Source organism: Alteromonas sp. 5NW40-0090, from assembly GCF_057552975.1.
The window spans coordinates 1-115,343 of the sequence record NZ_BAAJLT010000016.1 but is presented as its reverse complement, the minus strand read 5'-3'; the positions used below and the strand labels follow the sequence as shown (position 1 = coordinate 115,343).

The window sequence follows — 115,343 nt, the reverse complement described above, 5'->3', positions numbered from 1 at the left end:
AACTGATGTTCAACATGGGCGAACACGAAATTAATACCGATTTAGTGTTTCGCTCATCGACGCATAATCTCGGTCTTTATATGATCCGCAACGATAATGAGGGTGAAAGGACCTTTGCATATTGGCGAAATCAGTCCGCTGCAACACAGACGCTTAATATTATGAAAGGCGCTGAATTTGCTTGCGACTGGTTTTATTTGAGCGGTATCTCTATTGCCATTTTAGACGACAAACAGCGCGCTACACTTTTTGAACTAATTTCGTCCCTTAAGGCCAAGGGTTGTAAGATTGCCTTTGATCCTAACTATCGCGCACGCCTTTGGTCCTCAAAAGAAGAGGCCAAATACTGGACGGGCAAGGCTTATGCTGAATCTGATTTGGCATTCCCTGGCGCAGACGACCATTTAATGCTGTTCGAGCACACCAATGCCGAGGAGATATTTACCTATTTAGCCGACAAACATATTGAAGAAATCGTGATGAAAAACGGTGCGGTTGGTGTCCATATTCTTCGTAAACCCGAACAGTGTATTGTGCCAGTTGAGCGTGTTGAGCACGTGGTGGATACAACGGCTGCTGGCGATGCGTTCAACGGCGGTTATATGGCGGCGCGACTTGCAGGTAAAAAGCCCGTAGAAAGCGCGAGTTATGGAGCAAAAGTGGCAGCGACTGTAATAACCTACCCAGGTGCGATAATATCAAGTGATGCTTTCAATAGTCACATACCGTCGCTATAGTCGGTATGTGGCATTTCTTTTCTATTCCCTACCACTGTTGACCTTGAAAACGTACGCCAATTAAAATAAAGGCGCCCCCCCACCAAAAAACACGGCACGCCCACATTAACGCGCCACTTCATTTTTAGGTAAGCTCACAACGTGTCTCGATATACGTATTTTGCTAGTGGGTGCGCTGTCGCTTTTAGCTCTCGCACAAATATTTGCGCCATTTTAGCCGCGCCTACTACGTTCAAGTGAGTGTCGTCCGTTTTGCCCTGAGGGTAGCGCGCATATAGGTCGGCGGGCACCTTAATGAAAAAATGGTTGCTGTTAGGCTCGCCTATCTGAGCAAGAAAATCGCAGGTTAAAGCGTTCATAGGGATAAATGGCACGTTATTTTGTGCTGCCACTTTTTTCGCAGCATCGGCATACGCCAGCAACGTCCGTTTTAATACACCTTCCTCAGTGAAATGACGCCTGCAAATACTACTTGCGATAATCACTGATGCCCCTTTTGCTTCAACATCCTGAACAAACTGATTCAAGTAAGCTGGATAAGCATTTTCCGGGTCGGCATAGCGAGCAGGATCCGACTGTTTCTGATCGTTATGACCAAACTGAATAGCCACAAAATCACCTTCAGACAGATCGGATAACAGAAGCTGCCAGCGTCCCTCATCTACAAATCGCTTTGTGCTTCTGCCGTTAGCCGCGTGGTTTTTAATATTAAGATTGGGCAGCATGAATTCAGGAAGCAATTGCCCCCACCCACGTTCTGGATATGACAACATAGGCTTGTCTGACATGGTTGAATCGCCGACCAGATGTAGGGTAACTGGCTTTTTGTAGGATAGAGCTTTTACAGCCTCTTCACTGCCTTTATTAGTAGCGCTTTGGATTGAAGCACTATGGGAACCCGAACTGGTAAGTGCATAAGCGCTAGATTGCGCCGCATAACTAATGTGAAGTGTACTTGTGCCTTGCTGGCCTGCCACTGTAAAAGTACTCGATGCAGCAAAAACGCTTGCAAGACTGTAGCGCAGCGCGTTGAATATTTTCCCTGTGGTGGGTTTATTTGAATTTCTCACACCTTTTCTCCTTTTCAATATTTCTATTGTTGCGATGCAAATTGCTCAAAAAGTCAGGTAGAGGCGTGCTGAACTCCTTCCGGCCTAGACTTTTTGCACATAAAAAAGGCCATCATTACGATGGCCAAACATACCCGTCTTCACGGAACACAACATTTAATTTTGATCTCAGGGCGACCAATTTTCTTGGTCGCCCTGCTATTTTACATAGTATAACGAGCACCCAAGAAGAACTGACGGCCCGTGTGGTTGTACTCACGTACCAAGTTCAATGAGCCATCACCCGTGGTAAACAAACGCTCGTACTCATCGGTAAGGTTAATTACTTCAAAGGTCAACGTTAGCTCGTCGTTTACGTTATAAAATGACGAGAAATCTACCTGCGTAGGTCCTGTCGTACCGTGCGCAACATTACCATTGCTGCCAGTAAAGTCTGTCAGGTAATCGTCGCGTTTGTTAACTGACACACGCGCACCGTATTGGTCTGTTTCGTAATACACCGTAAAGTTGTACGATGTTTCACTCATACCTTCGATGTCGTCAGCGTTAACGTGAGTGTAGTTCGACACGATACCCATGTTTTCGAACAGGCCTGGTAGAAAGCTTAGCGGCTGCTGATAAATTAGCTCATAACCGCTTACACTTCTGTCTTCAGCATTAATTGGACTGCTATGCTCGTATGGAATAGTGCGTGGGTCTAGCGCAATTACAGGGTCAAACTGTGCATCGTTGTCGATAAAGTCGTAATAAGCGCTGTCGACTAGACGCTCTTCTGATGCACGAACAATCCAGTTATCAATATCTTTGTAGAACACCGTTGCTGCAATTAGCGCTTCGTCATCAAAATACCATTCCACGCCAAAGTCTACGTTATCAGACGTAAACGGGTCTAGGAACGGGTTACCTACGCTCACCGAGCCGTTAATATAATCAAAGCTTGGGTTGCCAGGGTTTAAAGAATTTAGGCTTGGACGCGTCATAGACTGGGTTAAGCCAAGGCGAACAACCACGTCATCGGTCGCTTCTAGTGCTAAGTTAACCGCTGGTAAAAAGTTGTTGTAGTCATTTTCAATTTGTACGGTTTCACCTTGAATAAAGCCCTCGGAGGTAGTGGTTGTTTTCACGTAACGCACACCGTAGTTGGCGCGAAGCAACATGTCGCCAATCTCATAGCTTGTATCCATCTCGATATAAGCAGCAGAGGTTTCCTCACCTACTTGCCAGCTTTGTGCAGAGCGTGGTGTCCAAACAACGTCTAGCAATTGACTGTTAATAGCATCAAAGTCAGCCACAAGGAACGGATCAAGTGTTCCATCAAAGCCGCTACCAAAGTCATCTACAGGCATCATTTCAGCAAAGCCGACCGCCGAATCTTGATCTGGGAAACCATTAATTTGCTCTTCGCTGTAGGTTACAACACGATCGTTGTAGGCGAAGCCTGCCTTGATTGTCACTTCATCACCAAGATAAGTGGCATCAAACTTAACTGTGTCGTTTTCGCGCAACACATCGGTGGCGCGCAAGCGACCGTCGCTTAAATTATAGTTACTTGCATCGTTTACATCATAGCCGTAAGTAAGTTGCGGAGCATTGATATTGTTGCTGAAATCAAAGCCATAGCTCGTTTCTTCAAGTAGCGTCATGTTGTAACGATATTGCTCTGAACGCGCGTCAGATTCTGCAGTACCTGCCATTATATCAAGTTTAAGGTTTTCACCAATAAACCACTCGCCAGAAATCACGAATTGGCTAAAGTCAGTGGTTGATTCTTGTAAGCGGCTTTCTATACGCGATTTGATACCGTCGTAAGTACCAGCCAGCACCTGTTTGCCGTTTGGATGTACTGTAATAGAGGTAGGCGTAATTTCATCGAATGTACTTCTGAACATGTGGAAGAAGTTATACATGGTACGGGTGTTATCAAGCTTAGACACTAAACCGTCTAACGTTAGTGTGAAATTGTCTGTTGCAGCCCACTGAATAGACCCCGTAAAACCAGTACGCTCTTGGTCATTGCCAAAGTAATCAGGTCGCGGAAGGCGTGGCGTCCACAAGCAGTTAACAGGATCAACAGATTCGCCTTGATACTCGCAATTGCCCACGTCTGGCGTGCCGTTCACAACAGTATCAGACGTGTCGGCAAAGATGCCGCCCCCGTCGCGAACCGGTGTTGTCCAACGAACCGTACCGAAACCTTCTTGCCTTACTGTGCGCTCAGAAAACGCGGCAGAAAACAATACGCCCACTTTGTCATCAGCAAAGCGGTTGCTGATCATAAAGGCTGCACGTGGATCAGTCTCTTCAGTAATGCTGTTATACCCGCCCTGAAGAGACGATACGAATTTAAAACCGTCATAATCGAACGGTTTTGCTGAATAAAGATCAACGGTACCTGCAATACCACCTTCTTCCATTGAAGCTGTAGGAGATTTTTGAATATCTACGCGATTAAACAACTCAGATGCGAAAATATTAAAGTCGAAGCCACGTCCGCCGTTAACACCGCCACCTGAGTCTGTACCATCTGTACTTGCTGGTACTTCCATGCCATTTAGTGTTGTGCGGGTAAAAGAAGGGCTCAAACCACGCAGGGTAATTTGGCGACCTTCTCCCCCCTCACGAGAGATGGCTACACCAGGAACACGCTGAATAGACTCTGCAATATTTAGGTCCGGGAATTTACCAATATCTTGCGCAACTATAGATTCTTTGCTGTTAACTGATGTTCGCTTTTCCATCAGTGATTTATTGAGAGACCCACGAAAGCCAGATACCTCTATGACTTCCATATTTTGTGCTTCGGTTTCACTAGTTTGTTCGTCTGTGGCTTCTTGCGCATGAATATGTGCGCCTGACAACGCTAACGTGACAAGAATAGCGAGTTGCTTTTTCTTTGGTAACATTGTTTTTTCTCCGGTTTTTATATTTAAGAGCGACGCGCATACAGAGAAATGATGAATATACTTTTGAAACGTGTCTTGACTATTCAAATTTACACAAATTCAACATTTAACGTATTTAACCATTTCACTTCCCTTTGTGCCACCGGATAACATTTTTGTGATTATTATCGCTAATGCTATTTTTAAACCGATCGCACATATAGGCTGTTTAGGAAGCGAAAACGCGTCAATTCTATTTCATTCTCTACAGTGGCATTTCGACCACCAAAACAATGAATAAGAAGCATTGCAGGGTACTGCTCTATGTTTTATTAACGCAAAACTTCTCTTCGGCAATAATGCAAATCCCGAAATCGACAATGAGATTTACATTTGATTTACATCCTAACCAGTTATGCTACCGGTGGCAACAATTTTATTTCGAAAATTTGTAATAACTAAAATTTTAAGGAAAAAATCCGAACAAAAACAACACAACCAAAATCGCCTAAATCACGCGGAAGCTAAATAAAATAAACTTACATATTAATAACTTAAAAAACACAGGCACGTTAAAGGAGGTGTAAGGCAAAAGATAAAAAAATGTGAACAATATCGTTGACATACGTTAAAATAAAAATCATTATGCTACCGGTAGCACACAGTGTATTCACAATGTTATAAAATAAGGGTTTGTTATGTTTAAAGGTATTCTACGCGCAGCTTCCGTTGTAGCTTGCACGGCGTTTGTTTCTTTCACTGCTAATGCAAATAATTCGGTACAAATGCCTCTCGACAACACACAGTCTTGGTCTATCAGAATGATAGAGTCTGAAATGGTGCGTTTCCCAGAAGCTTGGCAAATCGATTGGGATGAGAATCCGCAGTGGGATTACGTTCATGGCCTCAACCTCCTCGCCATAACAGAGGTCTATCAAGAAACTAAAGATCCCCGTCTTTTGTCTTATGTAAAAGGTTACTATGACATGTTGGTTCAACAAGACGGAAGTATCAAAACGTATGATATCAATAAGTTTAATATTGATATGATTAACCCTGGCAAAGTGCTGTTTTTCCTTTATGAAGAAACCGGCAACCCTAAGTACAAAAAAGCCGCCGACCTTCTTAGAGCGCAGCTTACTACTCACCCACGTACCGAGCAAGGCGGCTTTTGGCATAAGAAACGCTACCCAAATCAAATGTGGCTTGATGGCTTATACATGGGGGCTCCCTTCTACGCTGAATACATTGTTAAGTACGGCGATATGAAAGAGCTAGACGATGTATTTTTGCAATTTGAACTCATTGAAGAGCACTTATACGACGAAAAAACCGGCTTACCCTTACATGGCTGGGACGCATCTAAAAAGCAAAAGTGGGCTGATAAAGAAACAGGTCTTTCTCAACATCACTGGTCACGTTCGCTAGGTTGGTATGCTATGGCAATGGTGGATGTGCTAGAAGTTGTTCCTGCCGAACATCCAAAAACACCGTGGCTACAAGCGCGCTTTAAAGCGTTTATCGACGCTACGCTTACCTATCAACATAATTCAGGCACCTGGTATCAGGTTACCGACTTGGGAAGCCGTGAAGGAAACTACCTTGAAGCATCAGGTACAGCTATGTTGACCTACGCTATGGCTAAAGGTGCAAGCCTTAAGTTTCTTCCTGAAAAATACAAAGCTCACGCAGAAAAAGGGTTTGCTGGACTTCTTGATCAAATGATTTCGGTTAACCCAGAAACTAACGTTATCAGCCTTGAACAAGTTTGCGCTGTTGCTGGTCTTGGTGGAAATCCATATAGAGATGGTTCATTCGACTACTACATGAGTGAGCCAATCCGAGCTAACGACGCGAAAGGTGTAGGTCCATTCATTCTGGCTGCACATTATTTGAATAAGTAAAAAGCGCTAAATTGTAAATAAAAGGGGTATATGATGTTCCGACCTAACTCACCGAATACCAGACGTCATTTTTTAAAGTCTGGTCTCGCCACCACTGTTGCAGCTTCTGGGATGGCTGTAGGTGTTCCTACATTCCTACCTGGATGTGCAAATGTGACCGAAACGGGAAGGACTCAACGCCAGTGGGACGCCGAAGCAAACCTTATTAAAGGAATGATAAAGCGCCCCACCTTTGCAAAGCGCGAAGCTAATGTTACCGACTTTTTAAAAGAAAATGGCAGTGACTTTAAGCAAGCGTTACATGCAGCTATCGACCAAGTCGCACGCCAAGGTGGTGGCAAAGTGGTTGTGCCAAAAGGCGACTGGCTATGCAGCGGCCCAATTCACTTACAGTCGAATATAAACTTGCATATTGAGGCAGGCGCAACCATTCGATTTTCTACCCATCCTGATGACTACAAACCTTACGTTTTTACTCGCTGGGAAGGTATGGAGTTAATGGGCTACTCCCCTCTTATTTATGCCTTTGAGCAAAGTAATATCGCAATTACCGGCAAAGGTACGCTTGACGGTAGCGCGGCGAAAGACAACTGGTGGCCATGGAAAGGTAAGTGGAAGGCTTCAACATGGGGTGACGATCCGGTTGAGAACCAAAAATATACCCGAGACACGCTGCAAGAAATGGTAGAAAACGGGACCCCCGTTAGTGACCGCGTTTTTGAAGATAACTACCTGCGTCCTCCGTTTATACAACCTTACCGCTGTGAAAATGTACTTATCGAGGGTGTTACCATCCTGCGCTCTCCATTTTGGTTAGTTAACCCAGTGCTTTGCAAGAACGTCACCGTTAACGACGTGTACTGTAAAAGTTTCGGACCAAATTCGGACGGCTGCGACCCTGAAAGCTGCACGAACGTTCTTATCTCTAACTGCACGTTTGATACAGGGGACGATTGCATCGCCATTAAATCTGGACGCAATGCAGACGGCAGAAGGGTCAATGTTCCCTGCAGTAATATCGTTATAGAACATTGCGAGATGAAGGCTGGCCATGGCGGTGTTGTAATCGGCAGTGAAATATCCGGTGGTGTAGAGAATCTCTATGCTCAGTATTGCAACATGAGTAGCCCTGATTTAGACCGCGGCATTAGAATTAAAACCAACAGTATTCGAGGTGGTCACCTAAAAAATTTAAACTATCGCAATATCGATGTTGGGACGGTGAAAGACGCTGTTGTTGTGAATTTCTTCTACGAAGAAGGTGATGCCGGTAACTTCCCTCCTCTACTGGAAGATATCACTATAGAGAACTTAAACGTTGCGTCAGCTAACCGGGCCTTTGTGCTTCGCGGGTATGACCATACGCCTATTTCTGGGTTGATGTTAAATAACATAACGATAAAACGTGCGCTTAAAGATGCCGTTATCGAAAACGTAGCGCACCTTTCAATAAACAATGTGTTTATTAATAGCCAACCATTTAACAAGCACGCGCTGTAGAATAAAGACTATGGAATTTAATAAAGCACGTGTCAGTCTTAATTTAGCCTTTGTGTTGCTAACAAGTATACTTTTCAGTGGATTGAGCGCGGCAATGCCAGCAACGACGGATGTAGTAGTAGCTAAATCACATGACAGTGACGATGACTATGACGCAAGTAAGGACGCTTTACCTCATTTTAACTCTGTGTCCCAAGCTGTTGCTTATATAGAGTCTCACAAGCCACAAAAAGATAAAGTATGGACCGTCTTTATTAACGAAGGCATGTATCGAGAGCGTGTCGTCATTAACGTTGATAACGTTCACTTGATAGGCCAGTCGCAAGCAACAACGACTATCGTTTTCAATCGATATGCAGGTCAAAAAGTCGCAGAGAACTCTGATGAAAAATGGGGAACTCGTCGCACTGCTACTGTAGAGATTTTAGGTGATAATATCACTCTGGAAAATATCACTATCACCAATGATTTTGATTACCCCGGTAACGAGGTCAAAGCAAAAGACGACCCTACTCGATTATCAGGTACGCAGGCAGTAGCGCTTAAAACCGATGTGAACTCCGATCGCACTTACCTTAAAAATGTCGCACTCTGGGGTTACCAAGACACTCTCTATTTAAAAGGTGACCGCGCTCTGATTGAAGGCGGAACAATAGCAGGACACATTGATTTCATTTTTGGTGAGGGCACCGCGTTTTTTGAAAGCGTTTCTATTGTTTCTCGTACACGTTATTCTGGCGGTGATAGCGAAGGACTAACAGGCTACATTACCGCCCCAAGCACTCATTTACAGCGTCCTTATGGATTAACGTTCAATAACTGTAGGCTTGAAAGAGAAAACGGCGTTCCAGATGAAAGCGTGGCCCTGGGAAGGCCTTGGCATCCAACAACCACCTTTTCAGATGGCCGATATGCAAACCCTTACGCTGTAGGTAAAACCACGTTTATCAACACTTATATGGCAGGTCATATCATCCAAAAGCGCTGGACTACCATGGATGGAACTACGCCATCAGGTACAAAGAGACCATTTAACCCCCACACAGAAGCAAGATTTTCCGAATACCAGTCTCATGGAGAAGGTGCACCTAAAGCAATCTCCTCACCAGCAATAAACTCTCATATTCTGAATGATAAAGACGCCGCTTTTTACACTAAGGAGGCGGTATTGCGAGGCTGGGGGCCAAACCATTTTCCAAGCGATGATAGATAGAGTGACTTAATAAAGTAATTTTCTCAGCACATTGCGTAACCACTTGGCATCTATTATCTTTTAGTTACCACTGTGCATCTCTATACCTTATGTCCATACGTTTTCGATATATCGTTGCTTTAGCGCTAACAGCATCGCTAATTACCTTGTCTTTTTTAATTCTTTCAGGATTAATTAAAGAACAAAAGCAAGATGGAGAAATTATTAATATTGCAGGCCAGCAGCGTATGCTATCGCAACGCATAGCGATGCTCGCTGCTTCATCGACATTGTGTAAAGACAATCAAGAATTAGGCTACTTAAAGCAAGATCTTGCTAAATTCAAACAAAATCATGAGTATCTTGTTTCGTTGGAACATCTGCCTATCCAAACGTTTAACACTTATTTCCAACAAGGACAGCTTGATTCAAAAGTCAAAAACTTTGTCGATAACGCTGAGAGCTTGTTAACAAATGCACGCTGCGAAACGTCTCCTATTATGCCAGTTCAAAACCTTACCTCGCTTCTACAGCAGCTAGACAATGTTGTCAGCCAATTTGAACAAGACGCAATTTCACGTGTAGATACGGTGCTTACTATTGAAATGTACCTGTGGCTTGCAGCACTTGTTCTGCTGAGTATAGAAGCCGCACTTATTTTCTTTCCTATGGAACGTCAGGTTAAACGTTCTATTAACGCGCTAGAGCACTCGAAAGAATTGGCACAAAATGCGGCAGAAAAAGCAGAGAAAGCCAGTAAAGCAAAATCGGAATTTCTATCAAGTATGAGCCATGAGTTGCGTACGCCAATGAACGGTTTATTTGGCATGATAGAGCTGGCAATAGATAACCCCGAAAAAAGTAACTTGTATTTAAAAAAGGCAAAAACAGCCGGCCGGCAGCTGTTAGTTTTGATCAACGACATATTAGATATATCGAAGATTGAAGCAGGCAAAATCAAAATAGAACAGGCCCCTGTTGACTTGTTACAAGTACTAGACGATGTAGTTTCATTGCAACGAGTTTATTGCCAGCGTAAGGGCCTCGAATTTCACTATTTGAAAGACGCAGATCTTCCCCATGTTATCGAAGGTGATATAACGCGAATAACGCAAATCTTACACAATCTGCTGAGCAACGCGATTAAGTTTACGGCCGAAGGGTCGGTAACGCTAAAAGTGACACTCGCTAAACATGAAAATGGCAATCGCCTTAACTTTGATGTTATCGATACAGGCATTGGCATACCTTCTTCCAAGCTAGAAAACATTTTCAAAAAGTTTGAACAAGCTGACCAATCTACAACACGAGAGTTTGGCGGCACAGGGCTGGGGTTGAGCATCGCAAAGCAGCTAGCTAACCTAATGGATGGCGACATTAATGTGGTCTCATTATCAGGCAAAGGCAGCACCTTTACCTTTACATTGCAGGCAAGAGAAGCACAGCTCCCAGATATCAATATTGTGCCAAGTGTTAACTTGCGTTGTGCAATCATTGACGACCTTCAAACCAGTCGCGAATACTTTGAGCACATCGTTGCGTCTATGTCGATTGAGCCCTGTAGCTATGAAAGTGCGAACGCATTTTTAGATGACAAACCGCTGAGTTTTGATGTCATAATTCTTGATCTTTCTATGCCAGAAATGAGCGGCGTAGATTTGCTTCATCAGCTTAAAGCTTTAAAACCGCCTAAATTTCCTAAAGTAATATTAATTTCGGCAGAGCTAGAAAGACTGGAAGACGAACACGAAATACTTGAAAGTATTTGGAAGACTCATGCCAAACCAATCAACAGACGTGAACTGGAAAATGATTTAAGTAAGCTGATTGAAGCAAAGCCTATTAGCCGCCAAGAGATTCAAGAACTCAACAAAAAGAAACGGGTACTATTGGCCGAAGATAACGAAATTAACGCCGAGATTGTCAAAGCTATATTGCAAACTGAAGGGTACAAATATTTGCATGTTAAGAACGGCCAAGATGCCGTTGAAGTAAGCAAACGACACAAGTTCGACCTGATACTTATGGACTGTAACATGCCTATTATGGGTGGTATCGAAGCTTCCACTATTTTGAGAAAAACCTTGGAATCTAAGACTCCCATTATAGCTTTAACTGCTAACGCATTTGCCGAGGACAAAGGAGAATGCTTGGCCGCAGGCATGGATGACTTTCTAGCAAAACCGTTAGATAAAGACACCCTGTTAATTACAATTAAGAAATATATTGGATAAGGTGCCCACCAATACTGCGGGCCAACTTCACTTGGCCGATAGATGTAACCCAGACAATGAGTTGCTACACGGTGTAGGCCTCTTGCCCCCCTATATACCCCGGGGCAATAGCAAGGTTGTCAGTGTCTGCCAAACTTTGTTGGTTTCTAAGCCAAAGCTGATATTCACCAGTGCGCAAGCTTGCGTGTTTTGTGCAGTCAACGTTCCAGCGGCGGAGTAAATACCCTGCCATAGCCGCGCGTACCTCTAATTTGAGTACGCCTTCTTCCATGGCGTAATCAAGCTCTATTGCCGTAGAATATTTGATATTTTTGGGGTGAGGCACTATTTCGAGCGAAATAAGTCTTCCCCACTCTTCATCGTGTTCAATGCATTCGTGGATTTCAGGCTCAGTTTTAACTGTAACCTTACTGATTCTTGTCAGAACGAAGTCGCGAAAACTTTGTGATTTTCTATCGAAGGCGCGCACATGCCAGCGCTGACCATTATCAACAATACTATGCGGCACAAGTTCTCGTGCGCCACTGCCACTAGACAGCGACGTGTAAATAACACTCATCGCCTTTTTGTTGACTATGGCTTGTACTACTTTGGCGACCACAAAAATATCAGGCACATTCAGGGAAGATGCACTTTCTACCGGAAAGTGTACATCGCCAATGGCATCAAAACCGTCCGATATGTCGTTAGCAAGCTTTATCAAGGTTCGTTTTGCATCGTGCTCAAAAACCGGAACGAAGCTTTCTGTTTGAAAATAGCGCTTTTCCCTTGGATCATAGATTAAATTTTCAGGCGCTAACTCTTTATATAGCGTAAAGTCACGAGAGCCTGCCGATAACCCTACCTCAAAACGATTTATTAAATCTTGGCGATGAATCGCCCCTTTAAACAAAAGGCAGAAATCGATATACGCCAGTCGCTGGCGTTGTGAAAAAGAAATGGTTTCTAACATGGTGCGCACTTATTGTATTTTTATTCAGTGTGGTTCATTTAAAGCCGCATGTAAATAACAAAAGACATAAAAAAGCCCAGCTCGTAGCTGGGCTTGAATTTTCAGCATTTAGGGTTTATCACTTCGCTCGTTTACGAGCGAAAACCATGCCACCTAAAGCGAAGAGCGAAAGCACTAGCGTACCTGGTGCGGGAACTTGAGCGATTTCAAAGCTTGTGCCTTGAGGATTATTATCAGCGATGTTACTTCCAAAGAAATCAGATAGTTGAGCTTCAGAAAATGAAAGGTCGACTTTTCCGCTATTTAGCGCAACTAAAACAAACGAGAAAATGTCCACCTCATTTTTGCCAGCTTGAAAAAACTCTACTGGACCAAAAGTAGCACTACTTAGTGACGCTGAATTAGCTGAGCTATCATTTAAGGGCCCAAAAAGCGGCACCCCAATAGCACCTAAATCCATTACAGTAGTTGGATCAAAACTTACAAACAACGAATCAAACAAAACAGCGATATCATACCCAAAGAAGTATGTCTGAACGCCATTTGCTGACAACTCTGAAGCTCTCACTGTTGCTGTAATCGTTTCGCCAACGTTATAAGTATCTTTATCTGTTGTAATCGAAATGAGTGCTGCATTTGCATTAAAGGTTGCTGCAGCCACTAGTAGTAAAAAGAATTTTTTCATTGTTATTTTCCTAAAATTAAATTGCACAGTTAGCGCGTGTACACATCGCCATTAATGCCTGAATATCGAAGAAGCTGATTTGGCCATCGCCGTTAAAATCGTAATTTTCACTCGTCGCTTGCCCTTGCAAAAACAGTTGATAGAAGGCCATGATATCGCTGTAATCTACATCGTTATCACCATCAAAATCTCCAACTGTTACTTCTTCTGGGAAGTTAAGCACTACCACAACAGGGTCATGATCTGACGAGCGATACGCATCAGCGCCGTAGTAACTAGAAAGCTGGGTTTCAGTCTTATAATTTACGTTATAATCGAATACGCGGGGTTCATCGGCGTTAATGTGCCATACCGTTGCGTCTACCACATATTCCGTTAATGATGGGCTTGATAAAGCGTGATCTAAGTAACCTACTTCTCCGCCGAAGCTATAGGAATAAGCGCTGTCGCCATCAAAGAAGTTAACCAAGTTACTGTAGCCAGCCTCTTCAAGAGCAAGGATAGGGTCTTCTTTCGCATAGGCATTCAAATCACCCATTACGATAACGCGGTCAGACAAGACGTCGCTGTTTTGCTCAACAAGGGAAATCAGACCTTGTGCAGCTTGGGTACGCTTTTCATTCCAACAACCTTGACCGTCACCTGAGTCTGCGTCGTTGTCTGTCGCACCACCACAACTTTTTGACTTGAAGTGATTTATCGCTAAGGTAAAGTCTTCGCCATTACTGTTTACGCTAAAGCTTTGTAGTAAAGGTTGACGGTTGCCATAGTCAAATGGTGCCTCAGATGATGTCACAGGGTTACCCTGAAGCGAGACTACTGCTGGTTTATAGATTATACCTACAGCAATTTCATCGCCGCCCAGCAAAGACTCTAATGCAACATAGCTGTACTCATCGCTGCCTAGTTCCGCGTTAACGCTGTCAACCAATGTCGCAATTGCAGAGTCGTTTGCGTATCCATCGTTTTCAATCTCTACTAGACCAAGTACGTCAGCGTCCATCGCCACAATGGCAGATACTGTTTTCGCTTGTTGACGAGCAAATTCAACTTCTGAATCTGCGCCGCGAGAGGTTGGGAATTCTGGACCATTGAAGTAGTTAAGCACATTAAAGCTAGCCACTTTTACATCACCGATAGCATTTAGCTGTGGTGCAGCAATTCGTGGGTTAGTGCGCACGGTTTGAATATCACCAACAGGGATTAAGTTGTAAGCACCAAAGGCATAATGTAATACGCCTTCAAGCGCCTCTACACTGTCTCCCAAGCGCAGTGGATTGTTGTGAGATAAACCACCTGCTGGAAAAGGAATATCATCCAAATTCTGTGATGTAGCTCCGTCCTCAACCAATAAGGTGTTTCGTGCATTGATTTCAGCTAGCGCCAACGCTTCTTCTGAACCCGCTACAAACTGATTAGTAGGAATGAATAAGCGTTCTGACGACACGTTAAACTGACCATAACGCCCAAGATTATAGATATCAGAAACTTTAAGGGTTTGCTCAAAACTAATGTGCATGCCCTCTAGTGCCTCTAAATCAGTATCAGGACTAAACGGCATAGCAACTGAAGTATAAAGCACACTGCTACCAGTACCCATAACCTCTACATCTGCAGACAAGGCTAATTGTGTTACACCAAAACGCTCGCCCACTGTACCTTGCAAACGCACCGCATCACCTGCTTCTGGTAGACCAAATGAACCTGCGTAAACAAACACACCTTCAGAAGTTGCTTGGTTATTGTCTGAATCACTTGCTTCTTCCTGAACAAAGAAACCGCTCATGGCTGGTACAACTTTGGTGACTACTGCTTCAACAATAACATCCGTGCCGACAAGCGCTGATTCTTCACCATCACCTTGAATTGCGCTGATAAGTACGACTTCAGCAATTGGACCTGTTGGGTCAGTAGGATCCGTCGGATCGGTTGGGTCTGTTGGTTCGCTTACTGAACCGTTGTGAGAGCCAAAATTACTTAGCGTATCTTTTGGAAAGCTGTCCCATTCATCAGTGGTAAACGCTGGGTTGCGGTTGGAGTTTCCTCCTGTCACAGAACTCTTACGTACTAACGTGATGTCTTTGCCCCAATTAGTCTTAACGCCAAAAGTACCTAATGCATCTACAACTTCACCGTTGTAGACAAGCTCAAGGTAATCGTCTCCATTGAAGTTCATTACTAAATTGCTGATTTTTGAACCAGCTTTAAGCGAAGCATCCGCACTCCCGTGAGCGAACGTTGCTACACCACCAGCAGGAATTTCGCCTTCAAGCGCTAGCACTTTGCGGTCGGCATCGGCGGTATCGCCGTTTGAAAGTAAAACTAATTCATAACCAGACAAGCTTACAGTCTGAGTCGAACTATTGAAGAGCTCTATCGCTTTGTTATAGCTACCGCCCTCAATATACTCTGAGATGTAAATGCTATTGGTTGACGGCCCAGTATCACCACCTGAGTCTCCACCGGTATCACCGCCTGTATCGCCGCCAGTATCACCACCTGTGTCTCCACCTGTATCGCCACCCGAGCCATCACAGCTTTCGTTAAAGATAAGTGAAGCAAGTTCAGGCTTATCAATAAACGGGTTACGGTTCCCTTGGATTTCAAACACACGCTCGTTACGGCGACGCTCAAATTCATCAACTGGATCGCTTTCATGCCACTGAAGCAGCACACAAAGCTTGCCAAATGCTGCTTCGTCGGTAGACGTTAAGCGGTTTAGCAATACTAAATCTTCTTCGGTATCACCTGCAGTGTTACCGTCGTAGCGCACATCCATATAAAGCATAGAGCGAGCTACGTCGCCTTTCACTGCATCGCGCGGCTCAAAAGAGTCATTATCAACACGGTTTGTTGGTGCCTCTGCCAGTGTGCTATCGCTAAAGTCAAAATCAAGATTACCGCGCGAACTGTTAACGGAGATGTCTGTAGGACGCAGGTGAAGAATATCGGTGTATGCCGTTAAGCTTGAGCTTGAAAAGCCATGACTTTTTGCCCAAACATGCTCACGGTTCCAATTATCTGAGTTAGTACTCTGGCTACCGCTTCCGTTGGTAAACTTACCTTGCGATATCCCTTTGTAAAAAAGGATGACATTGTCAGTATTTGAAGGGTCTTCATCGGTATAGGTAAGCGCAGTCCACACCTCAGAATATGATAGCGTGCGATGACCATTTTCAATGATGTTATGTGTTGTTTCTTTCAGTGATTGTGCACTTTCGCCGTTAGCAATGGCTGCATCTAAAGCGGCGTAGTAGTCCGATGCTACAAAATCACTCGCTAAATTAATTGCTTCTAAATCTGGGCAATTAAAGCAACTACCGCTTAAGAAAAGAAGTTCGTTTGAAGGATCGCCCCCGTTATCAGGATTATCACCGCCGTTGTCTCCTCCATCATTGGCACCGCTTCCGGTTACCGAAATACTGTCTAAATTTAAGTATTCTGTGCCAGCATTATTAGCCATAGCGACTTTCAATACTAACGTGCTTCCGCTTCCAATTGATTCATTTATCGTGGCACTACCGAAATCATCTTGTACGGTGTTGGATGCCCCTTCGGTACGCGTTACAAGCTCAAAAGCGCCGCCATCTAATGAGTAAAATACATCAATGTAATCAGCCGATTCAAAATCGCCGCTTTCCGAGAGCACTGCGTTTATGGTGACATCACCCGCATCAGTGATATCTATTGATTCACTTAACCAAACCACTTCGCCATCGACATCACGGGCTTGCATGGCGCCGTTTTCTACACGAAACCAATCATCAGTTGCAGTTAATTGACCTTCTGAAACATCAATCGACCAACGCTCAACGCCTTCAAGGTTTAGAACTGCCCCGCCAGGATTAGAGCCAGTTGCGCCTTTGTCTTGTAGCTCGGCCGCTTCAAAGTCTTCTAGCCAAAGCGTTTCGGCCGAAGCGTTAACTGATACCGCGCCCAGTGACAATGCCCCAGCCAACAGCGCGTTTACAACTTTAGCTGATTTACTCAGCTTATACTTTTGTGTGTTACCCTCATTAATCATTTTGCTTTCCGCTTTATTTGTATAAGGAAGGTATAAATTCTTATACATACGTATACGCAGCAAGCACTTAATAAAAATAATAATAAAACAGTCACACAGTATATATATCAAAAACTTACAGCTTTAAAATAAGTTTATTTGTTCATTAACTCGAATGAACCTTGGTACAGGGAAAGCTAATTTGTAACATTACTAAGTTGTTTCAGTTTTGAAACATTTTCATGGTGCAATCTTGTGTTTGTTACATTTTAAATGCACAAAAAAAGAGCGCCTATTCAGCACTCTTTAGTTCTGTGAAGGACAATAGACACACTGACTTTACATTGACTGATGATGCCTCTTTGTCGCTTATCAGTTTGCATGAAAGCAGTTTTGACAGCGTTTTCTATGAATTACGGCGTTTCCTTCGAAAGGAAGTTTAGAACCGATAGCGGCGCAATTGCATTTGCATGGTTTTTATTTGCTTAACTAAAGCTTCGCAATTGTCGACAACCTCTTTAGCGTAATTGGTATTGGCTTGACCTACCTGCTGGATACTAATCACCCCTCTGTTTACATCGGCAGCGACTGAAGTTTGCCCTTCTGCCAAACTAGCGGCGTCTTCATTTAGCGCAGTGATTCTAGCGACCGCCTCTAGCGCTTGGTTTAACGACTCACCTGCGTGTTTAGTGGTTTCCACCGTCTTAAACGCCGTTTCCTTGTTCAGCTGCATTTTTTCAGAAGCGATACGGCTTCCTTGCTGAAGCCTTTCTATCATAATGCGGATCTCTTCCGTTGAAGCCTGCGTACGACTAGCCAGTGAACGTACTTCGTCTGCTACCACGGCAAAACCACGCCCCTGCTCACCTGCTCTTGCAGCTTCAATTGCTGCATTAAGCGCGAGTAAGTTTGTTTGCTCTGCAATGTTTCTAATTACTTCCATGACACCGCTAATTTCCTCGCTGGCCTGTGCTAGTTCATTGATTACTTCCACTGATGCGTCGACGTCATTCGCTTGCGATTGGATATCTTTGATAGTTTCAGACAAAACGCTTACGCTATTTCTTGTATCTGTATCAGCAGCACTAGCTGCGTCACTCGAGCTTCTTATAGTAGAAGAGACGCTTTGTGCGTTTTGCTGCATCATCGTAATCGCGTTGTCGATGGATTCGGTCTCTTGACTAAGCTTCGAGACGGTCTCTTTAGAACTCATTGCGGTAGTATTAAGTGCTTCTGATTTTGCTAACATATTATCGGTGGCTTCATCCACGCTCTGAAGTGTTTGCTGTAGTTGAACAAGTAAACCGTTAAAAGCTTTAGCCATGGTGCCAAACTCGTCACTTCGGTTTGCCTCAAAGCGAAAAGTAAGATCGCCTTCACCCGTTGAAAGGTTGTTAACTACACCAATAAACTCGTCCAGCGGGTTTCCAACGATATACTTCACCAACAGCCAAACAGTGAGTAATATACCCGCGCTGGCTAACACTATTTTAGAAACTAGGGCTATCACTGAACTGCTCACCATCGATGCTTTCTCTGAGGCTGACGCGGCTAATATAATGTCATAGCCCCATTTTGAAAAAGGCACCACTTCCACAATCCAATCTTCGGCTTGATTCAACGCTTCAGTGACTTGCGCATCGTTAACATGCGATGAATGCATGCGAATGTTGCCCTTGCCATCTCTTAGCGCTACAAATCCATTCTCTAGAACATGACTTTGTTTTATCGCTTGCTCTAGAACGTTGAGGTCTGCTGAATATCCCACATACCATATACCCACCACTTGTCCGCTAGCGTCGAACATGGGCTCATAACCTGTCAGATAGGGACTACCTAGAATATCTACTGCACCATAGTAAGCTTGCTGTTGGTTTATTTTCTGAATCGCTTTTCCCGACGGCGCTAATTTAGTGCCAATTGCTCGCTCGCCATTTTTAATGACGTTTGTGCTCACTCGAATGTAGTCATCACCGGTTTTACTGAAAAGCGTTGCTGTACCTCCCATAACACTGGTTAGCCCGTCAACTAATTCAAAATCGTTTGCTTGCGGAACATTCCCCAGTCTTAACTCTAGTGCCTGTGTTGCTTTTACAGTGGTATAGCCGCCTTGATTGGGAACCCCCAAGGCTTCTCCTCGTTGCTTCAGAAGCGCCATACTGCTTTTCACTCGCTCAAGCATAATGGCGTCGGTCACGGTTAGAATGTTAACTAAGCGGTCCGCAGTGTTTTTCTTCTGCTCCTTAACAAGCTCGGAAATAGACGACGACGTAGTGACCACAGTGATGATTGCTACAATCAGTGCGAACAACGCAATGACTGCAGACACCGAGAACAGAAATTTTCTTTGAATGGACATGCAACTTCTCAGGTTAACAGTTAGGTAATCACTCACTCCTTTGACTTTTGATCCATACCAAACACGCTAGCCTTTTCGTTCTAGCAGGCTCACGCGCTACTTTATAAATTTAGGCAATTTTTGTGGCAGTGCAAATTGCCCAAACGATTAATTTTTCAAAAACTTCCGAAAAAACAAAAATAGTGACTTTACTTCTACATTACGACACCTTTCTTGAAACCTTGTCACAATCTCAAAATGTCACTTCATATGCACTTTACCGCCCACTATTTTAAGCGCGGGAACTCCCCGAATCATTGCACTCCTGGCAAACTGAGCATTACAGGAGGGACAAAGCCCTTCTTCAATAGTGTAATCTTCAACAATACGTTCTTTGAAGCACTTCACCAGCGCGCCCTTTCCTCCTTTTCGATACTTAAAAAGTTGGAACTTACATTTAACGCAAAAAATCTGCACGGTTCTAATTGGTCCTTTTGCACTGGGTTTCGCCATGAATATTTGTGTTCTCCATTTTAAAAATTCATCTTTTGTTGAAGTGCGACAAATGGTAAATCTTGGTTATACTTCACAAAGGGTGATGTGCCCTATGGAAACTATAACTCTGCATTGAAGTATAAATACACAGGTAACTCACTACGCAGAGTAACACTCGAAGGTAATATCAATGAAGATTATTGCAGCTCTGTTTTTTATTCTATCGGCACCACTTTATGCGGGTACCGCCGTGATTGTTAATGCTAGCAACAACTCGGGTATAGATATCGACACGGTAAAAAAAATATACCTAGGGAAAGTAAAAGCATTTCCAGATGGCAGCCGCGCAATACCACTCACCTTCGAGCAAGGTAATGCCGCAAGAGATGCGTTTAACAACAGTGTGTTAGGAAAATCAGAATCTCAATATTCTGCATTTTGGTCGAAGCTTGTATTTACCGGCCGTGGCACTCCACCGGAAATGATTGCATCGGAAGACGAGATGTTAAAGTTAGTTGCGACTAACCCGAACACAATTGGCTTCATTGACGAGAACAAAGTCGACGGCCAAGTCAAAGTTGTTGGTACATTTTAATTTTATCATCTTAATAAGCCTATTTGGGGTTCAGTGCGACATGCTTGCTTATGTGGCGCACTGAGCCAAGCTGCTAGTCAGGATAGCTGACAAGGTAGTTAATGTTTGCAAAAGCCATTATTACGTCTTTTGCAAAGTCGACCCTAGGGTGTCGCAACGCACCTTTTTTCCATACCAGATAGATTTCGTTTTCAGGCCCACTCTCTCCAAGAGAGACGAGTTCACCTTTAGCAATCGCTTCTTTGCAAAGGTAATCAGGTAATACCGAATAGCCTATTCCTGCTTTGATAATGCTGCTAATCGCGCGAATATCTGGACATATTGCGGCTACAGGTGACTCGCATGGTGCATTGAACACTTCTGAGAAATACCGGCGAATAAGCGGTAGTTGTTCGTCATAGCTCACCACTTTGTGCTGGTTCAATAACGACGCCGTTATCTCTTTATCAGCAAGTAATTTACCTTGAACCCGGTTCATCACCAATATCAAACGTTCTTTGTCTAACATCTGATATTCGTACATAGCGTCTGTTGGCTCAGAAGCGGTAATGGCAAGTTCAGCAACGTCATCTTCTAATAGTTGATAAGTGTTACTTTTATTACCCGTATGGATAACCAAGTTTACTTTATCGGCTTGAAGCAAGTTGGCCAGCGCTGGACCCGCAACAAAACTCAAATATTCCGCAGGGCCAGCTAGGTGCAAGGTACCGTGGTCGGTAGAGGCACGACTTCGAATAGACGCAACTTTTTGTTCCAATGTATCTATGTGGCTGGCTACTTGTAGCGCTAAATCATCAGCAATCGCCGTTGGCTCTACACCTCTCGCTTTTCGCACAAACAATTCTTTACCGACAATATGTTCCATTGCCTGAATATGTGAGGTTACTGCTGGCTGAGACATATGGAGCCGCGCTGCGGCACGTGTGATGTTGCCGCTTCGATAAACTTCTACGAAGGTTTTTAGCTGTGTTAGGTAAGACATAATTCTTCATCCATCAGATTTTTGATGACTCATCATAATTTATCTGACTTCTGCTTTTAAACCAACAACTCTAAGATGCACGCACTTTCAAATGCGACAGGAAAAGCACATGAAAAAATCATCATCAATTCTATCACTTGCCATCATCGCTGGGTTATCACAGTCGGCGTATGCAGCCGACGCTCATTCATCAAAAGCCAGTAAAGGCGAAGTGCTTGTTTTACTTTCAAGCGAAAATGTAATGCAGCTGGCAGAAGGCAAAACAGAGCCAACAGGTTACTACCTCAACGAGTTTGGAGTACCGGCTAAAGCATTGGTAAATGCGGGCTACAAGCTCGTATTAGCCACCCCCAAAGGCAATGCGCCATCAGTAGATAAAAAGTCTGTGATTCCACAATACTTTGACGGCGGCGAATCACAAATGCGAGATATTCAAACGTTTGTTGCGTCGATAGAAGGCATTAATGACACGCTGTCACTAAACGAAGTTATTACACAAGGGCTTGATGAGTTTGAGGGTGTATTTATCCCAGGTGGGCATGCGCCGCTTATCGACTTAGCCAACAACCCTCAGGTAGGCAAGATCTTGTCTCACTTTCACAATGAAGGAAAGCCCACTGCGGCGATCTGCCATGGCCCAATCGCCTTACTTTCTGGGCAATCTAACCCAAAGGCATTCGAGCTGGCATTGAAATCAGGTGAGCAAGCCACATCTGATAATTGGATTTATGATGGCTACAAAATGACAATCTTCTCTACCCCGGAAGAAGAGTATTTTGAGAGCACTTTGGATGATGCAACTTTACAGTACTATCCAGCAGATGCCATGGCGCAAGCGGGGGGAAGTATGGAATACAAAGAAATGTGGGCGCCAAATGTAGTAGTAGACCGTGAGCTTATCACTGGCCAAAACCCATTTTCTGACGAACTGTTAGCTGAGAAGCTTTTACAACAGCTAAATTCACAAACTAATTAAGGACAGGCAACACAATGCTTAATTTTACATTTAAAAATCAAACCGAAATTTTATTCGGCAAAGGTCAACTAAGTGAAGTGTCTTCACGTCTGCCGAAACAAGCAAAAGTCCTATTCCTATATGGCGGCGGCTCAATCAAGAAGAATGGTATTTACGATAAAGTAAATGCCGCACTCGAAGGCGCCGACATCATTGAATTTCAGGGCGTTGAACCAAATCCAGAGTTCGCAACTTTGATGAAAGCGGTAGATGTGGCCCGTGAAAACGACGTGAACTTCATTCTTGCTGTAGGCGGCGGAAGTGTTATTGACGGCGCGAAATTCGTAGCAGCGGCGGTCAACTTTGAAGGCGATCCGTGGGACATCTTAGTTAAAGGCGCCGCGTTTGAAAACCCGTTACCTATTGGCGCAGTGCTTACACTGCCAGCAACAGGCTCTGAGAGTAACGGCAACTCGGTAGTAAATAGAAAAGAAACGTCACAAAAGCGCGCGTTTTCATCGGAAACGGTACAACCAGTATTTGCGGTGCTTGATCCTGAGTTCACGTATTCACTACCGCCTCGTCAGGTTTCTAATGGTGTGGTAGATGCATTCGTACATGTCATTGAGCAGTACTTGACTTACCCAGTAAATGCACCGCTTCAAGATCGCTTTGCAGAAGGTATTTTACAAACCTTAGTTCAAGAAGGCCCTAAAGCGTTAGCGACACCTGAAGATTATGATGTGCGCGCGAACGTTATGTGGTCTGCAACCATGGCGCTTAACGGGCTAATCGGCAAAGGTGTTCCACAAGACTGGGGCACACACATGATTGGCCACGAACTAACAGCACTACATGGTTTAGACCACGCTGTAACCCTAGCTATTGTATTGCCATCGTTGATGTTCGTTCAGCGTGACAAAAAACAGGAAAAAATACTGCAGTTAGGAGAACGCGTGTTTGGCATTCAAGAGGATGACAAAGAAAAGGCCATCGACTTGACCATTAAAGCTGTACAAGACTTTTTCGAAACCATGCAGGTAAAAACGCGCCTATCAGACTATGCCATAGAAAAGTCTGCAATAGATGGGCTTATCGACAACTTAGAGCGCAACGGATTAACAGCGCTTGGTGAGCATGGCGATATCGATTTGGCAAAAGCGCGCGAAATTTTAACCCTCGCAGCATAAGCCTAGTTGCATATGACGCAACGCGCATATGCCTTTCCAACATTTAAGTGCCCAGCATAGACTGGGTACTTTTTATTCTTATCTTCATTAGAGAACAATATGACTGCACTATTTGAACAGTTTTCGTTAAAAGACGTAACGCTTCGCAATCGAATTGCCGTGCCTCCTATGTGCCAATATTCGGCAGAAGACGGCTTTACCAACCAGTGGCATGAAGCAAACTATCAGTCGTTCGCCCGTGGTGGCGCTGGACTTGTCATTGTTGAAGCAACAGCGGTCTCTCCGGAAGGTCGTATAACACCAAATTGTTTAGGCATTTGGAAAGACGATCATGTTAACGGTTTAAAAAATATCGCTGAGCGCATTAAAAGCCAAGGCGCTGTAGCTGGAATTCAAATTGCCCATGCTGGGCGTAAAGCCAGTGCTAACCGTCCATGGGAAGGCGACGACCATATTCAGCCATCTGAAGAAAAAGGTTGGCAGCCAATTGGTCCCTCGGCAGAAGCCTTTGGCGCACACCTACCAGTGACGCCTACCGAGATGACTAAAGCCGACATTGAGCGTGTTAAGGCTGACTTCATTAAAGGCGCCGAGCGTGCGCTTGAAGCTGGGTATGAATGGCTTGAACTCCATTTCGCACATGGTTATTTAGCCCAAAGCTTTTTCTCGAAACACGCGAACAAGCGTACAGATGAATACGGCGGTGATGCACAAGGTCGTGGACGCTTCTTGCTTGAAACACTAAGCGAAGTGCGCAAAGTCTGGCCAGAAAACCTGCCGCTAACCGTACGCTTTGGCGTTATTGAATACGATGGTGACGACGAGAAAACGTTGAGCGAATCTATTGAACTTATAAAGCAGTTCAAAGAAATTGGTGCTGATTTTGTAAGTGTTAGCGTGGGCTTCAATACCCCTGAGGCAAAAGTTCCGTGGGGACCCGCGTTCTTAGCGCCTATCGCTAAACGCGTACGTCATGAAGCTGGTATACCGGTTGCGACGGCCTGGGGTGTAGACACACCAGAACTTGCAAACGAAACCATCGAAAACCAACAGCTTGATGTTGTTATGGTAGGCAGAATGCACCTTACTAACCCGCATTGGACATACTATGCGGCAAAACAGTTAGGCGTTGAGAAACCATCTTGGGTAATGCCTGCGCCTTACGCTCATTGGCTGGAGCGTTACGCGCCGTCTGACGAGAGATAGCTTTTAATTCAGACAGTAAAACAATAGCGTTTTACTGTCTTTCTTTAACTCTATACATTCTTCAATCAAACTTACGGCGTAATACATAGACTTATATACGCTTGCTTTTTATAAGGTTAAGTTTAAAGTTGATAACCACTTACTTCAAAAACTTAGCGAATGAAAGCTGGCAAAATAGTTTCCCCATCTATAGACACTGATGATCTGATAACAATTAGAAGGCATCGCGTTGCTCAAATAAGCACAGTGACATGCCTTGGGCTGTTTGTCTCATTATTCGCAGCTAGAGATATCACCTTCGATATAATGCTCGTAGCGTTAGCAGCAATGTTCACTGCGGCAATACTTGCTTACAAAGATTTTGTTGTCGCCAGCAGTTATCTACTTTTAGTCACATTGTCATCTATGCTATTTGCCCTATCAGCAACAGGTGCAGGCACTTTCGATATCGCTATGCTTGGCTATCCAGCCATTATTATTTTTGCGGCTCTACTCGGCGGCATTGGGCTCTTTGGCACGGTGTTATCTCTCGTATTGGTTCAATGTATTACCCTTACATGGCTTGTTATGAAAGGCGTCATTACGCCCAACACGCCAATGTTAACGTGGTCTCATTTAACTTTTATTATGATCATTTTTGTGATCACAGGGTTCTGTGTATTTATCCTTGTGCAGGATATTCGTCGGCTCATGGCATCACTGCAACTTGAATACACAAAGGTTAAGAAAAATAGAGAACATATTCAGTATTTAGCACACCATGACCCACTGACAAACTTACCCAATAGACTTTTGGGAGAGCGCTTATTTAAAGAGAAACTAACTCAAAGCGAAGATAATGGATTGCAATTAGCGTTGGCTTTTATCGACTTAGATAATTTTAAACCTGTAAATGACGCGCTGGGCCACTCTGCTGGAGATCGTTTTTTACAGCATATTTCGCAGTCAATAAATGAAAAACTTTCTAACGATGAATGTCTTATTCGATTCGGAGGTGACGAGTTTATTGTACTTGCCGCAAACATCACTGACCGCAAGCACATAGAAACCTTGTGTGAGCGTCTAATTAAATGGTGCTCTTCTGAGTTTGAAGTATTTCAAACTAACATAGTGGTTTCAGCGTCAATTGGTGTAGCAATAGCACCATATGACGGGGCCAAGTTCAAACAGCTATGTAGAAAAGCAGATGTGGCCATGTATGAAGCAAAACGAAACGGTAGAAACCGCTTTGAATTTTATGATGTAAAGTTTGACGAAGAAAGCGACGAGAAGTTTTCGCTGATTCAGCGGCTACGACCTGCTGTATTAGCCAACCAATTTGAAGTGTATTATCAGCCCCTGATTGATTTGAAATCTGGTCAGATATGCTCTATTGAAGCATTGGTGCGCTGGCCTCAAAATGATGGGTCACTAGTGTTTCCCGATAAGTTTATTCCATTGGCAGAAAGTAGCGGACTCATTAACCCATTAGGTGAATGGGTACTAACTCAGGCTTGCCTTTTCTGCGCTAAACTTCATCGCAATGGCTACAGTGAAATATCAGTTGCCGTTAACTTATCATTCACGCAGTTTAAAGACGGAACTCTGCCCAGTATTTTAAAGCGCGCTCTAGATTTGACACAACTTAATCCCAGATTTTTAGAACTTGAGCTTACCGAATCAATTCTCGCTGACGAAAATGGAAACATTCCTGAGCAGCTTGAACAGATGAAAGAACTCGGTGTTCAATTTGCTATCGATGACTTTGGCACCGGTTACTCCAATTTGAATTACCTTCGTAAATTCAATGCGCATAAGCTTAAAATAGACCGAATTTTTATTAACACATTAGGTCTTGACGAAAACGATGTTCCCTTGGTTTCAGCAATCATCAATATTGCAGAAAGTTTGGGAATGGTGACTGTAGCAGAAGGAATTGAACATGAGTCTGCGCTCAGAAAGTTAAAAGAAATGGGATGTGATATTGGACAAGGATTCTATTGGAGTAAACCTGTTCCAGAAAAACAGATTGAAGCACTTATCGCATCGCAATCTTACGCTTAATAAGGCTTTGACACATCTTGCTTCAATCACTGCTCTTAGCGCTGTAGCGCCTTACGTTAAACATAAAAACGCTTTAAACACCATCAAATTAGGACAATTCACTGTTTAGAACCCGTGATAAGTCACAAATTCTTCGTTATCAGCGCGAGTTGAACGAACATCGTTTGCTGGAAAATCAGGGTCTGGGTAGCCTAGTGCGATACAAATCATAATGGCCTCATCATCGGGGATATTAGCGTATTTATGTACTACGTCTGACTGCATTATACCCTGCCCATTTATTACGCAACCAAGCCCTAAATCCCACGCTGCGAGAACAATACCGTAGGCTAACGAACCCAACCCGAACTGTGTTATACCCGCGGGCTCTAATGACTTATCGTAGGTCAGCACCAAAGAAACCGGTGCATCAAATTGACGGAAACCGCGCATCATCCAATCCATACGCTTTTCTTTGTCTTCACGGGCTATGCCCATTACATCGAATAATTGTATAGCTACATCAATTTGACGCTGACGATGAATACCCTCGTAGTCCTCTTTATAGGGAAAGTCTCGAACGTGGGGCTTCCCTTCTAATGTATTTTTGGTGTTTCCTTCGCGAATTTTATCGAGCACCTCACCGGTTACAGCGTGTATTTTCCATGTTTGCGTATTATATGAAGAAGGCGCCCATTTGGCCGCATTAATTATTTTATCTACCGTTTCTTGGGTAACTGGTTGATTTGTAAACCCGCGAACACTTTTTCTAGATGCTGCAAACTCTGCAAAATTCATGAACTTCCCTAAGGCGTTGAATAGCTTTCGATGTGTAAAAATAGAGTAAACAGGAGAAGTAATTGCTTCAATAGCCTTATCTACAAATTCAGATTGTTTGTTTTTATAGTTATATATAGAAGTTAGTAAACCCTTTCATGAAGCGCGCCGTAGCAAAAGCAAGTCATGAGTCAGGCACACATGATGTTTATGGAAGTTTGGCTTTTAAAAGAAGCATGTGAAAGGAGTTTTAAAATGGCTAAGAAACCACAATTAACGACGTCGGCAGGCGCCCCCGTTGTAAGTAATGAAACCACTAAAACCGCTGGAGAGCGTGGCCCCGCACTCTTACAAGATTATCAGCTCATTGAAAAGTTAGCCCACCAGAATCGTGAACGCATTCCAGAGCGCGTGGTACACGCCAAAGGCTGGGGAGCACAAGGCACGTTTACGGTCACTCACGACATCACCGATTACACTTGCGCCGATTTATTCTCAGAAGTTGGTAAGCAAACTGAAGTACTCAGCCGCTGGTCAACAGTAGCGGGCGAATCTGGCGCAGCTGATACCGAACGTGATGTACGCGGCTTTAGCCTGAAGTTTTACACCCAGCAAGGCAACTGGGACATGGTAGGTAACAACACCCCTATCTTCTTCATTCGCGATGGATACAAATTCCCTGATTTTATCCGCACGCAAAAACGTCACCCGAAAACAAATCTACGCTCGCCGGAAGCTATGTTCGACTTTTGGGCCGCCCAGCCAGAAAGCGTTCACCAAGTCACTATTTTAATGTCTGATCGCGGCATTCCAGTATCGCCAATGCACATGAATGGCTATGGCAGTCATACTTTTAGTATGTGGAATAAAGAAGGCAAACGCCACTGGGTGAAATTTCATTTCAAAACGCAACAAGGCATTAAAAACTACACCAATGAAACGTCTGAAAAGATCATTGGAAGCACCCGAGAAAAGTATCAAGAAGAGCTGTATAACGCCATTGAAGAAGGCAACTTTCCTAAGTGGACCATGTATATTCAGGCCATGCCTGAAGAAGAGGCAGGCCAACAAAGCTATAACCCTTTTGACCTAACCAAGGTTTGGCCGCACGACGATTACCCGCTGATAGAAGTCGGCGAGTTAGAAATGAACAAAAATCCAGAAAACTATTTTCAAATGATTGAAAACGCAGCATTCAGCCCGTCGAATGTTGTGCCGGGCATTGGCTTTAGCCCCGACAAAATGCTTCAAGCGCGTATCTTTTCGTATGCCGACGCTCACCGCTACCGCTTGGGCACGCACTATGAAGCACTACCTGCGAATGCGCCAAAAAATAGCAAAGTAAACCACTATCATAAAGACGGCGCTATGCGCTTCTTTACCAATGATTTCGGTAACCCAGATGCTTATTATGAGCCAAATCAATATGAAGGCCCAGTTGCTGACTTTTCAGTGAAAGAGCCGCCGCTTCGCATCGACGGAGATGCCGATAGATATCATCAAGATGAAGTTGACGTCGATTACGTTCAGCCACGCAAGCTGTACGAAATGTTTTCTGATGAGCAAAAAGAACGGCTATACAAAAATTATGCTGCAGCTATGGGCCCATGCTCTGACAGTGTTAAGGAGCGCTGGTACGCCGTGTTGGAAAAGGTTCATCCAGACTACGCAGCAGGTGTACAAAATGCAGTAGACAGCTTGGACACTGATGTAAACACGGTACCTATTACCGAAAATACACCTATTGAAGACAGTTAAACCTGCTTCTAGTGAATTAAACTCTATTTCCAAGTTGGTATCCGTAGTGGGTATCAACTTGGTTCACAGCCGGGCAATGGAAACAAACCATTTTCGGCTCAATCCAATCTCATTAATCCAACAATAGACTTTTGTTAGCAAATCAACACCATTCAACTTTAGAACAAATCTTATCTCGCAAGTTTGCGAGATTGCGTTTTGTGGCTTACGTTTAACCCATACAATTGTTTTTAGCGCTGTGTATGTCGTTATTTAAAAAGTCAAAAACTGAACAAAACACCCCTCGTTTAGCCCCATGGAAAATAGCCATTATCGATGATGAAGAAGGCGTTCACGAGGTTACCAAATTGACTCTGCGCAAGTTTAGCTTTGAAAAGCGTGGCGTAGAGTTTTTATCAGCTCATAGTGGAGAAGAAGGCTTAGCGCTTTTGAAAGCTAATCCGGATATCGCGCTTGCGTTTGTTGATGTAGTAATGGAAACCGACGATGCCGGCTTAAAGCTAGTAGATGCGATTCGCAACGACCTTAAAAATCACGTCACTCGATTAATATTGCGAACAGGCCAGCCAGGTCAAGCCCCTGAAGAGGATGTTATCAGACGTTATGACATCAATGACTATAAAGCCAAAACAGAACTTTCCTCACTAAAGTTAAAATCTTGCGTTTATACGGCGATTCGCTCTTATCGCGATATACAAACTATCGAAAAAGGCAAACGGGGTATGGAAGATGTACTGAAATCATCATCCTCTGTTCTAGCAAGTCAGTCACTAGCGCAATTTGGTACCGCTGTACTGAAACAAACGCTTACCCTTCTCAATTTAAACAACTCAGTGCTTTACCTCTCAACACAGCACACCGATTTATATGGCGACACCAGTATGACAGTTTTGGGTGCAAGCGGAGACCTTATTGGACTGTGTGAACCCGGTATTTCCACCCGTATTCCCGAATCGATTGAAGAAGAAGTTAAAAGCGTTCTGGCCAATAAAGCGCACTTCCAAAGTGATAACGTATTTATCGGTTATTACCCCACTGGTGAAGACAGCCATAATATTTTGTACGTTAAACTCGACCAGCCTTTAGATGATATGCAACGAAAGACATTAGAAATGTTTGCATCTAACGTGGCGGTAATTTTCCAAAACCTTACACAAAAAGAAGATATACAAAAAACGCAGAAAGAACTGATTATGGTACTGAGCGATGCCATTGAAATGCGCAGTAAAGAAACCGGGGGGCACGTAAGACGCGTTATTTTAATGACAGAGTTTCTTGCTGAAAAGCTGCATATGAGCAAAGAGTTTATTGAAACTATCCGCTACTCTGCAGCCCTTCATGATGTGGGCAAAATCAGCATACCCGAAACCATACTGCATAAACCGGGGAAACTCGACCCCGATGAGTGGGAAATTATGAAAACCCACGCTCAAAAAGGTTATGAGCTACTTGCAGATTCTGACCGGATTGTTGCCAAGATGGGCGCAATTATTGCCAAAACGCACCACGAACGTTGGGACGGTAAAGGCTACCCTGATGGGCTGGCTGGCGACAATATTCCAGTGGAAGGGCGCATCATGGCGATTGTTGACGTTGTCGACGCCCTTCTATCCAAACGTTGTTACAAACCTGCATGGAGCGTTGATGAGGTTAAAGCTTATCTTAAAGAGAATGCAGGTAAACAATTCGACCCGCTAATTACCCATGTAATGCTAGAGCACTTCGACAGAATATTAGAAATCCGTGCAACAGAACCGGACGATGATGAATGAAAGAGAACTTAGAGTTAATTTTACTGCGCGTTAGCCAAAGCCCAGACATTGATAAAGGCGAGCTAGATGTTGCTTCAAGACTTATTATCAACTCTGTGTGCGAAGGCTTGGAAATTACTCGGGCAGGTATTTGGTTATATGACGAAAACCAAACGCTAGTACAGTGCACACTCCTTATAGACAAAGGAAACGATCTCGATAACGAGAGCTTAGTGTTAACCCGAAGGGATTTTCCCCATTATTTTGAAGCGCTCGACTCAGGTAGAACAATTGCCGCTCACGATGCGATAACCGATATTGCAACTTTTGAGTTTGCTGAAGTGTATTTAACGCCTCTGGGTATCAGCTCTATGCTGGATGTGCCTATTCGCCACCGCGGAAAGATGATTGGGATAATATGTTGTGAGCACCAGGGCAAGGCTCGACAATGGCTTGACGATGAAATCGTTTTTGCTGCATCGCTCGCCGACCTCTACGGGCGTGCAATAAGTGCCAATGAACGCGCAGACTACGAGCAACAACTTCTCGAAGCTAACCGAACCCTCGAACAAAAAGTGAAAGACCGCACCAAAGAGTTAGAAGCAGCTCAAGAGAAACTTATCGAGTCAGAGAAAATGGCAGCCTTAGGCAACCTGGTAGCGGGTATTGCTCACGAAGTTAATACGCCGCTAGGCATTGCACTTACCTCGGTAAGTAACTGCAAAGAAGAGCTCAAAGATATTTATCGAGATTTCGAGAATGGCGAGTTAACAGAAGAAGGTTTTAAAGACTTTGAGGCGGTATGCTCTGAGGGTTTATCACTAGCGGAAACCAGTTTAATGCGGGCCGCAAACTTAGTACAAGATTTTAAGCGAACCTCTGCGGACCAGACCTCACTGGAAATTGAAGAAATCACGCTAGATGAATATATTCCTAGAGTTTGTAATCCATTGAAGCCTATGCTTCGCAAAGAGCAAATTGAGCTCAGCATCGATGTGCCCTCTGATTTAGTTATCACTACATGTCCGGGCATTATTGCTCAGCTATTAACGAATTTAATATCGAACGCTCAGCGTCACGCCTTTGGCCCATCAGTAGATAATGAAGTGAATAAAGTTTCGGTTAGCTGCGGCAAAAGTGAAAAAGGTATTGTAATAAGCGTTCAAGACAACGGAAAAGGCATTCCTGCAGAATTTCATAAAAGAGTGTTTGAGCCTTTTTATACAACGGCCCGCGATAAAGGTGGCACAGGTTTAGGCCTTAATATTTTGTACAATCTTGTTCGACAGAAATTTAACGGAGAGATTGATTTGGTATCGTCGCCTGGTGAAGGAACCACGATTACAGTTTGTATCCCCGTCGAAAGCTAGTGCAGCTTTCTCTGTATAATCCATTTGTCTTCATGGGATAAATATAAAAGCGCGCCATGGTTTAAATGTCGCGCTTACGACGGTTCAAAAGCCTCACACAAGGCAAGCTAAGGGTAAAATCATAATAAGGGCATGTCGTAATGCTACTTTCACAATGGCGTAACTCGGGCCAATTCCTAAGCGTTAATAAACAGCAAATTTTCTACAAAACCCAAGGCAAAGGGCCTGTACTATTGTTGATTCATGGATACCCCACTGCGAGTTTCGATTGGGTTAAGTTATGGCCTGCGCTTACCGAAAGTTATCGTTGCATAACACTCGATATGCTGGGGTTTGGTTTTAGCACCAAAGCCCCCAAAAAATACAAAATAAAAGAACAAGCCGCGGTGATAGAATCCTTAATGGAACACCTTCAAATTACGCATGCACACGTTCTTTCTCACGATTACGGCGACACGGTTGCGCAGGAGTTAATGGCCCGTCAGTTAGACGGCAATCTTGCTTTTCGTATGGAATCGCTCCATTTGCTAAATGGCGGCCTTTTTCCTGAAACCCACCAGGCATTGCTTATTCAGAAGGTATTGCTTTCCCCTATTGGCGGACTACTTATTCGTTTATTGAACAAAAATGCAATTCGAAAAAGTATGCAAAACATTTTTGGTCCGAACACGCCTCCTTCGGATCAAGACATCAACGATTTTTGGGCGCTTATTACCGAAAACAATGGTCACGAATACATGCACTTACTTTTGGATTATATGAAACAGCGCAAGCAATACCGAGAGCGTTGGGTAGGTGCACTTCAAAATGCCGACGTTCCGCTTCGACTAACTGCTGGCATGGCAGACCCCATTTCTGGTGCGCACATGGTGGCAAGGTATAAAGAACTTATACCCAATGCTGACACAGTAGAACTTGCTCATATAGGGCACTACCCGCAGATCGAAAGTGCTGAATTGGTTTTAGAGTCTGTTCAGGAGTTTTTGAGAGAATAATTTTATGCTTACAATATTAAGCTTGATGCAAAAAGCGACAAGGGTAAGATGATGAACACCTGAACTGTTAGACGCTAATATTACACAATGATGTACGCTTCAAGCATGAACAAAATCATTCCCGCCGTAAGCTTTAAGCGAATTAATATTGAGTTCATAACGCCAATTTATGCTATCCGCAGATTTGTGCAATGTATCTGGGTCATTGATCGCCCAATAGGATCTTCCACTACCCTAAAGGAAAAGTTTTATCCCGATGCGGGTGCAAGTTTGACTTTCTATATCGACCAAACAACGTGTGAAGCAAAACTTTTTTATCACACAAAAGTTTGTGCCATGCCTTGGAAATTATCAGGTAGGCAAATCAGCGTAAGATTGAAACCTGGTGCATTAAAACGTCTTTTCGGATTTCAGTTCGATAATACTGAAAACCACCAAATAAACATCACCGACGTTGGAGCCAAAAATCTTGCTTCTTATCGACAACTACAAGAATCTCTTACCGGCAAAACTATCGCCATTCAGTGCTTGGCCATACAGAGGTGGCTGGAACGTATTATAGAAAGTTGTGATACTCAGGTACAGAAATGGGAGTACATGCTTTATCAGTCAGCAAACTTACTGGTGCCCCCACAAAGTCTTGCTGACCAATTTGGTATAAGCAGAAGAACACTTGAGCGTCAGTTCAGGGCTAATTTTGGGTTCTCGCCAAACAAACTTCACAAGTTCGCTCAAATACGTCAAGCACGCTCTCTACTTGGGAGTGTTTCCAATCAACTAAGCGACGTTGCTTTGGCGTGTGGTTTTTTCGATCAAGCACACTTTACCCATGCCTTTAGCACCTTTGCATTAGAAACCCCACTTCAATATAGAACGCGAAAATTGTCGCAAATTTACAATTAGATAAAACTCCAAACGTTTATAGTTCTCCGAAATTTAAAGGAGAGCACTATGAATAATCGCATAAAACAATCTGAATTTTACTCTGACTACCCTCACATTCTTGAGCATCTACAAGGTTTGGTTAAACCTTCTGCCGAAAGCGCTCTAAGCCATAAGATATTACACTTAGTCAGGCTGCGCGCGTCACAAATTAATCAATGCGGCTTCTGCCAACATATGCATGCCGACGAAGCGAGAAAATCTAATGAAGATCAGACAAGGCTCGATGTGCTTTCAGCGTGGAAAGAACTAGATTGTTTTGATAACAAGGAACGGGTTGCCCTTGAATGGACCGAAGCCTTAACGCTTATTCACTCCTCGACCATTACCGAAGAACTGTATATGACTGTAGAAAATGTGTTTGGAAAACAAGGGTTGGTAGAATTGACGTCCGTCATACTTCAAATAAACAGCTGGAACCGCATTTCAGTGAGCCTGCAATTTCAACCGAATATCTGATAAAAACTTTAGTACAGTAAGTACACGTGGTGAGTACACAAACTTAATTTTAGAATTTGGGGTATCGCTGAAAGCGAGAGAGAAGTTGGTCGGTGTGAGAGGATTTGAACCTCCGACCCCTGACACCCCATGACAGTGCGCTACCAGGCTGCGCTACACACCGACCGAAAGAGCGAGTAATACTACTCATATTTGTTCACAATGCAACGGAATTTAGCAATAAGCCTGTTTAAGCGCTCAATTGCTAACCATCTTCGCAAATTTCTGCATTAAAACACTTAGTTGCAGGCAAGTTAACATCAAGCCAAGGTAACGTAGCACACCGCAGTCACGACTAGCGCCACCAGCAGGTTCAACATTATTCCTTCTCTTGCCATGGTTTTAATATCGAACTTTTCCGTGGAATACGCAATGGCGTTAGGTGCTGTTGCTACAGGCAACATAAAAGCGCAACTTGCGCTTATGGCCGCCGGTATCATAAGTAATTTAGGGTCAACGCCTACCGCTAAACCTGCTGCTGCCAATATTGGCATTAGCAATGTAGATGTTGCTGTGTTTGAAGTAATTTCAGTAAGAAAGGTTACAAACAAGCAAATGCCCAGTACAAGTAGTAATACTGGTAAGGTTGCAAGCCCTGTTAACCACGAGCCCATCAGCACACTTAAGCCTGAAGACATAAATGCTTTTGCAATACAAATGCCGCCCGCAAACAAAAGCAACATTCCCCATGGGATATCGTTAGCGGTTTTCCAGTCTAGTAGCTTGTCGCGGTTGCCTTTTGCGTCTACTTCGCCGTTGTCATTGCCGCTATTGGTGAAAAACATGACGGCAACACCCGCAACGGCTATAGTGCTATCACTGATAGTAGTTACCCCTATCCACGCAGTCCAAAAAGGTCTGAATATCCACGCCATTGCAACCGTTCCAAAAATGGCAAGTACACGCTTTTCGGCTTTCGTCCACGTGCTTGGTATGGGTAAATCGATGTTTCCCACTTCTTTTATACCGCGTGCTAACCATAAAGCCATAATCGGCACACCAAGGATCACAATGGGTACACCGGTTTTCATCCAGTCGATAAAGCTGTATTCAACACCTAGGGTTTCTTCATATACGCTCATGAATATGATATTTGGTGGCGTGCCAATTGGCGTGCCTACCCCACCTAAACTTGCCGAATACGCAATACCCAGAATAAGGGCCACGCCAAATCGCGGGTTATCTACTGCATTAATAATGGCTATAGCCATTGGCAACATCATCAAAACTGTAGCCGTGTTACTAATCCACATACTGAGTACTGCAGTTGTCAGCATGAAGCCCAACACCAGTTTAAGCGGGCTGCCGCTGCCCGTTACACGCAGCATGTAAATAGCAAACCGTTTGTGTAAATTAGCGCGCTCCAACCCTTTCGACAGCATAAAGGCAGCCATTAATAAAATAATGACATGACTTCCTAACGCTGACGCAGCTTCACTGTGTGACAGCACACCGAATAGCGGAAACAGAGCGAAAGGTAAAAGTGAGGTAGCGGGAATGGGAAGTGCTTCAGTTACCCAAAGTATCGCTACAAATAGTGTGATCGCAGCAGTAAAGATTATTTCGCTAGGCTGATCTACAGCCCACAACCCCATGCCACCCAAAACTGCGGCGATAAGCGCGAAAAGAATAATGCTGTTTTTGCGTGTTGGCTTTCGTTGTAGAGTTTCTGAAGAAGGTTCAGAGTTTGTGTGCATTGCGCTTCCCGTTACTAATAGCTTTATTATAAGTGCTAGTTATTGCTCTTATATTTTCTATCAGTAATTAGCGGGAAACGCACTACGCTTTTGCGAAAAAAACGTGTTTTTAAGACGGTTTCTTTTATTTACTCTCGTCGTCTGACGAGATTCGGCTTGCAACTGCACCTGCTTGGCCTTTGTATTTAGCGTCCACTCGTGCGTTGTACGGTTTTTCAGCTGGCGCCGATAGCACCTCAAAGCTAAGTGCCCCTATTTTCATTCTAGGGCGAAGCGCCAGCGGTAACTTACCACTGTTGTAAAACTCAAGAACGATGTTGCCCGACCAGCCTGGATCTATTCGATGCGCGGTCACATGAACCATTAAGCCCAAACGCGCAAGCGAAGAACGCCCGTCTAACCAACCTACGATGTTGTCAGGCAAGGTTACTGACTCGTGGGTAATGGCAAGCGCTAGCTCCCCAGGGTGTAGAAAGAAGGCTTTACCCTCTTCTAGTTCAATTTCATCGCTCATAACATGGTCGAGCGCTTCTTGAACCTGTGCTTTCGGCCCACTTAAATCGATAAACGGCGCTTGGTGATCTTCAAACACGCGAAATTTATTACCAAGGCGGATATCTACCGTTACACCACTAATCTGATCATAGTTAGGGGTAGGCTCAATTTTTATTTTCCCATCTTGCAGATGTTGGTAGATATCGCGGTCGCACAAGCGCATGGTTTATTCCTCATTTCGTTAGGCCGCTATTATGCGTATGTCACCGCATGCATTCAACTGCTCAAAGGCTTGTTTTATCTGCTTTTGCGCAATTTTTGTATAGTTTTATCAAATTTTAAATTTAAGCAATGAAACCTGGCTATAATTCACCTTTACTACACCTGACTGAATTTACCTATCCGTTGCGCGTTCCCGACATTTGTTACCTAGGCATTTCAAGCTAGTTACTCTTTACCAACAATGCCAATAGGGTTGCCTTTAATGTGTTTAACTGCCCCTTTGCGTGGCTCAACAGTAAGAGCCAATTGCATAGACAGTGCGCGAGCAGCCTCGCGATAGCTTTCACTCAATGCACTTTCGGGCGAGGTAATTAACAAAGGCGTACCGGCATCTCCATGCTCGCGAATATGAATATCAAGGGGCAGTTGCCCCAAAAGCGGTAGCCCATGACGTTCGGCAAGCGCCTCGCCCCCGTCTTTTGAAAACACATAGTCTTTGGTGCCACAGGCTCTGCACTGGTAATAACTCATGTTTTCAATAAGCCCTAATACAGGTACGTTCACTTTTTCAAACATGCTTATGCCCTTTTGGGCGTCGGCTAGTGCTAGGTCCTGCGGCGTGGTAACTACCACAGAAGCGGTAAGTGGAACTTGTTGCGCCATTGTCAGTTGGATATCGCCTGTTCCTGGTGGCATATCTACAATTAAGTAGTCGAGTACAGGCCATAGGGTTTCATCTAATAACTGCTTTAATGCCCTGCTTGCCATGGGTCCGCGCCATACCGCCGCATCTTCTTGCGGTACTAAATAACCAATTGAGTTCGCCACCAGCCCATGTGAAATAAGGGGCTGCATGTGCTTATTATCTTCACTTTCAGGGTGTGCGTCAGGGTTGCCCAACATAATAGGAATAGACGGCCCGTAAATGTCGGCATCTAAAATACCTACTTTCGCGCCTTCTTGCATAAGCGCGAACGCCAAATTGATACTGGTTGTCGACTTACCTACACCGCCCTTGCCTGAAGCCACTGCTATAATGTTTTTGATGTTAGTAACAGGTGCGACTTCTGTTTCTCCACTTGCTACGTTTTGTCTAAACGTAAGCTGGTCATCGCCAAGCTTCCCTTTTAGCTGGTTAAGCACTTCTTGTTTAAGCGCGTCTAGCTGTGTAGCAATACAAAACGGCAAAGTAACTGTCACACCGGCATCTTCATTTTCTGGCTGGCTAAAAGCACACCATGGCAAGGTATCTTCAACATCTAAAGAAAAATACTTGGCCAAAATTACAGCAACTTTTTGAGTTACCGGCTCTGCTTTGCGAGAAAAGAACATAAAATGCCTTACTAGTAGTAGAATTGTGTGAATTACGTAATGCAAAAAACGCGGTTTTCCGCTAGTATTTGCAGCCATTTTGAAACGCAAAGAATCAATAACGTCATTATGTCAGAAAAACGCCGAATTCTGGTAACCAGTGCGTTGCCATACGCAAATGGCTCTATTCATTTAGGCCATTTGCTAGAACACATTCAAACCGACATCTGGACTCGTTTTCAGCGCCTTCGCGGAAACGAATGTTACAGTGTTTGCGCCGACGATGCACACGGTACGCCGGTTATGCTTAAAGCCCAAGAGCTTGGCATTACACCTGAAGAAATGGTGGCAAGAACGCGTGCTGAACATCACCAAGACCTTGTTGATTTTCACGTAGATTACGACAACTACTATGTAACCCATTCGCCAGAAAACAAGGCGCTGTGTGAAGAAATTTACACCCGTTTAGATAACGCAGGCTACATCAGTAAACGTACCATTAATCAGCTGTTCGACCCTGAAAAAGAAATGTTCTTGCCGGATCGTTTCGTTAAGGGTACCTGCCCTAGCTGTGGTGCAGAAGATCAAAACGGCGACAGTTGTGACGTATGTGGCGCAACGTATAGCCCAACAGAAGTAAAGAACCCGCGCAGCGTTGTATCGGGTGCTACACCAGTACTACGTGAGTCTGAGCACTTCTTCTTTGACCTGCCAAAATTTGAAGGCATGTTAAAAGAGTGGATCCGCTCAGGTGCCCTGCAGGAAGAAATGGCTAACAAGCTGCAAGAATGGTTTACTGAAGGTCTTCAACAGTGGGACATCAGCCGTGACGCGCCTTACTTCGGCTTTGAAATTCCAGGTGCGCCGAACAAATTCTTCTACGTGTGGGTAGATGCGCCTGTTGGCTACATGGCTAGTTTCAAAAACTTCTGCGACCAAAACAATCTAGAGTTTGATGACTTCTGGAAAGCAGACTCAGAGGCTGAGCTTTATCACTTTATTGGTAAAGATATTACCTACTTCCACTGCCTATTTTGGCCTGCGATGCTAGAAGGTGCGGGATACCGTAAGCCCACTGGTGTAAACATTCACGGTTTCGTCACCGTAAACGGTGCGAAAATGTCAAAGTCGCGCGGTACCTTTATAAAAGGCCGTACTTACCTTGACCACCTGAACCCAGAGTATCTGCGTTACTACTTTGCGTCTAAGTTAGGCGACGGTGTTACCGACATCGACCTAAACTTTACTGACTTCGCACAAAAAGTGAATTCAGACTTGGTAGGTAAAGTGGTTAACATTGCAAGCCGCTGTGCAAGCTTTATAACTAAGCGTTTCGACGGCAAATTGTCTGACAATGTGATTGAACCAGAGCTAATTGCCGAGTTCCAAAACGCATCAGAGAACATTGCTGCACTTTTCGAGAAACGAAAGTACCACCAAGCCGTGCGCGAAATTATGGCCCTAGCTGACAAAGCAAACCAGTTCATTGATAACAACGCACCTTGGGTAACCATTAAAGACGAGACTAAGCAGCAATTCACACACGAAGTGTGCTCGCTAGGTATTAACATGTTCCGTCTGTTGGTGATTTACTTGAAGCCTGTACTGCCAGTACTTGCAGAAAAAGCAGAAGAATTCCTAAACGACAAGTTCGACTGGAATTCACTGCAAACCCTATTGAAAGGCCACGCCATCAACAAATTCAAGCCGATGATGCAGCGTGTAGAAATGGAGAAAATCGACGCCATGGTTGAAGATTCAAAAGAAAGCCTAGCGCCAGCAGCACCGGCAATCGACCCAAACAGCCCGCTTGCTAAAGATCCTATCAGCGACACTATCTCGTTTGATGAGTTCGCCAAGGTAGATTTACGTATTGCACGTATCGCTAAAGCTGAACACGTAGAAAAAGCTGACAAGCTTTTACGTTTAGAACTAGATTTAGGCGGCGAAACTAAGCAAGTTTTTGCGGGTATTAAGTCGGCCTACTCGCCTGAAGCCCTAATCGGTAAACATACGGTAATGGTGGCGAACCTCGCCCCTCGTAAAATGCGTTTTGGCATGAGTGAAGGCATGGTATTAGCCGCGGGCCCTGGTGGCGACGAGCTATACATTCTTGAGCCGCACGAAGGTGCGAAGCCGGGTATGCGTGTTAAGTAAGCTTTAAAGTTAACATATGAAAGTAAGGTGACATTCAGCGCTAATAAGCGACGAGATGTCACCTTTTTTATTGAAACTCTTTAACATTTAATACCCAAGGTTATCTGGATACTCCAGGTACAAGCACACAGCCGTATTACCTCAGTAATACCCCCATTATCCAGCTCCACTATTACTCACATGTTCTGCAACTTAATCCGCTGTTTGCTATTGCCCTATTGCCCTCTTGCCCTCTTGCCCTCTTGCCCTCTTGCCCTCTTGCAAAAGAGGCTACCGACTTCAAATCAACAAAAAACTATTCCACTCGCCTTAATTCACGGCGATCTATCACTCTTTCTTTAACGTAGTCAGGGTTTTTAATCATTGAAAGAGGTATTTATGGAAGATTTATTCGGGACTAATATCGATTTATCGGAATTAACCGAAAAAGCCATATCACTGGTGATGACTTATACCCCCAAATTGCTCTTGGCTATTCTTACTTTGGTGGTGGGTCTTTGGTTGGTGAATCGTTTTGTTAACCTATTGGATCACCGAATAGGAAAAAAGGACCCCACGCTAAACAAATTTTTATGCGGGCTTATTAGTGCCGTTTTAAAAGTCATGTTGTTGATTTCTGTTGCCTCTATGATAGGTATTGAAACCACCTCATTTATTGCAGTAGTTGGGGCGGCAGGTTTGGCTATAGGTTTAGCTTTACAAGGCAGCCTGGCTAATTTTGCTGGCGGTGTGCTAATACTGATTTTCAAACCTTTTAAAGTGGGTGACACCATTGAAGCAGAAGGCCATTTAGGTTCTGTTGCAGAAATACAAATTCTTTATACTGTAATTAACACCTTTGACAATAGGCGTGTTGTTATTCCCAACGGGAATCTGTCCAATGCCACACTAACTAACGTTAGCGTATATGATAAACGCCGCTGCGACATGACATTTGGTATTGGCTACGATGACGATATCGACAAAGCAAAGAAAATTTTGCAACGTCTGTTTGAAGAGGACGAACGCTCATTGACCGAGCCTGCACCTAGGATTTGCGTAGCTGGCTTAGGTGATAATTCAGTCGACCTGATGTTTAGACCGTGGGTCGGTACAGATGACTTGTGGCCTTACTACTGGGATATGCAGGAAAAAGTTAAAAAAGCCTTTGATGAAGAAGGTATTAGCATCCCTTATCCACAGCGAGATGTGCATTTGTATAACGCAAGTAACGATTAAACCATCAATATGGAGATAGCGTGCTAAGCTATCTCCATCTCCCTTTCAGATTAGCTTATAAACGCGAAAGCTTGGGGTTCTGGTACAGCAACCAAGCAAATATCTAAAAGGGTTAATGCTTGTTACAGCCTTTTGTTAAAAGCCTGGCCCGCTTTAAGTGCGCATGGCATATACATTAACATCACTAACGCAGCGTACGATTTACCGTAGAAGTTCTTACGCTTGCCCCTACCGCGGAAAAACGCGGCTTTAAATTGCGTTTAGGTTTTATGGCCGTCATGGGGATTACCCGCTTTTTCGCGAGTATTACATATACCGCACTGCACCAAGGCAAATAAGAGGATAAATAATCCTGAAGCTTAACCGCCCCTTTCCACTTTTGTTGAAAAAAGAGCGTTGAGAACATTACTTGGCGTTGCTCAACAATTTCAAATCCCAGCAACTGAAGCCAATCTTTAATGCGATATGACGTAAAAAAGCGAGCATCGTGCAAAATGTTTCCGCGTTTAACCGGTAGAAATTTGGCAATTCCAGCCAGACTTAACGGGTTAAAACCGCTGATGATAACGTAACCGTTTTGCGTAATAACGCGGTCAACTTCGCGTAAAATCTCGTGAGGGTCTTGCGCAAAATCTAATTCATTAGCTAACAGAAAGCCATCAATGCTGTTTTCGGCAAAGGGTAAGCAGTGCGACTGTCCCACTACCGTGTTTTCTCTGCTTGTGTTAGGTTCGCTTGTGCCTTCGTTTAATGAAGTACCTGACTCTGAATTACGGTTGGAAAAGCCACCACTCACATTGTCGCCATTTAGCTTGTCGCTAACTTGGTTATTAAACGGAACATAGTTGATATGGTGTCTAATTGGGCTGCCATCAAGATTTATCCCGGCACTTAGCGAACCTAATTTGGCAAAGTGATACCCAAATATGCGCTCAGCATAATCGTTACACACAGTATTCACAGCATGTCTAATATGCTCGCCGGCGGGAAAATCATCCCAGTTTTTAGGATAGCGAGGCGGTTTGGCTTTAAACGCCGATCTCATTAACACTGCGCGCTCTTAGGTTGCTCTGCTGTTCACAAGTCCCTATAGTAACGCATAATTCTACCTACACAAGCAGGTACTCTTATGACGGCAGAGACACTTCCTTCAGATGTAACAATTCATCCTATTCCCGCTTTTACCGACAATTACATTTGGTGCATTCACAACGGTAACAGCGCCATAGTCGTTGACCCGGGTGACGCTGAACCTGTATTGGCTTTCCTAAAAGCGAAAAGCTTAACGCTTAGCGCAGTGCTTATAACCCATCATCATAGAGATCACACAGGTGGCATTGCGAAGTTAGTGTCAGCAGTACCCAATTTACCTGTTATAGGCCCCAGAGGTAACCATATACGAGGCATTACCAAATCGGTGGCTCAAGGCGATACCGTTACACTTCCAGTGTTTAAAATGTCACTGCAAGTTATGGAAGTGCCAGGGCATACTCTTGACCATATTGCTTTCTTTGGACATGGCGTCCTATTTTGCGGCGATACGCTGTTTTCTGCTGGCTGTGGTCGATTGTTTGAAGGCTCTCCAGAGCAAATGCACCACTCATTAAATAAGTTGAAGCGACTTCCAGACACCACTAAGGTGTACTGTACCCACGAATATACCAAAGCCAACGTTCAATTTGCTTTGGCTGTAGAGCCTAACAACAAAGCGTTATGCGACTACGCGCAGTGGGTGGATGAAAAACGCGCACAAAGTCTGCCTACGTTACCGAGTAACCTCAAAGAGCAAAAAAACATTAATCCATTTTTACGCGCCCATGAACTTTCTGTGAAAACTGCTGCCGAAGCCTATTGCGAAAATAACCTGGCTGACGATGTTGCAGTGTTTGCTGCAGTTCGCCGCTGGAAAGATGAGTTTTGATGCAAAAGTAAGCCGATTATCGTAATATTGCCGGTTTGCAGTGCTCCAAGAGGTTTCTTCATATATGCAGTTGAAGTTTTTTCCTCTATCGCCGTTGTTATTGGCGATAGGTTTAACGGGTTGTCAGTTAACCGAAGACAGTAGCGACAATGCACAGTTACAGAATAATGAAAACGCCTCTTTAGAAGCGTGCAGTGAAATTTATAGCAACGAAGAAGCCATTTCAGATTGTGAATTAGCAAGAGATGGCGTTGTTGAAGTCGTTCACCCGAATGACGATACGCTAGAAGAAGGTGCCGAGCTTACCGATACACCTGACATACATACGCAAGCTGTAGTTACAGACGTTTGGGAACGTGCTAGCGCAAACTTCTCCCTTCCCATCCCTGATGACAAGCGTATTAGCGCCCAACGAAAATGGTATTTGAAACACCCTGAATACATGGCTCGCGTGGTAAAGCGCGCAAAGCCTTTCCTCTACTATATTGCAGAGGAAATTGAAAAGCGCGATATGCCGATGGAGTTAATTCTTCTTCCTGTGGTAGAAAGCGCATTCGATCCTTTTGCCTATTCTCACGGGCGAGCAGCCGGAATGTGGCAGTTTATTCCTGGCACCGGAAAACGATTCGGTATGCAGCAAAATTGGTGGTACGACGGACGTCGCGACGTTGTTGCGTCTACTCAAGGTGCACTTGACTACCTTACATACCTAAATGAAATGTTCGACGGAAATTGGCTTCATGCACTTGCTGCTTATAACAGCGGCGAAGGTCGTGTGCAGCGAGCGATTAAAGCAAACAAACGTGCAGGAAAGCCTACTGATTTCTGGAACCTGAATTTACCCAAGGAAACCCGTGCTTACGTACCTAAGTTATTAGCTCTTGCTGATATTCTTAAAAACAAAGATGAATATGCGTACTCATGGCCAGAAGTGGAAAACGTTGCCGTTATTGAAGTGGTTGATATTGGCTCTCAGGTCGATTTAGCGTTTGCGGCCGAACTTGCCGGTATGTCTTTAAAGGAATTGCATGGGCTAAACCCTGGCTTTAACCGCTGGGCCACGTCGCCTGAAGGACCTCATAGATTAGTACTTCCGCTTGATAAAGCGGCTGCCTTTTCTCAAGCGCTTGCAAAAATTGACCAAAAAGAGCGGTTAAACTGGGTACGCCATTCAGTAAAACCCGGCGATAGCTTAGGTAAGATTGCAAAGCAGTATCACACCACAGTTAAGGTGCTTAAAAAGGTAAATGAGCTAGACTCGTCAATGATCCGTGTAGGACAGGCGATTATGGTACCAGTGGCATTACAAGAGCTAAACAGCTACACACTATCTCAAGAGCAGCGCCTAGCAAGCTTGCAAAATAGCGGAGCGTCTAAGCAAAAAGTACGTCACACCGTTAAATCAGGTGATACGCTATGGGATATTGCTCGTAAGTATAATGTAAGCACGAAACAATTAGCGAAATGGAACGGCATGGCGCCAGGTGATACGCTTCGCTCTGGCAAGACATTAGTGATTTGGCAAGAAGGGAAAGCACAAGACGGCGTTAGGAAGAAACTTACTTATACCGTTAGAAACGGGGACTCATTGTCGCTTATTGCTAGCAAATTTAACGTTAAAGTTAGTGATATCGGTAAGTGGAATTCGCTTAACACCAAGCGCTATCTTCAACCTGGCCAGAAGCTAAAGCTTTATGTAGACGTAACAAGGTTGAATGCATCAAGTTAACCTTTAACACTTAGCGTTCTATATTGTTCATGTCCAACTGCATTTACATCACGCTTTAAGTCAACATACAGGATAAGGAAATGCTAAGAATTAACCGGGAAAATTTGCGAAACAGTCATGAAACGCCTTGGTTAATTTTAGACTTAGTCATGTTAGGTATACTGTTTGTTAACCTAGCATGGCTCATTTTCGATGCCCTTTATGCCACAGACTTTGTTTATGGTGTTTTGGGTACCTATTTCCCTGCATTCCTTAGTGCGTACGACCCTATACACAATAATTTTTTGTTGGTCGATTTAGTTTTTATTGCCATATTTTTCACTGAGTTTTGCTTTCGCTGGATTGTTGCGATTGTGCGTAAAGAACATTTACGCTGGTATTTCTTTCCTTTCTTGCACTGGTACGACATTATCGGCCTCATTCCAACCGGGCCAACTCGTTTATTTCGTTTCCTGCGAATATTCTCTATTCTGCACCGCCTGCACAAATTCGAAATAATCGACTTAAACCAAACTGCCGTCTTTCGTTTTTTTGCCTTTTACTACGATGTCTTCGTTGAAGAGTTAAGTGACCGAATTGTTGTCAAAGTGCTTAGCGACGCGCAAAAAGACATTTCAGCGGGCTCGCCCTTGTTAGACGATATCAATGCCCAAGTACTGGCTCCCCGTCGCCCTGTGATAACTCAATGGATGGCTGGCGTTATCAACCATTTAGGCCAGTCTATTCAAAGCGAAGAGCACGGCGAGGTAATACGAGAACACGTGCGCAAAAGCGTGGGCAAAGCGGTGAGAAGTAATGCACAAGTTTCTTCCCTGCATTACCTACCTGTTATCGGCAAAACCATTGAAAATACGTTGGAAGAGTCAGTTACCGATATCGTGACCACATCGCTGGTTAATCTGTTAAGCGACTTAGACGCAGAGCGCATCGACCATTTCATTTCAGTCGGCATGCACGACTATACCCCTACCGCCGATGCACTTGATAAAGAAGTACTTAACGTTGTAAACGAATGCTTAGAACTGGTGAAAGCGCACGTTGCACAGCAGCGTTGGAAGTCACATCTCACTGAAAAAGAATCGGCTATTCCCACTGGCAAGCCTGAAATTTAATTAATTTGCAAAGCGATAGAGTCAAGGTGAACGCTAGCCAGCATTCTGTTCAGCCATTGTTCATACAAATAAGCTAATATAAAGTCCTTACGAATATAATTATAACGATTAGAGGGACTTATGATGAAAATTAAACGCTGCCGAACGTTCAGTCGCTCATTTAACCACGCAATACTAGTAATTTTTATGGCGGCATTTGCTTCAGGCTGCATGGTGATCTTGCCGACCTCTTCTATATCCACCAATCAAGAGCCTGAAAAAATAGTTGAGCGCATTGAATACAATGCAAACCAATGCTGGTCCACACTGCATCAGCCAATCCATAGCGATATAGTCGTAAACACGTATACAATACAAAACGGCTACAAACTCACGGCCAGTCGTAAAGAAGGGAGCACCCCGCAATATCCTTTTTTACACGTCACCGTTACCCACTCAACCTACGGCAGCGAGGTATCTGTTCGAGAAGGTGAGTTTAACTTGGGCACAGACTTAAATTTAAGTGATGATGTAAATCGATGGATAAATGGCGACAATAGCTGTTAAGACTGATAAGACATCCTATTTTTCAGTATTGAATAGAATAATACTCGTCTTACTACCAAAGCACGCCTTTAACGCGAATAGTTAAGCCCTTGATAAGCTAATCATAGAGGCTATTAATCGTTTCACCCTTACCAAATAAGAAAGCCCGCAAATGCGGGCTTTCTTACTATCAAATAGCACTGGCTGCTAATTAGGCTTTTCGCCAGGTCGTACCGCTTGGGCCATCTTCTAACACTACACCTTTTGCATTGAGTGCATCACGTGCAGCGTCTGCTGCTGCCCAGTCTTTCGCGGCACGGGCATCATTGCGCTGTTTAATTAGCGCTTCAATTTCAGCGGCTTCGTCGTCATTGCCGTCACCGCCTTTCAAGAAGGTGTCTGGGTCGCTTTGAAGCATACCCAAAATTGCGCCTAGCCCCTTAAGAACTGCAGCCAGTTTTCCCGCTTCTTCAGCATTATCTTTTTGACGGTTAAGCTCACGTGCAACGTCGAACAGCACCGAAAAAGCTTCAGGGACGTTAAGGTCATCATTCATAGCCGCTTCAAAACGTCCTAAGTAGCCACCGTAGCCAAGGTCAGTACTTTCATCTACTTCAACACCACGAAGTGCAGTATACAAACGCTCTAGGGCCGCTTTTGCTTGAGTAATGTTATCTTGTGAATAGCTTAACTGGCTACGATAATGCGCCGACATTAAGAAAAAACGCAAGGTTTCTGAATCGTGTTCTTTGAGCACATCGCGCAAGGTAAAGAAGTTGCCTAACGACTTAGACATTTTTTCATCATTTACCTGTACCATACCAGCGTGCATCCACACGTTTACGTAAGGTGTGTCATATGCGCAGCACGATTGAGCAACTTCATTTTCGTGATGTGGGAAGGTTAAATCTGAACCACCTCCATGAATGTCAAAGTGCGCACCAAGGTGCTTGTGGTTCATCGCTGAACATTCAATATGCCACCCCGGACGTCCCTCGCCCCATGGCGATTGCCATGCTGGCTCACCCGGCTTGGTAGTTTTCCACAGTACGAAGTCTAGCGGGTCGTCTTTACCTGCCGCCACTTCAACACGTGCACCGGCTTTAAGTTGATCTAAGTCTTGTTTGCTTAACTTACCGTAGTCTTCATACTTGCTTACATCGAATAGCACATCGCCGCTTTTAGCTTGATAGGCGTAGCCTTTGTCCATTAAACGCTGGATGATTTCAATAATCTCATCCATGTGGCCACTTACTGTCGGCTCAACGTCTGGCTCTAGTAAATTAATTGCCGCAAAGTCTTCGTGCATCATGGCAATAGTGCGTGCAGTTAGCGCTTCAAAGCTTTCGCCATTTTCATTGGCGCGAGCAATAATCTTATCGTCGATATCCGTAATATTACGTACGTACTTCACGTCTAAACCAAGGTGGCGCATGTAGCGTACCAAAACATCGAAACTTAGGTAGGTACGGGCATGACCCATGTGACTTAGGTCATAAACGGTAATACCACACACATACAAACCCACCTTCCCTTCTTGAAGCGGAACAAACTTCGCTTTTTCACGGGTTCGGGTATTGTAAAGATGTAGCATGTCTATATTTCCTATTTGTCGTAATTTTTCGGCCGCAAAGTTTAGCACTGTCACGATTTAAATGGTACAAGCCTTTTACAGCGTTTATCGCCTTGATACCTCTTAACCATCTCTTTGCGCTGGCTACTCGTTTTGCGCTAAAATGAGGGTACATTACATACTTGCTAACACACAGGACACACCACAATGGTTACGTTAAAAACAAATTTCGGTGACATCACACTAGAGCTTTTCGAAGATAAAGCGCCAAAAACCGTCGCTAACTTCCTTTCTTACGTTGAAGACGGCTTTTTTGATAACACTATTTTTCACCGTGTAATTAATAACTTTATGATCCAAGGTGGTGGTTTTACACCAGATATGGACCAAAAAGATACAAAAGATCCTATTGAAAACGAAGCAGACAACGGTGTTGCCAACGAAGTAGGTACTATCGCGATGGCGCGCACACAAGACCCACACTCTGCTACAGCACAGTTTTTTATTAACGTGAACAACAACGACTTCCTTAACCATACTAGCAAGTCTGTCAACGGTTGGGGATACTGCGCATTCGGTAAAGTAACTGAAGGTATGGATGTTGTTGAAAAAATTAAGGCTGTTAAAACCGGTAACAGCGGCTATCACCAGGACGTACCTGTTGAGCCAGTTATTATTGAAAAAGCAGTGGTTGCTTAAGCGGCAACATTAACGCTTAACTAAATATTGGCTTGATTAGTATGTTCTTCAACATGCTTTCGGCCCCTAGTTAAAAGCAAGCCGCGTTACTTTAACGCGGCTTTTTAAACCACAATAAGAAGATTTATGTCGTTCACCTACTTCATTGCCGACTTGCACCTAAGTGCCGACCGCCCTGATATTACAGAATGCTTAATGCGCTTTTTAAAAGAAGACGCGATTAATGCTGATGCACTTTACGTTCTTGGTGACTTGTTTGAAGTTTGGATTGGCGACGACAACGTTACTCCATTTAACACTGCCATAGCATCGGCTTTCAAGGCAGTGAGTCAGCACTGCCCTATTTACTTTATTCACGGTAATCGCGATTTCGCCATTCGTGAAAAGTGGCTATCGAAAGCCGGTATGACATTGTTAAACGAACAAGAGGTCGTGGACCTATACGGCACACCTACCCTGCTTACTCACGGTGACGAGCTTTGTACTCGCGACGTTGCTTATCAAAAGTTTCGTAAAAAATCCCGCGGGTGGTGGTGGCCTCGATTAATGCTTGCCCTACCGTTATGGTATCGCCAGCGTGTTGCGGATAACGGCCGTGCAGAAAGTAAGGCTAAGCAGCAAAGCCTTAAGCCAGATATTATGGATGTAACCCCTGGAGAGGTGGTGAAAGTGATGGAAAAATGGGGTGTGCAACGCATGATCCACGGCCATACACACAGACCCAATATCCACAACCTTAAAGCAAATGGAAAACCTGCCACCCGCGTTGTTCTTGGAGATTGGTATGACCAAGGCAGCGTGTTGAAGGTTACTGAAAATGACGTGATGCTGCAAAAGCATAACTTCAGCTAGCGTAGAAGCGCGACCCATAATTGTTTGTTACAAACTATTCCAACGTACACGTCTTACATGCTGGCTTAATTTTTGTTCTGTGGTATAAAGAATAAAAGCAAGTTAGTCATCATGGACGGTGTAAATGACAGATGTTCTTCTTTCTCCTGCAAATTTCTGGTTCAGCATTGCGCTTATAGCCGTATTTTTCGTTTTTATCTTAGAGCTTGTAAGTACAGTCTTTGGCGCGAGCCTTTTAGGACTTGGCGACGACTTTGCAGAGTTAGATGGCGATGGATTTCTTAATACCTCGTTTGCTAACTGGCTAAATATCAATAAAGTTCCCTTTCTAATTTACTTGATTGTATTGCTTACAATATTCGGACTTGTTGGCCTAATTATAAATGGAATTACAGCAAGTGTACTAAGCTCTACGCTACCCACGCTGCTATCTGTTACCCTCGCTTTTTTTATTGGGCTACTGGTAACAGCAAAAACTGTAAAGATTATTGCAGGCGTATTGCCTAGCGTAGAATCTAGTGCGGTGAACAGCGAGGATTTTATAGGATCCGTAGCCGAAATCACCATTGGAAAAGCAAGCCGCGGTAACCCGGCAGAAGCAAAGTTCACCGACCATTACTCTCAGCCTCATTTTGTGTTAGTTGAACCATTCGAAGATGAAGAATTGTTCGCACAGGGAGAGCGCGTCATTTTAGTTCAGAAAAACCAACACAGCTGGTTAGCAACCCGCTACCTATAACCTAAAAGAGATAAAAGTATGGATACAATTCAACCATCTAGCTTGCCGTCAATACTCTTTATTGCCGGAGCTATCGTCGTAGGGCTTATCGTTATTGGCCTTATATTCGCTAAACTCTACACACGAGCTACAAAAGAAACGGCGTTCGTAAGAACCGGTCTAGGTGGCGAGAAAGTTATCAAGGACGGTGGCGCTTTGGTTCTTCCTGTTGTTCACGAAATCATTCCGGTGAACATGAATACCCTTCGTATAGAAGTAGAGAAAATTCAAAAAGACGCGCTTATTACAAAAGATCGCATGCGTGTGGACGTAAAAGCCGACTTCTATCTACGTGTAGCGCCGAATGCCAACGGCATCTCAATGGCTGCGCAAACGCTAGGTACTCGCACCACCCGCGCTGAAGAAGTTAAAAAATTAATGGAGTCGAAGTTTGTAGACGTACTACGTGCCGTAGCTGCTGAAATGAGCATGACTGAGATGCACGAACAACGTGCTGATTTCGTGCAAAAAGTTCAGCAAAGTGTGGCTAACGACCTTGAAAAGAACGGTTTAGAGCTTGAATCGGTAAGCTTAACCGGATTCGACCAAACAGACCTGCAATTCTTTAACGAAAACAATGCATTCGATGCCGAAGGTCGCGCTCGTCTGACCAAAATCATTGAAGAAAAGCGCAAAGAAACTAACGACATCCAGCAAGAAAACCGTATTTTCATTGAGCAGCGCAACTTAGCTGCTGAAAAGCAGTCGCTTGAAGTAAAACGTGATGAAGAAGAAGCACGCCTAGCCCAAGAGCAAGTTCTTGCTTTTAAACGCCAAGAGCAAAAAGCGGAGATTGCCAAACAACGCGAAATGAAAGAACGAGAAGAGCGTGAGGCAGAAATTGCCAAAAACCGTGCTATTGAAGCGGCTGAAATTGAGAAATCTCGTGAAATAGAAACCCAAGAAATTGCTAAGCGCCAAGCGCTAGAACAAGCGCGTATACGCCAGCAGCAGGAAGTTGAGGTTTCAGAGCAAATAAAACAAATTGCTGTTGCGACTAAGTCGGAAGAAGAGTCTGCAGCACGCGCTAAAGCCGCGGAAGCTGAAAAGCAAAAAGTGGAAAAAGAAGAAGCAGTGCTTACCGCTAAATCGGTAGCAGAAGCTGAGCGTAAGAAGCAAATTGAAGTTATTGATGCGCGTAAAGAAGCTGAACGTGAAGCAGTGGGCATAACCGTTGAAGCACAGGCTAAGAAAGAAGCGGCTGAAAACTCTGCTGCCGCAATTCTTACCGAGGCCAAAGCTGCAGCCGATGCGAAAATGCTACAAGCCGACGCTGATGAAAAAGTACTTGCCGTTGAAGCGCAGGGTAAACAAGCCCTTTACGAAGCTGAGAATACTCTTAAAACCGAGCAAATTGAGCTACAAAAGGCCCTTGCGATGCTCAAGATATTGCCGGAACTTGTTGCACAAGCGGTCAAACCTCTTGAAAACATTGAAGGTATTAAAATTCTCCAAGGGTACGGTCAGGGTAGCGGCGCTAATGGTGAGCATACCGTTGCAACCTCAAGTAACGGCCTTGCAGAGCAAGTAACACAGGCAGCGCTAAATTATCGTGCTAACGCCCCTCTGGTAGATTCTATGCTGCGGGAAGTAGGTTTAGTCGATGCCGACAAAGGCTCTTTAGCAGACTTGGTTACCGGCAACAGCGATATATTGGCTAAAGCCGGTGCAGTTAAGCCTAAGCCCGTTGTGACTGCACCACAAAACCTAAATGGTCAAAAAGTTCAGGAAGAGTACCCTGCTGATTAATTCATTACTAGGGCCTGTTGACCTTTGTTGTACATTTTTGCAGCGGTCTGTGTACCTAGCAAAATAAGATATATAGATACCCCAAGCCCTGTTATTCAACAGGGCTTTTTTGTTTTGCCTCGTTTTTGCGCATAACAGCTGATTTGGCAGTTTCAATTTTAATCACTTCTAGGTATTGTTGACTATTGCCAATATGCTTAGCGCGCTGGATATTTTTCGGAAAAAAAAGGTAAGGATAAATTTCATGGAGTCGCTACCGGAAGAGCCGGAAAAACCATTAAGAGACGATTGTTGCGGCGGGGGGTCGTGCTGCCCTTGTATTTGGGATGTATACTATGAAAAGCTTGCCAAATGGAAAGAGGCAAAACGAGAATTAGAAAAATTAAACAACAGCAACACATCAAACAGTAGCGCTTAGCACTTGTACCAATGCTCTTTTTCAAAACTCACAATGTTCACAACCACTATAGACTGAGCTTTACCATTTAACAGCTCGCCATCGATAAGTTGCTCAAATGCAAAATCGACGTCAATACCCATTGAGGGTAGGCTTTTCCTGTCTCATTTTTGAAACTTCTCATTTACAAATCACCTGTCTGCTGCTATCTTTACTTAATCGATTAAGTTTTAAGTTTATCGTGATTTTTAATCAAACTTTATGAGTCTACGGTAAAAGATTAAGAATTAAGCTAAACCCGTTACATAGTTAACCGTGAACCTATAAGACTGGTAGTGCTTAATTTGTAGTAATGTGTGCTCGCGAAAGACACAAGAAGTACGAGCCAGCACATGCTGAATTTTGGAGAATTATCATGTCTATACGCAATGGCGTTCAACTCATTACCTATGCAGATCGATTGGGCGATGGCAACATCGAGAGCATGACAGCGATACTCGAAGGTCCATTGAACGGACTGTTCACTGGCGTTCACGTCTTACCCTTTTACTATCCATACGATGGCGAAGATGCGGGTTTCGACCCAATCGATCATACAACAGTAGATGAGCGACTAGGCGATTGGAACAACATCAAAAAGCTTGGCGAATCGGTAGACATTATGGCCGACCTCATCGTTAACCACATGTCGGGGCAAAGCGAAGCATTTAAAGACGTGTTAAAAAACGGACGCGAATCGACTTACTGGCCATTATTTTTAACCAAAGAAGACATTTTTAAGGGTAATGACCAAGCGCAAATCGACGAACAAATAGCACGAGTCTTCCGCCCTCGCCCGACGCCATTTTTCAGCGATTACGAAGTAGGTACTGCAACTGATAAGCCAGAAACTGTTCCATTCTGGACTACCTTTACCTCAAATCAGATTGATATTGATGTAGAGTCTCAGCTAGGCAAAGACTATTTATCTTCTATTCTTCAGTCATTCACTGAAAGTAATGTTGATCTTATCCGTTTAGACGCGGCAGGCTATGCCATTAAACGCGCAGGCTCAAACTGCTTCATGCTTGAAGAAACCTTTGAGTTTATTGAAGAACTTTCTAATCGCGCGCGTGGTATGGGCATGCAGTGCTTGGTAGAAATACATAGTCACTATCAAACACAGATCGATATCGCTGCGCGTTGCGACAGCGTTTATGATTTTGCTTTACCGCCGCTTGTATTACATACGTTATTTACTAAAAATGCAGAAGCACTGGCATACTGGCTTTCTATCTCGCCTCGTAACTGCTTTACCGTATTAGATACCCATGATGGCATTGGTATTGTTGATGTGGGCGCAAGTGGTGACAAGCCTGGTCTTCTTAATGCAGACGCGATCAACGCGCTTGTTGAACAAATACATGTGAACTCTAACGGAGAATCTAAAAAGGCTACAGGAGCCGCGGCGAACAATGTAGACCTGTATCAAGTTAACTGTACGTATTACGATGCATTAGGTAAAGATGATTTCGCCTACTTGGTTGCTCGTGCTATTCAGTTCTTTAGCCCGGGTATTCCTCAAGTCTACTATGGCGGTATGCTTGCTGCACACAATGATATGGAATTACTTGCTCGGACTAATGTTGGCCGTGATATAAACCGCCCTTACTTAACAACTTCTATGGTTGAACAGGCCGTTGAAAAGCCGGTGGTTAAAGGTTTAATGAAACTTATATCACTTAGAAACGAAAGCGATGCATTCAATGGCGAGTTTGACGTAAATTACAATAATGACGAACTGGTTCTTTCGTGGAAAAAAGATAGCGATACCGCTTCACTAAACGTTAACTTCAGCGCAATGGATGCGACCATCACCACAGTAACCAATGGTGCAGAAAGTGTATTGTCTATTGGCTCATTGCTATCTTAACATTCGACCGTTTAAAGCTTTAGGTTAAAGTACTTACAGCAAGAAGTAGCGCTTGGCACGTGTTAAGCGCTACTTAAAATGAATATCGTCTCGACTACCTATAGTCGTCATTATATGCCCTGCCCCATTCACACAATTGCCGTAAGGTGGGCTCTAACGTACGGCCTAAATCAGTCAAAGAATATTCAACACGAGGTGGCACTTCAGCAAACACTTTCCGGTTAACTAACCCGTCGCGTTCTAACTCTCTCAACTGCTGTGTAAGCATTTTTTGGGTAACGCCTTGCAGCCTCCTACGCAATTGACTGAAGCGTAGCGTTTTATGACAAAGGTGCCATAAAATCACGCCTTTCCACTTGCCACCTATAATTTCTAGCGACACGGCAACTCCGCAGATGTATTGATTTGGCTCGCCTGCATTTTCTTCGAGAGCCTGACTACAACCTTTATTTTCACTTTTAGAGGCCGCGTTGCTTTTATTGTCTGGCAATACTTCTCTTTCTATGTCCTCAAGGCTTTTTAAATTTACCGTCATGCTCTCTCTCTTAGTTACTTTCTCAATAACGATCTTTGGGTATCAGCCGGTTCCGGCAAACGCATACAAATACTTAATATATTGCCCACAGCGCCAATAGTATCTTTTAGGGTACTACAGTACTAAAAAGTGCATACTTGCGCAAAATTTATATAACGTCACAATGGGAAGCGTAATTTTCGACTTATGGAGACAGGAATGGCAACGTTCAGTGCTTTGCTTGTAGAAAAGCAGGAAAATAAATCGTTCACTCGTAACGTAACGCAGCGCTCACTTGAAGACCTGCCTGACGGTACACTACTCATTCATGTTCATTATTCATCGCTTAACTACAAAGATGCGCTGTCTGCTATCGGCAATCCTGGAGTAAGCAGAAATTTCCCTCATACTCCCGGCATTGATGCAGCAGGCACCGTAGTGTCATGTGATGACAACCGCTTTAAAAAAGGCGACGAAGTTATAGTGACAGGCTATGACCTTGGCATGAATACCGCCGGCGGCTTTGGCGAGTACATTCGAATTCCTAGTGATTGGGCGTTAGCAAAACCCGATGGTCTGACGTTAAGAGAAGCGATGGCCTTTGGCACCGCAGGGTTTACTGCGGGTCTATCGGTGCAAGGTCTAGTCGAAAATGGTGTGACGCCTGACAAGGGTGATATTTTAGTCACTGGCGCCACTGGCGGTGTCGGCTCTGTCGCTGTCGCCCTGCTCGCTAAAGCTGGCTTTTCTGTAGTGGCATGTACCGGCAAAAAAGAACATGAGTCATTCTTAAAAAACCTAGGCGCAAGCAAAGTAATAACTCGCGATGAACTGTTAGAAAACAAAGAGCGCCCTATGCTTAAAGAGCAATACGCCGGCGCTGTCGATACCGTAGGCGGAGAATATTTAGCACAAGCTATAAAAGCAACGCAATACGGTGGCACAGTGACATGCTGCGGTCTTACGGCCTCCGCCGACCTCAACGTAAGCGTATTTCCATTTATCTTACGAGGTGTGTCTTTGCTTGGCATCGATTCGGTTCAGTGCCCTATGCCACCAAGAAAAAGGCTGTGGGGCAAACTTGCCGATGAATGGAAGCTAGAATGCCTTGATGACCTGACAGAAGAAGTCACCCTTAGCGAGGTTAATGAAAAAATTGACGCAATCTTGAAGGGGCAGATTTCTGGCCGTACCTTGGTGAAGGTACAAAACTAAGTTCTGGTCGTTTGCTATGTCAGCGCAATACGAAAAATTCACACCACCAGGCAGCATTGTTATGCTGCCTGCGAGTTTATCTGGTTAAGTTAAAAGCCCTCTAGTACAAACTTTCCAATGGCGCTACCTTCCTCTAGTGCCTTATGCGCCTCTATTAAGTTTGCGGCATTGATTTTACCCAAATGCTTACCTACAGTCGTTTTGATTTTACCCTCATCAATAAGCGACGCCACATGAGACAGCAGACGACTTTGCTCAGCTATATCGTCAGTTTCAAACATTGAACGAGTAAACATAAACTCCCAATGAAGTGATAGGCTCTTTTGTTTAAGTTTTGCTACATCTAAACTTTCTGGATCATCAATGAGCGCTAATTTTCCCTTTGGCTTCATAATTTCCACGTAGGTATCGATGTATTGGTGGGTATTATTTAAACTTGCAACGTGCGTTACTTCACCAACGTTTAATGCCTTTATTTGCTCAGCCATAGGTTGACTGTGATCGACGACATAATCCGCGCCTAATTCCTGTACCCAATTTTTTGAGCTTTCACGCGATGCGGTAGCTATGACGGTCGCCCCTGTTAGGGTTTTAAGCAGTTGCAACATAATTGATCCCACTCCACCGGCTGCGCCGACAACAAGTACAACTTCTTCGCTTTTTTCACTTTGCTGTTTTAATTCGAGATGATCGAACAATAGTTCATAAGCGGTAATAGTAGTAAGCGGAAGTGCCGCAGCATCGCTGTCTGACAGAGACTTAGGCGCTTTACCGACAATACGTTCATCTACTAATTGAAACTCTGCATTTGAGCCTGGTCTAGTAAGATCGCCTGCGTAGTAAACTCTATCGCCAACTGCAAATTTGGTAACATCCGAGCCGATATCAACTACCTCACCTACCGCATCCCAGCCAAGTATTTTAGGTTCACCACCCTCTGGGTTTACTCGCTGACGGATTTTGTAGTCGACAGGGTTAACCGCTATGGCGCTTATTTTAACCAGTAAATCACGACCCGATGCGCTCGGCTTATCAATTTCCAAGTCTACCAACGCATTAGGCTCATTAATATCAAGTGAGTGAGTATAGCCAATAGCTTTCATCATTCGTTCCTCCTTTAAATAATATGCTCATAATACTCTTGATTAAATTTCGATAAACAGCACAATACAAGAAACATTATCAAATATAATTTGAATATTATGCTTCTTGATGACTTGAACGTAGTAATAAAAGTTGCTGAATTCAGAAACATTACCGCAGCAGCAACCCATTTGAATATGCGAACAGCAACAGCAAGTGCGGCCGTAAAACGCGTTGAGCAAACACTTGGCGCAGAATTGTTTGTTCGAACAACTCGCTCACTAAGGCTTTCTTCTGCCGGAGAACGCTTTTTGCCAACGTGCCAAGAAGCCATGTCAATGCTAGCTAATGCCAAGCAGAACTTAAAAGGCGATACAGGCGTGATCGAAGGGGAATTACGTTTGGGTTTATCGTCTGACCTGGGGCGTAATGTCATTGCCCCTTGGCTCGATGATTTTATGGATGAGCACGAGAAAGTAAGCGTAAAACTCAATTTAAACGACAGCAACGTGGACTTTTACCGCGACCCCATCGACTTAGCCTTGCGTTACGGCTCACCCGACGACGCCAGCGTTTACGGCTTCAAAATATGTGACGTGCCACGCTTACTTGTTGCCTCTCCATCTTATATCAATACTAACGGTGCACCTAAAAATTTCGAAGACTTACGAGAGCACAACGGACTGTTTTACCAACTCTACGACAAGGTTTATAACGAATGGGAGTTTGAGCACGAGGGTAAACCTTTGAAGATAAAGATGCAGGGAAACAGAACGGCAAACGACGGCGAAATAGTCAGGCGATGGGCTGTGGCAGGTAAAGGCGTTGCCGTGAAGTCAAGTTTAGATACCTGCGACGATATTTTAAATGGCCGCCTGGTAACCTTGTTACCAGGCTACCATCCAAAACCCACTCAGCTTTGGCTGATATGCCCAAGCCGCCAGTCAATTACGCCAGCGGTCAGGCTATTAAGAGACATGTTAAAAGCGCGTTGCGCTGAATATTTAGCGCAGCTCGAAAAAGCAGGTGCACTTAATTCAAAGTGCAATTAACTTCTCGCTATCGCTGGTACATTGCAGGTGCCCCCGTGCTTGGTGTGCTTTCTTTGATAAATTCACGTAGGTCTTGGTTGGACTGTTTTAAGTCGTCACGACGCAAATACATCATGTGCCCGCTGCGGTATCCTTTAAAGCTTAAACGGTCTTTTAAGGTGCCACTTTGATCAAGCTGCCACATGGTGTATTTGGCATCAAAATAGTTCGTTGCACCATCATAATAGCCAGCTTGAATCATCACATTCAGATACGGGTTTTGCGCCATAGCTAATCGCAAGTTTTCGCCTGTTTGATTATTGCTTCTATCCCACGGGTGTACGTTTCCAAACATGTTGTACTTAATATCTGTTTTGTAGTTCAACTCTTCACGTAAGTAGTAATTAATGGCGGGCGTGAACGAATGAAGCCATGAAGTAAGCTCCGCCCAATAGTCAGGACGGTCGCCACTTTGCTTAGCGTCTATGCCCAAATAGCGACTATCTAGACGCCCTAGCGTCTTCCCTTCATTTCGCAATAAGTCTTTCCAGAAGAAAGCTGTACTTACGTCTAAGTTATTTTGTGCAATAGCCGTTTCACTTAAACCCGAATAACGCGCCATTTGTTTTAGCACATCCCGTTTTTCCGTTTCACCGATGAAGCCCCCCTTGGCCAGAGCAGGAATAAGCGTGTTAATGGTGAAGTCTTCAACTTCAGGCAATAGTTCAGTGAGATCTTTGTTTTGCAACTCCGGCTCAAGTTTATTGTGATACCAGGCAGTGGCAGCAAAGTAAGGCAGTCGATTAGCGGCCTTTACCGGCCCGTTGCGCTCTATACCAATATCAGTTGGCGATACAAGCACAACGCCATTTAGGTACATCCATTGGCGGTTCTGCAGTTCTAGTGCAAGCCCGGAAACACGCGTTGTACCGTAACTTTCACCAATAAGGTATTTAGGCGAGCGCCAACGGTTATTGCGCGTTACGAAAGTATTCACCCAGTCTGCCAAATAGCTAATATCAGCGTTTACGCCGAAAAACATTTTCTGCTGCTCATCTTGCGACGGCATGCTGCCATCAGCTTTAGGCAGTACACGGCTATACCCTGTGTTTACGGGGTTAACAAACACTATGTCAGCCACATCTAAAATAGAGTAAGGATTAGTTTGAACACCATAGGGTTGAACCGGGTAGCCTTCATCGTCGATATTAAGAATACGAGGCCCCGTGTACGCTACATGCATCCACACTGACGCCGAGCCCGGCCCCCCATTGAAGGAAATAATAAGCGGCCGCTTCGTGTTTTCTTTTACGTCAGTACGCTGATAGTAAGTGTAAAACAGCGTCGCAACCGCTTCGTCTTTACTGTTCCAAACTGGTTGAGTACCCGTGGTTGCACTGTACTTTACGCGCTTACCAAGGATCTTAGTTTCGTGCTCTGTGACGATACTGCTATCAATTTCTATTGCGCGAGAATGTGAAGCGACACCTTCTTGTTGTGCTAACGCACTAGCAGTTAAACCAATAAAAGCAATCATGGCGGTTGTTACCAATGCCAATGATCTGTTGAGCAGTGTAAAGTACGATAAGTGTTTACGCTTTTTACGATACTCTCTGAGTAATAAGGGCAATGTAAGTCGAGTAAGGGCTTGAATATTCATCATTATTATCTTTATCTGTCGTTAGATTTTGACGTTTTTTGTCCATAGTACCCGCTAATCAGTGAACTTCGAACACCGTTAACGTAGCATGTTTAAACTATATCGCTGTTTGTCACCCAGCTTAGCAATGAACGACAAAACCACCAATTTCTTCGATACATTTCAGTAATAAGCGTTAAGTGTTATTTAAATTCTCAGGCCCATTACTTCTTATATGTGTGATGAGGTCAGGGAAAAAATCCAAGAACACTTCTTCTATTTCATCTTGGTTTGCACTTATGTCCTCTACGGCATAATGAAATGTGTTAGCGAATCGAATACGCTTCGCGACAACTGCAATCGCCTTGGCAATGCCCTCTTCTTTTGCATAATCCTCAAACCAATCGTGGGTTATCATATGACCCACACTGTGCTGCATTGCTCTAGGCATGATAGGTAATCGCTGTTCTAACAACGCAAAACTCTGTTCCCTGAAATCGTCAAAACCCAGTGTTGTAAATGACGTCCAGTGCTTAATTAACAAGTGATCGAAATAAATATCCAGCGCTACGGGCGCAAAGCGCTGGCGACTTTTATCAAACAACGACTTAGCCGTAAGAACACGAGGGTGGCTATCAGTGAACCTATCGACTTCATAGTGATTTTTAAGACCAAGCTGAACAGCACTGCCAAACGTGCCTATATCAACACCTCGCCTAAAATCACCGAGTAAATTGCCGAAATGAGAATCGGCGGTCGGGCGAGCGAGAAAAAGGTGGGCTAGGTAATTCATTCTTTAAAACATTGGCCTCGATTTAAGTTGTAAGGGCTTGTAGGTATCAAGTAAAATTGGCACTCAATTCAGCACACCGAATTGGTACGCCCACTATTTAATACCGCTGAGACTAGCGGCAGCAGTAGTCAAATTCAAATGTAACTGAAAAACCGTAGCACTTAAAATTGAGTTTCAACATGTCTGTAATATCCACTTCTGAAGTCACGTCTCTACTTTCACCAGTCAATGCCTTTTTACATTGCGAGACACCACAGTCGTGGATAGACGAAGCGCAGAAAGAGGAAAACCTTCGCGTTATCCTTACCGACCACCTAATTTGTGAGTTAAAAGCAGCTCAGTCGGCCATGTACCTACTTCGTCGCTATGTGGCCGATGAGGAAACCAGTAAGGTATTGCTGGGCTGGTTGAAACCTTACGAAGATTTCACTTACCGCCACGAAGGCGATTGGCAGTCGCTTAATACTAAGCACCTTTCCAAAAATGTGTTTAACACTGAAGGGCTAGACCCGTTTAAAAAAGACATGCTAGATAAGATGGTCATGCTAATTAAAGAAGAGCTTCACCATTTCTACCAAGTACTAGAAATTATGCACGAGTTGGGCTTTGAATATAAATCGGTAACATCTAGTCGTTACGCCAATGGTTTGCTGCGTCACGTACGTACTTATGAACCTGAAAAGCTTGTCGATAAACTTATTTGTGGCGCCTATATTGAAGCCCGTTCGTGTGAGCGCTTTGCTAAGCTTGCTCCTTATGTTTCTGACGATTTAGGTAAGTTCTATGTGTCACTATTGCGCTCTGAGGCCAGACACTTTGAAGATTACCTTACCCTTGCTGGGCAAATCGCTAAAACCGATATTTCAGAGCGCGTTGCCCACTTCGGAAGCGTTGAAAAATCGCTGATTGAAAGCGACGACAACGAATTGCGTTTCCACTCAGGTGCACCACGGTTAAGTTAACGCTTTGCATCCGTCTATAAATTAATCAATTTATATTGACGGCTTTGAATTTCTGCTGCACACTCACCTTGTAAATATATTGTTAACGGCAGTATTTAACGCTTTGCGCTGTGTGTGTTTCCTTGGTTTTACGGTTAGTCCGTGTGTTCTCCCTGCCTCACAACAATATTTCTTAAAATAATAACGTTGTTTAACAAGGCAGGACTTTATGATTTTGAATCATTTAATCGGTATTTACACTCATCCAAAAGAAGAGTGGCAAACCATTGACACCAAACACGAAACCTATTTTTACGCACTTACCCATATCGCTTTTATATCTCTTATTCCTTCACTCGTGGCCTATTATTCCAGTGCTCACACGGGCTGGAGTATCGGCGCAGGTGACATAATCCGCCTTAGCGAAAATACCGCAATTATGATGGGCATTGGTATGTACTTTGGCCTAATCGCAGGCGTAGTCGCATTGGCTGTACTTATTCATGAATTGGCGAAAGCGTTTGATGCTACGCCAACTTATACGCAGTCATTAGAGCTTGCTGCATACACTGCTACACCATTATTTATGGTGGGCTTTGCAGGTCTTTACCCAGAACTTTGGGTAGTAATGACAGCACTGTTAGTGGGTATCAGCTACTCAGTATATTTGCTCTATTCTGGCGTACCGATATTAATGCATATGCCTGAAGATAAAGGGTTCATTTATTCAAGTTCTGTAGTGACATGCGGACTAGTACTGCTTGTTATCCTTATGACAGGTTCGGTATTGGTGTGGGGACTTACTGGCGGACCAGTGTTTGTTCACTAACGCTTTCAGTTCAACACTAGATAAAGTAATGAAAAAGCCGCTTTAAAAGCGGCTTTTATCGTTCACTATTTACACATTTCAAAGATGCTAATCAGCGGAATCAATATTATGTACATCAAGGTTGCTAAGTTCAGCCTGAACCACTGGTGCTTTTCTTGACGCTTCACCGCGCGACATATCAATTCGCTCCAAGTACTCTTGGTCGATATCAGCAGTAATGTAGTTGCCATCAAACACTGACGTTTCGAAACGCTGAATAGTTTCGTTCTCTTCGCGAACGGCATCAACCAAGTCAGAAATGTCTTGGAAAATAAGGCCATCAGCTTGGATTAGTTCTGCAATTTGGTCGATTTCGCGGCCATATGCAATCAGTTCGTTCGCCGATGGCATATCAATACCATACACATTCGGGAAACGAATTTCTGGTGCAGCTGACGCAAAGTATACTTTCTTCGCCCCTGACTCACGAGCCATCTCAATGATTTGACCAGATGTAGTCCCGCGTACGATAGAGTCATCGACAAGTAGTACACTCTTACCTTTAAACTCAGATGAGATTGCGTTTAGCTTACGACGTACTGATTTTTTACGCATGGTTTGGCCAGGCATAATGAAAGTACGGCCAATATAACGGTTTTTAACGAAGCCTTGGCGATACGGCAACTCAAGCGTGTTGGCAATTTGAAGCGCCACATCCATTGACGTTTCAGGAATAGGAATCACCACGTCGATATCAAGATCTGCCCACTCACGCTTAATTTTTTCACCTAGCTTACGGCCCATGTTTACACGCGATGCATAAACTGAAATCCCATCAATAAAGCTGTCTGGGCGAGCAAAGTAAACAAACTCAAAGATACACGGAGAGGTGACTGGGTTCTCGGCGCACTGTTTGGTGTGCAGTTGACCTTCTTCGGTAATAAATACCGCTTCACCTGGCATTACATCGCGAACAAATTGGAAGCCAACAGCATCAAGTGCCACGCTTTCAGATGCCACCATCCACTCTTCACCTAACTCGCTCATACGCTTTCCTAGCGCTAGAGGGCGTATACCGTGCGGGTCACGAAACGCGACAATACCTTGGCCGATAATGGCTGCAACGACTGCGTAGGCACCTCTGATCTTTTTGTGAACTTTCGTTACAACTTCAAAAATGTGCTCAGCACTTACGCTTAAACCCGCTACTTGCTGCAGTTCGTGCGCAAGAATGTTAAGCAATAGCTCGGAATCTGAGGTGGTGTTGATATGTCTGCGTGCAATGCGAAATACTTCTTCCTGTAGCTCATGGGCGTTGGTGAGGTTGCCGTTATGAGCAAAAGCAATACCAAAGGGTGAGTTTACATAAAAAGGCTGTGCTTCTGCAGAGCTTGATGTACCCGCAGTTGGGTAGCGAACGTGACCAATGCCCATGTTACCAGACAATCGTTTCATATGGCGGGTATGAAACACGTCTCGAACCAAACCATTTGCTTTGCGCAAATTAAACATATTTTGGTCGATAGTCATTATGCCTGCGGCATCCTGTCCACGGTGTTGAATAACCGTTAGACCGTCGTACAGTGACTGAGCTACGGGCGTTTTACCAACTATTCCGACTATACCACACATGTGCGTTACCTATTTCAAGCGGGATTTAAGAAACTGGAGGAGTCTTTCACATAGCTGAAAAACCACTCTATGATGACACCAAACTCGGGAATGAGCACCGATGCTTGCCACCAATCTGAGGAGGCTGCACCAGTAAAGGTATCCATAAAAAAGAGCAATGCGCTAACTATAAGCACGCCACGCAGTGCGCCAAAAACTATACCGAGGGCCCTATCTGTTCCAGATAGCCCTGTAGCCTGAACCAATTGGCTAATCACGTAATTGATCATGCCGCCGAGAATGAGAGTGGTGACAAACAATGCTGCAATTGCAGCACCGTTTTTTAAATAAGGGTCGTCAATGGCTGTGAAGTAAACGGCGAGGTCAGCGTAGAAATTACTTGAAATAAAGAGTGCAGCAAACCATACCACTAACGAGATGGCTTCTTTAACAAACCCTCTTATAAGGCTTATTAAGGTAGATACCGCAATGATACCCAGTATGGAAAAGTCTACCCAGTTCATCGTCTCTTTATTGCGTTGATGTTGCTTTTTATTGTAAAGCAACGAGCCTTTGGCGAGATGGCGCGCATTCTAACAGAAGATAAAAATATTACTAGTCTGTAATGCAATCCCTGCTCCCCTTTCAGTAAACGCGTTTCATTATAAAATGTATATGGCCTACTCAACTTTGAACGTGGTCACTTTACCTTTAAGTTTCGTGAGCTCTTTTAAATGGGGTAGTGCCGATTCCAGTTTTTTCTTGTCTAAATCTGGGCCAACAAAGACTTTATTGAGTGGGCCAGAGCTGGTTTGAATTTTGCGACTAAATGCGCGATATCCAGCCTTTTCTAGCTTAGCTAGCAGTGCCTTCACGTTTTTCTCGTGACGGAAACTACCAAGTTGAATAACCCAACCTGCATCATCGTCGGCAGCATCACTTTTTGTGTCTACAACCGTTTGACTCGCTAGCTTGTCCTCTTCTTCAAAGGCTTTAACCGCTGGCGCTTTTGCAACAGAAGCTTCGTTGGAAGTACCATTGTCGTCAGCGCCTGAAGAAACTGGCGCATCATCTAATGCCGTTTCATCTTCAATTTCAACCGCTGGCACAGCAGCTTTCGCTACCCGCTCTGATGGAAAAGATTCAGGCTCTACGATGGGCTTTTTAGGCGGATTAGCAGGAACAGAGGCAAAGGGTTCTCTGTTTGTTTGCTTTTTGCCATCAAGAAAGTCTGGTAAAAATATAACCGCTAGGGCGACAACAATAATTGTCCCCACCAGTCTATTCTTTAATGCCGATGTCACTGTGCTCTCCTGCTTAATTACACGGTTTTACTCTACAATGCGCGTGTTAGTTTTGCTCAGCAAGTACGTCTGCTACAGTAACGAAAGAACCAAAAACGAGAATAAGTTCACCAGTTTGATAATTTGCAAGCGCGCGCTGATATGCCGAGGTCACGTCCTGAAACGTGTCTATATTCTCTATGGTTGTGCCGGCATTAACAAGTGCATTTTCAAGTACCTCTGCCTCACAGCCCCGAGGACCACTTGTTGACGCTACGTACCACTTGGCATTAAGTGCCGCCAATGGCGCTAAGGTCTCTGCAATAGACTTATCTTTTAGCATGCCCACCACAATACGCATTTGGCTTATATCATACCGATTAAGCCAATCTTGCATAGCTGTTGTAGCCTGTGGATTATGGGCAACGTCTACAACCACTAGGGGCGATTCACTAATAGTCTGCTGGCGCCCGGGCATGGTGGTGTTCTCAATAATATCTCTTACCACGCTTTCTTCGGGCAGCAAATCTAGCAGCTCCAACGCAGCCAGCGCTGTACTTGCATTTTGAAGTGGAATTTTAGGGTAAGGTAGCGACGTATAACCATTGCTCTTTCCTTTCCAGCTCCACTCACTGTAATCACTTGCTACTACCGTTTCGAAATCTTGTGTAGCCCAACGTACGTTAGCTTGTAGCTCGTTAGCCACATCGTAGAGCGATGATGGAGGAAACAGCTCACCAACCACGGCATTGCCGTTTTTGCGCATAATGCCCGCTTTTTCCCGAGCAATTTTTTCGCGGGTATTACCAAGCCAATCTTGATGGTCCAGATCGATAGTTGTAATAACAGCAAGGTCGGGATCAATAATGTTGGTGGCATCCAATCGTCCACCCAGGCCTACTTCAAGAATGACCACATCAACCGCCCATGACTGCATCATTTTCATGGCAGCCAGTGTACCGAACTCAAAGTAGGTTAAGGTAATGGGTTCACCAGCCGTGCTCTTTCGCGCGTTTTCAACAAAATCGAATGCATTTACAAATTCATTTGCAGGCGGCAATTCGCCGTTGTAACGCACGCGTTCTCGATAGTCGGTTAAATGGGGTGAACTGTATACCGCAACACTTTTACCTTGCGATAGCATGGCCTGTTCGAGTAAGCGACACGTTGTGCCTTTACCGTTAGTGCCTGCAACAGTAATAACCAAAGACTGGCTAAGTGAAAGTGCCATGGCATTCGCCACTGCTTTCACTCTGTCTAGCCCCATATCGATGGCGCTAGGATGAATAGATTCTAGGTAGGATAACCACTGGCTCAGGCTTTTTTGCGAAGGTGAAGACGCTGAGGCGTTTTCTGCGTGTGGCGCTGAGCCAGTATTTAGATTGTTTTCGTTATTCACTAATTCTTATAATGCAACTTTACCAACAGGCTGTGTAATCTATCACGCATATCTCTGCGGTCAACAATCATATCAATTGCACCTTTCTCAACAAGGAATTCACTGCGCTGGAAACCTTCAGGCAGCTTTTCTCTTACTGTTTGTTCGATGACGCGAGGACCCGCAAAGCCGATAAGCGCTTTTGGCTCGGCTACGTTTACGTCACCAAGCATTGCCAAACTCGCAGATACACCACCCATTGTAGGGTCTGTAAGTACACTGATATAAGGCAGGCCTTTTTTACTCATTTTAGCAAGCGCTGCAGATGTTTTAGCCATCTGCATTAGCGACATCAATGCTTCTTGCATACGCGCACCACCACTAGCACTAAAGCAAATAAGCGGCATATCGTTTTCCAAGCATGCATTAACAGCAGCAACGAAGCGAGCACCGACTACCGATGCCATTGAGCCGCCCATAAACGCAAACTCAAAACACGCAACCACTACCGGCATACCTTTTAGCTTGCCCTGCATTACCACTAGCGCGTCTTTCTCGTTCGTTGCCTTTTGTGCAGCAACAATGCGATCTTTATAACGCTTAGAGTCTTTGAATTTAAGTACGTCTTGCGGCTCGTGTTCTGCACCTAACTCAACGCGATCACCTTCGTCTAAGAACGCGTCGATACGGCGACGTGCCGTAATACGCATGTGATGGTCGCATTTAGGGCAAACTTCCTGAAGTTTTTCCAGTTCGCTCTTATACAGCACCGCTTGGCATGAACCACACTTCGTCCAGATACCTTCTGGTACGTTACCTTTGGTTGATGTTTGCGTGCGAGGAAGAATTTTTTGAATCCAGCTCATGGAAATTGAATCCTTTGTTTGTTGTTTGCCGACCTTGACGATTGATGTTTGTTCATACTTGTGGTCAACAACACATTAATTTTTTTAAGTTTCATACTGTATTACAAAGAGAAAATACGTAACACAATAGAACAGCTACCTAATATAGCGCGCTATTAGACCACAATACAACGAAATGGAAAAAACAAAACTGGTCTTAGAAGTTGGCAATCCACATTAGTAGTGCAACCGTAGTTAGCTTTTACTTAAGTTACTACTGGTGAGATTTTGTAGAGAGCTGGTTTCACCGAGCACCTTGACATTTAACTTTTGGATACTGGTTAACGCCTGAGTGACGTTCTAGCGATAATTGCCTTTGTCCGCTCTCGACAAAATGCTTTAGTGCACTATCTATTTTATTTTTGATGGTGTTTAAATCAGAACGTATAACAAACACTAACCGAGCCCGATTAACAACATTAGGTGACTGATAGAATTCTGAAGAACAAAATGTCTTGTTAAACATAACAGCACGCGCATTATGTTCATTCATTATCGCAAAGTCACAGCGCCCTTTTGACATCATCATAGCCATTGTAAATTGGCTACTTGAGTCAACCCTCTGAATATTATTTTCTTTTCTCTCAAAAAACGGCTGTAGAACGGGATAAGTAAAACCGTATCTAGTACAAATGCTAGAGGATAAGTTTTCCTCGGGTACAAATGGACCTTCAAAACTTGAAGTTGAGTAGATATAGCTGTCGTGCTTTATCAACTCTTCGCTAAACAAAAAGTCGTTCGGTTTACTTATCCAACTTTCAGAAGATAAAAACAAATCTATCGATGACGACCTTAGCAAATCTTCGCTTCTAGCACGATTCGAATCTAAATAAACAATACGAAACTGATTCGTTAGCTCATCTGAATTGAAAAAATCAACGACTATGCCTTCATAGCGTTTTGAGTTCTCATCATAATATAAATAAGGAGCAGCGCCTGGTGTGTTAACCGCGAAACGTACCTTAGGGGTTTTATCTTTTGTATCGGCACCACACGCTAATGCCGTTAAACACAGTAACAAACTAAAAGTTATTGATAAAAATTGAAACGTGGTCACACTACTTCCTTGTATGCATCGACAGTGCTATGTGCGATCTGGCAAAAACAACGGCCCCAAAGGCCCTTTAGGCAGGTTATGCTCTTCAGGGTAAGTTACGTCTACCAGGTACAAACCATTTGGCTTCGCCGTGGCTGCAGATTTACTTCTATCTTTTAAGCTTAACAAATGACCTATCCAATTTACATCTTGCTCCCCTGCTCCAATCTCAACAAGCGCGCCTGTGATGTTGCGAACCATATGATGCAAGAAAGCGTTAGCGCGAATATCGATAATAACGTATCGCCCTTGGCGATATACGCTTACGTCAGTAACGTTGCGAAATGGCGTTTTACTTTGGCAAAGCGCTGCGCGGAACGAGGTAAAATCTTGTTCGCCTAACAATGCTTGTGCGGCGACATGCATTTTTTTCTCGTCTAATTCGCGGTGAATATGGGTAACCCCGGAATTGAGAATAGCAGGACGCATTTTCGCATTATGAATAACATAACGATAGCGGCGATGGGTAGCAGAAAAACGTGCATGAAAGTCATCGCTGACGTTCTTTGCCCAAGTAACAGCAACAGAGTTAGGCAGATTAGCATTTACGCCGAGTGTCCAAGCGCGCTCTGAGCGTGGTGCATCACAGTTAAAGTGAACCACCTGCCCAGTAGCATGTACACCAGCATCGGTACGCCCAGCGCATTGCACTTCAATGGGTTCGTTGGCTACTGTCGATAGTGCCTTTTCAAGATGTTCTTGAACACTTGGTACTTCACGCTGGCGTTGCCATCCGTATACAGCTGCACCGTCGTATTCAATCCCTAAGGCAATTCGCCCCATATCTGTATTACCCCGTATCTGAAAAGGCGCTAAGTGTAGTCATGTCGCTTGCAACATGCAATGCCGCTAATACGCAAAACTCTTTTAGGTCATAGAATATAAATGTTCATCACCTAAAACAAAAACGGCCTGCATATCTTAGAAATATACTGGCCGTTAAATATGTCAAACGATAGCGCAGTCATGCGCATCAGAGCCGACTACTTAAGCAATATTCGCTAATATCGACGCGGCTTCCTGCTTTTGCTCTTCGCTACCTTCTTTCATTACTTCTTCAAGCAACTCTTTTGCGGCATCTGCATCATCCATTTCAATATAGGCACGAGCCAAATCTAAGTTAGCGTTTTGCCCTGCGTCTTTATCTATATCAATTACCGTATCTTCATCAGATACGCCTGTGAAGTCAGATAAACTCACATCAAGATCTAGCGCTTGGCTATCCGGGTCAATAGCATCTGCATCATCGCCATCGTCCATTAAAGCCTCCACATCAAGGAAGTCTTCTGGTGCCGTTTGCACGTCACTTTCGCCATCGACATCACTAAGTAAGGCAGCAAGGTCTAAATCAGGATTATCAAGCTTAAGATCGTCCTCTTGTGCCTGGTCAGTATCATTTTGTTGAGCACTTTGTTCGTCCTCTTCAATTTCAGTTGGAGTGGCAATATCCAATTCCACATCATCTGGAATTTCAGGGTCGTCTAATTCTATTTCCGAGTCATCTTCTTCAAGGGCGAAAGTATCTTCGTCGTCTTCTTGCTCTGACTCAAAAGTACCGTCTTCGTCTAGCTCAAAAGATTCATCTTCTTCATCTAGTTTAAACGTATCATCGCTGTCGTTGAATCCAAGGTTGTCGTCACTCTCTTCTAACTCGAATGTGGCTTCATCATCTTCGTGTTCAAGTTCGAAAGTATCTTCTTCACCCTCTGATGAAGATGCTTCTGGCTCCTGGCCGTCGTCATCATTTTCAATGTCATTGGTGTCGACATCACCTGTATCGACAATAGCGTCTGACTCGAGACTTTGAAGGAGCTCATCGAATTCCGCACTGTCAAGATCGTCAAGAATCTCGTTGTCGTCAACATGATCGTCGTCATCGGAAGCAGACAGCCAATCATCAAGGCCAGGAACATCGTCAAGTTCGTTAAAGTCTTCTTCGCTGTTCTTATCTGAATCGCTTTGGTTTAAATCAGTTTCTTCAGGTGAACTCGATTCGTCAGCAGCACTAGATTCTGATGATATTTCGTCATCTTCACCGTCTACTACACCGTCAATTTCTTGTTCTAATTCAAAGCTTTCTACTTCGTCGTACGCAGCGTTTAACAGGCTGTCGTCGTATTCATCACTGTCTTCTGCTGAAGCATCTTCAGCTGGCGCTGATGGCTCTTCTCCCGCTAAAGGTTCTTCCTGTGCTGAGGGTTCTTCCTGCGCTAATGGCTCTTCTGTATCCATCTGACTGAACGAAGGAATATCATCCATCATCTGTCTTTCAAACGCTTCTATAGCGTCATCTAGTGGATCGTCTGACGTTTGCCCTGCCTTTTCTTCAGCGTCTTCATCGACAGCTTCGAGATCTGGCTCTACGTCTGTTTCTGGCTGTAGTCCTGCCTCGGCTTCCGTTTCTAGCTCTACTTCATCTTCCGAGTCGGCTTCAGGCTCAGCTTCGAATTCTAGCTCTGATTCTGGCTCTGGCTCAGATTCAAGTTCCGCCTCTAATTCAGGCTCAATCTCAGTGTCTTGTTCTGCATCTACTTCAGTGCCAAACTCTGGTTCACCTTCGGCTTCCGCCTCTGGCTCTACTTCATCTTCCAAGTCGGCTTCAGGTTCAGCTTCAGTTTCAGGTTCAACTTTTTCTTCTGGTTCCTGGCCTTGTTCTGTTTCAGAATCGATATCCTGTTCTAATTCAGATTCAAGCTCAGGCTCAGGCTCAGCTTCAAATTCTAGCTCTGGCTCTGGCTCAGACTCAAGTTCCGCCTCTAGTTCAGGCTCAATCTCAGTGTCTTGTTGTGACTCAACTTCGGTACCAAACTCTGGCTCAGCCCCCGGCTCAACTTCAGCTTTCGTTTCTGGTTCTGACTCAGCCTCGGCTTCCTGTTCGAACTCTGCGTCTGCTTCACCTTCAGGTTCTATTTCAGACTCAAGCTCAGAAAGTAACTCGTCTGTCAGCAAGTCTACATCTTCACTACTTTTAGATTCTTCAGCTTCAAGTTCAGCAAGCAATTCGTCGGTTAGCGGGTCGCTAAAATCATCTTCGCTTTCAGCTTCCTCATCGTTTTCAGGCGTTTGAAGGTCTACGTCTTCATCGTGAGGTTCTGGACTAACATCAGGCTCACCTTCCAACTCTGCTTCAAGTTCTGCGAGTAGTTCGTCGGTAAACGGGTCGTCGAAATCACCTTCATCGTCGGTTTGAAGAGGCAACTCGCCAGACGCGCTTTCATCAGCTGAATCGTCTTCACCCTCTATATGTGCTTGATCCGCTGAAGGCTCTTCACCAAGGCCGTCTTCCGCCTGTAGCTCTGCGATAAGCTCGTCAGAAAGAGGATCACTAAAATCTGCATCCGTTTCTATCTCGTCGGTGATGATCTCATCTAAATCATCAGTAAGGGCATCAAGACTTTGAATAGACTGAGGAGAAGGAGACGGCGAAGAGGTTGTTATCTCTTCTTCAAGGTCATCGTCATCTTCTTCACCTAAACCACCCATCATTTCAATTTGCTCAATCTCATTTAGCAAATCGTCGGTGATTTTATCAATTTCTCTATTTTGCTGATTTATCTCGTCGTCAAGCTTGCTCAGCATATCCTCATTGATAAGGTCGTCATTGCTGTCTAGCTCATCAGTAAGGCCCGCATCAACGCCATGCTCTTCAAGTAAATCATCAATGCTGATCTCAGGCTTATCGTCTTCATCCTCTACCGTTGGCAAAGATGAAACACTTTCTGTCTCTTCGTCACCTTCAGATAAACTGTCTACCGAGCTGGCTAGCAACGCATCAATATCGTCTTCATCGACATTGTCAGATTCCGCAGTTCCGTTTACCTCAGCAAGAATATCGTCAGGATCTACATCGCCCGACTCATCTAGTTGGTCACTTTCAGGCTCTAATGTATCTTGGCTTTGAACATCATCGAGCAAGTCATCTATGTCAAAATCATCGTCATCCGAAGACACAGCCGCATCAGTATCCGCAGCGTCTTGAACACTATCTTCATCAAAGATGTCTTCATCCCCTGACAGGTCAAAGCCTTCAAGGTCGTCTGCGTCGTTTTCGTTTAATACTTTATCTGACAGGTCATCGTCATCAAACAGACTATCTAGTTCACTTTGATCAAGCTCATCATCGCCAGCTTCAAACAAGTCATCACTGCCATCGTCTGGCACCAACATGTCGTCTTCAAGGTCGGCGAAGGTTTCTAGTTCGTCATCTAGGCTTTCTTCTAAATCTGAGGTAAGTACGTCATCAAGTAGGTCGTCGTCATTGAACAAGTCATCATCTGACAACTCTGCTTTATCGTCAAAGTCAGGGGCCAGTGCACTTGAAAGATCGCCTATGTCAGAGTCAGGTACCGGCACTTCATCGTTATCGGCTGTAATCGTAGGTCCAGCCGCAGGCGCTTCTTCAGGCTTACTATTACGTTTTAGCAGCCACAGGATAAGGCCACCTACTAACAATAGCGAAAGAATTGCAGAGCCTATGATTAGACTGAGTGGGCTGGTAAGTGCGCTTAAAAAAGAAGACTGCTTTTCTGCTTCGCGCTGCGCTTGCTCGGCCTTGATCATGTCGAGCAATTCTTGCTGAAGCGCCACTTGCATATCTAGTTGGCTCTTAACATCACCTTCCACTTGCCCACGCAAGGTTTCTAGCTCGCCATTAACGGCCTCAACACGCTCGTACAAGCGTCTGTTTTCGTTAAGAATAGCTTCAACATTTTCCAGTGAGGCTGCAAATTGCATACGCAGCTCGTCAAATTGTCGGGTTTGCTCCTGATCTAAGCGAGTGATTTTCTGCTCAATATCAGTTTGGGTTTGCGTTAAGTCTTGTTGATTGACTAAAGGCGACGCAGGCTTGATATTTCTTACGCTACTGCCAGGTTTATTAAGCATTTCAGCAAATGCTCTATCATCCTGCTCAGCGCGCATCTGGGCTTTTTGCTTATCAATTCTGGCGATATAGCGCTCTGATGGTAGCTTTAATACCGCACCATCAACTAATAGATTTAAATTGCCGTTTTCAAAGGCGTTTGGATTGAGCTCGTAAATGGCGGTCATAACCTGATATACGCTCAGGTTATTATTTTGGCGATAGCGCTCAGCAATACGCCATAGGGTATCGTTGGCGTCGATAGGGCCATATTCTAGGCCTGAATACTGGTCAGTTGCGTCTTTGGGACCTTTTAAGAAGGTAGCGCGTTCTTGTGCATCAACAGTAATAATAGGGCCAGACAAACAAAGTGTTAGTAAAAGTAAGCCCGTCAAATGCAATTTCATAGCAGTCCTATATGCCCTCAAGCGTCTTTACCACCCGAGACGTATGGGCGGATTTTCTAGCCAATCAGTACGGAAGAAAATATTGGCTTTTATTTTTATTCTTAAGCCACCTTGAAACCATTAATAATCAAGCTAGCGTTTTACAGTCTTTATGAACTTAGCAGTAAGATTTATTTGCGCTTTTTAGAGTTCTTACCCTTCGCCTAAGTGTCTGACTGAGTATTGTTTTTAACGTTGTTCTATTCCTAACTTTACAAACTATAAACCAGTTATTAAGGGTGATCTAGTTAGACAGTAGTATTGGAGCACTCTAATGCTCAAATTTTCACTAAAAGCCGTCGAAAGTAGTATCAAGCACTGTCTTTCTATTTCATTGGATACCGCCGCTTCATTGCATTAAATACTTTTTTCAATTGCAGCAGATATTGCCCTTTCATTGCGTATCGGCAAGCACGGAAAAATGTTTACCTTTTCCTGTGCTTATCCGATTAATCAGAGGCTGTGTCTCTGTAGAATACTTATAAGTAGTCGCGAATAAGTGTCTCAGCAATTTGAATGCTGTTTGTCGCTGCACCTTTGCGAATGTTGTCTGACACCACCCACAAATTTAAACCACAAGGGTGAGTAATATCATTCCTGATACGCCCTACATGCACAATGTCGTTGCCGCTAGCATTGCTTACTTGCGTTGGGAATTGCTCATTGCCGTCGTAAACTGTTACGCCTGGCGCATCGGCTAAAAGCTCTTTAACATGCTGCGCATCTATTGGCGAGCGCGTTTCAAGGTGAATGGCCTCAGCATGTCCGTAGAAAACCGGCACGCGCACAGCCGTCGCGTTTACCAAAATACTTTGATCGCCCATGATTTTTTGGGTTTCCCACAGCATTTTCATTTCTTCTTTGGTGTAGTCGTTGTCTTGGAATACGTCGATTTGAGGTATGACATTAAAGGCAATTTGGCGACTAAACGACTCTGGCTTTACTTCACGTGCGTTTAGCAAACCTGCGGTTTGTTTAGCCAGTTCTTCCATGGCTTCTTTACCTGCACCAGAAACTGACTGGTATGTGCACACGTTAATACGGTCAATACCAACAGCGTCTTGAATAGGTTTAAGTGCAACCAACATTTGAATGGTTGAGCAATTTGGGTTCGCAATAATGTTTCTATTGCGAAATTCTGCCAGTGCATGGGCGTTAACTTCTGGCACCACAAGTGGGATATCTGGCTCGTAACGAAACTCTGAAGTATTGTCGATAACAATACAGCCTTCCTCTGCCGCTATCGGAGCAAATTTTGCAGAAATGCTGCCTCCAGCTGAGAAAAAGCCAAATTGCACTAATGACCAGTCGAAATCATCAGCATCTAATACTTCAATGTCTTCGCCTTTAAACGACACGGTACTACCTGCTGAACGTTTACTGGCAAGCGGATACAAACGGTTTACCGGAAAGTCTCGCTCTTCTAATAGTTCAATCATGGTTTGGCCCACTAGACCTGTGGCGCCAAGTACCGCTACGTCAAACGCTTGCGACATAATGCTTTATGCTCCTAATATTAAAATAACTAAACCAGACTTACGTGAAAGCCCAGTTTGGTGAATGTGTCTTGGATTTGCTTACTGGTGTTTTTTGGCAAGTGTAACGCATAGGCGCTGCACTCGCGACGCACTCTGTATTGCTTGCGCAATGTAGAGAACGTATTTGCAATGTGTGTCTCTGGCGTTTCATTATAGCCTGACGCAAACGCGTTTCGCGTTATCTCATCGTCAATAGCTACATCATACACATTGTGGAATACGGCAATGAGATCCTCAACCGACAACCGCGACGCCTCAGGCGAATTTAACGCAACTTTGATTGGGTTGGTTTTCTCTAGAAAGTCGCTAAGCACTTTGTCTGGGGCTTTGCCCACTACGTCACAAATTTGCTCGTAGATCATTTGCGTACCGCGCACTTTGCCTTCTACAGAATGCCCCGCAATATGTGGTGTAACGAACCAAACGTAGTCAAATAATGCTGTATTTATAGCAGGTTCATTATCGAATACGTCGAGTACCACCGTTGGCGATTTTTCCCCTTGAAGTACACTAAGTAGTGCCACTTCATCAATAACCTCACCCCGGCATGCATTGATAAGCAGCTGGTTTGACGTTAATCTTTCCAGAAACGCTTCGTCTATCATCTGATATGTAGGATATTCGCCGCCTTTAATAAAAGGCACGTGAAGCGAGATAGCATCGCACTTTGCTATTTGCGCTAAGTCTACAAATGACTGACCGTTATGCTCCTTTTTACCAGATTTTGCTAGCGCTTGCTGTAGCGGTGGGTCATACAGACAGTGTTTAACGCCAATTGCCGTTAAAATTCTTGATAATGCAGTTCCCACATTACCAGCACCTACTATTCCCACTGTCGCATTATATAAATCGAGCTTTTGGGCTTTTTGCGCGTGCAGCAAAACACTTAACACGTACTCGGCAACCGCAACGGCATTACAGCCTGCCGCACTGCTATGCATAATACCTACGCTATCCAAATATGTTTTATCTAGATGATTAGTTCCCGCCGTTGCGGTAGTAACAAACTTAAGCTTGTTAGCGCTGGTCAGCAGTTCAGGGGTAACCTTGGTGGTAGAACGCAACGCAAGAATATCTACATCGCGCAGCATTTCAGGCACAAGAGATTGCCATGCATAGATTTCAACCTCACCTACGCTATTAAGGTAATCGGTGCCAAACGGAATGGTGTCTTCAAGAAGTATTTTCATGGCGCTAAGTGTACCTTAACTTAGGCTTTTAGTAACCCAGCGCCCTTGATTTATCTTATCGGTGATTCGTTTAATTTACGACATTTTGATGCACGTTTGGCCGCAACATTAAAGAGACGGCCGAAGTTCATACAATCTTTTAAAACGGGAACGCTTAAAGCAAAGCGCTTTAGCTCGCGTTTTTTGTCCACCTCACCCTTTGCGATCGTAGTATTAAATAACGATAACTTTAAATAATTACTTATCGTATCCAGGGAAGCGGCGTTCAATGCGTCGTTTAATACCCGGCCACGCTAACGAGCCACCAGCCTGCCGGGTGACTTGATCGGCCTGTGTACGAATGCCATCTAGAATTGCCGAGTGAATTGGAATAAGCGGTTTGCCTGTGGCCTGCGCTTTTAACTGAATTTCACAGGCGCGCTGCATAATAAACATAAACAAGAATGCATCGGGAATATTGTCTGCACAGGTTAAAAGCCCGTGATTGCGCAAAATCATAAATTGGGTATCGCCAAGGTCGCGAACCAAACGTGCTTTTTCCTCTGGGTTTAGGGCCACGCCTTCGTAGGCATGATAGGAAAGCGACGCCAGCGGAAAAAGCGACTGTTGCGAGTAAGGCTGCAGCCCTTCTTCTAAAATGGATACCGCCACACCTTCTGCTGTGTGCAAATGCAAGACACATTTTGCATCGTCTCTAGCCTCATGAACAGCGCTATGAATAGTAAACCCTGCTGGGTTAATGTCGTACTCACTTTCCATTACCTTGTTACCGTGAAGATCAACTTTAACCAAGCTTGATGCAGTAACTTCATCAAACATTAAACCGTAGGGATTGATCAAGAAATGATGGTCAGGTCCAGGAACACGGGCAGAAATGTGAGTAAAAATAAGGTCGTCCCAACCATACATAGCAACTGCGCGGTAGCATGCGGCTAGATCAACACGGGTTTGCCATTCTTCACTGCTAACTTTCGACTTTACTGGATCTGTCATAGTTTTACTCTTTTAACGTACAAATTAATTTCATTTGAGGCGGGAGCCCTAGGTGGAAGGCTCGATACCTTGAACGTTTCAATGAAACTTCCACTTACTTTCTCTTACCGCCTACATTACGCGCAGTAATTGCTATACACTGTCGGATATACGACATTGTAAGAAATTTGTTAAATGGAAAAATTTAAACCTGTTCTCGCTAGCTCTACTTGGTTTAGCGCGCTTCCACCCTATTTGCAGGAAGCCATGTTCGACAAGATGCGCCTAAAACACCTAAAAGCAGGGCAGCAACTGCATGCAAAAGGTGAAGACGGCGTCGGTTTTTATGGGGTATGCGAAGGCCGTTTAAGAGTTGTCACTGTGGGCGTAGATGGTCGCGAAATGCTATTTGCGTTACTCGGGCCCGGAACCTGGTTTGGTGAGATATCGATGTTTGACGACCTCCCTCGTACTCACGACAACTTCTGCGAGACAAATTGCACGGTGGCGATTATTCAAAAAAACGCGTTTAAAGCACTGCTTGAGCAATATCCTGAACTCTACCCGCATTTCACTCGCCTTTTATGCACGCGAGTGCGCAGCGCGTTTCAGTTTATTGACTCAAGTGCGGGTCTTAGCCTTAAGCACCAGCTTGTAAAACGGCTTTTGATGCTTACCACCAGTTACGGTCAGCATTTGCCCAAACATAACGCGATTACACTTACCCTTTCGCAAGAATCTTTAGCGCAAATGATAAATAGCAGTAGGCAAACGGTGAACCAGTTATTAGGTGAACTTCAACAAGAAGGTTTGGTAAAGCGGCATTACGGGAAAATCACTATTCCCGAGCCAGATACCTTGTTTAGTCGTTATCAGTTTATTTGACTTGGCACTTTCGCCACATTACTGGGCCTTCCCTTTATATTTCAATCGCATAGATGTATAGAGTATTTCATCTGTTGATGAAGTACCCTAATGACGAAAATGCCGTCATCGACTTTTTTATAGAAGACCATATGCCTATGAACTGGCAGTTGAAAGTAAGTCTTTCTGATATCCTCAGCTGAAGTACCGATACTAGGGTTTTCCGCCAGAATAACTAGAGCTTCGTGTAGGGCAACAAGATAGGCTTCAGCTTGAGTTACGCCATGAATATTGGCTGAATAATCGTAAATCCCGGAGATATCTTCCTCTGCTTTATTAGAGAGGGTATATTTATTCATTCTGAGGCTCGAGTTTTCTTAGCTTGAATAATATCTAAAACATTCTTATCACTTTTCCCACTCAATTCACCTTCTATGAGAGCTAAGCTAATTGCCTCTCGCTCACTCTGATTGCGACGCACTAAATCGCGAATATAATCACTAGCATTAGCAAATTTGCCAGTTTTTACTTGTTCATCAATCCACGTACGCATTTCGTCAGGAAGCGACACATTTAAAGTTGCCATTGTCTATTTCCGAATGTTCACCACCCTAAAATTATGGCAAACATTGACAAAGATTGCCAATTAAGTAATGAAAGTTAGGTTTAACCGATGACTCAGAGCACTTAGTTATACGACAAATTTAGCGTCACTCGAAACACTGCGCTTAATAAAAATTTGACATTTTGCTTCACGGACAAAGCACACAATTACAATCGCTTAAGCGGCCGCTTCTGAAAACACAGGTTTTATTTAAAATAACAGCAACCAAAAAGGGCGTAAACACAAGCACCCACGGTGCTCAGGTTTACGCCCTTTTGTCTTCTTTGAAACTTCTTAACTGAAGCTAAAAAAGCTTACTGGTTCAAGCGGTTTTAATTAACCGTTATAACGCTGCATAACCAGCGTTGCGTTAGTGCCGCCGAAACCAAAGCTGTTAGACATAATTGTGTTTAACGTTGCTTCACGTGCTTGGGTAACAATATCTAGCCCTTGTGCCGCGTCGTCTAGCGTGTCGATGTTAATTGATGGCGCAATAAAGTTATTCTCCATCATCAACAAGCTATAGATAGCTTCGTTTACACCCGCTGCACCTAGTGCGTGACCTGTCAGTGACTTAGTTGCACTAATAGGTACGCCCGCTTGGCCAAACACTTCTTGAATAGCGGCAAGTTCTTTCACGTCACCTACTGGCGTTGATGTACCGTGAGTATTTAAGTAATCGATAGGCGCATCAATATTTTGCATCGCCATTTTCATACAGCGAATTGCGCCTTCACCCGACGGTGCAACCATGTCGAAACCGTCTGATGTAGCGCCGTAACCTACTACTTCGCCGTAGATTTTTGCGCCGCGTGCAAGCGCGTGCTCAAGTTCTTCAACAACAACCATACCGCCGCCGCCAGAACTTACAAAGCCGTCGCGTGCTGCGTCATAAGTACGTGATGCAACGGCAGGATTGTCGTTATATTTAGAGCTTAGTGCGCCCATAGCGTCAAACTGGCTTGATAGTGACCAATGTAGCTCTTCACCGCCACCTGCGAATACTACGTCTTGCTTACCTAGTTGAATAAGCTCTAGCGCATTACCAATACAGTGGGCACTAGTTGCACACGCAGAGGCAATTGAATAGTTCACGCCACGAATTTTAAACGGTGTTGCTAAGCAAGCCGATACCGTAGAAGCCATACAGCGGGGAACCATGTATGGACCAACACGCTTAACGCCTTTTTCGCGAAGAATATCAGCAGAAAGCACTTGGTTTTCAGAAGACGCGCCACCTGAGCCAGCAATAATACCTGTGCGCTCGTTTGAAATGTCGCTTTCTTCTAAACCAGAGTCTGCAATGGCTTGTTGCATCGCCACGTATGCGTAGCCTGCCGCATCGCCCATAAAACGCATAGCTTTACGGTCAATATGGTCTTTCAAATCGATGTCGATGTTGCCCCAAACTTGGCTGCGAAGGCCCATTTCGGCGAACTGTTCTGAAAATGTAATTCCAGACTTACCCGCTTTAAGTGAAGCAAGTACGTCTTCTTTATTTACGCCGATGCTTGATACGATACCAAGACCGGTGATAACTGCTCTTCTCATAGTTTACCCTTTGCGTTGTTGCGGCTTATGGTAACGATTTTGAATGGTAAAGTGGTCTGCTCTGCCAATAGCCATACTCAAATTAGCTAAACTTCAGCGTTGCAGTACCTGTTTCAATTCTGGGCTTCTGTGTATAAACAGGTAGTTTCCCACTTCCCTTCTTTTTCGTTTTTGCCGTCTTCGTCTAAGCTTTCTTGTTCAGAATATCTCCAATGTAGCACGAATGCACAGGGTCATGACCAGCGTTAATTTATACCTTCATAAAACCTTCAAAATAGCTTTAGCGGTTTCTTTTATTGAACAAATTGGGCTCTAAGTTTGTTCTTAAATATTTTACCCGTATCTTCTCTGGGCAGCGCAGCGAGTATTTGCAACATTTTAGGCCACTTGAACCGCGCCAGTTTGCCATCTAAATACCCGTGTAGCGCATCAATCGACAGCGCGTTGCCGCGTGAGCATTGAACAGCCACCACAACTTTCTCGCCATACTCAGCATCAGGCACACCGAATACCGCGCAGTCTGCAACCTCAGGCATTTCGATGATGACGCTTTCTATTTCAGCAGGAAATATATTGGCGCCACCTGAGATGATCATGTCTTTTTTTCTATCGCAAATATATAAGTAGCCATCATCGTCCACATAACCCATATCACCTAATGTCGTGAATTCACCAACATGTAAGTCGCTTTGCGTGCCCGTAGTATTGGTATATTTAAATGGCGCGAACATGGAAAGGTGCGCATATATAACGCCAACATCACCTGCTTCGCATTCCTCTTTATCGTCGCTCAGTATTTTAATCGCGGCACCGGGAATGGGCTTACCCACAGAATTTGGCTTCTCTAATGCTTCTTGAGATGAAATTAGGGTCATAAAGCCTAATTCACTAGCACCATAAGATTCATAGAAAATTGGACCAAACCAGTTAATCATTGCTTCTTTCACATCGCTTGGCAGTGCGGACCCGGTTGATAAAGCAAAACGCAAACTTGAAGTGTCGTATTTGCTTCTTATCGACTCGGGCAGTTTAAGTAGCCTCACCATCATGGTAGGAACAATATAGGCGTGAGTCAGTTTAAACCGCTCTATGTCTTGTAAAAAGCGTTCGGGGTCGAATTGAGGCTCAATGTATACATCAATATTACCCGCTGCTAAACAGCAGAGCGTAAGCGCATGTGGTGCACTGTGATAAAGTGGTGCCGAGACGAAAAAGCGGTCACCTATTGATAGCTGCATTAACGCTTCAGACAGCCCCTTAAATATCAAATAAGGGTCTGGCCGCGTTAGGTCTACATCTCGTTTAATACCTTTAGGCTTTCCAGTGCTGCCAGATGTGTAGGGAAACATGCCCTTAAAGCGCTTAGGCGGTTCATTGTGGCGCTTTGCGTTTGGGGCTGCTAATAGCGTATCAAGGCACTGATACTGCTCCCCGGTTTTCGGTTCCGTAGCCAGTTCAGAATCACCTGTAAGATGATAGCGCTCTAAAATGCTTTCCGGCGTTTTAATCGTGTATATCATTGACAAAGTGGGAACGCGTGACAACGTTTGGCGGTCATTCTCCCCCTTTAATAAGTCGCGATGAGCGAACAACACCTTAGCGCTGCAGTCGTCTAAAATAGGCAGAAGTTCGGCAACAGGGCTGTGCCAATTAAGCAGAACATAGCGCGAACCCACATATCGGCATGCCTCTACTATTTCGAATATATCGACATGGTTTCGCATAAGAATAGCGACCACATCGTTATCGCACACACCTTGCTCAGCAAGTGCACGTGCGATGATACGTGCACGATCATCCATTTCGTCTCTAGTGCGTTTGCTAATGCTTTGACCACATTGGTGAAAAACGCCTGCCATATCTTCTCCCTGAACTATCTTTAAACGACTTACAGCCCAACTTAACAAATTATTTACAAAAACAATTAAATAAACGTATTGTTTTTACTGATAGATTGTTATTTGCAGAAGCAATAAAAAAATAAGAGTTTTAAGCAGGTACAAACTTTTGCGGAAAAACAAAAAGGTGACAGGTAGAATACGCGGCCAAACGTTTGAAATTTAGATAAACCTGAAGATTGCTGTGTTATTAAAAAAGCTAAGCCCCCTTGCTCTACGTATATTCCAAAGTGCGGCACCCCGACTTTCTTTCATGGTGGCTGCCTTAATCATTGCTTTTGAAGCGACTGTCTCAGCAACAGCTGCGCCTATCGCCCTCCCCGCGCTACCAGAGCCAGTTTCAAACAATGCCGTAGCTTCTGTCACCATAGAAGACACACAATATGTATTTAGTTTTATGGGACTGGGCAAAGGCAAAACCCATAAAGACGTACACAACCGTGCTTGGCAGCTTGTGATTAACAACACCGATAAACCTTTGCAGTGGCAAGCTCTTCCCCCAGTTCCATCGAGCCTTGCACTAAAAGGTCGTTTGGCTTCCGTAGCAGTGGGCCTTAATGACAGCGTTTATATTTTTGGCGGTTACACGGTGGATGAAGATCACAATGAAATTAGTACGCCAGATGTTTATAAATACGCTCCTGCGACGGGGAAATATACCCTATTGGCACCTATGCCCGTGCCTGTTGATGATGCAACTGCTTTAGTTTACCAAGACCGTTACGTGTACTTAATTTCTGGCTGGCACAACGATGGGAACGTAAACCTTGTGCAGGTTTACGATACGCAAACCGGCCAATGGCAACAGGCCAGCCCTTTTCTTGGCAGTCCGGTATTCGGACAAGCTGGCGGCATCGTTAACAGCACTATGATAATTTGTGACGGCGTTTCTGTAACACCGCACAGTGATAAACGCCGCAGCTTCGCGCCAGAAACAGCCTGCTTTAAAGGTGAAATTGACAAGGAAAATCCTTTCAAGATTGATTGGCGTACACTTGACCATCCAACAGGTACTGCGCGCTATCGCATGGCCGCAGCGGGCGATGAAGCCACCAGTAAAATCTATTTTGTGGGCGGTTCGACTAATCCGTACAACTACAATGGCATTGGCTATAACGGCGAGCCTTCAACTGCAGATGACGCCATCTGGACCTACAATATTGCCGAAGGCACCTGGGCTATATCAAAAACAGATGCTGAAGTGCCTACAATGGATCACCGCGGGTTAATTAACGTTAATGGTTCTTGGAACACCATTGGAGGTATGCTTGGCGCACAGCACGTGACCAGTAAAGTAATTCCGCACTTTTCAACACTCGCAGAAGTGTCTTGTTTATCTAAAAGCCAGGCTAGCTCTGACGTTTCAAAACAAGCATCGGATGAGCAAGCTGATGAAGTAGTGAAAACTGCCTCCAATTCAAAGTGCCAATACAAAAACGACATAAACGGAGAAAAATAAACAGTGAAATCTAAGCATGCACAGGTTCATTTTAATGAGAGCGGTACGCCTGTCGCCGACCATTTTGACGACGTTTATTTTTCAAACGACAGCGGAATTGATGAAACCCAACACGTTTTTGTTGCAGGCAACGACCTTGCTGAGCGCTGGCAACAGTGGCGCAACCCAACTTTTGTCATCGCCGAAACAGGTTTTGGAACTGGGCTGAACTTTTTGGTTGCCATGCGCGCCTTTAACGAATTTATAGCGGCGAACCCCGATCATCCCTTAAAGCGCCTGTATTTTATTACCACGGAAAAGTTTCCACTGCCTCAACAGGATATGCAGCGAGCGCTAGAAGCTTTTCCTGCCCTTAAAGACGAAGCGAAAGCACTCGCTTCACTTTACCCCATGGGCCTTGAAGGTTGTCATCGCCTTCATTTTGATAACCATTCAACCACACTCGACTTGTGGATTGGTGATGTTCACGAGCTTTTACCTCAATGGCATTCTCCTGTAAATGGCCTCATTGATGCTTGGTTTTTAGATGGTTTTGCACCAAGCAAAAACCCTGATATGTGGACAGATGCTCTGTTTAGCCAAATGGCTCGCTTGTCAAAAACAGGTACAACCTTTGGAACCTTTACCGCCGCAGGCATCGTAAAACGTGGGCTTGCCGGCGTGGGTTTTACCATTAAAAAACGCAATGGTTTTGGCCGTAAGCGTGACATGCTGACCGGCGTTTTTAACCAAGACAATGAGAATGTACAGCATAAACTTCGTCTGCCTGCTGGCCCCTATTACAGGTACGCTGACGACAGTTTAGATAAAAAAAGTCAAGTTGCAGTAGTAGGCTCCGGCCTTGCAGCAGCTTCGGCATGCCTAGCTTTAGTAAAACGCGGCATTAGCACTACTTTGTATTTTGATGGTGAAACACTTGCAAGCGGCGCTTCTGGCAACCCGCAAGGCGGTTTTTACCCGCAGCTTCATAGCGAAGCAAGTATTGCCAGCCGCATTCAGGCGCACAGTTTTTTGTATGCGCGCCAACGCTACGACCATACTATTGAAAATGTGAAAGCCAATGGTCTCACCAGCGTTGCCCATGATTTCTGTGGCGTTATTCAACTAAGCTTTAACGACAAGGTAGCAGAACGCCAAAATAAACTGGCAGCAGCCGACGTATGGCCTGAAGCTTTGATTAAGCCCGTGGACAGCAAAGAAGTAAGCGATATCGCTAACCTGCCCCTTCCCTATTCAGGCTTATACATTGGCCTCGGCGGATGGATTTCTCCTCCACAGCTAGTTACCGCCATGATTGAAGAAGCACTTCAAAGTGGCAAACTCGAGCTGAAACCCAATCATACCTATGTATCTCATGAGGCAGTTGAGACAACAAAGAAGCAGGTGCAAATTCGTTTTAACTTAGATAGCGCTGAGAGTGAAGAAGTTATTACTGCCGATCACCTTATTCTTGCCCTTGGTGCAGGTGCGGTAAACGCTAGCGATTTTGACAGCCTATCCCTTCGCCCTGTTCGCGGACAGGTTGAAGCTATTCCCACCCAAATGCCAATTGAACAGCTTAGCACTGTGTTGTGTCACAAAGGCTATATGACACCCGTATTCGAAGGTCGGCATGCGTTAGGTTCAACCTACGTTAAAAACGACTTAAGTACCGATGTACGAGGCGATGAAACTGAAATGAACCTCGCCACACACGAACAGGCGCTGGCAAACACCGACATCGTGCAGGCATTACAGCACGACGGCGAAGCAAGAGCAGCAACGCGCTTAGGTTCCCCCGACCACCAGCCAGTAGTAGGTGCACTGCATGATTTTAATGCGCTGAAAGAGCACTACGATATGCTTGGTGTGGGCAAGCCGTTAACCAGCGCGCCAGTGTTGCCAAGCAGCGTAGTTTCCACGCTTACTTGCTTAGGGTCACGAGGGTTAACCACAGCACCTTTAATGGCAGAGATCTTGGTGAGCAGTCTATGTAAGGAGCCGCTTCCTTTAAGCAATGATCTGCTTAATGCTGTAAACACAAGCCGCTTTATGACTCGCGAAGCGATTAGAAGTCAGAGTTAAAATGCGCCTCAGCTTTGCCAACATTCTCTTATTAGCTAGGTAGGTAAGTCCGGATGTTTAGAGGTTTTAAAGCGAACATGAAATGAGTTCGCTTTGAAAAAACAGAGCACAATGGAACTTAATGGCTAGTTTACGCTAGCCATTTTATTTAAATCCATCACGATAAAAGCGGGAATGTATACGTTGGCGCTTGCTACCACTTGTTTATTTTCCAGCGACACAATACGGGCGTTTACGCGTACGCCTCTGTCATCTTCAATGATGGTGCCGGTTACAACATGGTCCATTTCGACCTGTTTAGCGAGTGCAGTTCCGTCTCGAGTAAGCACGAAATCGCCCACTGGCGTTACGGTAATGCCACCTGCAAGCTTAAAGTCGACAACCGCTAACCCAAAATCTTGCAACTCGGCTATTAGATACTCTGAAAGCTGATTGCCTAACACGGTGCTGTCGCTCAGCGACTGATTAAGCCTCACAAAACTTGCCACACCCACCATATCTTGCTGTGTAAGACGGGTTGCATTGTCCATTAACTCCATCGCAAGTTGCGAGGCGTAATCATTTAAGCGCTTGTGCGTTTGTGAAGGTGAATAGCCATGGTGTAATGGGTCTTTATAGCCGGGTTCGACTTCCACGTGCTGTTGATATTGTCTATCGCGAGAATCTGGTGTGTACTCTAGCCCTGAACGGTTTGGTACAGGCACTGGCTCGGCGTGATGCGTAATTTCACCGTCTTCACCTAACCAAAATGAGCCCATAGACTCTGTGCTAGTGCACCCTGTCATACATACACTTAGCATTATGCCAACGGCTACCCAACTGCTAGGCAAAAGCTTCTTTGTAAACACCATGCTGAAACTCCTAGCCGCGACTTAGCTTAACGCCATCGCGCATACCGTTTTGCTGGCTACCGTCACTTGGAATAAGTGCATCCACCACGTAGAAAGGTACTAACATTTGCGCAGTTGCCACCACCGCGCGCGACTCCATGCCTAAAATACGGGCGTTAACTAACACGCCACCTTGGTGCTTGGTCATCGTTCCGGTTAAAACGTATTCAATAGGAAGGCTGCTGCTCAACTCCAAATAGTCTCGGCTTAATACAAAATCGCCATCGTCAGTAATGCGAATATACTCGGTGGCTTTGAAGTCGATAACCGGCACACGGAATTTATGCAGTTCGTGAACAAAAGATTCCGCCATTTGACGGCCAAGCAAATCTGTTTTCTGCAAGTCAGTATCTAGCAGTGCAAAATGGGTTACACCGATTGGCGTTTTGTTATTCACGTATTCCATATTGGCAATTAAGTCTTGCGCCATGTTTTTCACATAGTCGCCAACATGCTTGGTTAGAGGTCGACCTTTATACGCGCCCTGTACGCTTGAATACAAAGGGGGTTGACCGATAGCGCCGTACGCGTCCATACCCTGAGATTGATTATTACTGGTATTTTCAACTGGCTTTGAGGGAGCGCGGTCGGCGGCAGTAATATCAATCACATTCATGGCCGGGCGCTGAGGCGCTTGTTCGGCCACCTCTTCTTCCCCCATCATCATAGAGCACCCGCTAACGCTTAGCAGTGAAGCACAAAGCGAAAGCGCCGCGTATTGATTTCGTGTTTTCATGGGGTTACCTCGTACCTTCAGTTCTGTATAACTTGCCGTTTCTGGTGGTTACTTGTTCTTCTCGCCAAAACAGTTCGGCAGGGAAAAAGCGTGTTGCCGCAGCGACAATGTTTTTATTTCTAGCGTTAATAATTCGAGCGTTAACCACCGCACCAGACTGTTGATACACCATGGTGCCGGTAATATAAAAATCGACGCGCTCAATGTTGGAAAGCTGGTCGATATTGCGGGTTAACACTCTGTCGCTCTCGTCACTAACAATTATATCGTTCGAAAGCTTAAATTCTTGAGTAGAAAAGCCTCTTTTCGTGGCCTCAGTAATCATTCCCTGTTCAAGTTGATGGCCCAACAACATTAACGGGTGTTGGTGGTTCTCACTGTATTTCATGGTATCCGCAGGTACAAAGCCAACTACCGCATAACGGGACTGACGAGCAGGACCTACATCCGCAAAAAGCTCATTTGCCAACATATAGGTATGATATTCCACGTTACCTAATGCCGATACGTCGCTGGCATCGGTTTGCGCAAATTGACTCTTAGGTTCGTCAGATGAAGAGCAACCGGAGAGTAAGCCCAAGAGAAGCGCCGCATATGCCAAGGCTTTCGCGACTAAGCGACCATTTTCTGTCAGTAAAGCGTGAGAGACAGGTTTTGTCATACTTTTCATTACACGTGTCCAGTGAAAAACGTCAAATTTCTATCGGAAAGAAGCAAAAACTCATCGAAAAACAGTGATCAGCTACTACGCAAACCGACATTTTCAGTGTCTTTAAGCAGGCTTTTGCAATATTCACACCAAAGAAAGGCTGCAAGCAGCATTGGTTACATTAAAGGTTACATTTAAAAAATTGCTGATAACCAAGTGACGTAAAGCGCCTAGTTTTAGGAGATGAGCCATTTTCAGAGCTAAAAGAGTTTGATGTTTATCGTCAGGCTATTCATAAAAAGCGGAGGCGTCTTGCCGCCTTAAGACAGAAAGCTGCCGATAATTAAACGGCTAGCTACCTAATTCGGTAATGTGAAGTAGTTCGCCCGACGGGCCCCATAGATAGAAAACACTTCCCCAATGTTGTTGCTCTATTGATGAAATTTTCGTTTTATGTAACGAGCGCGAGCACAAATCAAAAGCGTCTTGGATGTCTGCTACACATATTTGTAGCATAAAGTTATTCGCCAATTCAGGATTATAGAAGCGCTGAAGAAAGAAGAGACAATCACCATTTTCAAACAATGTTAGGTCTTCATTAACGTATTCTGCATTAAATCCAATCTCAGAATAAAATGCTTTAGAAGTGTCGTAGTTTTTACTTGGAATAAAAGTTTTAATATCTATGACGTCCATATCTTGAGATCCCTCGCATTTCGCTGCTTTAAATTTAGACCGTGGCTAAATGGCAATAACAGCAAACATGTTTTCGCCATCTTCATCTAACCCCACCTCTTCGAAACCAAAGCTTGAATAGAAGGCTTTGGCGACAGGTTTCTTGGGTTATAGCATATCTCTATTTGTTTGAGTTCAGAAGTTTGCTATATGAGCGTGATAGTTTGGGATAAAGCAACTCTGCCAATTCCATCTACAAAGCAAACATACCGGTTAATCGAAACCAAGCGCTTTTTGAACGTCAATCACGGTAAGCCCTAATTGCTCAGCTTTTATTGTATCGATAGAGTCAAATTGTATTTTACAGCCGGCCTTAATCATATTAAGCCACGCACTGCGTAGTGCATCGGGTCGCTTGCCAGTCCAAAATGATTCGGTCTTATTGATGTAAGCGACCACAGCGTCAATATAACCATCATTATAAAGCTGACGCACCAAATCAAAGTCTGGCCCAAAAGCACCCAGCAGCGCAGAATCAACACTCTTTATAGAATTATGTAGCGCATGAAATGCACCCTCAACATCGCCTTGCCGATAGGCTATCCACGCCCTAGCGATATCCACATAATGATTTTCAATACTGAAACCATCGTACACATCGCCCGCTATTTGTTGTTCTGTGCTCATCTCATCAGCATATTCAAATGCGCGCTCAATCTTCAGTTCAGCTATTTCAATGGACTCAAATTGCGCACTATACTTTATATGCCTACTTAAGTTGTTGAGCACTTGATATGGATTACTGTTGAGCGACAAACTCAGTTGGTAGTCTTTCCATGTCTCATTTAGCAATCGACGATTTCTTGATTCAAGGTGTGCAAAACGCTTCTCAACATACTCTAGGTACTCAGGGTCGTTACAGCCTTGCAGGTAATCTGCGTAACTTTGTTTACTTAGGGTAAAAAAAAGGAGTATGTAAAGAAGAAAGCTTATAAACTTCAAGAGAGTCTCTATTCACTGTTGTCTATCTTCGTACTGAAAAAGTATAGAAATTGATCGTAAATTGTCATTAACTGCAATTGAAAAACCGCGTTACTATTACCCGGGTGAAAAGCCATATCGTATGATTTATATGGAAGACCCGTTCGGTAATATCATCGAAATTTACAGCCACAGCTATGAGCTTCACTACGCTAGTGGTGCTTATCAATAAGCCTTATATTCGTTAAAACGCCCGTATGTAACGGGCGTTTTAGCTAACTGAAAATTAAATGCAATTGAGAGACACCGATTATCTGCTTAAGGCTTTCTCCATCGCGCTTTAATACCACGGGTGTCGATATGAATGAATGGACCACGGTGAGGTTTAGGCCCGTAAACCCCCATACCACCGATCAAGCCTTTATATTCACTGCGTTTATTTAGCTCTGCAATCATGTTTGCCATAACGTCAGCATCTGCAATATTTACTACCCCATCGCCGTTTAAATCGTCCATTCTGTAGTTACCGTCATTATCGACAAAAATGTCGGCAGCATCGCCATATACGTGTCGACTAAATTTGACGTTACCGATTGCTTTATTATATTGAGGCGTTCTGTATCCGCTCATGATCACCATATTTGAAACGTGAATATTGTTCATATTCATTTCCCTTCTAAGCATTTCCAGCTTTAAAAGTAGAGATGGACGAAGATATACGAACTTAGGATAGCCAGAGCGCTGTTTACTGGTGAACTCTTTTAACGTGAAATGGGGAGACAACAGTAAGTCTTGGTTTTTTTGGGTAACTTCAATAAAGCCTTCGGGTTCAACGTAAACGTCTTTATTTTTAACTTCGCTTTCATCTGGATAAGGCCCTATATGATAATATTTTAGGCGTCCTCCTTGGACTTCCTCGGCAGGAACCATCACAAATACATTCAGTGACATATTAACCTGTCCGTCTTTACTTCTTATTTCTAGGCGCTGTTCACCCGGCGTATCTTTCGCCTGCCAGTGCCAGGTCATAGATTCGGATTTCTCAACCATTACGCCGTTTTCAAACAACTGATAGGTTTTGTCCGGTTGCGGATAAATAATTTCTAGCTCAGTAATTTCTCCAGGTAGCACAAATAAAGAAAAGACGTTATAAGGCACCACAATATTGTTGATCTTTAAACTAAACTCAGCGTCCTCTAGGTGAGCTTCATTTTCAACAACAACTGGCTCATGTGGCGCTTTTTGAGAAACTTTCTTCTGAATCATTTCGACACTCTTTGCATCTGCGCCCTGTAAAATAGCATTTGCATTATGTGCAGTTAAGAGTAATGCGAATGCCACTATCGAAGCTGCTAAGTTATTCACTATCATCTTCATATACCTTGTTACCACTATCGTTCGCTTATATTCTTTTACAGAGACGCTACCTGAGTAAGCGCCTGAGCGTCGCGTCGATCACGCTGATAAATATCATTTCTGAAGTTCACCTTACCGTCTTGGTCAGCCCACGCGGTCCAATACACCAAATGAATAGGCAGAGGCTCTTCAAGGTGAAAGGTTTTAGACTGGCTTAAATCACGGGCTGATATAACGTTATCCATTAGACTATCTACGCCCTGCTCTTCTGCAATTAACCTTGCTAGTGAAAAAGGGTCTTCCAATCTAATGCAGCCGTGTGACGCAGCGCGGTTTGTTTCACTAAACCACTGTTGATACGGCGTATCGTGCACGTACACAGCGTGTCGATTCGGGAATAGATATTTAACCTTGCCTAACGGATTTTTTTCGTTGGGAAGCTTTACTAAAAAATGGTCAAACTGATAAGGCTTTATGTTTTTCCAATCGATTGTATTGGAGTCAACCAACTCATCATCAACAAAACTGTTTTTGCGAATAACAATGTTGTTCTCTTCTAAGTAATCAGGGTTGTCTGCCACTTTTGGAGCGATCTCTTTAGTCGCGATCGAAAGTGGTATACGCCATTCTGGGTTAACCACAAACTTTTCGATATGATCGCTAAATGAAGGCGTAGCCCAACTTGGCTTGCCTACTACCACGTCTTTAGTAGCTTTTACTCTACCTTGACTAATATAACGAAGGCGGAATTCTGGAATGTTAACTAACACGTAAGCATCGCTGTCTTTTTCTTCGAACATTTCTAAGCGTGTTATATTCAGTGCTAATTGCTGGGCTTTTTCATCTGCCGTCACATTTAGTGCAGCAAGCGTCTTTCTGCCCACTACGCCATCGACTAGCAGTCCGTGGCGGCGTTGAAAATCTTTCACTGTCTCTTCAACATCTTCACTAAAAACGCATGACTTGGAGTTAACCGCTGTTAAAGCATGGACACAGCTGGTGTCTAATGATGAGTATTCTCTTCCTAAGCGGGAGATAAGCGCACGTATAACTTGGCTCTGCTTTTCGCCATTAGTTGTATTGTTATTGCGTGTGGCCTTTCTTAGCGCACCGTTTTCAAGAACTGATTCTGAATCTAGGGTTTTCCAGCCGCCCTGTTGGGCAATAGAAGAATAGAAAGCATAAGCGCTTTTCATTTGCTTTAACTGTGCTTGTAACGCTGAGGTTGTATTCGCCTCTTCCAAAGCTGCTGGTGTTGGAGTGGAAACGGTCGAGGCAACACCTACCAAAGGTAACCAGAAAGAAGCTGCAGCAATAAAGAGCTTTCTCGCTGTGCTAGAAGTCCGTTTGCTAGGCGTTAAGGAACGACCAAAAGCGTTCACTTCCAATTGGTTACTTTGACGCAATTGGACAGTATGCTTGACAGCTCGATGTTCGGTTTCCATTGATCTTTTCCTTGAAAATACACACATTGACAAGGTCGCAAAACGAGTGCCAAGGAATAAGAAGAATCGCAAGCGTTTGAAAAATATGGTTTATTTAAATAAGAAGGAAATGACAGGGTTTAGATAATAGAATTATTATGTGTAGGTAATTCAGCGCTTCAGTAATATTTTTACGGGAAAAGGTTAGAAAATAGCCGTAAATTTTACAAACTAGTTATCTTTCAGAATGATGTTGGATGGAATTGGTACGATTGAAAACCGCATTTGCTTTAAGCGAAGATCAATCACTACTAGAAACTAATAAAAATCTATAGCGCCATTCACACAAACCAAGCATCGCTACAAATATGCACTCGGCACTGATAAATAGCAGTGCGAATATACTCGCTTGTTCGTAATAAGTGAGAAGAATTCCTGCACATGTAACCGCCCAAAGAAAGTTTGCAATAGCTAAAGCCGTTACTTCATTAAGTTTTCTATTGCGCATTAGGGCAAGCCTTAATGCGTTTATGCCATAGCATAAATTCGCACCCGCTAAGAATAGAATAAGCCCTTTCGGCAGTTGATAGAAGTCGCTCGCTATATTTTGGAAAAGCAGAAGCAATAAGCCAGTACTCGTTCCTGCGATACCATCAACATGAAGTATGTATTTACCTAAAGAAGCTCTCATCCTTGCACCTGCGCCTAAAGTAACTTCTCGTGAGGATTAAGAAAAAACATTTTTTTCCAGCCTTGAGTTTCAGACGTTGCTTTCCATGGCAAAGGAATAAGAGAAACTATCGAGTAGTGAAGGTGAGGCTGCTTACCTTTGGCATTGCCAGTATCGCCAAGGGTTCCCACTTTATCTTTTTGAGATAACCAAGCCCCTTTCTTCACTGTAACTTCTTGCATATGAGCGTAATAATGCACACGCCACTTAGGGCCTAGAACCGCGACAACGTTACCTCCTTTACCTAATTCGCCTGTGTAGATAACATAACCTGTTGTGGCGGATTGAACAGGTGTACCTTTTGCCCCGAAGATATCTACCCCTTTGTGCACACCAGAACTACCCCATGGCTCGTACCAAAACGTATTGTGATTCCAGTCGTTAGAAGATGCCCCCTCTACTGGAATTACGAGCTTTTCTGGCACTATTAGCCCCGCGCAAATGATTACTAGAAAAACAAGTAGAGTTGATAAAATCTTTTTTTTCACAAAAGTTCCTTTTTATAGGTCGCACCTTTCGAAGGTTGTTTTCTCGGACTCAGATAAAAACTTTATTGGGGAATTACCTTTTAGCTATTTCAAGATGGCAAAAATATGGCTATCGTAAAACCGTCCATTTTTGAAGATGGCGTGTTGCAATATCGCTTCTTGCTCAAACCCTGCATTTAGCAGCAGCTTTTGCGAAGCAAAATTGGACGAAAATACGCAGGCAAAAATGCGCTCTATATTTGTGTTTGAGAAAGTAAGCGTAATAATCTGGCGCAGCGCCTCGCGCATAATGCCTTTTCGCCAATGTGATGAGCAAAGCCAGTACCCAACTTCTCCAGATCTCTCATATTCAAAGTTACCTGGGTTAACACCGATACACCCTACTAACTCGCCTTCATACTCAACAGCTCTTATAAAGCCTTGGGTACTACCCTCTTGAACCCACCACATGGCATCTTCTTTTGTATAAGGGTTAGGAATTTTTGTCGAAAGATATTGAGTGACCGAGGGTTGGTTTAAAATATCTACCAGTCTACCCACATCCCTCATTCTAAAATCTCTGAGTGTTACCTTGCTCACTAATTTATTCCCTTACCAAACATCCAATGCTGCATTTACTTTATAAGACTAACTTACCAGCTGACTCTTTCTTCAGAAAGTCTTATTCACCATTGACACATAAACAGAAAACATCACAATGGTTCTACCTCATATTTATTCGCGATCTTTAATGCTGTATCTTTCCGAATTTCAAACAAAGCTTTCTAATCAATACATTACGCCGGCATTTTCAATATCACTCTGTACTGAAAACGCACCTTCACACTTTCTAATTGCTGGTAAAAATAGTAGCGGGAAGTCGCTTTTGATTTCCGCCCTTGCTGGTAACGGAAAGGTCGTAAGCGGTAGTCGTGCATGTAGTTCGGTTGTTGCAGAAGTATCGGTTTTTAAACAGCAAGCGTTAATTGAAGAAGAAAAACAAAAAGACAGTGCGGATATTTTAGACGTAATAGCCCAGCCAACTTCAGTTCGAGAACTATTCGCGGGCATCAATAAAGATTACCAAAGTCATCGTTATTACAACGAGCTAGCCTCTGCTCTTAGAATTGAGCATTTGCTAGATAATGTGTTTCTTTCACTTTCAACAGGTGAAACCCGCAAGATTATTATTATGCTGGCATGGTTAAGTAATGCCTCTATTGTTTTACTTGATGAACCTTTCGAAGGCTTAGATGTGGAAGCGATAAGTGCATTTAGTCGCTTTCTTGTCTCTCAGCAGCAAGCTTCTTTAGTACTTACCGCCAACAAACTCGTAGATATTCCCAAGAATATGCAAGCCCAGTTGATTGTCATGGATGACTTGGCCATTACGTGGAAATCTGAAGATAAACTTAACTATGACGGTTTGCGCTCAGAATTAAGTACCTGGTTTGCACTAGAGTCTGATGATATAGATGTTCCCTCAGCTCTTAACGCTAAAGACAAACACGGCGATGACCCCAACCGCAACGACCTGAACAGTGAGTTAGATTCACTACCTCATACCTTAATTCAACTTAAAGATGGGTTCGTGCGTTTCGATGAGCGAACCGTATTTGAAAAGCTTAACTTTACGCTTAACAAAAATGAGCATTGGCAGATCACTGGTCCAAATGGATCAGGTAAAACCTGTTTGCTTCAGATGTTTAACGGTGATAACTCCCACTGTTATACCAACGATTTAACAATGTTTGGCATTAAACGGGGGACTGGCGAGAGCATATGGGATATTAAGAAGCACATTGGAATTATGTCTAATGCGCTACACATGCAGTACAAAGTGAATGCAAGTGTTGAGCACGTTATCATTTCAGGCTTTCACGACAGTATTGGTCTGTACACCCGCCCAACGCTAGCGGAGCGCATGGTGGCAGAGCAGTGGCTTCAAGTATTAGGTTTGAAACAGAAAAAGAACACGCCGTTTCAGTCACTGTCTTTTGGTGATCAGCGATTAGTACTTATTGCACGTTCTATGGTTAAGCACCCCGCCGTGCTTATTTTGGATGAACCTTGCAATGGTTTAGACGACTTCAACCGCCAAAAAGTGCTCAAGCTTATTGATATATTGGCTAAAGCAGGCACAAGTACACTGCTGTATGTAAATCATCATGCAGAAGAACGCATTCCTAGCATTCACAATACGTTAAATATGAAAGACTATAATATTTAAGAAGATTTGAGAGGCTAGGTACCAAGAAAGAAAAAAGCGCTATCACAAGGGAAAACTCATGGAAAAAATGATAGCGCCAAAGTGACCGATAATAAGTTACGCACAGTTTATAAAATTGCACTGTTTTTTAAAAACTACATAGGGTCAAGAGTAAGCAGTACGCGTTGAGTTTCAGGCATTACTTTGCAAGAACGGTGGACTGCAGCAAATTCCTCATGACCCTGCCACGCTTTTCCTTTAAGTAAGCCCACATCGAATGCGTTCATTTGCCTAACGCTGTTTTCTTGATAGTGCTGCCCCAACCTATTCTTCGTAAGCCCTTGAGTATTTGCGTCATTAAGGCCAATCATCGGGCTAGTTACCACACTTTCTTTCGGCAGCCACTCAGTACCTTCGCCCAAATAGGTATTCACCAACCGAACAGGTATATTGTCCACATGAAAGCTTGGGCACATTGCTGATGAAAGGGGCACTAACCTTATACCTACGCTGTCGCAATCAAATAGCGTGGTGAGCATGTCCGACAGCAAATAGATATCCTCAATGGCCGCCTGCTTTCCGGCGCTACTTTTGCCTTCAGGTAAAAGCTTTTCGATTTCCTCTTTAAGTGATGCTAAAGAGAAAACACCGCGAATTCCCAGTCCTAATGATGTAAAAATGTCGTCATAATATTGCGAGATGAGTGGCGCATCTGGCCTTGTCCATATGGCAACGCTGATCTCTTTTTTAAAGATATCGCCTAATACCATAGCATCGGCGCTTGAGCGCCAAGAACTGCTGCGTTCGAAGACAATTTTGTCGTCTTGTAGCGCCTGCATACTAGTGCTCCCACGCAGGAAATGGATCAGGCATTTCAGCCCAAACATGATGGCCTTGAATAAGCTCACCGTCTGTTAACAAGCAACGATCTAACCGCTCGATAATGTCGCTTTTATTAAGCCCTTGCCCAATGAAAACCAACTCTTGACGCATATCACCGAAAGGCTCCATCCACTGTTCTTCAATTGCTTTAAGGTACTCAGGGTCTTCAGGCCACTGCTCTTTGGGTACGGCTTTCCAAAACAGTCCAGCGGCTCCGTATCTCGCCATACCGCCTGCTTGGCTCCAACTGCCTGCTAACTGAGGGCGTGTTGCCAACCAGAAGAAGCCTTTTGAACGAATTAACTTACCTGCAATTTCTTAATTCAGACTTGTTTTGCTCATCACGTTGTTCGACTACTTGATGAGCGCTAACACTTCTCGGAATTTTAGATGCTGGCATGATTTTAAAAGGCCAAAAAGTTTCATCTCAAAACTGCTGATCCGTGCGCTCTTCAATTCATACAGTACCTAAAGTAAACATCCTCACACAAACCGCAATACCAAGGATATAATGACACCGGTTACGATGAGCTGAACCAAGCAAAAGCCCATAATGTCTTTGGCTTTAAGGCCTGCTATGGCAAGTACGGGTAGCGCCCAAAATGGCTGAATCAAATTAGTCCACGCATCGCCCCACGCGACTGCCATGGCAACTCTATTTATTTCGGCACCTAGTTCAGCGGCAGCAGGCAAGATTACAGGGGCTTGCACTGCCCACTGACCTCCCCCCGACGGCACAAAAATATTAACAATGCCTGCGCTAATAAAACTCCATACTGGCAATGACTCTGCAGATGCAAAGCTAATCAGCCATTCTGACATGGTCTGCGCCAATCCTGATTGAACCATTACCGCCATGATCCCCGCGTAAAATGGGAACTGAATAACAATACCACTACCGCCCTGAACGGCTTGCTGCAGGCTGTGCAGTACATTGCGTGGTGTACCGTGAAGGACAATAGCGAGAAAGAGAAATAGCGTATTAACGATATTGAGATTAAGCCCGCCCCCTGAAACAAAGTAGTTGGTGAGATAAGCAAGCCCTGCAAAGCCTACGAGTAACCCAAGCACCTTGCTGTTTTCAAGTTTGTCTGCGGGCCGCTCATTTGTTGCCGAAGGCAAAGCGTCGTCTTTTAGCTTGGCGCTATCGACAATAATGCTTTCAGATTCAGGCGGTAACATTAAACGATTAACAAGAGGAATAATCACGAACATGATTGCCAATAACAGCAAGTTAAACCCACTGAAAATAGTCTCGCCAGTGCCAACTACGCCAATCTGTGCTTCTGAAAAATGACCCGGCGTTGCAATAGTTAAGGGCACAGAGCCCGCTAAACCGCCATGCCATACAATAAAGCCTGAGTACGCGCTTGCCACCAATAACCGATAATCAACCGACACTTTTCTTGCCAAGGCTTTAGCAAACAACGCGCCTACAACAAGACCAAAGCTCCAGTTTATCCAGCTTGCGATAAGCGACACAATCGTTACCAGCACAATGGCGCTTCCAGGGCTTTTCGCTAAGCTCGCAAGTTTTTCAAGTAAGGCTTTTACCAACGGCGTGCATGCCAGCATAAACCCAGTGACTAACACCAAGAGCATTTGCATTGAAAATGTGAGCAGCCCCCAAAATCCGTCTCCCCACTGCTGAATTGTGGTAAGTGGAGACTGATTTTGAATGACCACTGCAAACGCAAACGTAATTAGGGTGAGTAATAAAACGAAAATGTAGGGGTCAGGAAGATATCTTTCGACGAGTTTGACGAAGGGTTTTGATGCTCTGTTTAGCATTAACGCTCTCACAACATGTTAAAAACTTGTTGCATATTAACGCGTTTATTTCCTTTTTGGCGAGTGACTAGTTATTTTTGTTTAGCCATTTCCGTAAGGTCGACGTTACTTTCTGATTATCGATAGGCTTGGTAAGAAAGTCGTTCATACCTGCTGCCATGCACATATCTTTGTCGCTTTGCATGGCATTGGCCGTCATCGCGATAATGGGCGTACTTTTGTAAATATCTCCCGCCGCGCCTTCACGAATGCGTTGAGTTGCTTCAAACCCATCCATTTCGGGCATTTGGCAATCCATAATAATTGCGCTGTATTGTGTTTTAAGATCACTGCACTTCAACATATCTAACGCTTCTAGGCCGTTGTTTGCCACATCCACCTGATAGCCTTCGCTTTCGAGCGCATTAGTAGCAACCAGTTGATTTATCGCGTTATCTTCAACTAACAAAATGCGTGTTGCTCCGATAGCTAAGGGACGATTTTCAATTTCTAGCTCTACTAGCGCTTCATCTGAATGTTGCTCTACAAAATCTATAGTACCCATACCTAACGTCTGAGTATGCACATCGTTTCGCGTACTGGGCTTACCTACCGTGGTTTCAAGTATTCTTAGTAAATCTGAAGTTGTTATGGGCTTAGGCAGACACTCGTCTATTGGCAGTCCTCTATACTCGCTGTAGCTATCGACATCGCTCAGTTTAGTCATCAGGATAATACGACCGTGCTTTAAGTTTTCGACACCCTTAACATTCAGTAAATGGTTGTCTTGCTCGTGTTCATCAACCACTTTTTCTAAAAATAAAATATCAATATTAAACGGGTCTTGTTCACTGTCCTCATCAGCTGAGCAAAGCGCTGCCGCCTCTTCTAATGATGATGTAGTTAACGCATTCACCCCCCAACACTCAAGCTGAGTTTGCATGGATTGTCTTATTGACGCATTGTTATCTACTACTAAGCAACGTGTGTTTTCTTTAACAAGTTCGGGTTGCAGTTTCATGCTTTCCTCCGAACCCGAAACTTTACATATAACGTTGAAGCAACTACCTTTGCCAAGCTCTGACGTAACGCTTATGTCCCCTCCCAATAGCTGACACAGTTTCCTAGTTATACTTAAACCAAGTCCAGTTCCTCCAAAGCGCCTGGTTGTAGAGGCATCTACTTGGGTAAAGGCGTCAAATAAATGAGGAAGTTTTGATTCTGGTATACCTATACCCGTATCTTTTACGGTTAAGTGAAGCATAGCTTCACTTTCAACATCACTTGGAAGTAACTTTGCAGCAATGTATATCTCACCCTGTTCAGTGAATTTAACGGCATTACTTAAAAGGTTAGTCAGAATTTGTTGAATTCGGTTTGGATCTGAATGTATCTTTGTATCGTTAACTTTAAGGACATCAACGATCACTTCTAAACCCTTTTCTTGTGCCGAGTGAGCTACTGATAGCGCAACACTTTCCACTAGCGCCCTTAGGTCAAAATCTACCGACTCTAGTTCAAGCTTGCCCGCTTCTATCTTCGAAAAGTCTAGAATATCATTAATGAGTACGAGCAATGAGTTAGCACTAGACCTAGCAATGTTTAACCGCTGATTCTGTTCAGCAGTAAGCTCACTCTTCTTCAACAGACCGAGCATACCTATAACACCATTCATCGGCGTCCTAATTTCATGGCTCATATTGGCAAGAAATTCAGACTTCAGTTTCGTTGCTTCTTCTGCTTGTTCTAGTGCTTGCTTCAAATGGTTGGCTTGCGCTTTTAGCGATGCGGTTTTTTCAGATACCTGCTGCTCTAGTGTTTGAACAAAGCGCTTTTGTTTTGTAATTTCCGTTTGTTGTAAGCGGGTGCGCAGGTAAATCACCGAAATAACCATACCTAACAAAATTAAGCCGTAGACAGTGTATGCCCACCAGCTTTTCCATGGTGCTACGGCCACATGTAAATTTAAGGATAGGGAACCATCACCCCACTCTCCATTTGGTTTCATGGCTTTTACGAGTAGCCTGTAGTCACCACCATTTAAGTTGGTAAACGACACCGAATCATGATTTCCAATATCAATCCACTGCTCATCGTACCCTTCTAATTTGTAAGCAAAGCGGGCACGCTTAGGATCTGAAAAATCCAAAAGCGCAAAATCTAATGAAAAAAAGTAATCTTCATAAGAAAGGTCGATATCAGTGACATAGGACAGCGGCTTATCGAGCTCTACCGATTCCCCCATCTTTTTAAAACCAGTGAGAACTATGTTTGCGCTAACGGCGTCGGTTTGCTCTTGGTTGTATTTGAAGTATTCTATTCCCCGCTGACTACTCGTAAAGAAAGTTTTTCCACTCGCTTTAACTAAGCTATCTGAGTAAAAGTTTTTGCCTGCCAAATCTGTGGTACGGTTGTAGCTAATAACATTTTGTGTATCGGGGTTATAGAGAAGAATACCTTTATTGGTGGTAAGCCACAGTCTGCCGTCATCGCCATCAGCGATAGCTCTTATTAAGGTGGTGGGCAGCCCATTTTTCTCACTAAAATGCTGAAAAGATTTAGACTCTGCGAAATATTTGAACAACCCCCTTTGTGTTGCTACCCATATTTCTCCATTACTCGTTTGGTGGATATCTTCAACAATGCTATCAACTAAACTTCCCGTGTGGTCCTCTGCGCCACTAAAAAACGCGAAACTTTGACTAGCAACTGACCACAAATTCACACCTCCCCCCGTGCCCACCCACATATTGCCGCTAGCGTCTTTGTATAGGCTGTGAATTTCTGGGTGCGTTAAACCGTCTTTGGTTGTGAGATGCTTGTACTCCCCGGAAAGTTTGTTGTAAATGTAGATACCGTGCTTGTAGGTACCAATCCAAACATTGCCATCATTATCTAGTTCAAGCGCTCTAAACTCTCGAAACTGGCGATAATTACTGTCAGTATTAGGGTATTCAATACGACTTACTGTTTTAGTTCGTCGGTCGACTTTGGCCACAAAGTTGTCTTGTGCGACCCACAGAAAACCCGCTTGATCTGGCACTATAATAGGTCTTTCTATAACCCCACGCTCTTCATAACCTTCAAGCTCTTTAAATACCGAATCGTGTTCTTTTTGCAGAAGCTCTTCTTTAACTTTCCATTTGAACACGTCGGCGTTTGCCGTGACGATAAGTACATCGCCATTTTCATCGCTGTTATCAAGTGCGATACCGCTTGGTGCGGTTAGTAATTCACTGTTAATTTGTTTAATCTTACCGCGAGGAGAAAATTTAAAGATTCCATGAACCTCACTGGTAATCCACTTGGTTTTAGTGTGGTCTTCAAAAATTATGCGAAGGCCATTTTCATAACCAAAGTCGACCTTCTCAACATAGTTGCCCTCACCGGTATGACGATACAATCCCTCGGTAGTGACGAACCATATTTGACCATCATGGTCCTCAATCATTGAATTTACTTGACTTAGTGGTTTACCTTCTCGTGTCGTTTGAGGCAGAAAAACACCGGAACTTGGAAAGAATAAGAAGGGCCCATTTTGCGTAGCGACAAATAGCTGATGAGAAGATGTGCGAAGTAAGCTACGTATTTCATTTGCGCCTGTAGCCGTTTTATTTTTGGGTTCGGGCAAGAAATGCTTGGCGTTTAACGTTTTTTTATCGAGTAAATTAATCCCATAGCTGGTTGCTACCCAAAGGCTATCGGCGTCGTTATCAATAATGTCCCAAATACGATTATGGGAAAGGCTATTTTTAACTCCAGGTATTTTTTGAACTCGCTGAAATCGCCCATTGCCTAAAAAACGATTAAGCCCTTTGTCGTAAGAGCCCAGCCAAATATCACCTGCGCTATCTTGAAAAAGTGACTGTATTCGGTTTGATGATAAAGAGTCTGCTTCGTTAGGCACGTTTGAGTAGCGTGCATACCGACCAGTTGTAGGCTCATATCTGTTAACACCACCGCCCCACGTTCCCACCCAAATATTGCCCTCAGCATCCAACATTAAGTTGCCGGCATCGTTGTGAGAAAGACTTTGCTCGTTTTCGCTATTTGACTCAAAGAGCTTTACGTTGCGGCCGTCGTATCGCATCACGCCATTTTCCGCTGTACCAAACCAAAGGAAACCTTGGCGGTCTTGGACTATGGAATAGATTTCTGATGAAACAAAGCCATCTTCAGCGGTTAAAAGTTCGACCGCATATTCATTCATTAACCTGTTTGACTCCGAAGCAAACACCAACGAAACACAAAACAGATTGATTAGAAAAATTGCAAACGTTCGCTCGAGAGAACGTATAATTTTTGCTTTATTCGCAGGTAAGAGGTGCTTCAAAATAAGAATCGAGGCGATAAATTGAACTACCGTTACTTTAGTACATTCTGGTCTTTCGAACCATTCAACAAAAGGCGCATTTGTACGATATCCTTGACCATTATTGACTTACGTCATAGCGCACTATTAACTTTAGGCTAAAATAGGTGCGTATTGACCGATAAGATTTGCTTTGAACTTTATTCAGATTAAGCCTGAGTATCTATAGATGTTCAAGCCTAATAATCCATTACATTTTCATCAGGGGAACGCTATGACGAAGTCATATAAAGAAATTACAGATAGTTTAAATCCATATCTAGCCGAGGTTAAAAAAGGCGTGCCAGAAGTCATGAAGGGATTTTCTGATATGGCCAAAGCGGCCACCGCCGACGGCGCGTTAGATAAAAAAACGAAAGAGTTTATTGCCCTTGCCATTGGCATCGCAACACGATGTGATGGCTGCATAGGCTTTCATGCTAAAGCGCTAGTGCATTTAGGTGCTACCCGTGAAGAAATCGAAGAAGTGTGCGGTATGTCCGTCTATATGGGAGGCGGCCCATCATTTATGTATGCTGCCGATGCTTTGCGTGCTTTTGACGAATTTAGTGAATAATTCTGAATAAAAAAGGCCGAGTAATTTCTCGGCCCTTTCAGTCAAATTGCAGTGTCGCCTGTTACAGTGAGTTCATACTCTGCACACTGACAGGTCCAAGCTCAGCGGCTTCAACATCCGCTTTAATTTTTTCGGCATCACCAATGATTATCCAAGTCAATTTTTCCGGATGCAGCACTTCTTCAGCCGCACTACTTAAATCGTCTAAAGTTAAAGCATTATACTTTTCGACCAAAGTCTCTGGATAATTATATTTCCTATTGAATCTCTTGCTTGATAAGAGACTATACATCACCGCATTAGCCGTTTCGAACTGACCAGGCAAAGAGCGAACTTCATCCAATCGTGCTCTTTCTAACTCATTCGCCATTGGCGGTTTATTACCTATATATGCACTGAGTTCTTTTTTGAGCTCAAGCAGAGACGGCCCTGTTTTATCAGTTTGCACTGGCGCATACACCATAAATGGGCGTTGACCTCTCGCGTCTTGAAGGAAGGTATACGCGCCATAAGACCAGCTCTTATCTTCTCGTAAGTTCATGTTCACGCGAGCTGTGAAAGCGCCACCTAAAGTTTGGTTCATAGCATTGATGGCTATGTTGTTGTCAGCACCTGTTGATGGCGCTAAATGCGCAGCCAGAATAAGCGACTGTTGCGCACCGGGGCGGTCAATAATGATCGCTTGGCCTTGCTCAGGCATTGACGCTTCAGCTATTTGTTTCGTGCCTTTGTTCCCTTTCACTTTCCATTTACCAAACTCTTTTTCAAGCATGGGTTTTATGGCATCTAACGTAGTGTCGCCAACAACAAAAATTGTCGCGTTGTCGGGACGTAACCACGTGTTTTTAAAGTTAACAAGGTCGCCTCGGGTAATCGCTTGTACGTCTTGTTCAGTTCCGGTACCAGTAAACGGGATACCATAAGCATGATCTTCTCCGTAGATAAGCGGCGGAAGTAAGGTTAGCGCAATACTTACAGGGCGAGTTTTTTGTTGCGCAATATTACTTAAAATAAGCGCTCGTTGACGTTCAATCTCTTCCTCTTTGAACGTGGGTGATTTCAAGATATCACCCATAAGCGCCAAAGAGGGCTCCATGTTCTCTGTCAACATGGACATGCTAACTGTTGTGGTGTCTAGATTTGATCCAGCATTTAAATTTGTTCCCAGTTGCTCAAGCTCTGCCGCTAGTTCCAAGGCATCATATTTACCCGCACCTTCGTCAAGCATTTGCGTAGTAAAACTGGCGAGCCCAAGCTTGCCCCCCGCATCGGCAGCGTACCCTGCGTCAAACTGTACCGCCACATTCACCAATGGAACCGTAGCACGTTGTGCAAACACCACATTTATACCGTTAGATAAAGTGGTCTCCGTGACCTCTGGGAAGCTTAGCTGTGTCTCGGCATCAATTGATGGCAAACCTGAACTGCGATCGACCCCTTCAGTAGATGCGGCATACTCGATAAACGGCACCACCGTGATTTGATGCCATCCTTCTTTTAACCATTCATTCGCAGCCGCTTTAACCCCTTTAGGAGTAGCCTGTCCTAGCTCACTCAATTCAGTTTTGAAGTAGTTAGGGTCGCCAGCAATGAACTCACCACTAGCAAGCGTATCGGCTTTACCGCCGAAGCCCCCAACCTCTTCAAGCCCGCGAATAATTGAAGCACGTCGCTTAGTCGACACCAATTTAACTTCGTCTTTGCTTGGACCTTTACGCAAAAACTCGCTAATGACCTTATCTATTTCTTTTTCCACTTTAGCTACGTCAACGCCGTCTTTTACGTCAACCGTCACACCAAAAATGGACGCCATTTGTAGCTCGTAGTTAAACACCGAGGCATTGGTAGCAATTTGTTGGTCGTACACCAATTCTTTGTAAAGGCGTGAGTTTTTACCATCGCCCATGACACTCGCGGCAATGAACAAATCTGTTGCGGTTGAAGAGGTATTTTCAGGTGAAACCCAAAGGCGGTAAATGCGCGATTGTGGAACCTTGTCTTGAATCACTTCTCGGGTATTTGCACTGCGCTTGGGTACCCATGCTTCCCATTTAGACAGTGCTGGGCCCGGCTCAATGTCAGCGAAGTACTTGTTAACCAGAGGTTTGGCTTCTTCTGCATTAATGTCACCGCTTAGCACCAGTATTGCGTTATTCGGTCCGTAATATTGATTAAACCAGCCTTTAACGTCGTCAAGCGACGCTGAGTTAAGGTCTTCCATCGAACCTATTACCGTATGATGATAGGGATGCCCTATGGGAAATAAGCCCTCAAAAATATGCGTGAATACGCTTCCATATGGCTGGTCTTCGCCCTGACGTTTTTCATTTTGTACAACGCCACGCTGTTCGTCTAATTTCTCTTGTGTTACCGCACCTAACAAGTGGCCCATGCGATCAGATTCCATCCAGAGAATACGATCAAGTGCAGGTGTCGGAACGGTTTGGAAATAGTTAGTACGGTCAAAGTTGGTGGTACCGTTTAGGCCTGTGGCCCCGGCTTCTTGAAGCGGCCCGAACCATTCATCGTCATAGTTCTCCGTGCCGTTAAACATTAAGTGTTCAAACAGGTGCGCAAACCCTGATTTTCCGTTTGGTTCGTCTTTTGAACCCACTTTATACCAAACCGCAACCGCAACCACTGGGGCCTTGCGGTCTTCATGAACAATTACGGTTAACCCATTATCGGTAGTGAACTTTTCGTAGTCGATATTGATATCGTTTTTAGCAAACGCTGAGCCAACCAGCGTACTACTTACTGCCAGCACACCTACACTTACTTTTAAGCGCTTGGTGAGATGTTTAATTACAGTCATGTCGTCATCCTTAATTCTATTGTCTGTGCTGAAAGCCAATAATAAACATATACCAATCTGGCGGTTTATAAAGAACTTCGCAAATAAAACTGTTACGGATTGTAAAAAAGGTAAAAAGGACGAACTCAGAGATAATTTTTTTGGGGAGAAACGTTAGCGAAGCAAGCCGCAATTACATTGCGACTAACCTTGCCCAAAGTGCTTTTACTTGCTCAGCATCTTCATTTTCTAATTCATTGTTAGCGAAAGCACTATTAAGGCTTTCGAGCATTTTATCATTAAGCATTGCAACAGTAGCGCCTTCTTGCATCTCTAATTGGCGAGCCTCAACGGCAAAATGGCCTTGTAAGTAGCTGGCAATAAATAATTCGTCATCACTACCGTGATTGACCACGTCATCAAGCGATGCCTCAATATTTGCGATAGCTTTAACGACACTTTCTGGTGCTGCAGCAGGTGGTAACACGTCTTACTCCTTCCTGTTTCAAATTTCTATTCTTTATTTCTAACTTTCTATTATCAGTTCGAGATAATTAAATTTGGTTTTAAAGGTAATCTATCAGCCTAATTATATTGCACTGAGTCTTTAAACACCTTGGCAAAGCACTTTGTCTTTGTAGCCCGTAATAACCGAAAACGCACCTGCTAGTTCAACGTCTAGCGCTGCGTCGCTTGAGTCTAAGCGAAGCGGTTTTCCGTTTAATGCCTGCAGTTTTTGCTTAGTGGCGACAACAAGCATATTTTGTTTGCCAATTTGACGAATAAACGCTGGACTTAACTGTTGATTTCCACGGCCTAAGATGTGCCCTTGACCACCAATAACCGTCAAAATTACTTTGGTAGGTTTGTCTTTTGTCAGCGCAATTAGTTCGCTGGCAGTCACGTCACTTGCGATTAACTCGCCTTGTTTAACCACGTCAACACCTAGCAAAGTATTGTCCAAGCGAAGGAACTCCATAACCGCACCTACGGTTGAGCCAGAGCCCATAACAAAAAAGGTATCAGGTTCATCTTCCATAATTTCGCTGACATAAGCAGCAATGTCGTCCAATACCAGCGCTTCGTCTTCTTTGCCGCCCATTTTTACGGCTTGAACGTAAGTTAGTTCTGCCGGCACGCGCATTTCGCCATAGTGCTTAGCAATGACTTTACCTTCACGAAATGCATTCTCGTCAATATCACGTACTTCGGCGTCCATTTCACTCACAAGCTCGCCAGCAATCATCTGACTTACTACCTGCCCTGCAGCTGACGGCGACACGCAGTAAACGCCAGAATGAATTTTACAACCGGCGGGCACACCTAACACAGGGACTTGTGTGCCGACGACGCTACAGATATTGCGGGCTGTGCCGTCGCCGCCTGCAAACAGCAGCAAGTCAACGTTTGCCTCAACCATTGCTTTCGCTGCGCGCTCTGAATCTTCACCCTCGGTTTGTGCAGCACTAGGTGTGTAAATTACCTCATAAGGAATACCTAGCGATTCACAAACTGTTTCGCCCATATCGCCCGCCGCTGTCACTACGGTAAATTTCCCCGGCAATGCTTCAAGGATACTGAGCGCTTTTGCCATTTTTTCATTGGCTTTCTTCTCTGCTCCCATCGCCAATGCTTTTTCTCTAATTTCTGCACCGTCGCTACCTTTAAGAGCAAGGGCTCCGCCTATACCAGCAAAAGGGTTTATAAGAACACCAAGCTTAAAAATGGCTGGGCGGTCAGAATCATTATTTATCATGCTGCATCTGCTCCAGTGGCATCATCGTGCGTCTTTTTGCAAAAAGTGGTTGCTAAGGCGTTGATAAATCGTTCAGCTCTAGGCGGAAAGCCATGGGCTTTATAAAATGCTAGCTGTGCAGCAACATTTCTAGTAAAGCCTTCTCTGTCGGGTTCTGCACCATTTAAATTATCCGTACTCACCTGAAATTTTCTGCCTGCGGCTTCGGTGAACGCCCATTCGATGGCTTGTGGCTTAATTTCTACTTTTTCAAAGTCTGCTTGCTGCGCTGCATCGCGGCCATCGGGGCAATACCAGTAACCGTAATCTTCTAAAAGCCTGCGCTTTTCTCCTGCAATACACCAATGCGCAATTTCATGTAAGGCACTCGAAAAAAAACCATGAGCAAAGACGATTTGATGGTAAGGCGTTTCGCTACCCGCTGGGATGTAAATAGGTTCATCATCACCCAAAACCAAGCGCGTATTGAAATCTTCAAACGTGCTATTAAATAGTGATATTAACGTGGGTACATCGCTGTCTTTTTCTAAGCCCGGGTGCTGCACACTAGCGGTCTCCTTGATAAGGACATTGTTCAATGATGACTGACTACTTTGACTGTTCATTAAGTTTATTAAAAATCTAAATAAGGGGGCTAAACTAATGGCAGCAGAGTATACCAGTAAAACTTTGCCTTCTCACTTGAAAGGGACGCTTGCTTAGGTCAATCTAGGTTTACAACAGCGGATAAGCCACACTAGCTCAACAGGGAGTTTGTCATTTGGCGCAAGAGATAATTAAACATATTCATCGGGTAAATGCCCTTCGTGATTTGGCCAATCAGCTGGGCGTTATGCCTATCATTCATCAACTGCAGCATTGGCAGTGCGAACGCCTACTGGTAACGCACGACGATTTGGCACAGCAAAAACGTTATCAAAAAGCCATGGCGTTTTTTGTAGATGAATTATACGGGCCGAAAGATTTTAGCCAGCGTGACGCAGACTTAGTTCGCGTTATTCCGAAGCTCGCGAAAGTATTGCCCGATAAAGCCATGAACGCTATGGACGATGCGTTATCCTTAAATGCACTATCGTTCGACTTAGATATGGCAATGGCTCAGCACTTACAAAATCATTTTCCTGGTGCCCCCATCAACCGAGACAACTACGCCCTGGCTTATCGAAATGTAGGCAGGATGGAAGATAGAGAGCATCAAATCGACATAATTTCCCATTTGGGCGATCAACTCTCTGACGTAATAAAGATTCGTGGTATTGGTATGTTGATTTCGTTATCCCGCCGCCCAGCTAAATTAGCGGGTTTACTGGCTCTACACGAATTTTTGGAGCGAGGGTTCAATGCTTTTAAAGCACTTGGTGATGTGCAAAGCTTTATTCAGCCGGTGTTGGTACGTGAAAAAGCGATAATGCAGACGTTATTGAGTGACGAGTTGACGTTACCTGAAGATAACCCTCTGCCTGTGGTATGAGGCGTATTACTAGGTTGTGAAGAAACAAGGCAGGATTAAAGCAAAACATATGAGTAAGGAAAAGGTTTGAGCAACCCAACGTTTAATTGGATGTTAGACAACCCCTACGTGCAGCAATGGCATATTGATGAAACACACATCGACCACTATCAGCATGTGAATAATGTAGCGTACCTGTCGCAGCTCGAAAGCTTAGCTTGGGCCCATTCAAACGCTCTTGGCTTGCAGTTTGCCGATTATCAGGCGCTGAACAGAGGTATGGTGATAAAGCGTCACGAACTTAACTATCATCTGCCAACACATCTTGGAGATACATTAGAATGCGCCACTTGGATAGTGCATTGCGATAGCAAACTTACCTTGAAACGCCAGTTTCAATTTATCTGCCCAAAGCGAAACAAAACCGTATTTGATGCCATGACCACATTTGTGTGCGTTAGCCTTGATACTGGCGCCCCTAAACGAATGCCCAAGCAATTTGTGGACGTCTATGGAAAGGCGAGTTTACAACAATGAAGACATGGCTCGCAGTTCTGCTTACACTGTTTCTATGCGTGTCGTTAGGCATCAATGTTTACCTATGGATTAGCTTAAAGCAGCACAACGACGGCGCTTATAAGCTAGAAGCAGACTATGAGCATCGTTTACAACATGAGGCAGCGCAAGAAAATGAGACTCAGGCGAAGGGCAATATAGAGCCATTCAACAAACAACGTGAATCCACCTCTTCTTCGAACGCTGACAGAACTCGCATACCGTCAAATGAGCGTGAAGATTTGCGCTTATCTTCGCGACAAATTGACCAAAATGATTTAGCAGCCTTAACGACTCTACTCAATGATGGACAGTATGCGTTGCTTGCCACTGAACTAACCAACTATTTAAAAAATGACCCTCTCAACGAATCGCTACTGTTACTTGAAGGTGAGCTGATTGAGATGACGAAGCCTCTCTCAACGGCGATAGTGCATTACTACGATATAGCTGAGTTGCCTCTTACACTTGAAACGCTCTCGTTTATCGGAACTAAAATTGCCACTTTGTATCAACAAGCGCAAACGCAGTTAAGTCAGGACGAACAATGGGAACTGGTGGCTAGGCTAAATGAACCCTTATATCAGCGCATACCCGACGCGAAACATTACACCCTAAACTTGGCAGAAGCGTATGCTTACCAGCAAAAGCTTACGCTAATGGAAGATGTACTCGCTGCTCTGCCGTTAAACGATAGAGACGCCAATGTCATTCGCGATAAAGCCTATGAAATGCGCGATATAGCCAGCGCGGACACCGCGCCAAGCCGCAGCGAAATCGAACCCACAAGCCCGGACGCTGCTAGGTATCAAACACGCGTAGCCTTGGAGCGCATTGGCGACCAATATCGCCTTGAAGCGAAGGCGCTTAACCAAAAAGCCACCATGATTTTAGATACAGGTGCCAGTACCACCGCAATATCGTCAAGATTATTTGCTCGCTTGGGCCGTATGCGAAACCTCACGTTTATCGGTAACTTCAACGTAAGGACTGCATCTGGCACGATAGAAGCGCCGCTGGTGCAAATACCGCGCTTTTATTTTGCTGGCTATGAGTTCAAGGACGTTTCTGCCATCGTGCTACCCGAAGACGCCCTACCCGATGCTGATGGTTTACTGGGAATGAACGTTTTAGGACAGTTTGACTTTGCGATAATGCCCCAGTCTAGTGAATTGATTTTGACAGAGCGTGATAATTAGCGCGCAAACTTTGTATAACGCTGCTGGTGCCATGTGATAAAGTTCAGAGAGTTCGCAAATATTCAAACAGCAGTTGTAATGCCACGGTTGGTTTTTCTTTTCAGCATAATTTATCTAACAGGTTTAGTTAGAAGTATACACGCACAAGAGTATGCTAATTGTGTGAGCTGCCATCAGGAACAAGTTACGTTGTGGCAACAATCAGATCACGCTAAAGCAATGGCCCATGCTAATGATAGAACCGTGCTTGCCAATTTCGATAATGTTTCAATAACTCACTTTACGCAGAACGTACGCTTTTTCAAAAACGACGATAAATTTTTTGTCGAGTTGACAGAAGCAGGAAGTACGAATATCTATCCGATTACTTATGTTTTTGGTCATTTTCCGTTGCAGCAATACCTCATCGAAACACAAGCAGGTAAACTTCAAGTTTTTCCTTTTGCTTGGGATACTCGCGACAAATCAAAAGGCGGCCAACGTTGGTTTCCCAATTATCCATCTGAGGATATTACTCCTAAAGACAGACTGCATTGGGAACAACCGATGCAAAACTGGAATGGTATGTGTGCAGACTGCCACTCAAGCGGTTTAAAGCGTAATTTTGATACTAAGACACTTACATTCGACAGCCTGTTTGATGAAATTAATGTGTCGTGCGCATCCTGCCACGGTGATACGGCATCGCATTATGCTGCAAATACAAAAAGGGCTAATGACAGCGGATCAGATAAAAAGTCTAAGATTACGCATGTTGAAAAAGCCAATCACCATAGGCCATCGCTCACTTTTCCCGATTTATCTGTTAATGAACAACAAGCTATTGGAAAGTGGCTGTTAAAAGACGGAAGCAGCATCGCCGCTTGGCACGAACAAAAAAATGGCGAGTTTATTCCTGCAAAACGAGACAATCGGTTCATGGAAACATGCTTTGCATGTCACTCTCTGCGCACCTCACTTTCTGACGGAATAGACCCTAAAAAACCTTTCCTAGACCAGTTCTCCCCCTCGCTTCTTATTTCTCCATTGTATTTTGCTGATGGGCAAATACGTGAAGAGGTTTATGTGTACGGCTCTTTTTTACAAAGCCGCATGTATGAAGCTGGTGTTAACTGTATAGACTGCCACAACCCCCACTCTATGAAACTCAAAATAGAGGGAAATAGTTTGTGCCTTCAGTGTCACTCGGCATTGGCCTTTGAAGGTGAAAAGCATACAAAGCATATGGGTAGTGAAGATGCAAATCAGTGCGTAAACTGCCACATGCCCACGCGCACCTACATGGGTGTAGATGCACGGCGGGATCATAGCTTTAGTATTCCAACTCCCAATGTTTCTTCAACTACTGGTGCACCCAACGCATGTTTAAACTGTCACGTCCAAGATAATGATTGGGTATCAGAAAAGCTAATCAACTGGTATGGCAAAGACTCTACGCTAAGCAAACAAGAAAAAAATTATATCTCTCTTATGCAGGGCAATGTTCATAGTAAACAAGCTGTGCTCCGTATCGCCCATTCGTCGTCTCTTCCAGTTATAAAACGGGCTACTGCGCTGAGCTTGTTGGCATCGTCAAACCAGTCGCTTACTGATAAAGAATTAGGGAAGTTTATTCTGGATGAAGAGCCTTTGATAAGACTGGGGGCGGCGCAAGCCGGCCGAGCGCTTCCGCCTAATGAACGAACGAAAACGTACGCTAATCTTCTTGATGATAAGTATAAAGCTATTCGAGTGACGGCAGCTAATAACTTGCTTGGTCTGGGCTTAAACACAAAGGTCTTCAAAAAGGCGCTAGAAGAACTTAGGTTGTCGAATACCGTAAATCAATGGCGGGGCGAAGGTAACCTCAATCAAAGTCTGGTTGAATATCAACTCGGCAATATTCTTCAAACAGAAAAGCTGCTAAAACAAGGTCTAACTGTAGACCCTTACTTTGAGGCGAACTACATCAACTTGGCCGAATTGTATCGCGCTCAAAATAAACTTCAGTTAGAAGAACAAACCCTCATTGATGGGATGAGTAATTTGCCTGATAGTGCGCTCATCCATTATTCGTTAGGCATGCTGCATGTTCGTAAACAAGATAAACCAACTGCAGTTGCACTTTTTAAAAAAGCAACAGAACTTGGCCCTGACAACCCACAAAATTGGTATATTTACGCCCTTGCTTTAGATAGTGTAGGTCAAACGAAAAGCGCGCTCAACGTGCTAAAAAAAGCCCTAAAGAGGCAGCCTGATAATTCGCTTATCAGCTTGGGGTTGTCACTTTCACAAAAAATAGGCGATGAAGCGTCGTACCGCTTATTCCAGTCTAAAGCTAGGCGGTAGACAACTTGCCGCATTACTGAGGTAATGCTTTGCTTGTCTTAATGGGCAAGCGTCATACCTGTAAAAGCCACTAATCAGCATTTACTATAACTAATGGAAACGTCTCAAACGCCACCCCTTCATGACCCGTTTTCATAAAGTTGCGGATATTAGCGTGGTCGTTACCATCTGGGTTTTTAAGTACGTCTTCACGATAAAAGCGCCCAAACAAAGCCAGTGTTTGTGCTTGATTTAACTTCAAATACTGACCAAGTGCGAGCAGCTTACATGAGCCGTTGTTCTGGTTCGCGTCGTTTGTAACATTACCATTAGTGAACGCAGTTGGCGTAAAGGAAAACGCGCTATCAACGAGCGCGATAACATCGTTGAACTCGATAGTCTCTGGTGAATTGCTAACGGCTTGAACTAAATCTTGAGTATTGCTGAACGTCATATTTATC

The 115,343-nt window shown here is 44.2% G+C and carries 93 protein-coding genes, 1 tRNA gene and 3 pseudogenes (1 of these 97 running past the window's edge); 42 read left to right on the top strand and 55 right to left on the bottom strand.

The annotated features are described in order from the left end of the window. Nucleotides 1-737: the 3' portion of a sugar kinase gene (locus tag AC27KT_RS18620; RefSeq protein WP_487132405.1), read on the top strand. The gene continues 235 nt to the left of window position 1, outside the view; 737 of the gene's 972 nt are visible here — the last part of the coding sequence; its start codon lies off the left edge, out of view; it ends in the stop codon at nt 735-737. Nucleotides 738-871: 134 nt separating this feature from the next. Here the strand turns inward: AC27KT_RS18620 and AC27KT_RS18615 are convergent, their stop codons facing one another. Together AC27KT_RS18615 and AC27KT_RS18610 are read right to left on the bottom strand one after the other, a co-directional pair. Further along, on the bottom strand, nt 872-1,807 hold the full coding sequence (locus tag AC27KT_RS18615) for a rhamnogalacturonan acetylesterase (RefSeq protein ID WP_487132403.1): 936 nt from the start codon (nt 1,805-1,807) through the stop codon (nt 872-874). A 203-nt stretch (nt 1,808-2,010) separates the two neighbouring features. Then, nucleotides 2,011-4,710 (bottom strand): TonB-dependent receptor, encoded by a 2,700-nt coding sequence (locus AC27KT_RS18610; RefSeq protein WP_487132401.1) that lies wholly within the window; start codon nt 4,708-4,710, stop codon nt 2,011-2,013. Nucleotides 4,711-5,387: 677 nt separating this feature from the next. On the opposite strand from AC27KT_RS18610, the gene AC27KT_RS18605 reads away from it, so the two are divergent. The 4 genes from AC27KT_RS18605 to AC27KT_RS18590 all read left to right on the top strand — a co-directional run bounded on the left by AC27KT_RS18605 (nt 5,388) and on the right by AC27KT_RS18590 (nt 11,519). Continuing rightward, nucleotides 5,388-6,593 carry a glycoside hydrolase family 88/105 protein gene (locus AC27KT_RS18605; RefSeq protein ID WP_487132399.1) on the top strand — a complete coding sequence of 402 codons (1,206 nt, stop codon included), beginning with the start codon at nt 5,388-5,390 and terminating at the stop codon, nt 6,591-6,593. A gap of 33 nt (nt 6,594-6,626) precedes the next feature. After that, on the top strand, nt 6,627-8,093 hold the full coding sequence (locus AC27KT_RS18600) for a glycoside hydrolase family 28 protein (protein WP_487132397.1): 1,467 nt from the start codon (nt 6,627-6,629) through the stop codon (nt 8,091-8,093). Nucleotides 8,094-8,187: 94 nt separating this feature from the next. After that, on the top strand, nt 8,188-9,306 hold the full coding sequence (locus tag AC27KT_RS18595; protein WP_487132395.1) for a pectinesterase family protein: 1,119 nt from the start codon (nt 8,188-8,190) through the stop codon (nt 9,304-9,306). An 89-nt stretch (nt 9,307-9,395) separates the two neighbouring features. Further along, nucleotides 9,396-11,519 carry a response regulator gene (locus AC27KT_RS18590; protein WP_487132393.1) on the top strand — a complete coding sequence of 708 codons (2,124 nt, stop codon included), beginning with the start codon at nt 9,396-9,398 and terminating at the stop codon, nt 11,517-11,519. A gap of 64 nt (nt 11,520-11,583) precedes the next feature. Here the strand turns inward: AC27KT_RS18590 and AC27KT_RS18585 are convergent, their stop codons facing one another. From AC27KT_RS18585 to AC27KT_RS18565, 5 genes are all read right to left on the bottom strand, one after another. Next, on the bottom strand, nt 11,584-12,471 hold the full coding sequence (locus tag AC27KT_RS18585) for a WYL domain-containing protein (RefSeq protein WP_487132391.1): 888 nt from the start codon (nt 12,469-12,471) through the stop codon (nt 11,584-11,586). A gap of 118 nt (nt 12,472-12,589) precedes the next feature. Next, nucleotides 12,590-13,156 (bottom strand): PEP-CTERM sorting domain-containing protein, encoded by a 567-nt coding sequence (locus AC27KT_RS18580; protein ID WP_487132452.1) that lies wholly within the window; start codon nt 13,154-13,156, stop codon nt 12,590-12,592. 16 nt (nt 13,157-13,172) lie between these two features. Then, nucleotides 13,173-17,180, bottom strand: a complete 4,008-nt coding sequence (locus tag AC27KT_RS18575; protein WP_487132388.1) for an ExeM/NucH family extracellular endonuclease — start codon at nt 17,178-17,180, stop codon at nt 13,173-13,175. A 418-nt stretch (nt 17,181-17,598) separates the two neighbouring features. Then, on the bottom strand, nt 17,599-19,518 hold the full coding sequence (locus AC27KT_RS18570) for a methyl-accepting chemotaxis protein (RefSeq protein ID WP_487132386.1): 1,920 nt from the start codon (nt 19,516-19,518) through the stop codon (nt 17,599-17,601). A gap of 240 nt (nt 19,519-19,758) precedes the next feature. Further along, complete coding sequence (locus AC27KT_RS18565; RefSeq protein WP_487132384.1) at nt 19,759-20,010, bottom strand: hypothetical protein; 252 nt, start codon at nt 20,008-20,010, stop codon at nt 19,759-19,761. A gap of 172 nt (nt 20,011-20,182) precedes the next feature. Between AC27KT_RS18565 and AC27KT_RS18560 the strand changes: the two genes are divergently transcribed. Beyond that, nucleotides 20,183-20,587, top strand: a complete 405-nt coding sequence (locus AC27KT_RS18560) for a type 2 periplasmic-binding domain-containing protein (protein WP_458731423.1) — start codon at nt 20,183-20,185, stop codon at nt 20,585-20,587. Between the two features lie 73 nt (nt 20,588-20,660). Here AC27KT_RS18560 and AC27KT_RS18555 read toward each other — a convergent pair whose 3' ends face one another. Beyond that, nucleotides 20,661-21,569, bottom strand: coding sequence for a LysR family transcriptional regulator (locus AC27KT_RS18555; RefSeq protein WP_487132381.1), 909 nt, complete (start codon nt 21,567-21,569; stop codon nt 20,661-20,663). A gap of 109 nt (nt 21,570-21,678) precedes the next feature. On the opposite strand from AC27KT_RS18555, the gene AC27KT_RS18550 reads away from it, so the two are divergent. The 4 genes from AC27KT_RS18550 to AC27KT_RS18535 all read left to right on the top strand — a co-directional run bounded on the left by AC27KT_RS18550 (nt 21,679) and on the right by AC27KT_RS18535 (nt 26,963). After that, nucleotides 21,679-22,545 carry a type 1 glutamine amidotransferase domain-containing protein gene (locus AC27KT_RS18550; protein WP_487132379.1) on the top strand — a complete coding sequence of 289 codons (867 nt, stop codon included), beginning with the start codon at nt 21,679-21,681 and terminating at the stop codon, nt 22,543-22,545. Between the two features lie 14 nt (nt 22,546-22,559). Further along, nucleotides 22,560-23,714, top strand: a complete 1,155-nt coding sequence (locus AC27KT_RS18545; RefSeq protein WP_487132377.1) for an iron-containing alcohol dehydrogenase — start codon at nt 22,560-22,562, stop codon at nt 23,712-23,714. A 99-nt stretch (nt 23,715-23,813) separates the two neighbouring features. Beyond that, nucleotides 23,814-24,920 carry an NADH:flavin oxidoreductase/NADH oxidase gene (locus tag AC27KT_RS18540; RefSeq protein WP_487132375.1) on the top strand — a complete coding sequence of 369 codons (1,107 nt, stop codon included), beginning with the start codon at nt 23,814-23,816 and terminating at the stop codon, nt 24,918-24,920. A 159-nt stretch (nt 24,921-25,079) separates the two neighbouring features. Continuing rightward, a complete protein-coding gene (locus AC27KT_RS18535; RefSeq protein ID WP_487132374.1) occupies nt 25,080-26,963 on the top strand; it encodes a putative bifunctional diguanylate cyclase/phosphodiesterase in 1,884 nt (627 codons plus the stop codon). Nucleotides 26,964-27,068: 105 nt separating this feature from the next. Here the strand turns inward: AC27KT_RS18535 and AC27KT_RS18530 are convergent, their stop codons facing one another. Continuing rightward, complete coding sequence (locus AC27KT_RS18530) at nt 27,069-27,740, bottom strand: nitroreductase (protein ID WP_487132372.1); 672 nt, start codon at nt 27,738-27,740, stop codon at nt 27,069-27,071. 234 nt (nt 27,741-27,974) lie between these two features. Here AC27KT_RS18530 and AC27KT_RS18525 point away from each other — a divergent pair, with 234 nt between their 5' ends. The 6 genes from AC27KT_RS18525 (at nt 27,975) to AC27KT_RS18500 (ending at nt 34,994) form a co-directional block, all read left to right on the top strand. Continuing rightward, nucleotides 27,975-29,477: a catalase gene (locus AC27KT_RS18525; protein ID WP_487132370.1), complete on the top strand. Its 1,503-nt coding sequence runs from the start codon at nt 27,975-27,977 to the stop codon at nt 29,475-29,477. A gap of 242 nt (nt 29,478-29,719) precedes the next feature. Further along, nucleotides 29,720-31,249: a DUF3369 domain-containing protein gene (locus AC27KT_RS18520; RefSeq protein ID WP_487132368.1), complete on the top strand. Its 1,530-nt coding sequence runs from the start codon at nt 29,720-29,722 to the stop codon at nt 31,247-31,249. Further along, nucleotides 31,246-32,598 carry a sensor histidine kinase gene (locus AC27KT_RS18515; protein ID WP_487132365.1) on the top strand — a complete coding sequence of 451 codons (1,353 nt, stop codon included), beginning with the start codon at nt 31,246-31,248 and terminating at the stop codon, nt 32,596-32,598. Before AC27KT_RS18520 ends, AC27KT_RS18515 begins: the two co-directional genes overlap by 4 nt. A gap of 140 nt (nt 32,599-32,738) precedes the next feature. Further along, the gene (locus AC27KT_RS18510) at nt 32,739-33,593 is read left to right on the top strand and encodes an alpha/beta fold hydrolase (protein ID WP_487132363.1); all 855 of its coding nucleotides are present in this window, start codon (nt 32,739-32,741) and stop codon (nt 33,591-33,593) included. Between the two features lie 105 nt (nt 33,594-33,698). Continuing rightward, a complete protein-coding gene (locus AC27KT_RS18505; RefSeq protein ID WP_487132361.1) occupies nt 33,699-34,496 on the top strand; it encodes a helix-turn-helix domain-containing protein in 798 nt (265 codons plus the stop codon). Nucleotides 34,497-34,544: 48 nt separating this feature from the next. Further along, entirely contained in the window at nt 34,545-34,994 is a 450-nt protein-coding gene (locus AC27KT_RS18500) for a carboxymuconolactone decarboxylase family protein (RefSeq protein ID WP_487132359.1), read from the top strand. A gap of 86 nt (nt 34,995-35,080) precedes the next feature. Here the strand turns inward: AC27KT_RS18500 and AC27KT_RS18495 are convergent. The 4 genes from AC27KT_RS18495 to apbC form a co-directional block, all read right to left on the bottom strand. Further along, a tRNA-Pro gene (locus AC27KT_RS18495) sits at nt 35,081-35,157 on the bottom strand. A gap of 136 nt (nt 35,158-35,293) precedes the next feature. After that, nucleotides 35,294-36,730, bottom strand: a complete 1,437-nt coding sequence (locus AC27KT_RS18490; protein WP_487132356.1) for an SLC13 family permease — start codon at nt 36,728-36,730, stop codon at nt 35,294-35,296. Between the two features lie 124 nt (nt 36,731-36,854). After that, nucleotides 36,855-37,448, bottom strand: a complete 594-nt coding sequence (gene dcd / locus AC27KT_RS18485; protein ID WP_487132354.1) for a dCTP deaminase — start codon at nt 37,446-37,448, stop codon at nt 36,855-36,857. 224 nt (nt 37,449-37,672) lie between these two features. After that, nucleotides 37,673-38,779, bottom strand: coding sequence for an iron-sulfur cluster carrier protein ApbC (gene apbC, locus AC27KT_RS18480; protein WP_487132352.1), 1,107 nt, complete (start codon nt 38,777-38,779; stop codon nt 37,673-37,675). 108 nt (nt 38,780-38,887) lie between these two features. On the opposite strand from apbC, the gene metG reads away from it, so the two are divergent. Both metG and AC27KT_RS18470 read left to right on the top strand, forming a co-directional pair. Then, nucleotides 38,888-40,915 carry a methionine--tRNA ligase gene (gene metG, locus AC27KT_RS18475; protein ID WP_487132350.1) on the top strand — a complete coding sequence of 676 codons (2,028 nt, stop codon included), beginning with the start codon at nt 38,888-38,890 and terminating at the stop codon, nt 40,913-40,915. Between the two features lie 378 nt (nt 40,916-41,293). After that, nucleotides 41,294-42,133 carry a mechanosensitive ion channel family protein gene (locus tag AC27KT_RS18470; RefSeq protein WP_136782893.1) on the top strand — a complete coding sequence of 280 codons (840 nt, stop codon included), beginning with the start codon at nt 41,294-41,296 and terminating at the stop codon, nt 42,131-42,133. A gap of 184 nt (nt 42,134-42,317) precedes the next feature. Here the strand turns inward: AC27KT_RS18470 and AC27KT_RS18465 are convergent, their stop codons facing one another. Further along, entirely contained in the window at nt 42,318-43,178 is an 861-nt protein-coding gene (locus AC27KT_RS18465) for a class I SAM-dependent methyltransferase (protein ID WP_487132450.1), read from the bottom strand. Between the two features lie 84 nt (nt 43,179-43,262). Here AC27KT_RS18465 and gloB point away from each other — a divergent pair, with 84 nt between their 5' ends. From gloB to AC27KT_RS18445, 4 genes are all read left to right on the top strand, one after another. After that, nucleotides 43,263-44,054, top strand: a complete 792-nt coding sequence (gene gloB / locus AC27KT_RS18460; protein WP_136782894.1) for a hydroxyacylglutathione hydrolase — start codon at nt 43,263-43,265, stop codon at nt 44,052-44,054. Nucleotides 44,055-44,118: 64 nt separating this feature from the next. Next, the gene (locus AC27KT_RS18455) at nt 44,119-45,783 is read left to right on the top strand and encodes a lytic transglycosylase (RefSeq protein ID WP_487132347.1); all 1,665 of its coding nucleotides are present in this window, start codon (nt 44,119-44,121) and stop codon (nt 45,781-45,783) included. An 80-nt stretch (nt 45,784-45,863) separates the two neighbouring features. Beyond that, nucleotides 45,864-46,895 (top strand): ion transporter, encoded by a 1,032-nt coding sequence (locus tag AC27KT_RS18450; protein WP_487132345.1) that lies wholly within the window; start codon nt 45,864-45,866, stop codon nt 46,893-46,895. Nucleotides 46,896-47,081: 186 nt separating this feature from the next. Further along, nucleotides 47,082-47,441, top strand: coding sequence for a halomucin (locus tag AC27KT_RS18445; protein WP_487132343.1), 360 nt, complete (start codon nt 47,082-47,084; stop codon nt 47,439-47,441). A gap of 190 nt (nt 47,442-47,631) precedes the next feature. Here the strand turns inward: AC27KT_RS18445 and cysS are convergent, their stop codons facing one another. Continuing rightward, nucleotides 47,632-49,014: a cysteine--tRNA ligase gene (gene cysS / locus AC27KT_RS18440; protein WP_487132341.1), complete on the bottom strand. Its 1,383-nt coding sequence runs from the start codon at nt 49,012-49,014 to the stop codon at nt 47,632-47,634. A 186-nt stretch (nt 49,015-49,200) separates the two neighbouring features. Here cysS and AC27KT_RS18435 point away from each other — a divergent pair, with 186 nt between their 5' ends. From AC27KT_RS18435 to AC27KT_RS18415, 5 genes are all read left to right on the top strand, one after another. Further along, nucleotides 49,201-49,692, top strand: a complete 492-nt coding sequence (locus AC27KT_RS18435; RefSeq protein WP_487132339.1) for a peptidylprolyl isomerase — start codon at nt 49,201-49,203, stop codon at nt 49,690-49,692. Between the two features lie 126 nt (nt 49,693-49,818). After that, nucleotides 49,819-50,544 carry a UDP-2,3-diacylglucosamine diphosphatase gene (gene lpxH / locus AC27KT_RS18430; RefSeq protein WP_487132337.1) on the top strand — a complete coding sequence of 242 codons (726 nt, stop codon included), beginning with the start codon at nt 49,819-49,821 and terminating at the stop codon, nt 50,542-50,544. 124 nt (nt 50,545-50,668) lie between these two features. Continuing rightward, nucleotides 50,669-51,283, top strand: a complete 615-nt coding sequence (locus tag AC27KT_RS18425) for an OB-fold-containig protein (protein WP_487132335.1) — start codon at nt 50,669-50,671, stop codon at nt 51,281-51,283. Between the two features lie 18 nt (nt 51,284-51,301). Beyond that, nucleotides 51,302-53,071 (top strand): flotillin family protein, encoded by a 1,770-nt coding sequence (locus AC27KT_RS18420; protein ID WP_487132333.1) that lies wholly within the window; start codon nt 51,302-51,304, stop codon nt 53,069-53,071. Nucleotides 53,072-53,264: 193 nt separating this feature from the next. Beyond that, nucleotides 53,265-53,489, top strand: a complete 225-nt coding sequence (locus AC27KT_RS18415) for an oxidoreductase-like domain-containing protein (protein ID WP_487132448.1) — start codon at nt 53,265-53,267, stop codon at nt 53,487-53,489. Here the strand turns inward: AC27KT_RS18415 and AC27KT_RS18410 are convergent. Further along, nucleotides 53,486-53,611, bottom strand: a complete 126-nt coding sequence (locus tag AC27KT_RS18410) for a hypothetical protein (protein WP_487132331.1) — start codon at nt 53,609-53,611, stop codon at nt 53,486-53,488. The two genes, AC27KT_RS18415 and AC27KT_RS18410, sit on opposite strands and share 4 nt — an antisense overlap. Before the next feature lie 272 nt (nt 53,612-53,883). Here AC27KT_RS18410 and gtfA point away from each other — a divergent pair, with 272 nt between their 5' ends. Beyond that, nucleotides 53,884-55,380, top strand: a complete 1,497-nt coding sequence (gtfA, locus tag AC27KT_RS18405) for a sucrose phosphorylase (RefSeq protein ID WP_487132329.1) — start codon at nt 53,884-53,886, stop codon at nt 55,378-55,380. Nucleotides 55,381-55,474: 94 nt separating this feature from the next. On the opposite strand, the gene AC27KT_RS18400 is transcribed toward gtfA, so the two are convergent. Continuing rightward, nucleotides 55,475-55,915 (bottom strand): winged helix-turn-helix transcriptional regulator, encoded by a 441-nt coding sequence (locus AC27KT_RS18400; RefSeq protein ID WP_487132327.1) that lies wholly within the window; start codon nt 55,913-55,915, stop codon nt 55,475-55,477. A 198-nt stretch (nt 55,916-56,113) separates the two neighbouring features. On the opposite strand from AC27KT_RS18400, the gene AC27KT_RS18395 reads away from it, so the two are divergent. Then, nucleotides 56,114-57,109 (top strand): YhdH/YhfP family quinone oxidoreductase, encoded by a 996-nt coding sequence (locus AC27KT_RS18395; protein ID WP_487132325.1) that lies wholly within the window; start codon nt 56,114-56,116, stop codon nt 57,107-57,109. 89 nt (nt 57,110-57,198) lie between these two features. Here AC27KT_RS18395 and AC27KT_RS18390 read toward each other — a convergent pair whose 3' ends face one another. Further along, a complete protein-coding gene (locus AC27KT_RS18390; protein ID WP_487132446.1) occupies nt 57,199-58,212 on the bottom strand; it encodes a zinc-binding alcohol dehydrogenase family protein in 1,014 nt (337 codons plus the stop codon). A 99-nt stretch (nt 58,213-58,311) separates the two neighbouring features. On the opposite strand from AC27KT_RS18390, the gene AC27KT_RS18385 reads away from it, so the two are divergent. Then, nucleotides 58,312-59,244: a LysR family transcriptional regulator gene (locus tag AC27KT_RS18385; protein ID WP_487132444.1), complete on the top strand. Its 933-nt coding sequence runs from the start codon at nt 58,312-58,314 to the stop codon at nt 59,242-59,244. A 7-nt stretch (nt 59,245-59,251) separates the two neighbouring features. On the opposite strand, the gene AC27KT_RS18380 is transcribed toward AC27KT_RS18385, so the two are convergent. After that, complete coding sequence (locus AC27KT_RS18380) at nt 59,252-60,760, bottom strand: S10 family peptidase (protein ID WP_487132442.1); 1,509 nt, start codon at nt 60,758-60,760, stop codon at nt 59,252-59,254. Between the two features lie 298 nt (nt 60,761-61,058). Continuing rightward, a complete protein-coding gene (locus AC27KT_RS18375; protein WP_487132323.1) occupies nt 61,059-61,655 on the bottom strand; it encodes an acyl carrier protein phosphodiesterase in 597 nt (198 codons plus the stop codon). A 179-nt stretch (nt 61,656-61,834) separates the two neighbouring features. Between AC27KT_RS18375 and miaE the strand changes: the two genes are divergently transcribed. Further along, nucleotides 61,835-62,617 carry a tRNA isopentenyl-2-thiomethyl-A-37 hydroxylase MiaE gene (gene miaE / locus AC27KT_RS18370; protein WP_487132321.1) on the top strand — a complete coding sequence of 261 codons (783 nt, stop codon included), beginning with the start codon at nt 61,835-61,837 and terminating at the stop codon, nt 62,615-62,617. Nucleotides 62,618-62,825: 208 nt separating this feature from the next. Continuing rightward, on the top strand, nt 62,826-63,425 hold the full coding sequence (locus tag AC27KT_RS18365) for a Yip1 family protein (protein ID WP_423078081.1): 600 nt from the start codon (nt 62,826-62,828) through the stop codon (nt 63,423-63,425). A gap of 87 nt (nt 63,426-63,512) precedes the next feature. Here the strand turns inward: AC27KT_RS18365 and purF are convergent, their stop codons facing one another. From purF to AC27KT_RS18310, 11 genes are all read right to left on the bottom strand, one after another. Next, nucleotides 63,513-65,036 carry an amidophosphoribosyltransferase gene (gene purF, locus AC27KT_RS18360; protein ID WP_487132319.1) on the bottom strand — a complete coding sequence of 508 codons (1,524 nt, stop codon included), beginning with the start codon at nt 65,034-65,036 and terminating at the stop codon, nt 63,513-63,515. Between the two features lie 14 nt (nt 65,037-65,050). After that, nucleotides 65,051-65,539 (bottom strand): CvpA family protein, encoded by a 489-nt coding sequence (locus AC27KT_RS18355; protein ID WP_014949942.1) that lies wholly within the window; start codon nt 65,537-65,539, stop codon nt 65,051-65,053. A gap of 156 nt (nt 65,540-65,695) precedes the next feature. Next, a complete protein-coding gene (locus AC27KT_RS18350) occupies nt 65,696-66,319 on the bottom strand; it encodes an SPOR domain-containing protein (RefSeq protein ID WP_487132316.1) in 624 nt (207 codons plus the stop codon). A gap of 46 nt (nt 66,320-66,365) precedes the next feature. Beyond that, nucleotides 66,366-67,697, bottom strand: a complete 1,332-nt coding sequence (gene folC, locus AC27KT_RS18345; RefSeq protein WP_487132314.1) for a bifunctional tetrahydrofolate synthase/dihydrofolate synthase — start codon at nt 67,695-67,697, stop codon at nt 66,366-66,368. Further along, entirely contained in the window at nt 67,697-68,542 is an 846-nt protein-coding gene (gene accD, locus AC27KT_RS18340; RefSeq protein WP_136782920.1) for an acetyl-CoA carboxylase, carboxyltransferase subunit beta, read from the bottom strand. The genes folC and accD overlap by 1 nt, the downstream gene beginning before the upstream one ends. A 283-nt stretch (nt 68,543-68,825) precedes the next feature. After that, the gene (locus AC27KT_RS18335; protein WP_487132312.1) at nt 68,826-69,638 is read right to left on the bottom strand and encodes a hypothetical protein; all 813 of its coding nucleotides are present in this window, start codon (nt 69,636-69,638) and stop codon (nt 68,826-68,828) included. A 27-nt stretch (nt 69,639-69,665) separates the two neighbouring features. Next, nucleotides 69,666-70,460: a tRNA pseudouridine(38-40) synthase TruA gene (truA, locus tag AC27KT_RS18330; protein ID WP_487132310.1), complete on the bottom strand. Its 795-nt coding sequence runs from the start codon at nt 70,458-70,460 to the stop codon at nt 69,666-69,668. A gap of 204 nt (nt 70,461-70,664) precedes the next feature. Further along, nucleotides 70,665-74,945 carry a FimV/HubP family polar landmark protein gene (locus AC27KT_RS18325; RefSeq protein ID WP_487132308.1) on the bottom strand — a complete coding sequence of 1,427 codons (4,281 nt, stop codon included), beginning with the start codon at nt 74,943-74,945 and terminating at the stop codon, nt 70,665-70,667. 518 nt (nt 74,946-75,463) lie between these two features. Then, a complete protein-coding gene (locus tag AC27KT_RS18320; protein WP_487132306.1) occupies nt 75,464-76,480 on the bottom strand; it encodes an aspartate-semialdehyde dehydrogenase in 1,017 nt (338 codons plus the stop codon). Nucleotides 76,481-76,509: 29 nt separating this feature from the next. Then, nucleotides 76,510-77,712, bottom strand: coding sequence for a 4-phosphoerythronate dehydrogenase (locus tag AC27KT_RS18315; RefSeq protein ID WP_487132304.1), 1,203 nt, complete (start codon nt 77,710-77,712; stop codon nt 76,510-76,512). 237 nt (nt 77,713-77,949) lie between these two features. Beyond that, on the bottom strand, nt 77,950-78,705 hold the full coding sequence (locus AC27KT_RS18310; protein ID WP_487132302.1) for a class II aldolase/adducin family protein: 756 nt from the start codon (nt 78,703-78,705) through the stop codon (nt 77,950-77,952). 174 nt (nt 78,706-78,879) lie between these two features. Between AC27KT_RS18310 and AC27KT_RS18305 the strand changes: the two genes are divergently transcribed. Beyond that, on the top strand, nt 78,880-79,569 hold the full coding sequence (locus tag AC27KT_RS18305) for a Crp/Fnr family transcriptional regulator (RefSeq protein ID WP_069944556.1): 690 nt from the start codon (nt 78,880-78,882) through the stop codon (nt 79,567-79,569). Between the two features lie 41 nt (nt 79,570-79,610). On the opposite strand, the gene AC27KT_RS18300 is transcribed toward AC27KT_RS18305, so the two are convergent. From AC27KT_RS18300 to AC27KT_RS18285, 4 genes are all read right to left on the bottom strand, one after another. Further along, the gene (locus AC27KT_RS18300; protein WP_198814999.1) at nt 79,611-79,907 is read right to left on the bottom strand and encodes a type II toxin-antitoxin system RelE/ParE family toxin; all 297 of its coding nucleotides are present in this window, start codon (nt 79,905-79,907) and stop codon (nt 79,611-79,613) included. Then, nucleotides 79,904-80,134: a type II toxin-antitoxin system ParD family antitoxin gene (locus tag AC27KT_RS18295; RefSeq protein WP_012518842.1), complete on the bottom strand. Its 231-nt coding sequence runs from the start codon at nt 80,132-80,134 to the stop codon at nt 79,904-79,906. Before AC27KT_RS18295 ends, AC27KT_RS18300 begins: the two co-directional genes overlap by 4 nt. Nucleotides 80,135-80,488: 354 nt before the next feature. After that, nucleotides 80,489-81,703, bottom strand: a complete 1,215-nt coding sequence (fabB, locus tag AC27KT_RS18290) for a beta-ketoacyl-ACP synthase I (RefSeq protein ID WP_014949953.1) — start codon at nt 81,701-81,703, stop codon at nt 80,489-80,491. 293 nt (nt 81,704-81,996) lie between these two features. Further along, nucleotides 81,997-83,562 (bottom strand): AMP-binding protein, encoded by a 1,566-nt coding sequence (locus AC27KT_RS18285; RefSeq protein WP_487132298.1) that lies wholly within the window; start codon nt 83,560-83,562, stop codon nt 81,997-81,999. Nucleotides 83,563-83,785: 223 nt separating this feature from the next. Between AC27KT_RS18285 and AC27KT_RS18280 the strand changes: the two genes are divergently transcribed. Continuing rightward, complete coding sequence (locus AC27KT_RS18280) at nt 83,786-85,060, top strand: Kelch repeat-containing protein (RefSeq protein WP_487132296.1); 1,275 nt, start codon at nt 83,786-83,788, stop codon at nt 85,058-85,060. 3 nt (nt 85,061-85,063) lie between these two features. Continuing rightward, complete coding sequence (gene mnmC, locus AC27KT_RS18275) at nt 85,064-87,124, top strand: bifunctional tRNA (5-methylaminomethyl-2-thiouridine)(34)-methyltransferase MnmC2/FAD-dependent 5-carboxymethylaminomethyl-2-thiouridine(34) oxidoreductase MnmC1 (RefSeq protein WP_487132294.1); 2,061 nt, start codon at nt 85,064-85,066, stop codon at nt 87,122-87,124. Nucleotides 87,125-87,249: 125 nt separating this feature from the next. On the opposite strand, the gene AC27KT_RS18270 is transcribed toward mnmC, so the two are convergent. From AC27KT_RS18270 to AC27KT_RS18245, 6 genes and pseudogenes are all read right to left on the bottom strand, one after another. After that, nucleotides 87,250-87,975, bottom strand: coding sequence for a FlgO family outer membrane protein (locus AC27KT_RS18270; protein WP_487132292.1), 726 nt, complete (start codon nt 87,973-87,975; stop codon nt 87,250-87,252). Nucleotides 87,976-87,985: 10 nt separating this feature from the next. Next, a complete protein-coding gene (locus AC27KT_RS18265) occupies nt 87,986-88,750 on the bottom strand; it encodes a FlgO family outer membrane protein (protein ID WP_487132290.1) in 765 nt (254 codons plus the stop codon). Nucleotides 88,751-88,754: 4 nt separating this feature from the next. After that, nucleotides 88,755-89,420 carry a FlgO family outer membrane protein gene (locus AC27KT_RS18260; protein WP_487132288.1) on the bottom strand — a complete coding sequence of 222 codons (666 nt, stop codon included), beginning with the start codon at nt 89,418-89,420 and terminating at the stop codon, nt 88,755-88,757. Between the two features lie 330 nt (nt 89,421-89,750). Then, the gene (locus AC27KT_RS18255) at nt 89,751-90,095 is read right to left on the bottom strand and encodes a VOC family protein (RefSeq protein ID WP_487132286.1); all 345 of its coding nucleotides are present in this window, start codon (nt 90,093-90,095) and stop codon (nt 89,751-89,753) included. A gap of 45 nt (nt 90,096-90,140) precedes the next feature. Beyond that, nucleotides 90,141-90,325, bottom strand: a pseudogene (locus AC27KT_RS18250) (GNAT family N-acetyltransferase); the annotation flags it as partial. Between the two features lie 22 nt (nt 90,326-90,347). After that, complete coding sequence (locus AC27KT_RS18245; protein WP_487132284.1) at nt 90,348-91,076, bottom strand: hypothetical protein; 729 nt, start codon at nt 91,074-91,076, stop codon at nt 90,348-90,350. Between the two features lie 76 nt (nt 91,077-91,152). On the opposite strand from AC27KT_RS18245, the pseudogene AC27KT_RS18240 reads away from it, so the two are divergent. Then, a pseudogene (locus AC27KT_RS18240) lies at nt 91,153-91,287 on the top strand (glyoxalase); the annotation flags it as partial. An 86-nt stretch (nt 91,288-91,373) separates the two neighbouring features. Here the strand turns inward: AC27KT_RS18240 and AC27KT_RS18235 are convergent. The 5 genes from AC27KT_RS18235 to AC27KT_RS18215 form a co-directional block, all read right to left on the bottom strand. Next, complete coding sequence (locus AC27KT_RS18235; protein WP_487132282.1) at nt 91,374-92,426, bottom strand: YcbK family protein; 1,053 nt, start codon at nt 92,424-92,426, stop codon at nt 91,374-91,376. Nucleotides 92,427-92,467: 41 nt separating this feature from the next. Then, nucleotides 92,468-93,856: a L,D-transpeptidase family protein gene (locus AC27KT_RS18230; protein ID WP_487132280.1), complete on the bottom strand. Its 1,389-nt coding sequence runs from the start codon at nt 93,854-93,856 to the stop codon at nt 92,468-92,470. A 280-nt stretch (nt 93,857-94,136) separates the two neighbouring features. Then, nucleotides 94,137-94,526: a hypothetical protein gene (locus AC27KT_RS18225; RefSeq protein WP_487132278.1), complete on the bottom strand. Its 390-nt coding sequence runs from the start codon at nt 94,524-94,526 to the stop codon at nt 94,137-94,139. A gap of 14 nt (nt 94,527-94,540) precedes the next feature. Then, nucleotides 94,541-95,053 carry a M23 family metallopeptidase gene (locus tag AC27KT_RS18220; RefSeq protein ID WP_487132276.1) on the bottom strand — a complete coding sequence of 171 codons (513 nt, stop codon included), beginning with the start codon at nt 95,051-95,053 and terminating at the stop codon, nt 94,541-94,543. A gap of 84 nt (nt 95,054-95,137) precedes the next feature. Further along, entirely contained in the window at nt 95,138-95,632 is a 495-nt protein-coding gene (locus AC27KT_RS18215; RefSeq protein ID WP_487132274.1) for a GNAT family N-acetyltransferase, read from the bottom strand. Nucleotides 95,633-95,750: 118 nt separating this feature from the next. Between AC27KT_RS18215 and AC27KT_RS18210 the strand changes: the two genes are divergently transcribed. After that, a complete protein-coding gene (locus AC27KT_RS18210; RefSeq protein WP_487132272.1) occupies nt 95,751-97,262 on the top strand; it encodes an ATP-binding cassette domain-containing protein in 1,512 nt (503 codons plus the stop codon). Nucleotides 97,263-97,396: 134 nt separating this feature from the next. Here the strand turns inward: AC27KT_RS18210 and AC27KT_RS18205 are convergent, their stop codons facing one another. The 4 genes and pseudogenes from AC27KT_RS18205 to AC27KT_RS18190 all read right to left on the bottom strand — a co-directional run bounded on the left by AC27KT_RS18205 (nt 97,397) and on the right by AC27KT_RS18190 (nt 104,103). After that, nucleotides 97,397-98,080 (bottom strand): DUF1826 domain-containing protein, encoded by a 684-nt coding sequence (locus AC27KT_RS18205; protein WP_487132270.1) that lies wholly within the window; start codon nt 98,078-98,080, stop codon nt 97,397-97,399. 1 nt (nt 98,081) lies between these two features. After that, nucleotides 98,082-98,441: pseudogene (locus AC27KT_RS18200) on the bottom strand (GTP-binding protein); the annotation flags it as partial. 165 nt (nt 98,442-98,606) lie between these two features. Next, the gene (locus AC27KT_RS18195; protein WP_487132268.1) at nt 98,607-99,914 is read right to left on the bottom strand and encodes a short-chain fatty acid transporter; all 1,308 of its coding nucleotides are present in this window, start codon (nt 99,912-99,914) and stop codon (nt 98,607-98,609) included. Between the two features lie 67 nt (nt 99,915-99,981). Beyond that, entirely contained in the window at nt 99,982-104,103 is a 4,122-nt protein-coding gene (locus tag AC27KT_RS18190; RefSeq protein WP_487132266.1) for a hybrid sensor histidine kinase/response regulator, read from the bottom strand. Nucleotides 104,104-104,479: 376 nt separating this feature from the next. Here AC27KT_RS18190 and AC27KT_RS18185 point away from each other — a divergent pair, with 376 nt between their 5' ends. Next, nucleotides 104,480-104,821, top strand: coding sequence for a carboxymuconolactone decarboxylase family protein (locus AC27KT_RS18185; protein WP_487132264.1), 342 nt, complete (start codon nt 104,480-104,482; stop codon nt 104,819-104,821). 61 nt (nt 104,822-104,882) lie between these two features. On the opposite strand, the gene AC27KT_RS18180 is transcribed toward AC27KT_RS18185, so the two are convergent. The 4 genes from AC27KT_RS18180 to AC27KT_RS18165 form a co-directional block, all read right to left on the bottom strand. Continuing rightward, nucleotides 104,883-107,636: a M16 family metallopeptidase gene (locus AC27KT_RS18180; RefSeq protein WP_487132262.1), complete on the bottom strand. Its 2,754-nt coding sequence runs from the start codon at nt 107,634-107,636 to the stop codon at nt 104,883-104,885. 172 nt (nt 107,637-107,808) lie between these two features. Next, nucleotides 107,809-108,102, bottom strand: coding sequence for a YfcL family protein (locus tag AC27KT_RS18175; protein WP_487132260.1), 294 nt, complete (start codon nt 108,100-108,102; stop codon nt 107,809-107,811). Nucleotides 108,103-108,222: 120 nt separating this feature from the next. Next, nucleotides 108,223-109,371 (bottom strand): ATP-NAD kinase family protein, encoded by a 1,149-nt coding sequence (locus AC27KT_RS18170; protein WP_487132258.1) that lies wholly within the window; start codon nt 109,369-109,371, stop codon nt 108,223-108,225. Next, entirely contained in the window at nt 109,368-109,976 is a 609-nt protein-coding gene (locus AC27KT_RS18165) for an elongation factor P hydroxylase (RefSeq protein WP_487132256.1), read from the bottom strand. The genes AC27KT_RS18170 and AC27KT_RS18165 overlap by 4 nt, the downstream gene beginning before the upstream one ends. A 155-nt stretch (nt 109,977-110,131) precedes the next feature. On the opposite strand from AC27KT_RS18165, the gene AC27KT_RS18160 reads away from it, so the two are divergent. From AC27KT_RS18160 to AC27KT_RS18145, 4 genes are all read left to right on the top strand, one after another. Beyond that, on the top strand, nt 110,132-110,842 hold the full coding sequence (locus AC27KT_RS18160) for an FFLEELY motif protein (RefSeq protein ID WP_487132254.1): 711 nt from the start codon (nt 110,132-110,134) through the stop codon (nt 110,840-110,842). Nucleotides 110,843-110,908: 66 nt separating this feature from the next. Further along, entirely contained in the window at nt 110,909-111,358 is a 450-nt protein-coding gene (locus AC27KT_RS18155; protein WP_487132252.1) for an acyl-CoA thioesterase, read from the top strand. Further along, the gene (locus AC27KT_RS18150) at nt 111,355-112,575 is read left to right on the top strand and encodes a retropepsin-like aspartic protease family protein (protein WP_487132250.1); all 1,221 of its coding nucleotides are present in this window, start codon (nt 111,355-111,357) and stop codon (nt 112,573-112,575) included. Before AC27KT_RS18155 ends, AC27KT_RS18150 begins: the two co-directional genes overlap by 4 nt. A gap of 78 nt (nt 112,576-112,653) precedes the next feature. Beyond that, entirely contained in the window at nt 112,654-114,903 is a 2,250-nt protein-coding gene (locus AC27KT_RS18145) for a tetratricopeptide repeat protein (RefSeq protein ID WP_487132248.1), read from the top strand. Nucleotides 114,904-114,973: 70 nt separating this feature from the next. Here AC27KT_RS18145 and AC27KT_RS18140 read toward each other — a convergent pair whose 3' ends face one another. Continuing rightward, nucleotides 114,974-115,336 carry a HopJ type III effector protein gene (locus AC27KT_RS18140; protein WP_487132440.1) on the bottom strand — a complete coding sequence of 121 codons (363 nt, stop codon included), beginning with the start codon at nt 115,334-115,336 and terminating at the stop codon, nt 114,974-114,976. Nucleotides 115,337-115,343 lie beyond the last annotated feature (7 nt).

Bases quoted from the DNA above. Each gene is read 5' to 3' on its own strand.
- AC27KT_RS18230 (WP_487132280.1), bottom strand. From the start codon at position 93,856: ATGGAAACCGAACATCGAGCTGTCAAGCATACTGTCCAATTGCGTCAA.
- AC27KT_RS18580 (WP_487132452.1), bottom strand. From the start codon at position 13,156: ATGAAAAAATTCTTTTTACTACTAGTGGCTGCAGCAACCTTTAATGCA.
- AC27KT_RS18150 (WP_487132250.1), top strand. From the start codon at position 111,355: ATGAAGACATGGCTCGCAGTTCTGCTTACACTGTTTCTATGCGTGTCG.
- AC27KT_RS18540 (WP_487132375.1), top strand. From the start codon at position 23,814: ATGACTGCACTATTTGAACAGTTTTCGTTAAAAGACGTAACGCTTCGC.
- AC27KT_RS18525 (WP_487132370.1), top strand. From the start codon at position 27,975: ATGGCTAAGAAACCACAATTAACGACGTCGGCAGGCGCCCCCGTTGTA.
- AC27KT_RS18415 (WP_487132448.1), top strand. From the start codon at position 53,265: ATGCTTAGCGCGCTGGATATTTTTCGGAAAAAAAAGGTAAGGATAAAT.
- AC27KT_RS18425 (WP_487132335.1), top strand. From the start codon at position 50,669: ATGACAGATGTTCTTCTTTCTCCTGCAAATTTCTGGTTCAGCATTGCG.
- AC27KT_RS18575 (WP_487132388.1), bottom strand. From the start codon at position 17,180: ATGATTAATGAGGGTAACACACAAAAGTATAAGCTGAGTAAATCAGCT.
- AC27KT_RS18535 (WP_487132374.1), top strand. From the start codon at position 25,080: ATGAAAGCTGGCAAAATAGTTTCCCCATCTATAGACACTGATGATCTG.
- purF (WP_487132319.1), bottom strand. From the start codon at position 65,036: ATGTGTGGTATAGTCGGAATAGTTGGTAAAACGCCCGTAGCTCAGTCA.
- miaE (WP_487132321.1), top strand. From the start codon at position 61,835: ATGTCTGTAATATCCACTTCTGAAGTCACGTCTCTACTTTCACCAGTC.
- gtfA (WP_487132329.1), top strand. From the start codon at position 53,884: ATGTCTATACGCAATGGCGTTCAACTCATTACCTATGCAGATCGATTG.
- AC27KT_RS18285 (WP_487132298.1), bottom strand. From the start codon at position 83,562: ATGGCAGGCGTTTTTCACCAATGTGGTCAAAGCATTAGCAAACGCACT.
- metG (WP_487132350.1), top strand. From the start codon at position 38,888: ATGTCAGAAAAACGCCGAATTCTGGTAACCAGTGCGTTGCCATACGCA.
- AC27KT_RS18365 (WP_423078081.1), top strand. From the start codon at position 62,826: ATGATTTTGAATCATTTAATCGGTATTTACACTCATCCAAAAGAAGAG.
- AC27KT_RS18490 (WP_487132356.1), bottom strand. From the start codon at position 36,730: ATGCACACAAACTCTGAACCTTCTTCAGAAACTCTACAACGAAAGCCA.
- AC27KT_RS18395 (WP_487132325.1), top strand. From the start codon at position 56,114: ATGGCAACGTTCAGTGCTTTGCTTGTAGAAAAGCAGGAAAATAAATCG.
- AC27KT_RS18310 (WP_487132302.1), bottom strand. From the start codon at position 78,705: ATGACAGATCCAGTAAAGTCGAAAGTTAGCAGTGAAGAATGGCAAACC.
- AC27KT_RS18205 (WP_487132270.1), bottom strand. From the start codon at position 98,080: ATGCAGGCGCTACAAGACGACAAAATTGTCTTCGAACGCAGCAGTTCT.
- cysS (WP_487132341.1), bottom strand. From the start codon at position 49,014: ATGCTACATCTTTACAATACCCGAACCCGTGAAAAAGCGAAGTTTGTT.
- gloB (WP_136782894.1), top strand. From the start codon at position 43,263: ATGACGGCAGAGACACTTCCTTCAGATGTAACAATTCATCCTATTCCC.
- AC27KT_RS18320 (WP_487132306.1), bottom strand. From the start codon at position 76,480: ATGTCGCAAGCGTTTGACGTAGCGGTACTTGGCGCCACAGGTCTAGTG.
- AC27KT_RS18260 (WP_487132288.1), bottom strand. From the start codon at position 89,420: ATGAAAAGTATGACAAAACCTGTCTCTCACGCTTTACTGACAGAAAAT.
- AC27KT_RS18265 (WP_487132290.1), bottom strand. From the start codon at position 88,750: ATGAAAACACGAAATCAATACGCGGCGCTTTCGCTTTGTGCTTCACTG.
- AC27KT_RS18375 (WP_487132323.1), bottom strand. From the start codon at position 61,655: ATGAATTACCTAGCCCACCTTTTTCTCGCTCGCCCGACCGCCGATTCT.
- AC27KT_RS18255 (WP_487132286.1), bottom strand. From the start codon at position 90,095: ATGGACGTCATAGATATTAAAACTTTTATTCCAAGTAAAAACTACGAC.
- apbC (WP_487132352.1), bottom strand. From the start codon at position 38,779: ATGTTCTTTTCTCGCAAAGCAGAGCCGGTAACTCAAAAAGTTGCTGTA.
- AC27KT_RS18180 (WP_487132262.1), bottom strand. From the start codon at position 107,636: ATGACTGTAATTAAACATCTCACCAAGCGCTTAAAAGTAAGTGTAGGT.
- AC27KT_RS18600 (WP_487132397.1), top strand. From the start codon at position 6,627: ATGTTCCGACCTAACTCACCGAATACCAGACGTCATTTTTTAAAGTCT.
- AC27KT_RS18585 (WP_487132391.1), bottom strand. From the start codon at position 12,471: ATGTTAGAAACCATTTCTTTTTCACAACGCCAGCGACTGGCGTATATC.
- AC27KT_RS18410 (WP_487132331.1), bottom strand. From the start codon at position 53,611: ATGGGTATTGACGTCGATTTTGCATTTGAGCAACTTATCGATGGCGAG.
- fabB (WP_014949953.1), bottom strand. From the start codon at position 81,703: ATGAGAAGAGCAGTTATCACCGGTCTTGGTATCGTATCAAGCATCGGC.
- AC27KT_RS18390 (WP_487132446.1), bottom strand. From the start codon at position 58,212: ATGAAAGCTATTGGCTATACTCACTCACTTGATATTAATGAGCCTAAT.
- AC27KT_RS18400 (WP_487132327.1), bottom strand. From the start codon at position 55,915: ATGACGGTAAATTTAAAAAGCCTTGAGGACATAGAAAGAGAAGTATTG.
- AC27KT_RS18355 (WP_014949942.1), bottom strand. From the start codon at position 65,539: ATGAACTGGGTAGACTTTTCCATACTGGGTATCATTGCGGTATCTACC.
- AC27KT_RS18305 (WP_069944556.1), top strand. From the start codon at position 78,880: ATGGAAAAATTTAAACCTGTTCTCGCTAGCTCTACTTGGTTTAGCGCG.
- AC27KT_RS18140 (WP_487132440.1), bottom strand. From the start codon at position 115,336: ATGACGTTCAGCAATACTCAAGATTTAGTTCAAGCCGTTAGCAATTCA.
- AC27KT_RS18315 (WP_487132304.1), bottom strand. From the start codon at position 77,712: ATGAAAATACTTCTTGAAGACACCATTCCGTTTGGCACCGATTACCTT.
- AC27KT_RS18445 (WP_487132343.1), top strand. From the start codon at position 47,082: ATGGCGGCATTTGCTTCAGGCTGCATGGTGATCTTGCCGACCTCTTCT.
- AC27KT_RS18195 (WP_487132268.1), bottom strand. From the start codon at position 99,914: ATGCTAAACAGAGCATCAAAACCCTTCGTCAAACTCGTCGAAAGATAT.
- AC27KT_RS18555 (WP_487132381.1), bottom strand. From the start codon at position 21,569: ATGTCTTACCTAACACAGCTAAAAACCTTCGTAGAAGTTTATCGAAGC.
- AC27KT_RS18225 (WP_487132278.1), bottom strand. From the start codon at position 94,526: ATGAGAGCTTCTTTAGGTAAATACATACTTCATGTTGATGGTATCGCA.
- AC27KT_RS18590 (WP_487132393.1), top strand. From the start codon at position 9,396: ATGTCCATACGTTTTCGATATATCGTTGCTTTAGCGCTAACAGCATCG.
- AC27KT_RS18565 (WP_487132384.1), bottom strand. From the start codon at position 20,010: ATGGCGAAACCCAGTGCAAAAGGACCAATTAGAACCGTGCAGATTTTT.
- AC27KT_RS18380 (WP_487132442.1), bottom strand. From the start codon at position 60,760: ATGATTGCTTTTATTGGTTTAACTGCTAGTGCGTTAGCACAACAAGAA.
- AC27KT_RS18170 (WP_487132258.1), bottom strand. From the start codon at position 109,371: ATGATAAATAATGATTCTGACCGCCCAGCCATTTTTAAGCTTGGTGTT.
- AC27KT_RS18325 (WP_487132308.1), bottom strand. From the start codon at position 74,945: ATGAAATTGCATTTGACGGGCTTACTTTTACTAACACTTTGTTTGTCT.
- AC27KT_RS18465 (WP_487132450.1), bottom strand. From the start codon at position 43,178: ATGAGATCGGCGTTTAAAGCCAAACCGCCTCGCTATCCTAAAAACTGG.
- lpxH (WP_487132337.1), top strand. From the start codon at position 49,819: ATGTCGTTCACCTACTTCATTGCCGACTTGCACCTAAGTGCCGACCGC.
- AC27KT_RS18455 (WP_487132347.1), top strand. From the start codon at position 44,119: ATGCAGTTGAAGTTTTTTCCTCTATCGCCGTTGTTATTGGCGATAGGT.
- AC27KT_RS18520 (WP_487132368.1), top strand. From the start codon at position 29,720: ATGTCGTTATTTAAAAAGTCAAAAACTGAACAAAACACCCCTCGTTTA.
- AC27KT_RS18420 (WP_487132333.1), top strand. From the start codon at position 51,302: ATGGATACAATTCAACCATCTAGCTTGCCGTCAATACTCTTTATTGCC.
- AC27KT_RS18505 (WP_487132361.1), top strand. From the start codon at position 33,699: ATGAACAAAATCATTCCCGCCGTAAGCTTTAAGCGAATTAATATTGAG.
- AC27KT_RS18560 (WP_458731423.1), top strand. From the start codon at position 20,183: ATGAAGATTATTGCAGCTCTGTTTTTTATTCTATCGGCACCACTTTAT.
- AC27KT_RS18610 (WP_487132401.1), bottom strand. From the start codon at position 4,710: ATGTTACCAAAGAAAAAGCAACTCGCTATTCTTGTCACGTTAGCGTTG.
- AC27KT_RS18500 (WP_487132359.1), top strand. From the start codon at position 34,545: ATGAATAATCGCATAAAACAATCTGAATTTTACTCTGACTACCCTCAC.
- AC27KT_RS18570 (WP_487132386.1), bottom strand. From the start codon at position 19,518: ATGTCCATTCAAAGAAAATTTCTGTTCTCGGTGTCTGCAGTCATTGCG.
- AC27KT_RS18470 (WP_136782893.1), top strand. From the start codon at position 41,294: ATGGAAGATTTATTCGGGACTAATATCGATTTATCGGAATTAACCGAA.
- AC27KT_RS18210 (WP_487132272.1), top strand. From the start codon at position 95,751: ATGGTTCTACCTCATATTTATTCGCGATCTTTAATGCTGTATCTTTCC.
- dcd (WP_487132354.1), bottom strand. From the start codon at position 37,448: ATGCGCTTGTGCGACCGCGATATCTACCAACATCTGCAAGATGGGAAA.
- AC27KT_RS18515 (WP_487132365.1), top strand. From the start codon at position 31,246: ATGAAAGAGAACTTAGAGTTAATTTTACTGCGCGTTAGCCAAAGCCCA.
- AC27KT_RS18270 (WP_487132292.1), bottom strand. From the start codon at position 87,975: ATGGTGTTTACAAAGAAGCTTTTGCCTAGCAGTTGGGTAGCCGTTGGC.
- AC27KT_RS18530 (WP_487132372.1), bottom strand. From the start codon at position 27,740: ATGAATTTTGCAGAGTTTGCAGCATCTAGAAAAAGTGTTCGCGGGTTT.
- AC27KT_RS18545 (WP_487132377.1), top strand. From the start codon at position 22,560: ATGCTTAATTTTACATTTAAAAATCAAACCGAAATTTTATTCGGCAAA.
- AC27KT_RS18435 (WP_487132339.1), top strand. From the start codon at position 49,201: ATGGTTACGTTAAAAACAAATTTCGGTGACATCACACTAGAGCTTTTC.
- AC27KT_RS18235 (WP_487132282.1), bottom strand. From the start codon at position 92,426: ATGATAGTGAATAACTTAGCAGCTTCGATAGTGGCATTCGCATTACTC.
- AC27KT_RS18595 (WP_487132395.1), top strand. From the start codon at position 8,188: ATGCCAGCAACGACGGATGTAGTAGTAGCTAAATCACATGACAGTGAC.
- truA (WP_487132310.1), bottom strand. From the start codon at position 70,460: ATGGGGCGAATTGCCTTAGGGATTGAATACGACGGTGCAGCTGTATAC.
- accD (WP_136782920.1), bottom strand. From the start codon at position 68,542: ATGAGCTGGATTCAAAAAATTCTTCCTCGCACGCAAACATCAACCAAA.
- AC27KT_RS18165 (WP_487132256.1), bottom strand. From the start codon at position 109,976: ATGAACAGTCAAAGTAGTCAGTCATCATTGAACAATGTCCTTATCAAG.
- AC27KT_RS18450 (WP_487132345.1), top strand. From the start codon at position 45,864: ATGCTAAGAATTAACCGGGAAAATTTGCGAAACAGTCATGAAACGCCT.
- AC27KT_RS18550 (WP_487132379.1), top strand. From the start codon at position 21,679: ATGAAAAAATCATCATCAATTCTATCACTTGCCATCATCGCTGGGTTA.
- AC27KT_RS18295 (WP_012518842.1), bottom strand. From the start codon at position 80,134: ATGGCAACTTTAAATGTGTCGCTTCCTGACGAAATGCGTACGTGGATT.
- AC27KT_RS18145 (WP_487132248.1), top strand. From the start codon at position 112,654: ATGCCACGGTTGGTTTTTCTTTTCAGCATAATTTATCTAACAGGTTTA.
- AC27KT_RS18385 (WP_487132444.1), top strand. From the start codon at position 58,312: ATGCTTCTTGATGACTTGAACGTAGTAATAAAAGTTGCTGAATTCAGA.
- AC27KT_RS18185 (WP_487132264.1), top strand. From the start codon at position 104,480: ATGACGAAGTCATATAAAGAAATTACAGATAGTTTAAATCCATATCTA.
- AC27KT_RS18605 (WP_487132399.1), top strand. From the start codon at position 5,388: ATGTTTAAAGGTATTCTACGCGCAGCTTCCGTTGTAGCTTGCACGGCG.
- AC27KT_RS18190 (WP_487132266.1), bottom strand. From the start codon at position 104,103: ATGAATGAATATGCGGTCGAACTTTTAACCGCTGAAGATGGCTTTGTT.
- AC27KT_RS18300 (WP_198814999.1), bottom strand. From the start codon at position 79,907: ATGAATAAATATACCCTCTCTAATAAAGCAGAGGAAGATATCTCCGGG.
- AC27KT_RS18510 (WP_487132363.1), top strand. From the start codon at position 32,739: ATGCTACTTTCACAATGGCGTAACTCGGGCCAATTCCTAAGCGTTAAT.